Genomic DNA, 115,343 nt, shown 5'->3' with positions numbered 1-115,343 from the left:
GGGTTGACCAAGCACTTCGGCTACAGGTCGACCAATGAGGTCGGCAACATTGGCACTGACGTGGACAATGGTATAGTTTTCGGGTAAAATACCGACCAAATAGCCATGCCCCTGGACATGACCCAGAATATGGATAGGCTCCTGCTCGCAATTGGTCAGGTCAACGTCCTGAAAAGTCATTCTAACGGAGTTGTGTGGGCTATCCGGTAAACCGAAGAGCCGAGAGTAAGTTATACGGTGGGCAATATACGTTATTTGGCTTAAGTATATAAATAATATAGATTAATCTAATTGAATGGGACGGGGGAATGAGTGAAAGAGCGAAAGAGTGAAAGAGCGAAAGAGTGAAAGAGTGCGAGGGAGGCCTCCTTTTCATTCACTCATTCGCTCTTTCACTCTTTACTTCCGATACAACGTCGTGGCGGCTGCCTGGGCACTGGCCAGAATGGTCAGGTCGGCAATGGTGACGTGGGCGGGAGCGGTTACGGCATACACAATCGTATCGGCAATGTCGTTGGCCGTTAGCGGCTCAAATCCTTCGTACACTTTGGCTGCGCGTTCGGTATCACCTTTGAAGCGGACTACCGAAAATTCGGTTTCTACAGCGCCGGGCGCAATATTGGTCACTTTGATGCCGTGCTGGGTGAGGTCGAGCCGCATGCCCGTGCTGAGGGCTTCTACGGCTGCCTTGCTGGCGCAGTACACGGCCCCGTTGGCGTACGTTTGTTTGCCGGCAATGGAGCTGATATTGACAATATGCCCCCGGCCCCGGTCAACCATACCGGGAATAACGGCCTTCGAGACGTACAGAAGTCCCTGCACATTGCCGTCGATCATCTGATCCCAATCGGCCACGTCGCCATCCTGAATGGCCGATAACCCGTGGGCATTACCCGCATTGTTCACCAGAATATCCACGAGCGGGTGGCCGTCCTGCTGCCAGTCGGCGGGTAAGCTCAACAGGGCATTCTCGACACCCTGCCGGTCGCGCACGTCAAACGTAAGCGTAGTAACCGGCGTTTGGGGGGCAAAAAGATCGGTAAGTTCGGTGAGCCGGTCGGTACGGCGGCCGCACAGGATAAGGCGGTAACCGAGTGCCGCGAAGGCTTCGGCGGTAGCGCGTCCAATGCCCGATGTGGCACCGGTAATGAGAGCAGTGCGTGTCATGGTTTGTCGTTGGTTAAGACCGTCAAAGCTACGATCTAAATATACTTTGGCCCAAATATTGCTCGCTTATCAACACATGCTGTTGTCCTGGTCTTCTTTTTCCACGACTAAGCGTTGCCCCGTTGTTCAACCGGACAGACACCAACCCTACATTAATCGCTACACGTTATGATTCCTGACTTTTCGGTGGTCGTGCCTACAAGCCAAAAAACCACCCACCTTCTGAAATGCCTCGACGCATTGAGTCGTCAGCGGCTGCCCCACGGGCAATTCGAAATTATTGTAGTCGATGACGCCAACGACCGTGCTACGGCCGAGGCTGTTCGGTCGTTCACGCAAGTTTTCGGTATCGAGGCCCGATACCTGAGCCAGCCCCGACGGCGCGGAATTGCGGCCGCCCGTAACCGCGGCTGGCAAGCGGCCCGGGGACGAATCATCGCCTTTACCAATGAAGATTGTGAGCCGCAACCTGATTGGCTTTCGGCGGCCTGGACGTGTTTCCGCCGGGGGGCGCAGGTGGTTTCGGGACAGATGCGCACGGCCCCGTCGGCCCGCTTGCATCCGTACGGGTATGCCCCTGCATTTGCCGAAAGTGGCGATTTTACGGTGGCCAACTGTTTTTGCCTGCGCACGGCTATTCACCGCGTAGGTGGGTTTTCGGAGGAGTTTGGGATTACCTGGTATGAAGACAATGACCTTCAGTTTCGGCTTATTCGTAAGGGAATTCCGATTGCCAAGTGTCCCGAAGCTGTAGTGTTGCATCCGTCACAGCCTACGCGTTCTATTCTGGAAGAGGAGCGCCGACGGTCGTATGATGCCCTTTTGTACAAGCGTCATCCTGATTTATACCGGCAGCGGATGCCCCACTCGCGTATGCAAACGGCGCACTATGCCGGCGTGGTGCTGAGTGTGTCGGCGGTGCTGGCTGGGGCGCTGAGCGGTCGGTTCGACCTGGCGTCGCTGGCACTTGGCGTGTGGGTGTTGCTTACCGCCGATCTGTTCTGGAAACGCCTGCCCGCCGGGCCGATAACCTGGCAGGGTGTGAAACAGGCCGCGACTACCGCCATAGCAACACCTTTTCTCTCGGTCTACTGGCGCCTGTACGGGTCTGTGAAGTACCGGGTTCTGTACCTGTAGCGCGCAGTATAGTGTCGACTGTGTGAGGTATTTCGACAACAGTTTATCCGCTTATTTATACAGTTGCTTTTTAACGTGCTGAAAATAAGGGCGAAACGGTGCGCCGTTGGGTAGATTTCTGATTAAAAATTACCCTCGCAAGCTGCTCTTCGTACCTATAAAAAAAGCCGCCGGACAGACCTGTTGATCTGCCCGGCGGCTTTGTGTACTCGGGTATCGGTTACGCCTGTTGGGGCGTGCAAAACTCTTCGAAAGCCATTTCGAGGTGCTGGGCAATCATCTGCGCCGAACGCCCTTCGATATGGTGGCGCTCAATGAAATGCACCAGTTCGCCATTCTTGAAAATGCCAATAGCGGGAGACGATGGGGGGTAGGGCAGCAGATATTCCCGCATCCGGGCGGTTGCTTCTACATCGCCCCCGGCAAAAACCGTAACCAGTTTATCGGGCTTGATGCTGCTATTGGCCAAAGCGGCTTTTACGCCGGGACGGGCCGCACCCGCTGCACAACCACATACCGAATTGACCATAACGAGCATAGTGCCTTGATCGTCGTTCATTGCTGTGTCAACTTCCTGCGGGGTTGTTAATTCCTGAAACCCTACGCTGGTGAGGTCCTGACGCATGGGGACCAATAAGTGAGGAGGATACATAAACAGTTTAAGTTTATTGTTAACAGTTTTACAAGTTGGGGTTGGATCTACATAAAACCCAACTCGAGTTTTGCCACTTCCGACATCATTTCGGTCGAGTAGGGCGGGTCGAACGTCAGCTCAACGCTCACGTCGTTTACACTGTCAATCTCGCGTATTTTCTGCTCAATCTCACCCGGCAACGAACCCGCCGAGGGGCACGAGGGCGAAGTAAGGGTCATGAGCACGTACACGTTATTGACAGGGAAAATTTTGATGTCGTAAATCAGTCCCAGTTCATACACGTCGACCGGGATTTCGGGGTCGTACACGCTTTTCAGCGCCAGTACCACCTGCTCTTTCAGCTCGGCTTCGGTTAATGTCGATACAGACATGGTTGGTCGTTTAATGGTTTTGGTTTGGTTGGTTGGGCGGGTATTACTGCGCCGTAGCTGCGTACTCTCGACCGTACTCTTTCATTCGTTGTAACATGGAAGCAAGGCCCCCAGCCCGGCGCGAGGTGACCAGACTACCCATGCCCACCCGGTCGATGAAGTACAGGTCGGCCTGCGCGATGTTTTCGGGCTTTTCGTCTGACAAGACCCGAATCAGCAGACTGATCAGCCCCTTCGAAATCTGGGCGGTGGGCTCGGCGTCGCCGTAAAAATGAAGCGTATCGCCCTGAAGCTCAGCGCCCAGCCACACCTTCGATTGGCAACCCATAATCCGGTTTTCGTCGGTCAGGTATTGTTCGGGCATGGCGGGCAGTTTTTTGCCCAGATCAATGATGTACTGCGTTTTATCGAGCTGATCGTCGAAAAGATCAAACTCTTCAATGATCTCGTCCTGTTTTTCGTTGATTGTCATTGTAATTTACTAATGTCGCTGGCTGAGTGCCGAATTGCGATGATCGTAATGACGTCGTTCAAAAAAATGTAAAGTACTCGATACCGACCAACCTGAATTTCACGAAGATGCTTTACGCTCTTTTCTGGGACTATTCTACCCATTTCCGGGAAGCGAACCAGCAGAGACAGTTTGTTGTCTAATAACTCGCCCCATTCCTGAACGTATCGCAGTGAAGACCTGGATAAAAAATGGAGTACATCTCGAAGGTCTTCTCGGGCTTCTTCACGCCAAATTATTTCTGTGCCTGTATCCAATGACGCATTTCGGCCATTACATCGGCGTGAGTACTTCCTTTCTTCTGGTCAATTTCTTCCATAGCCCGTTCGTAACGGTCGAGAATGATGAGCCGTTCCACAGCTTCATCTAAACTTATTTTCTCTGGTAGGTTTTGGAAGGATTCCAGAATAGTTGCCGTAGAGAGCATAGTACACACTTGTTTAAGATCAAGCCATCATGTTTTGCACGCGTCGGATACCCGCTACGAGCCGGTCGATTTCTTCTTTGGTGTTATAAACCGCAAATGAGGCCCGTGTGGTTCCGGCAATGCCCAATCGGCGCATCAGGGGCTGGGTACAGTGATGGCCCGTCCGAACGGCGATCCCCATCTGATCCAGAATAACGCCCGTGTCCTGATGGTGAATACCGTCGAGTACAAACGAAACCACACTTATTTTTTCCTTCGCCTGCCCCACAATCCGTAAGCCCGGCATATCGGACAGTTGCGCGCTGGCATAATCGAGCAGTTCGCCTTCGTAGGCGGCCATGTTCTCTTTTCCCAGCGACTCCATGTACTCGATCGCCGTCCGAACCGCAATCACATCGGCAATGTTGGGTGTACCGGCTTCGAACTTATAGGGAAGCTCATTGTAGGTCGTTTTTTCAAACGTGACTTCCTTAATCATTTCACCCCCTCCTCGGTAGGGCGGCATGGCGTCGAGCAGGGCTTTTTTGCCGTACAACACGCCCATACCCGTAGGCCCGTAGAGTTTATGGGCCGAGAAGACATAGAAATCGCAGTCGAGCGCCTGTACATCGAGGGTGATGTGCGACGATGCCTGTGCCCCGTCAATCAGGACCACGGCACCCACGCGGTGCGCCAGATCGACAATCGTTTTGACCGGATTGATGGTACCCAGCGCGTTTGACACGTGCACGACCGACACAAACTTGGTACGTTCCGACAGCATCTTCTCGTACTCGTCGATAAGCAGGTCGCCGTTGTCGTCAATCGGAATTACGTTCAACACGCAGCCTTTCTCTTCGCAGAGCATTTGCCAGGGCACAATATTCGAGTGGTGCTCCAGGGTTGAAATGATGATCTCGTCGCCTTCGTTCAGGAATTTACGGCCGTAGGTTTGGGCCACCAGATTGATACCGTCGGTAGTGCCATAGGTAAAGATCACCTCCTCAACATGCTGAGCGTTCAAAAACGACTGAACCTTCTGACGGGTTAGCTCAAAATCGTGCGTAGCCCGCTCGGCCAGTGTATGGATACCCCGGTGGATGTTGGCGTTGTCGTGCTCGTAATAGTGCGACAGTGCATTCAGTACCGAAACGGGTTTCTGGTTAGTGGCCGCATTATCAAGATACACCAGCGGCTTACCGTTGACCATCTGGTCGAGAATCGGAAAGTCCTGCCGAACACGCTGAACATCTATAGGGCTAAGTACGGATTGCATAAGTAGTGGAGCAGAATTAAATGTATAATGAACAGTGTGAAATGTATAACGAAAGGCCTGTTTGTCAACAGGTAACCCAGTTATTCATTAGTCATTCTACATTGTACATTCACTTAAGTGGCTGTTAGATAATAAAGTAGCAGGGAGGTGTCGAGCCGTTGAGCAAACCAATGCCCCACGCCGACCAACCAGGTAACCGTTGCACACGCAAAGTTACTGCATGTACCGATAACAAGCCGGGCGGCTAAAAGGTGCTTAAAAACCGCACACTCTTGCCTCATTTTATCCCTGCTGAGCGTAATTAACCATTGATTGAATGACGCTGGTTGCGTTTATAGCAGTTTAATAGCCTCAGCCACACTCGTAACCGGCAACTGGCAGGCTCGGTCATGACACACGTAGATAGTCGTTTGACCGTCGCGCATGGTTCGGTCGCGGAGCAGTGGTAAATCCGATACACAGGTGTTGGGTGTGTTGCAAACAAGCCCACAGAATAGGACGCCCGTGGTCAGGTGGCTTTCCAGCTCGCGTCGGTAGGCGTCGGCTTCGGGTCCGATAATTGCAATCTCGACCGAGGGGAGCACCCGGCGGGTGTACAGGGCGGCCCAGTTGGTGAGGTAATCGGGGTTCTTTTCGAGCAGTGGCCCAATCCGGCCCAGCATCCGGTCGGCCAGTTCGGCGTAGGCCGGTCGGTCGAGCAGGGTGCTGAGGGTAAGAAGGTTACCCGCCATGATGGAGTTGGAAGCCGGCACCACATTGTCGAACAGCTCTTTGCGCCGGGCAATGAGGTCTTCGGCGTTTTTGTCGGTGAAAAACAGGAGCGGGTCACTGTCGGTATCGGCAAAGTTTCCGAGCACGTATTGGGTGAGGGCATCGGCTTCGCGGAGCCAGCTTTCGGTGAACGTAGCCTGGTACAAGGCCAGTAGCCCGTCGATCACGGCGGCATAATCTTCCAGAAAAGCGGCCTGTTTGGCCCGGCCGGGGGCGTCACCGTTTTTCTTGTACGTGTGCCACAACCGCCCCGGTTCGGCGTTCCGATTGCGTTTGTCGCGCATGTTGTGCAACAGAAAATGGGCCAGTCGTAGGGCAAGGGTTAAAAAATGGGGCTCGGCAAAAGCCCGGTAAGCCGAAACTAGCCCTTTAAGCATCAGCCCGTTCCAGGAGCACAGTATTTTGTCGTCGAGGCCGGGCCGGATGCGGGTTGCGCGTACGGCCATCAGTTTCTGGTGGGCTCCGGCAAGCATCTCGTGCAACTCGGCCACGGTCCAGTCGGCGCGTTGGGCAAACTGTTCGTCGGTGAGGGTGCGGTGCAGAATGTTGCGCCCGGTTTTGCCGTGACCGGTTTCATGCTCCCAGTTGCCGTCTTCCTCAATAGAGTACAGATCGGCAAACCACTCAAAATCGGAACCCAGAATGTCGCGGAGTTCGGCCGTGGTCCAGGTATAAAACTTGCCTTCTTCGCCCTCGCTGTCGGCGTCGAGGGCCGAGTAAAACCCGCCTTCGGGACTCAGGAGTTCGCGCTGCGCAAACGCAATGGTTTGATACACTGTCTGTTTGTAAAGCGGATTGCCCGTAACGCGCCAGGCATCGGCATAGAGGCTCAGGAGTTGCCCGTTATCGTAAAGCATTTTTTCGAAATGCGGGGCAAACCAGTCTTCATCAACCGAGTACCGGGCAAATCCACCGCCCGACTGATCGTAGATACCACCCAGGGCCATCCGGTCGAGGGTGAGCGTCAGCTGATTCAGGGCGCGTTCGTCGGCGGTGAGTTGGTGGTAAGCGAGCAGAAACGTGTAGATGCTGGGCATCGGAAACTTGGGTGCCCGGCTCAGGCCGCCTTTCTCCCGGTCGAATTTGGTGGCAACCTGTTCAAACAGGGTCTCGGCCACTGCCTGCCGGTACTGCGGGCTGCTATCGGTCAGGCCAAAGCGCACGCTATCGCTCAGGTTGAGTTCATTGGTAAACCCTTCGGCCGATTCGATAAGTTGATCGCGGTGCTCGTCGAAAGCATTGCGTACGCTCACCAGCAGGTTTACCCATTGTTGCGGGGGCAGGTAGGTAACCCCGTAGAACGGCCGGGCGTCGGGTAGTAAAAACACATTGAGGGGCCACCCTCCGCGCACGCCCATCGCCTGCACGGCATCCATGTAGATAGCGTCTACATCGGGCCGCTCCTCCCGGTCGACTTTAATACACACAAACCGTTCGTTCATGATGGTGGCAATCTGCTCGCGTTCAAACGATTCGCGCTCCATCACGTGGCACCAATGGCAGGCCGAGTAGCCAATACTCACGAGAATGGGTTTGTCTTCCCGAACGGCTTTGGTCAGGGCATCTTCGCCCCAGGGGTACCAGTCGACCGGGTTGTGTGCGTGCTGAAGCAGGTAAGGGCTGGTTTCGTGGGCTAATCGGTTGGGCATGTTCTACAGGCATTAGATCCTGTAGGCATAACCGAGAAAGGAGGGGAATGTGTGCCAGAGATCGCCAATTTTTGTTATATTGCTTAAAACAAGGGTTATGCGTCAGCTATTAATTGAGATAGACGATTGAACGGTTATGCCGTTAGATTCTATTCGTCTGCTTTAATCAGCCGGGTTTCAGCTTTGCCTTGTTCGTTGCTAACCTGAATAATGTAGGTTCCTGTGGGAAGTCGATTGAGCTTAAGTGGGTGTTTGTTTACACCCATTGCGGCCCGTACAGCTTTCTCCAGCACCACCTGCCCGAGCAGATTAACCGCCTGAAGTCGAATCTCGCCCGCCTTTGCCGCCGAGAATGTAACAGTAGCCCAATCCGCAGTAGGGTTGGGCGATACGGTCAGCTCAGAAAACGCGGGTGCATCGGGCACAGCCGTTACGGCCGCCAGATTAAACTGGCAGAGATATACCTGCCGACCCGTCAGCACAATGTCGCGGCTAAAATTCCCATACCGAACCGGAATGGTGGTGGTTGCGCCATCGGCTGCGTAGGGGTTTTGGGCGGCAATAAGTAGGTTTTGCCCTTTCACTACGCCCCGCCAAACCGGCTCGCGGGCGTCCATCAGGTCGCGGGCGGGCTTGGGAATGACAAGCTGGTAATCACCCTCAAACATGTCGGAAAAGCGCGAAAGCCGATACAGTCCATGTACGAATGACTCGTAGGCTGTGTACACATCATTCGGCCGGTAGATGTTCGACTGAGGGTTGTCGAAACCGGGAACCTCCCAGAGCCATAGTCCCTTAGCGCCCGAGAAAAACGGAAAAATAGCCGTGGCTTCGGCCATTTCGGGCCGGATAAACCGGGGGTAGTTGCCACAGCAATCGTGAAAACGCATCCAGACAAACGGCATCACGGGCTTGTTTGTCCAGGCGCGGTTGGCCTCGACCTGAAACAAAAGGTACGCTAAGTAATCGGGTGCCAGTGCGCTGGGATAGTCATAATAGTAGTAACCCGATGGGCCCACGTAGTCGAGACGCTCGTAGAAGGGGCCACCCACCCGCGCAAACGAGGTGGTGTCTTTCAGGAGATAGTGTACGCGGTTGGGGTTGGTACTCCAGTCGGTCCAGGAGTTACCCACCACGTTGACAAAGGTGTTCAGAATGGGGGTGTCGCTGTAGGTGCTCATTCGAATCCGACTCAGGTCGGCGCGTTCGCGGATGAAACGCAGCCCCTCGGCGTAGAGGGCCGTTATGTCTTTTTTGTACCGCAGCAAAAACTGATCGTCGGGCAGCGACCGGTAAGCCGCTGGGGTGGTAGGGTCGGTTTTTAAGCGTAGAATCCGGGTGTCGGTTTCGTGAATCCGTTCGTAGTCGACCATCAGAATATCGGTCGGGAGCAGGTACTGACCGGCCGCGTTCCGAACCCCACCCGACGCATCGCGGAGCCAGCGGTCCCAGCGGGCACGGTAGGCATTCAAATCGTTGTTCCAGGGGCTTTCAGCGGTTTCCCAGGGCTGGTTGAGGCCAAAGGCAAACCCGCTCCACTCGATAGCCCGTTGCCGGGGTTGTACAAGCGTGCCAAATTCGGCTTCCTGCACGGTCGAAATATGGCTAAACCCATGCTGGAGGGGCTTGGCCTGTACGTCGCCCAGGCGGGGACCACCGTACACAATCGTAAACGGCAGGTTGAAGGCAGGGAACTTGTCCCACTCAATGCGGCCGGGTGCGCTTACGGGGGTGTAAGAGAGTGGGTCGGCGCAACGGTCTTGCCCCCAGGCCGCCATGCAAACGAGCCACATCATTATGCTGCTGAACAGGCACTTTCGGACGAACCCTGTCAGTGCGGATGCCCATCTGCTTCCGTTGTGCCTTATACTCATACTTTGGCTCTCCTTTCCGTAATCTATCAATTAACCGCTAATTTGGCATCTACAAATCAAAAACTGACTGTTTCATGCGTCTGTTCACCCGTTGTTTTCTTCTTTTTCTACTCATAGGCCTGTTTACCCAATGCAAACGGGAGACCGATCCGGCACCGGTCACGGAGACGGGTCAGACCGAGCTGCTCACCACCAACCCCTGGCGAGTCGACCGGGTGACGGATACGGGGGGCAAAGAAATCAATAAATCGGCGTTGGGGCTCGAAACCGCCGTTCTGTTTGAGTTACTGTTTCAGTTCAACACCAACAAAGTGGTACGGGCCATTAACCTGACAACCCGCCAGATTATCAATGCGGGCGATTGGTCGCTTGTGGACAACAACACGGCGCTCGATATTCAGGTGACTGGTTTCAAAGGTAAGTTCAAAATTATTCAGCTTACCCGCCAAACCCTCATCTTACAGCAGGACCAGGTACAGGTGAACGGCACCAAACAGGTTGCCAACCTTGTGTTTGTACCGAATATCTGAGGAGTTAAGTGAATGCAGAGTGGATAATGCATAATGGAAAATGAATAATGGTTTATTTTGCTGATTGTAAGCTTGTTCATTATTCATTATACACTGGCCATTATCCATTTGATTTTGATTCAGTACTTAACTGCCCTTTTCCTTCATGCAAAAGAATAATCCGCGCATTCTCAGGGCCTGGACACTGTACGATTGGGCCAATTCGGTACACTCGCTCGTAATTGTTTCCAGTATTTTTCCGGTGTACTTTTCCGCTACGGCCCTGAACGAATCGGGTGGACCGGTGATCAATTTCCTGGGTTTCCCGATCAAAAACTCGGTATTATTTTCGTACACCGTGTCGGCGGCCATGCTCTTGGCGGCTCTGCTAAGCCCGTTCTGTACAGCCCTGGCCGACTATAGCGGTCGCAAGAAGGCGTTCATGAAGTTCTTTTGCTACACGGGTTCGGCAGCCTGCGCCTTGTTGTACTTTTTTACGAAAGACACCACGACGTTTGCCGTTTTTTGCTTCGGCTGGAGCCTTGTTGGCTGGGCGGGTAGTATTGTTTTCTACAACTCGTACCTACCCGAAATTGCGACCGAAGATCAATTTGACCGGGTCAGTGCGCGGGGTTTTTCGATGGGGTACATCGGGAGTGTGCTGCTGATGATCCTGAACCTGCTGATGATTCTGAAAGGCGACTGGTTCGGTGGTATTTCGGAGGGGATGGCCTCGCGCGTGGCGTTTCTGACGGTGGGCTTGTGGTGGTTTGGGTTTGCCCAGATTCCCTTTACGGTCCTGCCCGACGGGATTCGCAAATCCCCCGAAAGTGCGACCGAATCGTGGCGATCCTGGTTTTTCAACGGCTTCCGGGAGCTGCAAAAAACCCTCGGTCAGGTGCGGCAACAGCTATTGCTCCGGCGGTTTCTGGTGTCGTTTGCGGTGTATAACATGGGGGTACAGACGGTGATGTACGTGGCCACCATCTTTGCCAGCGACGAGCTGAAAATGGAGTCGAGCGCTTTAATTACTACTATTTTGCTGATTCAGCTGGTGGCTATTCCGGGGGCTTATGCGTTTGCCCGACTGTCGGAGCGATGGGGAAATATTTACGCCCTGATGGTGGCCGTTGGGATCTGGATTGGGATCTGCTGGGCGGCTTATCTGGTACAGACCCAAACTCAGTTTTTCATCCTGGCGGGCATTGTAGGCCTGGTGATGGGCGGGGTACAATCGCTCTCCCGCTCGACCTATTCGAAGCTGATTCCGGCCGATACCGCCGACACGGCCTCATTCTTCAGTTTTTACGATGTTACCGAAAAGTTGTCTATCGTATTGGGTACACTGGTGTACGGTTTGGTGGAGCAACTCACAGGCAGTATGCGCAACAGTGTGCTGGCGCTACTGGTTCTGTTTGTGGTTGGATTGCTTTTGTTGTGGCGTATTCCGTCGCAAAAAATCTACCACCTGCGCTTGAAAACAGAGGAAGTTTTGTAGTTTTGCCCCCGAGCAACCAACAGTGATCAACGAACAACGATCAATTCACTGTTCACTGGTAGTTGTTCGTTGATCACTGTTGAAGGAGGTTAGCTCAGTTGGTTCAGAGCGCTGCTTTGACAGAGCAGAGGTCAGCGGTTCGAGCCCGCTACTTCCTACAAAAAGCCCTAAATCAGCCAGATTTGGGGCTTTTTCATGTCAAAGTGTAGTTGAAAGTGTAGATACAAGCCATTATAGGTGTAGTTGATTTAGTTCCACAGTTTTAAGTCTGCTACTTCCTACCGCGACGCGCAGTCCGCGACGCGTAGTCTAAAAGCCCCAAATCAGCGAAATTTGGGGCTTTTTCATGTCAAAGTGTAGTTAGAGGGCGTGTTTTTGGGTTCTCCCTTCTCAAACACATGCTTCATCCTTACTCAAATGGGTAAATTTTGGCCGTTAGCCGGTTATAGCGTGGGAGTACGCCCAATGAATCGCTACACGTAACCTGCATTCGTTTACCCACAATATGACCGAAATTCACGCGAACCGTCGTCGGTTTCTGAAAGAATCGATTAGCACAGCTGCCGGGCTGGTTTTGGCGCCGGCTGTGCCGAGCCTATCGGCCGGAACACCCATAAGCACCCCATCGTTCTACATTCACGATACCACCAAACGGGCCAACCGGATTCGGTTTTCGGTGATTGGGCTCAATCACGGGCATATCTACGGGCAGGTAGAGGCCGTGGTGCGCGGTGGGGGTGAGTTGGTGGCATTTTATGCCAAAGAACCAGCATTAGCGGCCGAGTTTGCCAAACGTCATCCAAACGCCAAACAGGCCCGCACGGAAGACGAAATTCTTCAGGACTCCACCATTCAGCTTATTTTGAGCGCGGCCATCCCCGACGAACGGGCTCCGCTCGGCATTCGGGTGATGAAAGCCGGTAAGGATTACATGGTCGACAAGCCCGGTATCACATCGCTGAGTCAATTGGCCGAGGTTCGGCGGGTGCAGAAGGAAACCAAGCGGATTTACTCCATCATGTACAGCGAGCGGCTCGAAAACCGGGCTACGGTGAAGGCTGCTCAGATGGTGAAAGATGGGGCCATTGGGCAGGTGATTCAGACCATCGGGCTGGGGCCGCACCGGCTAAACCTGAAGTCGCGGCCCGAGTGGTTTTTCGATAAAAAGCGCTTCGGGGGTATCATTTGCGACATTGGCTCGCACCAGTTCGATCAGTTTCTGTATTTCACGGGCTCCACACAGGCTGATGTGGTGACCTCGCAGGTGGGCAACGTGCATTTTCCACAGTACCCCGGTTTTGAAGATTTTGGCGATGCCATGTTGCGGGGCAACGGGGGTATGGGTTACATTCGGGTCGATTGGTTTACGCCCGACGGCCTGAAAACCTGGGGCGACGGCCGTCTGACCGTATTGGGTACGGATGGCTACATTGAAATTCGGAAGAATATCGACATCGGTGGCCGGTCGGGTGGCAATCACCTGTTTCTGACCGACCATAAGGAAACCCGCTACATCGACTGCACCAACGAGCCTTTGCCATACGGCACCCAATTGGTCGACGATGTGCTGAACCGAACCGAAACGGCTATGTCGCAGACGCATTGTTTCCTGGCAACCGAACTGGCCCTGAAAGCCCAGAAACAGGCGCAGCTGGTATCATATAAGAAATAATAGAGGGTAGGTGGTTAGATACTGGATGGGAGACTATTTTCCGTACGAAGTCTGGTGTCCAGTATCTAACGTCAATAAAAAAGTTGCTGACCGGTGCGCCGGTGCGACCTGGGCCTTCGACAGGCTCAGGCTGACTGGAGACCCTCTACTTTTGTAGCCAGGCTGAGCCTGTCGAATTGGTCCTGTGCGTCAGCTATTTTCATAGCTTACATTAGTTGATAATCGTCCACCGTTTCCACCACAACCGGCTCTTGTTTCCGCATTTTCCACCACAGAGCCGCCCAGGCGAGCAATAGGGTTCCGATACCGTACAGGGTTAAGATAAGTACCTGCGGGTGGATACTCGATAGGGGCGCTCCCAGAAAATAGACACTACGGAGTGCGCTCAGGTAGTGCGTCAGCGGAATCGCCTGAGCTACCTGTTGCAGAAAAACCGGCATCTGACTTGCAGGCCACGAGTAACCGCTGATAATGAAGGCCGGGGTGGCCAGAATCATCAGGATTTCGGTGGCACGCAACTGGTTCGGAATCAAAATGCTAACCAGGATACCCAGCCCCGTTAAGGCGAGCGTAAAAGCCGCAACGAGCACAAGCAGGGCCGAGGTCGACCCGAAGCCGGGTAGTCGAAACAGTGGGAACAGAATTCCCAGCACAAACGCCCACACGCCCGCTCCCATGAGCCAGTACGGCAGTGTTTTGGCCAGCAGCACCACCCCCGACCAACGGGTTTGCTCAGTCACCTCCTCAAAGGTGTTTTCTTCAAATTCTTTGCTAAATGCGAGCGCCAGTACCAGTAAAAAAACCTGCTGGACAATTGCCCCCGTAACGCCCGGCAGCATGTAGTAGCCGTAGTTGCCCGACGGGTTGAAGTAGCGGGTGTTGTTGATGCTAAATGCCTGAAACAGATTGCGGGCTTCCAGAGCGGGTACCCCCCGTTTCATCAGGCCTTCGATTTCGATGCCGGCGTTGAGTGTCGACAGGGTAGTTTGCACAGCCCGGGATACAAAGTTGGCCGTCAGGATGTTGGCCATATTGAGGTCGACCTGGATTTCGGGTGTCCGGCGCTGTTGTACGTCGCCTTCAAAGCCGGCCGGAATCGTGACCACTGCTTCGTAAGTGCCTGTAGCAAACGCCTTGCGGGCGGCCACCTCGTCCCGAAAAACGGTTTTGATCTGGAGAGTAGGGGTGTCACCGAGGGCATCGACTACTTTATCGCTCAGTGCCGAGCCGTTCAGATCGACAATCGCAACCGGCAGATTGCGCACAGTCGCGTTGGTGTACGTGTATCCCACCAGCAACCCGAATACCACCGGGCCGCCCAGAAACACTGCCATCGCGACCCCGTTGCGCGAGAACTGACGAAACTCGCGGAGAAAAAGATTAAAAAAGGCTTTCATGTGGGTGTCGATTAACGACGGGGCAACAGCACCGTCTGATTGGATAAGAGCTTGTCCTGTTGGTTAGGATCGGTCGGGATGAGTTTGAGTTCGTAGGTAGCCTCGCCCAGCTCATACGCTGGATAGCTGGTGGTGCGGGCTGCATAAGCGCTCAATTCCTTGACCGTCACCAGTCGGGCCGTTACCGATTGGTCAGGCGCGTAGGGCAGTTTAACGGTGTAAACCTGACCTTTTTGGAAGGGGCCAACCTCTTTCTCGCTCACTGTGAACCGCAAATAGGTGCGGCTATTATCGTAGCCGGTCATCACCGTATAACCCGCCGGAGCCAATTCGCCTTCGTGCAGGCTGATACTCTCGATGGTCATTGCCTGCGGAGCCACAATGACTTTTTCCCGAATGGCCGCCTGTACCTCTTTCAGGGCTCCTTCGGCCCGGAGCATATCCCCGTATGCCATCCGAATCCGCTCGGCCCGAATCCGCCCATCCACTTCGTCACGCTTGGCCTGTGTACCGTTCAGCTGCGCCCGTGCCGACCCATATTTGGCCAGCATTTCGTCGTACTGCTGAGCCGAAATAAGCGAGTCCTGGTACATGTGTTGCACTCGTTTAAAGCTTTTTTCGGCTAAGTCGGCCTGTTCGCGGGCGGCTGTGAGAGCGGCATCGGCCTGCCGACGCTCGTTGGGGGTAGCCCCACGCAACGCCATTTCGTATTGCGCCTTTGCCGAGGTGAAAGCCCCCTGTGCCTGCAGCAGTTTGGCCTCGGCTTCGGGAATGTCGATCCGGGCTACAACTTGCCCTTTCGTAACCACATCCCCTTCTTTTACTAAGAGTTGGGTGATGCGGCCGGGGACTTTGGCCGTTACGCCAACGGTCTCTTTTTTCACTTTTCCCTCCAGCTCGTCGGTGCGGGGTTGCTCGGGTTGGCAACTCGTGAGCGAAAGGGTGAAGAGGCTCAGAATAGGCAAAAAATACGGTTTCATGGTATTTGATTGGTTGTACTGGCTCTGGGCCAGATGTAAAAACGGAATGTGTGATTAGCGTATGTCGGCGATGGTTAACGTACCAGTTGCTTCGAGCTGCCCGACCTGAGCCGCCCGCTGATTGGCTACTGCCTGTGCGTAGTCGAGTTCGGCTTTCTGGTAGTCGGTTTCGGCTTCGAGCCGTTCCGTAATGCGGATCAGGCCCTGCTCGTACTGTTTGGTCGCAATGTCGAGCGCCTTGCGGGCCAGCGTCACTTTTTGGGTTGCCACATCGGCCAACTGATTGGCTGTGAGCAGCTCCGTTTGCGTTTTTTGAAGGTTGAGCGTCAATAAGTCGCGGGTTTGATCGAGGTTATTCTGGGCAATGAGCAGGTCCTGTTCGGCGGTTCGGCGCTCGGTGCGGGCCGTAAACCGGTCGAACAACGTCCAGCGAACGCCTACGCCCACATACCAGTACGGTTCAATGGCCGAGAGGTCTTTTCGATACAGTTCGTTTTTGCCGAATGCGTAAACCTGCGGCAGGTAGGCTGCCAGAGTTGCTTTTTGGCGGTACCGGGTAGCTTCGCTTGCCAGGGCCAGTGATTTTAGTTCGGGCCGGTTCTCGACTGAGCTGGATACGGTGTCGGCTACGAGACGCGTCAGTTCGGGGCGGATACCCGCCAGCTGATCCGCGGGCGTGCCAGTCAGTTGGGTAAGTCGGGCCAACGCTAACTGACGTTTGCCGTTCAGATCGACGCGTTTGGCGGCCAAATCCTGCACGGCCAGTTCGACTTTGCTGCGGTCATACGGCGTCGCCAGACCTTCTTTAACGGCTTTATTGATAAACCGGACTCCTTCGGCCAGGCGCTTGTCGGCTTCGTCGAGTACCCGTTCCGACTGCGCAATGAGAGCCAGTTGATCGTAGGCTAAAGCCACATCGCGAATCACGGCCATGCGGTCTTTATCGGCTATGGCCTGCACGGCCTGTTGCTTGAACGACAGGGCTTTGTATAGTGTCGGAATTTTGGTGCCTGAGAACAGGAGCATATTGGCTTGCGCGGTGGCCTTCAGAATGTTACGCGGCTGCAATTGCTGACTAAACTCGTACGGGCCACTGTACACCTCTTTGGGCAGGGGCTGGTACGGCAGGCGAGGTACCGTAATTGAAATATCGCGGTCGAGGTGCGTGTAGGTCGGGTTGAGGGTAAGCTCGGGCAGATACGCATTTTTGAGCGCCTGTTTCTCCAACTGCACTTTACGTTGCTCAGCGGTATTGTTGGCCAGGGCGTAGCTCTTGTTCAGAGCCTGCTCCATAAGCATTTGCCGGGTTGGGGGCGTCGGTTGCGCCATACTCCCGTTTGACAGGCTCAACCCCAGCAGAAAAGCGAATATTGGTTTCGGTTTCATTTGTATTAATTACACTTTTTATGTTTTTTAGGTTTCCATCGGGCTAAAAAAATAGAGGCTATTCCTGATAGAATTTATCAGTCAGGATACCCCGTAACAAAATGCTCAGCACCTGATCAATGCGTTCGGTGGTGGTAGCCGGAATGGAGCGGGTAATATCGTCGGGGAATTGCCCCAGAAAATCGGCATCCGTCAATTGGCCAACTGTGCTGATAAACATAATAATGGCCAAATTGCGCGACTCATCATTCCGGATATACCCAACCCGAACTCCCTCTTCAACCAGTTGGGTCAAATACCGAAGCTGCATGTCACGCCGGAAGTCAACGGTTCGTCGGTATGCGGTTGGCTCAGAGCGTTTTAGATCTTCCCAGAAATCTTTTGAAACGCGTGAAAAACTTTCGCCAATATGCTGTAAATAAGCATTTAACTTTTGCCGGAGCGACAGGTCAACGTTGTCGACAATCTCGTCGGCGCGTTGCTGAAACCGCCGGGCAAATCGGTCGATGCCAGCGTTGAGAATCTCGGATTTTCCCCCGAAATGATTATACACCGTTTTTTTACTGATTGCCAGTTCCCGCACAATATCATCGACTACAACCCGGCTATAGCCATACCGGAAAAACAAGGCCATAGCAGCCTCGATAATCCGGTCTGCTGTGCTAAGCTCGGGGGAAGGAATGGATGAATCGTTTACTTTCATGGAAACTGAAATTATATAAAAGGTGTAAAATTTGTCGGTATGTGTCAAGTGAACCCCGTTCCGCTGGCCAAAGTTCATCCTTAGGTCGATGTTTTACTACTTTTTTACGTAATACCGTCTAAAAAGGATAAACTAGCAGCTATAGAGTCACTTTGAAACAAGGAAAACTTTTGAAAAAAATTTAGTAAGTCGGCTGGAAACTGCCCGTAAAAAAACTATTATTGCTCAGTCAAAAGCATTGTCTGTTTTGGTGTAACGCCTAAAATAAAAAATATTATTTTACTTATAGTGCTTTTGGCCTTATAAAATTAGCCTATTGTTCCATGCTGGATCAGAATCTTTCAGCCGAGTCGGACGCACAGTTGTGGCAGCATTTGCGGGCTCATTCGCATGCAGCCCTGGCGACTATGTACGGGCGTTACGGGGAGGCACTGATTCAATATGGTTATCGACTAACCGACGACGAGCACCTGGTGAAAGACTGCGTGCAGGACCTGTTTATAGAGCTCTGGAACCGACGTCTGTTCATCGCACCTGAGGTGCAAAACCTTCGGCTGTATTTGCTGGGGGCTCTGCGGCATAAACTGACCAAAGCAATTCGGGGGCAACAACGCCATGTGGGCTGGACGGATGCTTCTGAGGGGGCCTTTCCCCATTTCTCACCCGAACAGGCCTTGATCCAAACCCAGCACGAAGAAGGGCAGCGCGAACGCCTGCAACAGGCAATTGCCCGGCTGGCTCCACGTCAGCAAGAGGTCATTCATCTGCGTTTTTTTCATAATCTCAGCCATGCCGAAATGGCCGCCGTCATGAACATGCAGTCACAGTCGGTACGAAACCTGCTGCACGGAGCCCTCAATCGCCTGCGCGAGTTGGTCTTGCCGTATGTGCATCTGGCCCTGTTGCTGGTAGCTGAGTGGATAGGCTAAAATTTTTTTCTATTTCGTACAGTACAAAACCCGTAGGCCGTGCACATACAGGTAAAACTACGATTGGGGAGCGATTTTGCCCCGTCGCTGTTGGTGCCTGATGAACGAGCAATCCTATACCGTCGACGATTTTTTGCAGGACGATTACTTTGTGCGCTGGGTGCTGCAGCCCGATGCACAGAGTGATCAATACTGGTTGGCAGTGGCAGATCGTTCGCCCGAAGTAGCCGATACGCTTGCGCAGGCCGCCGAACGGGTACGTCAACTGGCCGAAGCCGAGCGCCGGCCGATTGATCCCCAAACCCTGGCTGAGGTCTGGAGCCGGATAGAGGCCCAAACAGCTCCCCGGCCACGCGTGTACGCTATTGGCCGACGCCAATGGGTGGCTGCTGCGGCCTGTATCGCATTGGTTGGGTTTGGCGTTGGCGTCTACGGGTGGTTCACCCGGCAGGCTCAGGCACCCTTGCAAGCCATACACCAACAGTACCAAAACAAGACCGATAAGCCCGTATGGCACCAACTGCCCGATAGCTCGTGGGTGTCGCTGGCACCGGCTAGCACGCTCACCTATACCGAGAATCCGGGGAAAAGCCGCCGGGATGTCCGGCTCAGGGGCGAAGCGTATTTCGATGTTCGGCGTGATACGACGCGTCCGTTTCGGGTAACCGCCGGGCCAACGTTCACGCAGGTGTTGGGTACGAGTTTCTGGGTTAAAATGAAGCCTGAAGCCCGGGCTGTGGAGGTCGACGTGTTATCGGGAAAAGTATCGGTAGGGGAGGCCGGGCGTGCGCCGGCGGGAGCCGAAAAGCCTGCTCCGGTAACCCTGCTGCCTAATCAGCGAGCCGTGTACACGGCCCAAAATCGTACCCTGACAACGGGCCTTGTCAACAATCCGGTAACATTGGCTGAGGTTCAAAGTAACCAACTGTTTGCCGATGTTCCTATTCCAGACATCATGGCTCGATTGAGCCAACTTTACGGAATACCCATTCAGATTCAGGGCAATGGATTGCGTACATGCACCTTTACTGGCGATCTGAACCAGATTCCATTTTTTCAAAAGCTTCAGTTGGTATGCCGTTCGGTGGGGGCCCGGTACCGGGTTGAGCAGACGGTTGTCCGGATTGAAGGCGGAAGATGTAACAAAAACGTAATGCCCGGCCAATAGCCCGTTCGATACCCGTTCGCGTATTTTGTGCAGTCCCTGTTCACTTAACCTTCTCGTTGCGTATGGTCTAAACCGTGTACATCCCCTTTTTCGCACTATGGCTGCCGTTGGCTTGCCAATGGTACCGGGGTAATCGTTTCGTCCGAGACAACGAAACGTACTTCCCTAAACTGTCCTACCTATTTCACCTAAACAAGTACCGCTTATGAAGTCATTTTTAAACGAGTGGGTGCCCCGACGGGCTTCGCTACGAGTTCTTATCCCGCATTTACTTTTTCTGACCTTGTTGTGTCAGATCGCCCTCGCTGCCGACGGGCAGTCGCAGCAGATTTTTGGGCGTCGAATCACCCTGAAAGTCGACGGTAAAGAACTGAAAACGGTGTTGACCCAGATCGAGAGTCAGGCCGATGTCAAGTTTGCCTACAGTCGGCAGGTGGTTAACCCCAACCGGCTGGTATCGCTCAACGTGAATCAGGCCACTCTCGCCGAAACCCTCGACCGGTTGCTCAAGCCCCTGTCGGTTTCGTACGATTACGTATCAGGCCGGATTCTGCTCACGGCCGGTGCTAACCCCGCCAAAACCACAGGCTCTGTGGAGACTGCCCCCTCGGCCGATGTGGTGGTGACGGGTCAGGTAAAAGATGCACAAACCAATGCCCCTCTGCCGGGCGTGAACGTTGCGGTGAAAGGAACCATGCGCGGGACCACGACCGATGCGAGCGGTAACTACCGGTTGTCGGTAGCAGGTAGCAACGAGATACTTATTTTTTCGTTCATCGGGTACGTAACCAAAGAGGAATTAGTGGGGTCGCGGACTGAAATCAACGTGACGCTTGCCGACGATCAGAAGCAACTCGACGAGGTGGTGGTAACGGCCCTCGGTGTAAAACGCGAAGAGCGTTCGCTGGGCTACGCCGTGCAAAAAGTAAGCGGGGCCACGTTGCAGACGGTAAAAGGCCTGAACGTAGCTACGTCGCTGACAGGCCGTGTGTCGGGCTTGTGGGTGCGCAACAGCACCGAGTTCAACGAAGCGCCCACGCTCTCGCTCCGGGGCGAAACTCCACTGCTCGTGATTGATGGTGTGCCGTACGGCAACATGAACCTGAGCAACATTCCGCAGGATGATATCGAAAGTATCGACGTGCTGAAAGGCCCTACGGCTGCGGCCCTCTACGGCTCGCGTGGGGGCAGTGGGGCCGTTATCGTGACCACCAAGCGGGGCGCGGGCTCCAAAGGGCTCACCGTGACGGTGAACTCCAACAACATGGTGAATGCAGGCTTTCTGATGCTGCCCGAAGTGCAGACGGGCTACAGCGCCGGCCTGGGTGGTAACTACGATCCTACCGACTACGTATGGGGTGCCAAGCTCGACATCGGCCTCAAAGCCATGCAGTTGAACCCCGAAACGAAGCAGATGGAACTCATGGAGCTGCAATCGCGGGGTAAAAATAACTTCCGGGACTTTCTGGTGCCGGGCATGGTGACCAACAACAACATCAGCATCAGTCAAACGGGTGAAAACGGCAGTTTCCGGGCGTCGCTGACTCACATTTATAACAAAGGGCAATACCCGAACCTGAAATCGAACGCGTTCAATTTTGCCCTCAGTGGCGACATGAAAGTGGGCAATGCCTTCACCCTGTCGAGTCAGGTGGGCTATAACCGCAAAACGGCCCCCCAGATTTTCGGGTCGGGTTACAGCGCACAGGGCTACATCTACAACATTCTGATGTGGATGGGCCCCGAATATGATCTGAGCAAGTACCAGGACTACTGGCTCATCCCGAACGAGCGGCAAAACTGGCACTACAAAGCCTGGTACGACAACCCGTACATGATGGCTTACGAAAAACTCAACGGAATTGAGCAGAACAAGATGAACGCCAACCTGACGGCTACGCTTGCCTTGTTTCCGGGGGCTAAGCTGATTGTGCGGCCTGGTTTTGATTGGTATCAGAACGACGAAACGAAGCGTAACCCGCCCAATATTCTCTCGACACGGGGCTGGGATGCCGCCGGTCTGTACTCGCTCGACAAGCGGTCGGGCTACAGCTTCAACGGCGACGCTATCCTGACGTATAACAAAACGGTCGGTGCGTTTGCCGTCGACGCCCTCGCGGGGGGAACCATGTACCGCTGGACCGATCAGGGTCTGTACAGTGCTACCCGGGGTGGTATCGTGATTCCGGGCTTCTACTCGCTGAACAACTCGGTAGAGCGCCCCAACGTGAGTACGTTTACCAACCGCAAGCAGGTGAACAGCTTGTTTGCCAAGGCGACTCTGTCGTACCAAAACCGGCTCTTCCTCGACGTAACGGGCCGCAATGACTGGAGCTCGACCATGCCCCGCATTTCGCGTTCGTACTTCTACCCCTCGGTGGGTGGTAGTGTGGTCATTAGCGAATTTACCGACGCTCTGCCTACCTGGCTCGATTTCTGGAAAGTGCGCGGCTCGTGGACCATGTCGAAAAGCGACCTTGGTGTGTATGCCACCAACCAAACCTACGGCACCGTTACGGCCGACTGGGATAACTTCAACTCAGCCGTGTACCCAACCACCATCCGGGGTGGGGCCGTAAACCCCGAAACCAACCGGACGTGGGAAATCGGTACATCGGCCTACTTCCTGGGCAAGCGTTTCAAGTTCGATGCGGCATACTTCGACAAGTATAACTACAACATTCAGCGGAGTGCCAACATCTCGTCGGCTTCGGGTTTTACCACCACGCTCATCAACATCGACGAGACCTACGTGCGCCGGGGGGTAGAGCTGAGCCTCGACGCGGCTGTGATGAAGCGGGCCAACTTTGGCTGGGATGCCGTGGCTAACTATTCGTACAACCACCGCTATTTTAAAACTCTCGACCCAACCTATTCGGCTAAAAACAGCTGGACAACCGCTGGCGGCCGTACCGATACGTACACGGGCCGTGTGTGGGTGACCGACCCGACGGGCAATGTGGTACACCGGACCAATGGCCTGCCGTTGCAGAGCGACTATAGCTACCTCTACGGCTACACCGATCCCAAGTTTGTGTGGGGTTTGTCGAACAACATCCGCTGGAACAACTTCCGGTTTGGCGTTAGCTTCGATGGTCGCGTGGGCGGGGTGCTCAACAATTACTCGGCGTTTAAAATGTGGGATACCGGCTCGCACCCTGATTCAGACAATTTCTGGCGGTACGATGAGGTCGTGAACAAGAACAAGTCGTATGTGGGTACGGGCGTAGTGGTTACCTCAGGTGAAGTGAAGTACGACAACTTCGGTAACATCACGAGCGATACCCGGCAGTTTGCCAAAAACGAAACCAAAGTGTCGTATCAGGACTACGCCCGCGCCTACGGCGATGGTACCCGTGGGGTGACGAATGCTACATTCCTGAAACTGCGCGAATTGTCAATTGGCTACAACGTGCCAGCGGCCGTGGCCCGGCGTTTCGGAGCCCGCTCGGCAACCATCTCGTTTACCGGACAGAATGTCTGGATGTGGGCGAAAGCATTCCGGTTTGCCGACCCCGACAAGGCTGACGATACCCAGCTGACATCGCCCTCGGTCCGGTACGTAGGGGGTAACCTCCAGCTGACGTTCTAAGCAACCTGTAGTTTATCGTTTTTGGTTTTTAGTTTATGGGGTGGGTAGCGAGTAAGCGACTAACAGATAGCGGGTTATCGGTTGATGTGCCGGTTCGGTCATCAGAAGCCCGGTTGCCATAAACCAGGAACCAAAACCCATTTGTTTAACCGAATTTCCGATGAAACCAGTTATAAAACGATTGACGCTCTTTGGCCTGACTGCCCTGATGCTGAGCAGCTGCGGAGAGTTTGAAGAACTTAACTCAAACCCCGATGCGGCCGTGCGGGCTACCGCGCCTATGCTGGCCACGGGGCTGATTCTGAATATCACCGAGGGGACTGTGAGCGGGCAGAAAGGGTTTCTGTCTCCGCATTTCCTGAGTAAGTCGGTGATATACACCGAATTTGCCGAGGATTTGCAGTATAATTATCTCGGCCGGGCGAGCTTCGACGGATTGCCGACGCTCACTAACGTCGAGAAAATGATCTCGTTTTCGCCCCCTGATGCCTATAAAAATTCGTACACGGCACTGGGTAAGTTTGTACGGGCCTGGAAGTTTTTTGAGCTGACCATGCGTGTGGGCGACATTCCGTACTCGGATGCCCTCAAAGGCGAGTCGAACGTAATTGCGCCGAAGTACGACACCCAGAAACAGGTGTTTGTGGGGATTCTGAATGAGCTCGACGAAGCTGACAAACTATTTGCGCAGGGCGTAAAATTTGACGGTGACCCGGTGTACGGGGGCGACGTAACGAAGTGGCGCAAGCTGGTCAATACCTTTGAATTGTACGTACTGACCAACCTGTACAAGAAAACAGGCGAAGCTGACCTGCGGGTAGTCGACCGGTTTAAGGAGATTGTCAACACGCGGCCCATCTTCCAGAGCAATGCCGATAATTTCCAGCTGGTTTACTCCGATAAGGCTGGTCAGCGGTACCCGTTCTTCAAGCTGGGCAATCCCTCGGTCATTTACCCGATGGTGTCCGAAGTACTGATCGGGAAGCTTAAAGACCTGGACGACCGGCGGTTGTTTTACTACGCCAACCCCTCACCCGTGCAGATTGCGGCCGGTAAGTCGATGAGCGACTATGCCGCGTACAAAGGCACCGATCCGTCGATGATTTATTCGGACATCACGAAAATCTTCTCGACTAAAGATTATTCGCCCCTCAACAGCCGCTATACTGAGTTAGCCAACGCCGAGCCGGTTGCACTGGTGAGTTTTGCGCAGCTAAAGTTCATGCTTGCTGAGGCAACTGTGCGGGGCTGGATTTCGGGAACGCCCGCGGCTACCTATTACAACGACGGAATTCGGGCGGCCATGCAGTTTACAGCGAATTACACCCCCGACAACGCACTCTATCACCACAACATGAAGATTACCGATGCGTACATCACGACGTATCTGGCTTCGGATAAGGTGAAACTGGCGGGTACAAACGAGAAGCAGATCGAGCAGATTGTGACGCAGAGCTACCTCAGTACCTACCTGCAGGCACCGTTCCACGCGTTTTTCGAAAACCGGCGGACCGGCTACCCGGCGTTCCCGATCAACCCGGCTTCGAACAGCAACACGCCTTCGAACAAGATGCCGGTGCGGTGGCTGTACCCACAGAAAGAGCTGGATTACAACACCGAGAATGTAAAACAGGCGATCGCCAGTCAGTACGGCGGCAGCGACGATTTCAATCAGGCTATGTGGATTTTAAAATAGATTGGGCTATAGTTTGCTAACTTGGGGAGGCTGGATCCTCCCTAAGTTAGTGTTTATAATTTACGGTTTACAGTTTATAGTTTACGGTTTACAGTTTGCAGTTTTTGGTTTAGGGTTTACAGTTTTTGGTTGGGATGCCGAATGGACTCACGTAGAGAATTTCTTAAAAAGGCGGCCCTGCTTTCAGCGGGCCTATCGGGGGCGCTGCCTGCCTCTATTCAGAAGGCGTTTGCTATTGACCCGCAACCGGGCACTACCTACCTCGACGCCGAACATGTGGTGATTCTGATGCAGGAAAACCGCTCCTTCGACCATGCGTTTGGTACCCTCCAGGGCGTTCGGGGCTTCAACGACCCCCGCGCTATTGACCTGCCCAACAAACGAAAAGTCTGGTTCCAGACCAACAAGGCCGGGCAGACCTACGCGCCGTTCCGGCTGAATATTAAAGATACAAAAGCCACCTGGATGAGCGCCCTGCCGCACTCCTGGGAAAACCAGGTAGATGCCCGCAATGGAGGACGCTACGACAAGTGGCTCGATTCCAAACGTTCGGGTAACCGAAACTACGCCGATATGCCCCTCACAATGGGGTATTATGACCGCGAAGACATTCCGTTTTACTACGCCCTGGCTGATGCCTTCACCATTTGCGACCAGAATTTCTGCTCGTCGCTGACCGGCACCACACCTAACCGGCTATACCTCTGGACAGGCACCCTGCGCGACCCCCGCGACCCCAACGCCCCGGCCAATGTCCGCAATGAAAACGTGACCTACGAGCGCGAAGCAGGCTGGACTACGTTCCCCGAGCGGCTCGAAGACAACGGTATTTCGTGGAAGATTTACCAGAATGAACTAAGCCTGCCCACGGGACTTTCCAACGACGAAGATGGTTGGTTAAGCAACTTTACCGATAACCCGATTGAGTGGTTTACGCAGTATAATGTGCGGTTCCACCCGGCTTATTATCCGTATATTCAAAAGCAGCAGAAAGAGCTTCCGGCAAAGATTAAAGAACTGGAAACGAAGCTGCAAACCCTCGCCGAGACCGATGCCGCTCATGGCCGCACCCGGCGCGAACTCGACAACGCCCGCCGGTTTTTGGGGTACATTGAGCAGGATCTGGTGAAATACGCCCCCGAAAAATTCAACAGCCTGTCGGCACGGGAGAAAAACCTGCACCAGAAAGCCTTTACCACGAATACCGGCGACCCAGATTACCGCACCCTTTCAACGATCAGCTATCAGGATGGGGACACCCAGCGCCGGATGACCGTGCCTAAAGGTGACGTGCTCCATCAGTTCCGGGCCGATGTCCAAAACCGGAAACTCCCGACCGTTTCGTGGGTGGTCGCGCCCGAAAACTTCTCTGATCACCCCGGCGCGCCCTGGTACGGGGCCTGGTACATTTCGGAGGTGATGGATATTCTGACCAAAGACCCGGAGGTTTGGAAGAAAACAATTTTTATTCTGGCTTACGACGAAAACGACGGCTATTTCGACCACGTGCCGCCGTTTGTACCGGCTCATCCCGACAAACCCGAAACGGGTCTGACTAGTCGGGGTATCGATACCTGGCAGGAGTTTGTAACGGCCGAGCAGGAATCAAAACGCCCCAACGGTGGGCGCACCGGCCCCATCGGGCTGGGTTTCCGGGTGCCGTTGCTGGTGGCGTCGCCCTGGAGCCGGGGCGGCTATGTATGCTCCGAGGTGTTCGATCACACGTCTGTTTTACAGTTGCTGGAGCGGTTTCTGAGCCACAAAACGGGTAAGCCGATTCGGGAGCCAAACATTAGCCCCTGGCGTCGGACCGTGTGCGGAGACCTGACATCGGTATTTCGGCCGTACAACGGCGAAAAAATTGCCATGCCCGCTTCAGTGCAGAAACAGACTTTTATTGAAGGTATTCATAAGGCCCAGTTCAAAGAAGTGCCGACCGGGTTCAAAGCGCTTTCAGAGGGTGACATTGACCGCCTGAATACAAATCCGACCGCAGCTGGCTTTGGGCAGGAACGCGGGGTGCGGCCGTCTTGTGCTCTGCCTTACGAGCTTGGGGCTGAGGCTACACTTCAAAACGGAAAGCTGACGCTGCGTTTGTCGGCGGGTCGTCAGGTCTTTGGGGCGAAGTCGCTCGGAGCCCCCTTTCATGTGTATCAGCTACTGGATAACGACGTGCTCGTCCGGTCGTACACGGTGGCCGCGGGCGATACCCTGACCGATACTTTCGACCGGGCTTATCCGGTACGGGTATATGGTCCCAACGGCTTTTATCGGGAGTTTAATCTGGCTGCCGAAGCCCCCGATGTGACAGTTGCCTGTGCGTACAAACGGGGTCTTCGCAACACACTCACGGGTGATCTGACGATGACCCTCACCAACGCCGATCCCGGCCGTGCCTACACGGTTCAGGTTATAGATAATGCATACGGGACTAAGCCCCAAACGATTACGCTGGCCAAAGCCGGTGGAAAAGGGGCTAAGCAAACGATCGAGGTCGATCTGAAAAACAGCTACAACTGGTACGATGTGAGCGTGCGCATAACCGGACACGACCGCTTTGAACAGCGGTTTGCCGGCCGGGTCGAAACGGGTAAAGCGGGTTTTACCGATCCACTCATTGGGGGCGAAGGCAAAGCCCTGACGGTTCGTAAAAGCTAAGCAGGTAGTTTTTGGTTGCTCCAAAACGCTAGAGCATAAACCAAAAACAAAAAACGACAAACCCAACCATGCAGACAGACGATGTTTCGTTAAAAAAAGCACTAAAGCCTATCCATCTGTGGGCCATTGGCGTCGGGCTGGTGATTTCGGGTGAGTATTTTGGCTGGAATTACGGATGGGGGGTAGCGGGTACCGTTGGCCTGCTGCTGGCTACACTGGTGATTACGGGGCTGTACTTCACGTTTATTTTCAGTTTTACCGAGCTTACTACGGCCATTCCGCACGCGGGTGGGCCGTTTGCCTACGCACTCAAGGCATTCGGGCCATTGGGTGCTTTAGTGGCCGGGTATGCTACCCTGATTGAGTTTCTGCTGGCTACCCCGGCCATTGCGCTCGCGTTGGGGAGTTACATTCATTTTCTGTATCCGGCCGTGCCTATTGTGCCGGCATCCATCGTATCGTTTGTCGTATTTACGGGCATCAATATGCTGGGTATTCAGGAGGCTGCCTGGTTTTCGCTCATCATGACGTTGCTGGCTATTGGCGAGTTGCTGGTGTTTATCGGGGTGGTAGCTCCTCATTTTCAACTGCAAACGTTTCTGAACAACCCCATGCCGTTTGGCTGGGGGGGCGTATTTGCCGCCTTACCGTTTGCCATTTGGCTGTTCGTGTGTCTGGAGGGGGTTGCTATGGTGGCCGAAGAGGTCAAAGATGGCAACAATGCCATTGCCAAAGGGTACATTTCGGCTTTGCTGACACTCACTATTCTGGCACTGGCGGTGATGATCGGCGTGGGTGGGATTGCTCCTTGGGATAAACTCGATAGCCTTGATTACCCTCTGCCGGAGTCGATGGCCCTGGTACTCGGCCGCGACAATCCGCTGACCAAGCTGTTTGCGAGTGTGGGCCTTTTCGGGCTCATTGCGTCGTTTCATGGCATCATCATCAGCTATTCGCGGCAGATGTTTGCCCTGGCCCGGAGTGGTTATTTGCCCGCCGGGCTGGCGCGGGTAAGCCGCACCCGAAAAGTGCCTTACGTGGCTCTGCTGGTGGGCGGTGCGCTCGGTGTGCTGGCGTTAACCCTGCTGGATACGAGCAAGTTGGTTATTCTGTCGACCATCGGAGCGGTGGTGGTGTATATCATCAGTATGCTCGCTCTCTTTAAACTGCGGGTGAGCCGACCCGATATGGCCCGGCCTTTTCGTGCTCCGTTTTACCCGTATTTCCCGGCTGTTGCGTTGGGGTTGGCCGTTGTGACACTGGTTGCTATGGTGTATTTTTATCCCTGGCTGAGTGGGCTTTTTGTGGGCGGATTGTTGATGGTCATGGGGCTGTTTATAGCGGCCGGGAAGCACCGCAACGCGCCTAATCCGCTGTCGGTCGAGGCCAATGGCACTGTCTGAATGGGTATGAACTATGCATGTACGATCCGGGGGTTTACCTACCGGTTCAACGACCTGAAAACACTGCTGGCAAAAGCCAGTCCGGCCCGGTCGGGCGATGGGCTGGCGGGGGTTGCCGCCGATAGTTACGAAGAACGGGTAGCGGCTCAACTCGCTCTTGCCGCTGTGCCGTTGCAGACGTTTCTGAACGAAGCGGTAGTACCCTACGAGTCCGATGAGGTGACTCGCCTGATTCTGGATACGCATGATCGGGAAGCGTTTGCGCCGGTAAGTCACCTCACCGTGGGAGACTTTCGCGACTGGTTGCTGGCCGATACGGCCGATACCCAAACCCTGCGCCAACTGGCACCGGGGCTCACACCTGAGATGGTGGCCGCCGTATCGAAGCTGATGCGGAATCAGGACTTGATTCGGGTGGCCCAGAAGATAGAAGTGGTCACCCGGTTTCGGAATACGATTGGTCAAAAAGGCCAACTCTCAACCCGGCTCCAACCCAACCACCCCGTCGACGACCCGCGCGGCATTGCGGCAAGTGTGCTCGACGGACTGCTCTACGGTAGTGGCGATGCCGTAATTGGCATTAACCCGGCTACCGATAGCCCGGCCGCAACGGCCAAACTGCTGTACCTGCTCGATGGACTCCGGGAGCGGTTTTCGATTCCAACCCAAAGCTGCGTACTAAGCCACATTACCACCACCATTCAACTGGTGGAGCAGGGCGTACCGGTCGATCTGGTGTTTCAGTCGATTGCCGGAACGGAGGGGGCCAACGCTAGTTTCGGGGTCAATCTTGCCTTGTTGCAGGAAGGGTACGAGGCCGGGCTTTCGCTCGGAAGGGGTACGGTGGGGCAAAATCTGATGTATTTTGAAACAGGGCAGGGGAGTGCTCTCTCGGCCAATGCCCACCACGGGCTCGATCAGCAGACGTGCGAGACGCGCGCTTATGCCGTAGCCCGCCATTTTAATCCCTTGTTAGTCAACTCGGTCGTAGGGTTCATTGGGCCTGAATACCTGTTTGATGGGAAACAAATCATCCGGGCAGGCCTCGAAGACCATTTTTGCGGTAAACTGCTGGGCTTGCCCATGGGCATGGATATTTGCTATACCAACCACGCCAATGCCGATCAGGATGATATGGACACCCTGCTTACGCTCTTAGGCGTAGCGGGTGTCAACTTTATCATGGGCGTACCCGGTGCCGACGACATTATGCTCAACTACCAGTCGACTTCATTTCACGATGCGCTGTATGTTCGCAAGGCGCTGGGACTGCGGCCAGCCCCTGAGTTTGAAGCGTGGTTGCAGCGGCAGGGAATCATGGATACGGACGGCAACCGCCTGTTTACGGGAAGTCAGCAACAACTATACGCAGGTTTGTTTAGCGAATGAACGAGCTCCAAAAACTACCCGTCGAGACGGATGAGTGGACGGCCCTGAAGGCATTTACCGATGCCCGGATTGCGCTGGGCAAAACAGGCGTTTCGGTGCCGGTGCGGGCGTCGCTGGCCTTCCGGCTGGCTCATGCCCACGCCAAAGATGCCGTGTATTCGGCTCTCGATTCCGACGCGCTGATCCAGACACTCACCCCGCTCGCTCTGCCGATTTACCCACTTCGGAGCCGCGCCGAACATCGGGATATGTACCTGCAACGCCCCGATTATGGTCGGCAATTGGATCCTCAATCGGCTGATTATCTGCGGAATAATGCGCCCCAGTCAGCTGATCTAGCAATTGTGGTTGCGGATGGTTTGTCGGCTACAGCGGTAAACACGTACGCGGGTATCGTAACGGCAGGCCTGGTGCGAACTGCCCGAGTTCAGGGGTTTAGCCTGGCTCCCCTAACGTTGGTAGAACAGGGTAGGGTAGCCATTGGTGATGAAATTGGCCATCTGCTCAACGCCCGAATGGTGGTGATGCTGATTGGCGAACGGCCCGGCCTGAGCTCCGCCGACAGTCTGGGGGCTTACCTGACCTATGGCCCTACGCCCGGCCTGACCGACGAGCGCCGGAACTGCATTTCCAATATCCGGCAGCAGGGGCTGCCCCCGGCGCAGGCGGTCGAAAAAATCATGGCTTTGGTGGGCGAAGCGTTCCGCTTGAAACTCACGGGGGTGGCCTTAAAAGACATGACCGACACCCCCGCAGCCTTACCCACCCGGCCTGATGCCGGCCAATTATCCTGAGGTTGGTGTCGGTGAAAGTCCCGGCTGGGCGATAACTTAGGGCATCGTTTTCGTTTTCCAAACAAAACCGACGCTAACCGATGCAAAAGCTATTGGCCTGTCTGGCTATTCTAACCTATCTGGGTGTGCCGGTGCAGGCACAGAACTCAACCCCGGCTGAGCCGCACCGTCCGCGCTTTCATTTTTCGCCTAAAACCCACTGGATGAACGACCCCAACGGGATGGTGTATCACAAGGGCGTTTACCACCTGTTTTTTCAGTATTACCCCGATGGAACCACCTGGGGACCCATGCATTGGGGGCACGCTACCAGCGCCGACATGCTACACTGGCGTGAAGAGGCCATTGCCCTTTATCCCGATAGCCTCGGCTACATTTTTTCGGGTAGTGCCGTAGTGGATGTAAACAACACGAGTGGTTTCGGCCGGAACGGGCAGGTGCCCCTCGTGGCTATTTTTACCCATCACAACCCGAAACTGGAGAAAGCCAAGTCCGAAACGTTTCAGTACCAGAGTCTGGCCTATAGCCTCGATGATGGCAAAACCTGGACGAAATATGCCGGAAACCCGGTGCTGCCCAACCCCGGTATTGTCGATTTTCGCGACCCTAAAGTGCGCTGGTACGAACCTGCTAAACAATGGATTATGACTCTGGCTACCAAAGACCGGGTTACGTTTTACACCTCGCCAAACCTGAAAAACTGGACAAAGGCAAGTGAGTTCGGACGCGATTTGGGCGCGCACGGGGGCGTTTGGGAATGCCCGGACTTGTTTCCGTTGCAACACAAGGGCAAAACCGTATGGGTACTGTTGGTGAGTATCAACCCCGGTGGGCCCAATGGAGGCTCGGCAACCCAATATTTCCTCGGCGACTTCGACGGTAAAACCTTTAAACCCTATAACAATGCAACCAAATGGATGGATTTCGGGCCTGATAACTATGCCGGCGTAACCTTTGCCAATACCGGCAACCGAACCATTCTGATGGGGTGGATGAGCAACTGGCAATATGCGCAACAGGTACCTACCGACCCCTGGCGTAGTGCCACTACCGTGCCCCGTGAACTGTCGATTCAGGAGGTGGGAAATGAGTTGTATCTGGCCTCGAAACCCGTTGCTGAACTAAACACGCTGGCGGCTAAACCGACTACCCTACAAACGGTATCTGTAAATGGGCAGTACGATCTTACCCCGACGGTGGGTAAACTAACGGGGCCATTGCGGCTCACGTTTACAGCATTGGCAACTGAAGATGTGTCAGTTGTTTTGACAAATGATGCGGGTAATGAGTTGGTGCTTGGCTACGACAAAACGGCCAACGCGTATTTCATCGACCGTAGCCGGTCGGGCAAAACGAACTTTGAAAAGGGCTTCGGCAAACGAAATACAGCCCCGCGACTGGCAACGGATAAAACGCTGACGATGACCCTTCTGGTTGATGTAGCATCGGTCGAGCTGTTTGCCGATAATGGACTAAGCGTGCTGACAAGTAATTTTTTTCCCGAAGCTGACATGAACCGGATTTTGCTTCGGTCGGCCTCGGGGGTAACCGTGAAAAGGCTGACGTACGCGAAATTGGCCTCCACGCTACCAGACAAAGGAAAGTAAGGTTTCAGGGGCGTAAGCTGAATGGAACAGATAAGCGGGTGTCATCCGGGAAAGTCGACGGATGCACCCGCTTCGTGTTTGTTAAGCCATGTCATCTATCAGGCGGCTTTGGCGGCTGCATTTCGTTTACGGGTCTCGGCAGCCTTCCGGGCCGAGGCCGAGCGTTGTTCGGGCGTACGGGAGGCCGAAGCAGCTCCGCCTTTCTGACCACCCGTTTTGGCCGGCCCTTTGTTTTCGGCTCGTCCCCGACCTGATCCACTTTTCTTGCCTCCGCCCGATGTTTTGTTCACTGTTGCCCATGCCCGACGTTCGGCTTCATCTTCGGGTAGGCCCTGCTTCTCGTAACTCTCTTCAATGTGTTCGGCCTGCCGTTTCTGCTTATCGGTATAGGCGCTTTTGTCTCCGCGTGGCATTGTTGTATGGGTTTGGTTGATAGTTAGAAGGCTCTTACGAACCATTCCGGTACAACCCCCGGCGGTGTGATAGGTTTTTACAGAAGAGGCATAGTGAGGCAACGAGCCTTAAGTTGAAGCGGCCCTGTGCGTCAGCAATCTTCCGTAACTCACGGTAAGCTAGCGGCAGAGGGGTTAGCGGCCCAGGCGTTCATTGACGGCTTTGAGCCAGAGCGAACGGCCATAGCAGTTCCAGTGCGAATCGCCCAGGGCATACACCTGTTTAGGTTGCCGGGCATAGACCCCGTACACGTCGACAACCGGAACCTGTAGGCGCGGGTGTTGTTGGACGCGCTCAATCAGGCGGTTGTAGGGGCCGCGTTCAGGTTCGAGAATACTCGCCTTGTTGGGAATAACAGACAGATAGACTGCATCGAAGCCTTGTTGCCGGAACCGGGCAGCTGTTGCGTTCACACTGTCGACGAGGGCGTCCAGTTCGGAATCGGGCAAGGAGACAAACGACGAATTCAGGCGCTTGGTGGTGTCGGTATCGAGGTCAACAAACAGGTGCTGCCGGTCGCGGGAGATACCTACCTTGGGGGTTGCCCGGTCGAACCAATTCAGATTCATAGCCGCTTTTAACTCTTTGAACCACAGGAAAAAATCCTGACTGAACAAAACCGTTTCGAGCCGTTCTTCAATTCCTTTTGACTGAATCAGCGCAAACAGCTGCCGGGTCCAGGGTTCGGGAGTAGGGGTGGGTCGTTGGGTCGTATCGGGTACGAGGGTTAGCTCGGCAACCGGTCGGGAGAAATGTTCCCGAAAATGGCGTTCTACCGTTTCGAGGAGCAGCACATTGTATTTCGAAGTATCGAGTTGCGCGGTACGGCGGGTGTCCCAATGCACATACTGATAATAACTCACCGGAAAATCAGCTTTGCCAATCCGCTGCGGCTCGGCGAAGCTATCGCCAATCAGATACAGATGGGTGCGGGCTGTATCGCTCGACAAAACGGGTGTCGACGCTTCCCGGCACTCAGTCTGAGGGTCTTTGAATTGAGCAAGGTTAGCCAATCGGTACAAATCGCCATACCGGTAGTCGTCGGCAACGAGGTTGGTTTGGTAATACCACTTCATCACCTCGCGCGAGCAGCCACCCGCCCACAGGGCGATAGCCAGAAAAAGAAAAGTATAGCGTACCAGGTATTTCATGCTGTAATCACTCAGTCAATGTGAAATGTAAAATGAATAGTGAAAAATGAACGATCAAGGGGCTGTAGTCAGCGGAGAAGTTCATGGTTCATTTTACAAGGTTTATTAACGTGTCAGGTCAAGTTGGTAGGCTGTCTATCAGGAGCAATGGCTTTTCAGCGCAGCCGAATCGAGAAAAGTTGCACCGCTTTCCGGATGCCACTCAGGACGTAAAGTTCGTTGGTTAATTCGTCAAACTGCAAGGCAACCGGAAAATCGCTCGGAATAGGACGGTCGCCAATCCGTTTGCCGTCGAGGGTGTAAAGCGTAGTAAAGCCTCCTGACTTAAGGCTAATTAGTTCAACCCCGCCCCCCAGTCGATGGTATCGGATGCTCGTTTGGTCGGGTTGGAGCCCGCGCACCGCAAACCGTTCGTTGCCCTGCTGATCCAGAATAGCCGCTTCGGTATCCGACGTACGCATGAGCAGCCACGTTTGCTGACTCACATCCGAAAACAGCCGAAACGAACCGGCCCGCACGGGTCGGTAAAGCCCATTCCGACTCGCAATGAGACCGTTAGCGTTCAACCGGAGCAATTCGCCCTGTTCGGTAATAGCCTGCATATAATCGGTGTTGGCCGGTTGCAGAGCCGGGCTCACAAACGAAAGGTCGAGCTTAGCCGGAAAGTGAGTGACGGGGGTACCATCGTCGCGCCACCGGTTCAAAATACCGTTGCTCTGCATGGCCAGCACTTCCATGCCCGTCGGGGTGTCGATCACCTGAAAGGGCAGCTGGATTGGTCCTTTGGTTTGGGCGGTCATCAGCCGCACAAACTGGCGTTTCTGCCGATCGAGCGCGTAGATATGCCCATCGGTGTGCGCGGCAAGGGCTACAAGCGAGCGTTGACGACTACCGCGTGGCTGGGCAAGCAGGGTCGGGTTCAGACCGGCGGGCAGCCGAATGGCCTGAAGCTTAACCGATTGGTTGCCCGGTTGGGCTATGTAGAGCCGACGGTCGGTCATGAAAAGGTACTGCAACCGGCCGTTATCCAGAAAGTCGGTCGCAATCACGTTGCTGCGAATGGGGCCGTCGGTGGTGTCCTGCACAATTTTGTCGCCCTCGGGCGTAACCAGTACAAACTGACTCGCCTGGTTCTGGGCGTAAAACTGAGCCGATCCGTCGGCGAGTGAGCCTACCACAACCGGAGCCGCAATAAGCGAGGCATTAAATTCTACTTTCCGGCGCAGCAAGACCTTGTTCAGAACGGCCCCACTTGCCCGGCGGGTGGTACGGCCCAAAATGAGCGTCGACAGGATTTTTTCGTTACCGTAACTGGCCTGATACGCCATGTTTTCGAGGTTATCAAACCCGGTAAACGGCCGGCCGAGTAGCTTTCGCCAGGGAGCGGGCCACCGTTCAGGAACACTCTCTGAACTGCGGTTGAGCCGCACAAAAGCCGTAAAGTTGGCCGGGCGCAGCGTTTGCGCCAGCAGGTTACTCTGCCGTTCGTCGGAAGCCCAAACCGTTTTTTGGGTGATCTGCTTCAGGTATTCCTGCATCACGTCTTCGCTGTTGGCTACAATCAGGGCCGAGCCGTGCTGCGTCACCCAGCTTTCCCGAAAACCGGCAAACAAACTCGTAAACAGCGTAGCGGGTAACTCGGTTACGTTGAGCAACAGGGTTTTATGCCCCAGAAACGTTTTGAGCGGGGCCGGTGTAGCGGCCCCAAGGCGGTAAGCGGCCTGTTGGTACGCCCGCGACAAAGCGGCCCCGTCGCGCCCCTGTACAACCAGCACCTGCCGGGTGCGGGCATCGGGCGACTCCAGCCGACACAGCAGCACATCGGACCCAATAGCGCTGTAGAAGCGCTCGGTTTCGGGGGCGATGCGTTCGAGCCGGTCTTGTAGCCGGTCATCGGAGTTTGACGACAGTAATGCCCGAATCGACTGGCCAAACGCGGCCCCGTCGCTCAGGCTGATGTGGTACACCGACGAGGTGTTTTGCGGAATCAGTTGTCCGGCCATAATCCGGCGTGGGGCCTGATTCTGAAACAGGGCGGCCACGTCGGCCCGTTGGCCAATCTGATCTGAGGCATAGCCAACAAGGTGCGTTCGGGAGTCAGTATTCCGAAACCGGAGCGTCAGGTGTTCGGGTAAAAATAGCCGAACTAGCGAGGTATTTCCTTCGCCAAACAGGCGTTGCAGGACTTCGGGCCGTACCGACAGTCCCGCCAATTGACCTTCCCCGGTGGTTAGCTCTTCGTTGTCAGTCAGTAAGTTAGGGCTATGCAGCCGACGGGCTACGTTTTCAATCAGTACCCCCGATCCGCTGCAAACCAGCGCGTCGTCGGTCTGTAAAAAATGGCCGTACGATTCGTTGCGGAGGCTAACCAGTTCGCTCACACGCTCGCCATTGAAAGGGCGGGTTAGCAGCCGAAACCGGTTCGGGTCAGGGCTGAGAATCTGGCTCACAACCGCCCGGTCGGCCTCGCCCCTCACCGGGATGTAGAAGATAAAATCGAGCGTCGATTTGCTGACGGGGTGCAGCGAACAACGCACGGGCCGGTTACGTAAAAACTGCCGCAGGCGCGAGGTATCGCCCGAGGCCAGCAGGTTACGACTCAGGTGCGCGACGGCCTGTTCGAAAAGCGGAATCTGATTGAGGGTCAGCGCCTGTCGCTGCATCTGCGCGGTGGTGGAGTCGAGCAGGTGGGTACTTTCGAGAACCAGCAGGGCATCGGACGGGACGAGGGCCGACAGCGGTCGGCTTGAGCGGAAGGCCTTGTAGCCAAACCACCCGCCCAACAGCAGGACTAACGCACCAATACCAAGCCAGATTCGTCGATTCATAAAAAGCGTTTAGCGTTGCACAGGTATAAAGGGGAAGAGTTGCACCTGCCAACGACGGACCCTTGGTTCCGACCTATTCAGCGGTACAACTCTTCACGTATTGGTTTTTGGCGGCCGGCGCTCCGGTTCATAGTTTATGGTTTCAGAACAACAATAAACCAAAACCGTAACACCGACCTCTATAAACTAAAAACCAAAAACTATAAACTCTTTATTTTCCCCACATGGCGTTGGCTGTATCGGGGAAGAACAACGTCAGTTCCGGTACATCAGCCACCATTCGGTTGGCCCACTCAACGCCCTGCATCAGCGAGTGGTCCTGGTTGCTCACTTCGTACTTCCAGGCACCAAACCGCCCCCGCGAATAAATTCCGAACGGCTCCAGCTTCGGCAGAACCGCTTTCAGAATACCGTCTCGTTCAACTGATGGGGTTGGGTAGCCGTAATCGAAAGCGACGTGGAAGGTCGATACCACTTCATCGTCGTCACTTATAAGCTGATCTTCTTTCAGTGCGCGCACCGTATCGTCGATAAGCGTTTGCCGATCAACGGGTTTGGCCGACGACTCACTTGTTTCGGTCATCAGCGACCAGTATTGACTGCTGTCGGGTACGTTGTTTGGACTGTAATTCGAGAACACCGTCACGCGGTAATAAGGGCTGTTTGCCTCCGGGAAATACATCCAGCACATGGTTTCGAGGCTTTGCTTGGGTTGCCCCTTGAGCCCAACCCCGACCACGTTAGTCGATGAATGTTTCAGCCCCTGCGCGGTTTGCACCGTTTCGGCATCGAGTCCCTGCACTTTTTTCGTGAAGATGTCGAGCGGCATGGTATTGAGCAGGTAGTCATACTCAACCGTCTCGCCATTGCTCAGGATAATCTTCTTTTCAGATCCGATCACCTGATCCACACTGGCGTTGAGCTTGATGTTTTCGCGCCCCACCAGATTCCCCACTGACTCCCAGATACCGCCCGTTCCGCCCTGCTTCGGGAACTGGAACGTGCTGTTGGGGCCCCAGGAGAAGTCTTCCTGGTTGAAAATAATGTTTTTGGTTACTCGCGCCAGGTCGGTAACGGCTACCCGCTCACCTACCCATACAGCGTTCATCTCCTCCGGCGGGAAAGCCCAGACCTTGAAGTTGTACGGGAACATAAACGTTTCGGCGAGCCCCGGCCCGAACGTTTGCAGAATCCACTCGCGGAAGTTTTTGGGCTTCTGCATGGTGGGGTTCTTGTACACCTGGATAATGCCTTCGAGGCATTTCCACATGGTCTCGGGAGTGAGGTACTTAATGTTGTTCTGGAACGGATACGGCACAAACCGATTTTCGATCCAAACCCACGACTCGCGCTGATGCCGCAGCCACCCGTCTTCGCCGAGGGCTTTGTTCATCAGGTCGTCGAAATATTTGTAGTGCGAAAACTGCACGTGACCGCCAACGTCCCACACAAACCCCTTGTCGTCGACAAAGCTTTTGGCCAGTCCGCCGATGCGGTCTTCTTTTTCTAAAACGATAAAATCTGTAACGCCGAGTTCTTTAAGCCGGTAAGCAGCACCTAAGCCCGTGGGGCCAGAGCCGATAATGACATATTTATGCTTCATGTACAGGGGTCGTTGAGCCACCGATCAACGATCGGCTGCTCAGTCTATTTGGTTAAATTGTTGAGTAATTCAGGTAAGAGGAATTTTGGCGAACAAGTACGCGTCAAAAGGCAACAAGTTGTAGCAGATCAGGCCCGAAACCAACAGGCTTTCCCCAGACTACAGCTCGTCAATAATTAGTTGTTCACGGTTCGCTGGGCACTACTCGCGGTGGCAGGTTCGCTACGGAGGGCTTTCACTTTGCTGCCCAATTCAAGCCGGAACTGAGCCAGCTCGGCAAAGCTTTGCATACAGACCTTTAGAAGCTTCCAGTTCATGATCGAGACGGTACCTGTTTCGCGCTCTTTGTGCGTAATGGGTATATCGAAGGTTTCGTTGCCGGCCTTTTTCGCCATTACCGCCAGGAAAATATTAGGAGCAAAGGGTGTTGGCGTAGGGAGCTGAGCCAGCAGCTTACGCAGGAAACTCCCCCGAATGAGACGGAACGGAATGTTGCTGTCCATTATATACGTTCCATAGATTAGGGCGATACTTCCCCGCAGCACACGCGTGATCCAGAGCCGGGCGGTGGCATCGTGCCGTACTTCGCGGTAGCCCAGAATGAAATCTGACTGATTGCGTTTGGCCCAGAGTTTTTCAAAATCGGCCGTCACAAACTGATCGTCGCTATCGGTTTGGAACACGTATTCCGAATCGAGCGCAACCGCCTGACGGTAACCATTTACCACCGCATTACCATGACCTCCGTTGGGCTGATGTACCACCATCAGCTTTGGATAGCGTTCTTTAATGCTGTCCAGAATAGCCCCCGTTTTGTCGCGGGAACCGTCGTTAATAACAATCAGACGTGTATTGTCAGTCGGGAACTGGCGGTCCAGTAAATCGCACCACTGCCGAACAACGAGTTCAATACACTCTTCTTCGTTGTAGGCAGGCATGACAATTGACAGCAGAAGACTCATAGAGAAATGATGAATAATGAATGATGAATGATGAATAAAATCTGGGTGAAATGATAGAGTATTAAGGGTTTATCATTCATCACGTATCATTCATCATTGACTTGATGACGCACAAATATAAGTAATTGTTGGGGTCTAAACCGTTCCCCAAATAGGACTTTATCGAGTGGGAATCCGCTAAATGGTGAAAGAACCGAGAATTAATAAGAAAATTTACCTTTCAGCGAGTTGATTGGTTTCTCGACCAGGTGCCACGACAAAGCCGCCAGAAGTACCGTCAGGGCATAAAAGTAAGCCAACTGGAAAAGGGGGGTACTGTTCAAAAAAGGTACCATCGATACGACCTTGTTCCACACCCGGAGCGTTGGAAACGTGGGTTGCGTGTGATAATAATTGAACACGATGTTGTGAAACAAATAGAGGCCGTAACTGATTTGACCCAAGTAGGTGGCCACACGGTTCTCCAGAATCGCCTTGAGGGGCTGCCCGAAGCCCAGCACCGCCCGACCGATGATAGCGGCACAGAAAACGGAGGTAATAAACCGGTCTGTAACGTCGGTAAACAGGTTACGATTGGGCTCAACGGTAAGCATCACGTACAGGTGAACTATGTACAGCACGAAGCTTCCGATCAAAAAAGCATTGCTCCGCACGAGTCGCTCGAAGGTTTCTTTCCGGTACACGATGAGCCAGGCCAGAATACCGCCCAACCCGAACGCATCAAGGCAGGTGGGCATCATCACAAACTGTGTCATCCAGGGGGCATTGGTCGCAAAAAGCAGGATCCGCAATACAACCGAAAGCCCGATCAGACTCCAGAGCATTCGGAGCAGATACCGCTCGGGCGTAAACAGAAGTAGGAACGGAAAAAATAAGTAATACTGCTCCTCTACCGCCAGCGACCAGAGGTGATCGATGGCCCCCAGCCAGCTTTGATGAATCACAATCCAGAAGTTGGTGGTGTAGGTAATGAGCCACCAAAACGAGAGCCGCACTCCCTGGAAATGTACCAAAGCCAGCACCAGTATGGTGAGATAATACACGGGCCAGATACGGAGGTTGCGCCGGATAAAAAAGACTTTGAGCGAGTGCCCGTGGCCCCGCCCGAGTTCGGTGTCGCGTTGCTGACTGTGAATCAGAATCCGGGTGATGAGGAAACCACTCAACACAAAAAACAGGTTTACGCCGAAGTAGCCAAGGGGGAATGGGTTTGCCTCGCCCAGCCAGTGGTCGAGCATGACGAGCGTAACGGCAATGAACCGGAGTCCGTCGAGCTGTACAAGGTGATTTCGGAGGTTGCTCACAGGGATGTAAACGTTACGGTTTGTGGAGTCATGGAAAGGTGCAGCTGCCCGGCCCGGTTGGTCAGCAGGCCGATCCGGTACGTGCCCGGTTTGAGGTGTTCCTGCAAAACCTGCGCCCGAATACCCTCGGGCCTGAAATACCCGTCGAACCCGACCAAAGCGGCCGGCGCAGGCCGGAGCGGGCGGGCCGCAAACAGATAGGTGTGTGTGCCGCTGCTCATGTACACGTAGGTGCCATCGGTGGGTTGCTTCAGCGTCGGGTTTACAGTGTTAGATTTTTCGATCCAATACATAAAAGTCTGACTGCTAAAGCGATCCAGTTTGGTGCTTGCTGGTGCGTTGAGCCATGATTGAACGGCTAACTGACGAGTTTGACCACCAAAAAACGTCTCTTCTGTCGGAATAAACAGGGTACTCAAGGCCCGCTGTTGCTTCTCGGGGGTATTAAGCAGGTAATTGAAATACTCGGCTGTGGTACGTCGATGCTGATTGACAATTCCCTCCAGGCATAAGTAATCAGAAAAGAGACTTTGGCCAATAGACAGGCTGGCAACCACGCCCAGAACCCAGGGCGAAAGGGTTTTCTGGACCTGACCCAGCCGGAACTGGGTGTACAGATACACTACTGCCAATGTTAGCGCCGAATATACTTTGTAGCGGCCCTGCAACAGGTAACCCGGCCCGGCAAAACCGACCCGTGAGTACACGGTAATGGCCGCTGTGACCAGCAGGAAAAGCAACGTAGCCAAAAAGAAATCGGGCAGGTTTACGCGGTTGTTCAACGCAATTTTGTCTGTCTGTACACCCCGGTCTTGGTACTGCTTCCAGACATCTGTCCAGGTCATATACCCACCCACTCCTACCAGGATAGCCCCTAAAATTAGGGTGAGGCCGAGCGGATTTTCATAGCCGTAGGCAGCCGCGCCGGAGTAGGGGTAGGGGTCGGCAAAAGCACCGAAAAAGACAAAAAATGCCTTCACCCAGTCGGTGAACGGATACCGGAACGGTGAGGGGAAGAACGTGATCCGGTTGTAGTGGTAAAAATACCCAGCGATGCTCAGGGCCGTAACGGCCAGCCAGCCGCCAACCCACACAAGCCGCACCCGATGGGTGAAAGCCTGCCAAATCAATACCGCCAACCCGGCCAACAAGACTAAGGACCCATTGCCACTGGTGTAGGTAGCCAGTACGGCCAGGGCCAACGCCAGCAGGCGAGACCATGCGCCCGGTCGGGCCAGCATATAAAAGCTACTTAGGGCAAACACCAGTACCCAGAAATTTTGGATAGATGCCATCGCCCAGAGTAGGTTCTCGTGCGATTGCAGGGTAAACAACCAGAATGGCACTGGCAGCAAATAAAACAGCGAAAGTCCCGTTTGCCGAAACACCCGAATGAGCAAACCCAACAGGGCTACCAGACCACTCACACCCACCAGCGTCAGCCCGTAGTAATTGAGCACGCCGTTGAGTTTATACCAGCCCGCAAACACCAGCCGGGTCCAGACAATCCGGTGTTCCCAGTGCTGATCGAACAGGTGCAGGAGTTTGAGCCGACCGGAGGGCTGTGATTTTAGCAAGAGTAATTGCTCCTGCACCAGATAATCGTCCCAGTAAGGCAGGTTGAGGGCGTACGTGAGCACCGTAGCCAGGACAATACAGACGGGCACCGCGAGCAGAAGCCCGGTCGCCAGATTACGAGCGTTCAAACCGGCTGAGCCCGGTGCAGCGTTTCGGCGTGTCGGTTGCGTTACCAATTCTTTTTGAGGTCGGTTGATGAACGGGGTTGAACAACGAGTGTCCGGCCGGTCGGGTGAACCGCGCAGGCCCCCGAAACGGGGTCAACTGCCAGCACTGAAAGCCGGTACTGATCGGCTACGGGCTCGGCGGCCGGAAACACCACCAGTAAGTCGTGGTTGGGGAAGATTCCCCGTTTCAGAGCTGTTTTGGGGTTGTCGGCCGGGTTGGGTAGTGCACCATACAGGTATGTCCGCTTGTCGGATTGCAATAAGAGCGTCAGGCCCCCATCCGGTCTCCAGAGTGACGGTTGCGGCAGGGTCGCTAAACTCGATGCAGCACTCTTCACCACAAATTGCCCACCGGCTTCGTAGAGGGTATCAATTTGTACCGCCGGAGCCTTAGCCGGACCGTACAGGGCGGGCAGGCAGCGGTCGTAATAGGCCGGTGCATTGTCGACCCAGCGGGCTGTGGTGGGGTCAATGCCCGATACTGGGCGGTTGCTCAGGTACGTCCAGTTAAACTGATTGGTTAGCAGCCAGCGTCGCCACCAGAGCACCTCATCGGCATACACCACGTACGAAAGTCCGGCAATGGCGACGCTTCCCGCCAGGCCCACTGCACCTGCCAGACTTCGCCAGCGCGGGGCCAGTTGGGAAATAGCATACACGTAGGCAACCGCAAGCAGCAGCAGCGAATAAATCTTGTAGCGGCTGGTAATGAGTACATCCAGGCCGAACCCTACCCGCGACCATGCGACGATCAGCCCTGTGCCGAGCAAGAAAGCGGTACAGCCCACAAAGAAAAGACTACCCGCAGCCGGGCGTTGGCTCGTTTTCGATAGGGCGTAGGGTAGGAGGTTCCGAACGAAAACCCATAAGGCAGCCCCCAACACACCCGCCGTGAGTATGCCTCCCAGCATCAGGCAGATTCCGAATGGGTTGCCAAGGGGGAAAACCTCCCCGGCCGCCCCATTGAAGGCCAGCCAGCCTTTGAAAAAGTCAAGCACGCTGCCCCGCGCGGGCGGATTACCTTCGGGATTTTCGTAGCCCAAAAAGTAAAGACCAATGACGATGAGGGCGCTTAGCCCCCAGCCTGTAAGCGCGCGGTACTGCCGTTGCAAAACCAGTATAACGGCTCCGATAGGCCAGATTAACAGGCCGTTACCACTTGTGAGGGTTGCCAGAATACCCAGCCCTATAGCCGCCGGTAGGTGCCAGCCCACGGTGAGGCAGTACAGACTACCGATTACCCATAGTACGACCGAAAAGTTCTGAAGGGCGGCCATGCCCCAAAAGGCATTTTCCCACGACGACAGGTTGAACAGCAGAAACGCTATCGGAGACAGGTAGAGCAATCCCGACGTTTGCCCCCGGCCGGTTGCGCGTACTGTACGGTGTAAGACTGCACCGAGCACGACCAGTAAGCCGAGCAAACTGGCATTGCCGAGTAGCATCAAATGCCGGTAGTTCAGCTTGCCAAACAGGGTATAGTCGAGCCAGGTTACCATCCGGTCGAGCACAATCCGGTGTTCGTTGTGCTGCCGGAATAACTGGTATATCTTGCCCGAAACGGTGGTCTCCTGCTCGCTATACAGCAAATAGGCTTTCAGGGCGTGATCGTCCCATTTGGGTACATTCACGGCCAGATGCCCCCAGCACAGCCAGAATATGGCTACGGGAACCAGTGTCAGCAGTAAAGAAAACCAGATTCGAATCGAGCCTTGCAAATCGATAAGTAGGGCTAAATGCCTCGGGAATATATGTTTGGAGAGAGACCAAACAACAAACAAAAAAGATAAACCCTAAACCAGCTCAGCCAGACACCGGGCAATGTTTTCGGGGTCGAGGCCCGAAAGTTGCTGATGGTATTTCTGGTCGCCATAAAGGCCGTTCGGATAGCCTTGCGCCGACAGGCTCATAAACCGGCCCGGCATAACGCCCTGTGTGAGCATGGCCACCGAAAGTTGCCCCGCCAGTCCACCCACCGATACGTGTTCTTCGACCACCAGCATCGGTTTGCCCGACCAGGTAGCCGCCAGTTCGAGCGGTAGTTCGAGGGGGAGATTCGTGGCCGTAAACAGGTCGAAACGCCCTGATAGGCCGGGTTGTTGAAGGGCCGTAAGGGCGTTGGCAGCTACCGGCCCCAAGGCCACGATTGTCCCGGCAGAGCTGCCCTCGGCCCGTACAATCTGCTTGAACGTGCCCTGTTGGGTAGCCCCGTCGGGGGTTTTAGGGCCGGCACCGAGCCGTAGGTATGCAGGACGGGCTTCGGCCACTATCTGCTCCAGCATCGGATCCACCTCATCGGCAAAGGCCGGAATGTAGGTATTCACATTTTGCAGGCCGCTCAGACAGGCGAGGTCCTCAATGGCGTGGTGGGTGCTGCCCATGATTCCGTAGCCGTACCCACCGCCATTGCCCACCAGAAAAACGGGCATTTTGTGCAGGCAGGCATCATTTCGAAACTGTTCGAGACAGCGGTACACCGCAAATGGCGCAATGCTGTAGCAGAATACTTTGTATCCTTTGTAGGCCATGCCCGCGGCCATACCCACCATGTTTTGCTCGGCTACACCTGCGTTGATAAACCGGGGGCCCATCAGGTCGCGGAGGTTTTCGAGGGCATTATACCCCAGGTCGCCGGTAATAAATACAAGGCTTTCGTCGGTTTGTACGAGCCGCTCTACACCGGCTGAAAATTCTTTTCGCATACTGTTATTTAAAACGAATGGTGTCTTTCTGGACCAGAACCTGAATACTGGCCGTCTGAAATCGCCCATTGGTAAAATAGCCAAATCGCTGGCGAAAGCGTTTGCCGGTGCTCCCGGTTGCTATAAATTCCATATCGCCATCGCTCGATCGGAGGTTTTTCTCCGAAAAGACCCCTGTTTGCACCGTCAGGGGAAGAATTTCACCAAATCGCACGGAGTCCGTTCGGGTTGGTTGATACACCGCCCCGACCTTAACCGACTGAACTGTGTATACCCGAACGTCGGTTAGTGGGCTGCCGGTCTGATTTTCAATACGCACTTCCATCGTATCTCGCTCCGATTCGGCCAGAAAGTTTTCCAGCCGATTACAGCCTGTGAGCAGGAGAAGCAAGGCGAAAAAAGTCTTCTTCATTTGTGCGTTCAGTTAACGGGCACCCACCCACTTTAGTTGAATAAGGGCGTCTTAGTTGCTCTGATTTCAAGATAAAAATGACTCTCTTCAGACAGTTTTGCGGGAATGTGAACGTCGCAGATAAACCGCATCAGGCCGCATTCAGTAATTGACCCGACATTACCAGTTTTGCGTAGCTTAAACTGGTGTAGGACAAGTTTATTTTTTTGACCGCCCGGCGAATTACCGTTATGCGTTCCAAATAGTTCATACCCCAAATTTACTTGCTGTTCCGTTGCTCTACTAACGTATTGATTTCGGCCGCTGTTTTATACACTTTACTGCCCTGCCGGACCAACGTGCGGATGAACTTGGGCCGCTTCTTCGACTCTTCGAAAATCTTACTGATGTACTCGCCCAGAAACGAAATACCCAACAGGTTAATGCCCCCGAAGAACATCACCAGAATAATCACCGTCGACAGCCCGGCGGGGGTGTCGGGGAAGAAGAAGAATTTAGCCAGAATCTGCCACAGAATGCCCAGAATTGATAAGCCTGTTAAGGCAAAACCGGCGTAGACCATCAGTTCGAGGGGAACAAAACTGAACGAAAAAATAGCTTTTCGGGCCCAGGCAATGTTTTTGCGCCAGTTGTTGGTCGAAACACCAAACATCCGCTCCGGGCGCACGTAATCAACCCCCGTTTGCCGGAAGCCCACCCAGGCCCGCAGACCCCGCAGAAACTGCTCGGTTTCGGGCAGAGCGACGAGTTCGCGCACCACTTTCCGGTCGATGAGCGAGAAATCGCCCGCATCGGCCGGAATGTTGATGTACGACATGTTTTTGAAAATCCGGTAGAACCCTTTGTAGAACACCTCAAGCCAAGCCGGCATTTCGCGCTGAACGCGCACGCCGTACGTGACATCGTAACCCTCCTGCCACTTTTCGTAAAACTTCGGAATAATTTCGGGCGGGTCCTGCAAGTCGCCATCCATCAGGACCACGGCATCGCCCGTGGCAATTTCCATCCCGCTCAAAAAGGCTGACTGCGACCCAAAATTTCGCGAATGTTTGATGGCGATAACGTTGGGGTCCTTGGCGCAAATCTGCTCCAGCACCTCATCGGTGTTGTCGGGTGAGTTGTCGTTGACGAAAATGATTTCGTAGCGCACCTTCATTTCGTTGAAGGTCTTCACCAGCCGCTCGTACATGTACGGAATAGCCTGTGCGTCTTTGTAACAGGCAATAATAGGCGTAATGACCGGATTGAGTGTGGGCGTCTGGAAAGCCGGAATCACCCGCTCGGCGTATTGGTTGGCCGTCTGCCACTCAGCCGTTTTGCGCAGGCCGGTAGTGAGGTCGGTGGTGGCTCTCCAACCCAAATCGGTCTGAATAGCCGTGGGGTCGCCGTACCAGTCGGAGAGGTCCCAGCCCCGGTTGGGCATACTCCCCCAAACGGGTTCGGTCTGAATACCAAACGTTTGACGGGTTACGGCCGCCAGATCGCGCATGGTGGTTTTCTGCCCCGTAGCCACGTTGTACGACCGCCCGCTGATGCCACTGCCTTTCACTCTCAGAGCCGCCTGTACAAAGGCCGACACACAATCGTCGATGTACACAAAGTCGCGGCTGATGTCGGGCGATACCAGCGGGGGGTATTTACCCTGTTGGGCTTCTTCAACCAGCCTCGGAATCAGCCGGTCGGGCTCTTCCCAACCGCCATAGATTGAGTACAGCCTGAGGTTCAGGGTGTTGAGACTATGAACGCGGGCGTAAAATTCGAGTACGTAAGCTGCCGAAACCTTCGACACCGCATAGTGGCTGTTGGGCTCTACGCGGTCGGTTTCTTTGGGTGCGGTGCAGTTAAAGCCGTATTCCGAGCTGCTTCCGGCATGAATGTACACCATGTCGGGCGTACAGTTGTCCAGAATATTGACCGTACCCAGTACGTTGGTTTCGTAGGTCAGGCCAATATTTTTCTGCTTGCTGTAAGCCCCGTAAGCCGCCAGGTTGAAAATCGTTTTGGGCTTGTAGGTCTCAAACACCGACTTAATCGAGTTGTCGGAGACAATGTCGCAGTGAACAATGTTCTCCGCCGGAACATTGAGCAATTTAAGCCGCCAGGCTTTGGTGGCATCGTGGGTGAGGGCGTAGACGTCTTTCCGAACGGCAAAAAGTTGTTCAAACAGATTGGCGCCGATGAAGCCACTGGCCCCAAACACGAAAATCGGGCCGTTAAGCTGGCGTATAGAATCGGTAATGGTCATTTTTAGGTAGGAGTGAGAAGCAAGAAGTGAGGAGAGAGGAGAAAAGCTGACGCCAGCCCTTCTCACTCCTCACTTCTCGCTCCTAAATACGTTGAAGACACATCGCCCACGGCCTCTTCGTACTGCGCGGGGGTCATGGGGAGGTAGTGCCATTCGAGCCGGTTTTCCATGTACGACACCCCTTTGCCTTTAACGGTATGGGCAATAATGGCCTTCGGGCGTCCGTTCGGAACGGCCGTGAGCGCGTCGATGGCGGCCCCGATGGCCTCCACGTCGTGTCCGTCAACCTCAACCGTTTCAAAGCCAATGGCCTCCCAGGTCGCGGCCGAAGCGGTATCGCCCAGCACGTCGCCCGTATTGCCAAAGCCCTGAAGCCCGTTCTTGTCGATCAGCATGATCAGGTTGTCGAGTTGATACTGAATGGCGAAGTGAGCAGCCTCCCAGGTGGTGCCTTCGTTGGTTTCGCCGTCCGACATGAGTACAAACACCCGGCTATTGTCGTTCAGGAGTTTGCCCGCGTGGGCTATTCCGGTGCCAATGGGCAGGCCGTGCCCCAGCGAACCCGTTGCAAACGGAATGCCCTTGTGCTGATTGGGAGCCGGGTGCGCGGGCAGGGTGGTGCCGTTTTTATAATAGGTAGCCAGCGTCTCGTCCGAAATCTCGCCGAGATGATGCAGACAGGCGTAGAGGGCAGCCGCAGCATGACCTTTCGACAGTAGAAACGTGTCCTGCTCGCGTTTGCGCTGCACCAGGGTGGCAATCATCAGGTCGATGCAACTGAGGGAGCACCCAATATGCCCGGCATTGGCTGCATGGTACAGACTCAGCACTTTGAGTCGCAGTTCGCCGGATAGAGCGGCCGTGTTAGTGAGTGTCATAGTTGAGGATAGGAACACGGATTGAACTAATCAAACAGGTTAAAACGGATTTTTTAGTCATGTTCAGAATGTAGAAAAACGAGTGTAAATCCGTTTAATCCGTTTAATCCGTTTAATCTGTTTAATCTGTTTAATCCGTGTTTCCAACAAAATCAATATCGAACGTCTTTGAGGTCAAAAATAGTAACTTTTCGGGAACGCCCGTCCGGACCGTCTTTTCCTTTCACCAGCACGATCTTATCCCGCTCATTGGGGTCAACGCGCTGAATATACGTAGCATCTTCGGGCAGGTACACGTTGACTAACTGCGCATCGAGCAAGGCGACGGGCGAGTAGGTCTTATCGATTTTCTCCGAGTAAATCACCCGCTTCATGTTGGGGTACAGGATGGTGTCGCCCGGTGTGTACTGCGCTTTTAACTCCTGAGCGGCAAACCAGTACGGGTTTTTGATGCGCGGCTTTTCGAAGTAGGTGTATTTGGGTTCTACTCCTCCGTAAATCTGAATCAAGACCTGACTCACAAAGTACAGCTGTACCACCAATACGGCTGCAACCGGAGCCGTAAACCACCACCGAAGCGAAGCCAGCTGCCGCAGCGCCATCGCAATAAGCAAACAGACATACGGAAACGAGAAGCCCGAGTACCGTTGCGTAATCCCAAAGGTGTGGTTGTTACGCCATGACATGAACAGGAGAAAAAAGGTAGGCACAAACGCGAGCAGCACCAGCAGCAGTACATACCGTTTTTCGCGGGTGTTCGTATGTTCCAGAATATACTGGCTCATGAGCCAGAGCATAACCGGAGCAATCGACAGTACCAAAAACCGCAAAGGCACCACTGAATAGACCAGCGTACCCGCCAGCAGGATTGACGGTAGCGCTGCTTTTACCCAAATGGGCGGCTGTGCATCACGCTCGTAGCGGTGCATCACAAACGCCATCAGGCCACCCAATGTGAGCGCTAACCCGGCATTTTTGAGGCCGGTGAGCGCCGAGCCGAGTCCATTGGTGAACAAAAACAGGTCGGCAAAAATCGGAATAGCCCGTTTGGTGATGTTCGGGATGGTGCCGGGCAAAATAAGCCCAAACGGTGTACCGGTGGGGTTGGTAAGGGCGATATTCCGGTAAAATTCGGCCTGATACGCCATCGTCTGAAAGGTGTAAGCCCCGCCCCCGAAAATAAACCAGAGCGAAACCAGCCCCAGCCCCACGGCCCCCGTGATAGCCAGCGCGACCCAGGTGCGTACATTACGCAGAAAGAAAATGGCGTAAATTCCGTGACATAAAAACACTGTCACGGCCAGATAATGCGACAGCACCGAGAGGGCAAACACCGCGCCGTAGGCCAGATAGAGGGAGAAGGCGGAAGGGAGAAGGGAGGGGTGGTCCTTTTCTCCTTTCTCCTTTCTCCTTTCCGCCCTTCTCCCTTCCGCCTTCTCCAGGATCAGCAGAAATATATGCGTACTGAGCAGCGTCAGAAAGAATGTCATCGAGTAGTTGCGGGCCATTTGGGCGTATGCCACAAAAAACGGCTCAATGGCCGCGATGCCCGCTGCGAGCAGCGCCAGTGTATTGGACCGGAAATGCCGCCGGACAAACCAGAACAGCATGGCCACCATGAGGGTGCTAAACAGCACTGACGGCATCCGCATGGAAAGATCGCTCAGGCCAAAAATCTCCATCCAGACCCACAACACGGCATAGTACGACGGACTGTTGCCAATGTCGCCCCGGATGTTGGCTTCAATAAAATCCGCGACTGTTTTGGGTTTCCAGAACTCGGCGGGGGTGAAATATTTCTTGGTAAAGACGTCTTTTTGATTGGCCCCTTCCAAACAAACGCCCTGGCTAATCAGCAATGTTGACTTCTCATCGAAGTAAATACCGTAGCGGCCGACATTATGAACTCGTAGGACAAAAGCAAGGAACAGAATACCTGCCAGCCAAATAAACGTGTTACGATTGGATAAATCGGACATAGTGGGCAAAAGTACGCCCATTTTTAGAATCGTTCCTACGGTACAGACAATTTTCGACGCAGCGGCAAGCGAGTGCGGGAACGTTACAAAAGAGTGAGCCGCTCAATTTTGTCGAAATGTTTCCGGTTCAGCGTGTCAAAAGGCAGATTGTTGGCAATGGCAGTTGCCGCAATGAATAAATCAGCCTTATCGATAGACCGGCGAATCTTTTTCAATTTTTGCTCTATATCAACTGCAATAAGAGCAGCTAAACTGTCAAATGGAAGCACCGTGATTTGGGCCAGTAAGTCCTGCCAAAATTGGATTTGGGCCGATGTAGCTCCACAATATATCTCGTATTCGGTAATACTTGAAATGGCAAATTTTTCGCCCTGAAGCGAAAGCTGAACAAGCCGAGTTTTGGTCTTGTCTGTTTTTCGGAAATAGTCGATAAACAGCGATGTATCGATTAGGATGGTTTTGTCCGCCATTGGTTCATTGATTTGCGGTTCTCTTCCATCGCGTCTATCTGATCTTGACCAAACACGGGGCCATTAAGGAGGAGCTCAGTAAGTCTTGAAGGCCTGGGCTTTACTTCAGTAGTAAGCTCCTGTTGAAGCCGAATTTTTTCGGCAGGAGAAAGTTGCCGTACGATGGCGACTAACTCTTCAAACGGTAGTTGAATACGAACTTCCATAGACCAAAGATACTGTTTTTGAATCCCTTTTACCTAAACGGTTTCACGGCACGAGTTGCCGGTTGATTCGGACGTTTTTGAGCGTAAACCCATGAATCACCGATTTGTCGATGTTTGGGTTTTTACTTTCGGCATTAATATTCTCAAACGTAAACTGAGCCAGTTTATCGTGCTCCGAAATCGCTACGTTGAAGAAGGTATTGCAGGTAACATGAATCTGCTTCAGCTGAATGTGATTAGAATACGAAAGTGGAATGTCGGGCCGGCCCTGCAAATCAAAAAATTGGGTCCAGGGCTTCACGTACAAAAAGCTGTTCGACTGCCCCCTGATGTTCTCGACCGTGATGTATTCGTACAACTGCGGGGTATCGGGGCGCATTTTGAGCCATAATACCCGGTCGGCTTCGCTGACGGTACAGTTTCTCATCAGAATGTTTCGGTTATGAATGGCCTCGCTGCCGCAGGTGAGTGCCGAGTGGCAAAAGCCAAACGTACAGTCTTCAATCAGAATATCCGTGTTGGCCCCGTTGTTGGGTACCCGGTCGGCCCAGGGGCCTTTACCGCCTTTCAGGGCAATGGCATCATCGTTGACCGACAGGTAGCAGCCCTTAATCAGAACGTTGGAACACACGTCGAGGTCGATGGCGTCGGTACTGGGGGCTTTTACGGGCTGGTAAGGTGAGTAAATGTGGGCATCCAGAATTTTCACGTTGCGGCATTGGTAGTAGTGCGACGTCCAGAAACCGGCGTTATGGAGCCGCACATCCTGTACCTGTACGTTGTTGCAGCGCCAGACAAACACCAGCCGTGGGCGCGATACTTCCAGATTGGTGCAGTTCGGGTTTTCTTTGCGCCGGGCCCAGAAAGCCTCCCAAAAGCGGAGCCCGTTGCCATCAATAGTGCCTTTGCCGGAGATCGTGAACCCATCGACCCCATAGGCGTTGACCAAAGCCGCGAAGTAATCCAAGCTCTGCCCCTCCATGCGCGAGGGTAGTTTGGGGTAATCGGCGATGTTGTTCGACCCTTTAAGTACCGCTCCCTCGGCCACGTGCAGGTGCGTTTTGGGCTTGAAAAACAACGCCCCGCTCATAAACGTCCCGCGTGGAATCACAATCACCCCTCCGCCCTGACTGGCTGCCTTATCAATAACCTGCTGAATTGCCTGCGTTTGTACCAGGGTGGAGTCGGTTTTCACCCCAAAGTCCGTCAGCACGTAGGTGCGGCCGAGTTGCCTGAGGGTTAGTTTCTGCACGTTGGTAAACCAGGGGCCAATCGGGCTACCATCGGGAAACAGGTCTTTCCGACCGGTTTGGGCAGTCAGCTGCGTCGTCAGCAGAAGGGTGCAGAGCAGGGCAAGCAAGGCTTTTTTCATCAGGACCGGCCGGGATTGGGGCGTGTTTTCAGTTTTTCTGGATAAGCGGAGGGGAGCCTTAGTCTACTATCTGGTTGCGTGCTGTACAAAACCCCAAAATCGGGTAAGTTTGTGCATGAACAAATGGCTTTTACTACTCGGTATGTCGCTCTGCCTGCATGGGGTGTCAGCGGCACAAAGCAACGGCCCGTGGAACGGCAAAAAATCGGCGGTGGTCCTGACCTACGACGACGCTATCAACGAGCATTTTACCAACGTTCTTCCCGCCCTCGACTCGCTGGGTCTGAAGGGTACATTTTACATCACCGATATTGCGGGCATGCTCGAAAAGCAGATACCGCAATGGCGGAAAGCAGCCGCTAATGGGCACGAGCTGGGCAATCATACCGTGACGCATCCCTGCGAAGGTGGCCGACCGGGCCGCGAGTTTGTGAAGCCCGAAACCGACCTGACCCGGTATTCGCTGCAACGGATTCAGACCGACGTTCGCACCATGAACGCGCTGCTGTTTGCGGTAGACGGCAAAACCAGGCGGACGTTTGCCTATCCCTGTGGCGACATGAACATAAGCGGTATTCACTACCTCAAAGGTATCGAGTCGATGTTTGTCGGGGCAAGGGGCGTGGCTCCGTCAATCCGGTCGGCGGTCAACGTTGACTTGCTGAACATCAACAGCCTTATGATCAACGGCCAAACTGCCGACCAGCTGATTGCGCAGGTGAAGCAGGCGCAGGAAAAGCAGGGGTTACTGGTGTTTTTGTTCCACGGGGTAGGTGGGGGGCACGGCCTGAACGTCTCGAACGAAGCACACTGGCAACTGCTGCGCTATCTGAAAGGGGCCGAAAACGAGATTTGGGTGGCCCCGATGGTCGATGTGGCCGAGTACATCAAGACCCAGCAGACAAAGTAAGTACGGGCTCATTGCTCCATTCGGGTGAGTTACGTGGTTCACCTATGACAACGCTCCTAAATTCTCCTAAACCCTCACTTCAATGAAACGCATTATTTTAGGTCATACCCGAAGAAACGTAAGGTCTTTGGCCGCATTGGTCGGCTGGTTGCTGGCTTCTTCGTTTGCCGCCAACGCGCAGGAAATCATTCCCTTGTACCCCGCTGCGATTCCGAATTCCAAAGCATCGGGTGTGCAGGAAACGGGGGCGGAGTCGGGCGTACTGAAAGGCATTACCAAACCCACGCTGGAGTATTATAAACCGGCCGCTGATAAAGCATCGGGCGCGGCCGTCATCGTCGTAGCCGGGGGTGGTTATGGCGTAGTGGTGTACAAAGGCGAGGGGATTAATACGGCAAAGGCGCTGGCCGAAAAAGGCGTAGCAGCGTTCGTGCTCAAGTACCGGCTCCCCAGCGATGCCATCATGACGGACAAGAAAATCGGGCCGTTGCAGGATGCCCAGCAGGCCATCAAACTCGTTCGCGAGAATGCGGCCAAATGGGGTATCGATGCCACCAAAATCGGGATTATGGGCTTTTCGGCGGGTGGACACCTGGCCGCAACGGCGGCTACGCACTTTGAAAAAGCCTATATCGACAATGCCGAACACACCAGCTTGCGCCCGGACTTTCAGATTCTGGTTTACCCGGTCATCAGTATGCAGGACAGCCTGACGCATGGCGGATCGCGGGATAACTTAATCGGCAAAAACCCGTCGAGTGAAGACAAAGACCTGTTTTCCAACGAGCTACAGGTCCGGGCCAACACGCCCCCCACGTACCTGACCCACGCGGCCGACGACAAACTGGTGGACGTGGACAACAGCATCGTGTATTTCGAAAAACTGCGACGCCTGAAAGTCCCGGTCGAAATGCACATCTACCCCAAAGGTGATCACGGGTTCATTTTCCGTCATCCGGGCTGGATGGAGCCACTATTTGCCTGGTTGAAAGCGAATGACTGGGTAAAAAACAAGTAAAATGTCTTCCTAAGGGTAGTCTCTTTCTTGTTCTCTCTCCACTTCGGTGGTCCGATCTCACTTTTGATCCAGTATGCATCGATTCCTCTTCCTCTGTTGCCTTTTCCTGGGTTGTCGGTTCGTTTACGGGCAGCCAACACCGGTTTCGATTCAGATCAATGCCGCAAAGCCTGTTGGCGAGATGAAGCCAATCTGGGCCTATTTCGGGTACGATGAACCGAACTATACTACCCGCAAAGACGGACAGAAGCTGCTGACTGAACTCCAGCAACTGAGCCCGGTACCGGTGTATGTACGCGCCCATAACCTGCTTACCAACAAAGGCAACAGCCCCGGCCCCGACCTGAAATGGGGCTTTACCGACGCCTATACCGAAGATGCCAACGGCCGGCCGGTGTACAACTGGACGGTGGTCGACAGTATTGTAGATACCTACGTGAAGCGGGGCATGAAGCCCCTGATGGAAATTGGTTTTATGCCCAAAGCGCTGTCGTCGAAACCAGAGCCCTACGAACACAGCTGGAGCAAGGGCGGGAATCTGTGGACGGGCTGGACCTACCCGCCGAACGATTACAATAAATGGCGCGAGCTGGTGTATCAATGGGTAAAGCATAGTATCGACCGCTACGGCAAACAGGAGGTAACTACCTGGCTGTGGGAGGTCTGGAACGAACCCGATATTGCCTACTGGTCGGGGACTTTCGACGAATACTGCAAAATGTACGATTATGCCGCCGACGGACTGAAAAAAGCCTGCCCCGAATGTACCATCGGCGGACCGCATACCACCAGCCCGCGTAGTGCCAAGGCGTACAGTTACCTCACGCGGTTTATCGAACACTGCCTGCGGGGGCAGAATTATGCCACGGGTAAAGTCGGCACCCCGCTGCAATACATCGGTTTCCACGCCAAGGGAAGTCCTGAGTTCATCGACGGGCATATCCGCATGAACATGGGCGTGCAGCTGAAAGACATTCAGCGGGCATTCGAGGCCGTCAACTCCTTTCCGGAGCTGAAAAACATTCCCATCATCATTGGGGAGTGCGACCCGGAGGGCTGCGCGGCCTGTTCGGCCCAGAAAGACCCGAAACTGGGTTACCGCAACGGCACCATGTATTCGAGCTACACGGCTTCGTCCTTCGCCCGGATTTACGAGCTGATGGATCAGCACAAGGTGAACCTGCGCGGGGCCGTAAGCTGGTCGTTCGAGTTTGAGGATCAGCCCTGGTTTGCCGGTTTCCGCGATCTGGCCACCCATGGCGTCGATAAGCCGGTGCTGAACATTTTCCGGATGTTTGGTAAGATGGGGGGGCAACGGGTGGCGATTCAAACCGACCGGGGATTGGGTGCAGCCAATATCATTGCGAGTGGTGTGCGAAGCCAGAATGACGTTAATGCCATGGCGAGTAAAAGCGGCAACACAATCAGTGTAATGGTTTGGAACTACCACGACGATGACATAACCGGCCCCGCTACGCCAGTTCAGCTGACCATCAACGGGCTCGGCAAAAATAAGGTGCAGGCTCGTCATTACCGGGTAGATGAAAAGCACAGCAACTCGTTCACGACCTGGAAAGCAATGGGTAGTCCGCAGCAGGTGTCGGCCGGGCAGTACAAGACGCTCGAAAAAGCCGGGCAGCTTCAGGAGCTGAGCCCGCCATCGGCCGCAAAGGTGGTCAACGGCACTACCACGCTGACGTTCGATCTCCCCCGCCAGGGCGTATCGCTGATTCAATTAACCTGGTAATCCCTAACCCCTCAATCAAGGATGAAAAATCGTCTACTTCTTCATCGGCTTTGGCTTTTCTGGGCCTTATTTGGCCTGTATGCAGGGGCCCTGGCCCAACCGCCCGGCGGGCCAATTGTGGTATCGCCACAGGTGAACGCCGACAATACCGTCACGTTTCGGTATCTGGCTCTCAGCGCCAAAGAGGTGAAACTGAACGCTCAATTCGAGAAGTCGCCCGTTGCCATGACTAAAGACGAGCAGGGCGTCTGGAGCGTGACGGTTGGCCCGGTAAAGCCCGATATGTACCCGTACAGCTTTCAGGTTGATGGCATTTCGGTGGCCGATCCCAAAAACTCCGCCATCTTTCCGAATGAAGGCTTTCAGAATAGCCTGGTCGAAATAATGGGTCCTACCCTGCTGGTACATACCGTTCAGAACGTTCCGCACGGCACCCTGTCGTACCGGTATTACACCTCGCCCGAGCTGGGGCAGCGGCCCGTGGTGGTGTACACCCCGCCCGGCTACGAAACCGACACCAAAACGACCTACCCGGTGCTGTACCTCCTCCACGGCACTACGGATCTGGAAGAAACCTGGACCAAAGTGGGCCGCGCCAACATCATCCTGGACAACCTGATTGCGCAGGGCAAAGCCAAACCGATGGTGATTGTAATGCCCTACGGACGGGCCTATCCGGTCATCAGTAAATCGTCGGGGAGCCTCCGCAACTGGGACAATCTGCAGGAGTTCAAGAAGGATTTTCTGGGTAATCTGTTGCCCTTCGTGGAGAAAAACTACCGGGTTCGGAAAGACAAAGACAGCCGGGCCATTGCCGGGTTTTCGGGTGGCGGGGGCGAAACGCTCTACCTGGGCCTGAACAACCCCGACCTGTTCAGCTGGGTGTGCGGCTTTGCACCGGGTATGCTCAAAGAGGAGTTCGATCGGAATAATGCCACCGCGTTTGCCAATCCCGCCCAGACCAACCAACGGCTGAAGCTGTTCTGGATTGGCGTCGGGAAAGAGGATATGCTGTACCCGGTCATCAATGACTACCTGAAGGTGCTAGATGAGAAGAAAATCAAACACGAAACGCTGATTTCGGACGGTGGTCATACCTGGATGAACTGCAAGCTCTACCTCTCGACCATCGCCCAGAAGCTGTTTCGGTAACTCATTGCCTATTCCTTAACCCGACGCTTTTCTGAGTGTCCTTACTTGTTCAATGCCATGAAGTTAAAAACATGTACACGATTGCTGTTCCTCTGGGCCATGCTACTCGTGCCCGGACTGGTGCTGGCGCAGCCGCCCCGGGGACCGCTGGTGGTGTCGCCCAAGGTCAACGCCGACAAAACCATTACGTTCAGTTACCTGGCCCCCACGGCCAAATCGGTAGAACTGAGCGCACAGTTCGAGAAAGGGCCGGTGCCCATGACCAAAGATGCGCAGGGTATCTGGAGCGTAACGGTCGGTCCGGTCAAGCCCGATATTTACCCCTACAGTTTCCGGGTGAATGGCGTTACGGTCATGGACCCCGCTAACGTGGCCTTCTTCCCGAACGAGCGCTTCAAAGCTAGTTTAGTCGATGTGCCGGGCGATCAGCCCCTGATTCACGCCATGCGCGACGTGCCCCACGGCTCAATCAACTACGAATACTATCCGTCGATGGAAGGAACAACCGGTTCGCTGGTGGTGTACACGCCACCGGGCTACGACCAGAATCCGTCGAAGAAATACCCCGTGTACTACCTCATCAGCGGCACGACCGATACGGAAGAGACCTTTTTCAAAGTCGGCAAAACGAATCTGATTCTGGACAATCTGATTGCGGAAGGCAAGGCCAAACCGATGATTATCGTGATGCCCTACGGCAACATTGCCGCGCGGGTAGCCGAGCAAAAGGGCGGCTCGAAACCCGCCGACCCAACCGTGCGCGACGGTGCCGATGCCGTAAAACGGGCCAATGATTTCACCACCGACCTGGTGAGTAACGTCATTCCCTACATCGAAAAGAGCTACCGGGCTATTCCCAACCGCGAAAACCGGGCCATTGGCGGTTTCTCGCGCGGGGGCGGCCAAACGCTCCGCACGGCCTTCAACCACATGGACAAGTTTGCGTGGGTGTGCGCTTACAGTTCGTACCTGTCGCCCCAGGAGATGGACGGCAATTTCAGCCAGATCGTGAACAAGCCCGATCAGACCAACAAACAACTTAAATTGCTATGGGTGAGTGTGGGGAGCGATGATTTTCTATACAAGGGCACGGTGGAATTTATGGACTACCTGAAGGCAAAGAAGGTGAACTACAAAAGCCTGATCACCGACGGAGGCCATACCTGGATGAACGTAAAAACCTACGTTGCCGCCACCACACCATTGCTGTTCCAACCCTAAACCGCTACGTCCATGAAAACGCTAAAACAGACCGGAGCGGGCTTCACTCTTTCGCTCTCTCGCTCTTTCACTCTTTATTGTAGCCTCCTCTTGCTTTCGTGCCTGACGACGCTCGCGCAGCAACGCCCGCCCGCCATTAGTTCGCCTGATGTTCACCCAGACCACAGCATCACGTTCCGGTATTTCTCCCGGACGGCTAAAAAAGTGACCGTGTCGGGTGAGTTTTTGACCGCTCCGGTCGCCATGACCAGAGACACCTCGGGCATCTGGAGCGTAACGGTGCCGCCCGTCAAGCCCGATATTTACCCCTACAGCTTTACTGTTGACAGTGTGCAACTCGCCGACCCAAGCAACACCTACATCTTCGCGAACGAGCGTTTCAAACGGAGCATCGTCGATGTACCCGGCGACCAGCCGCTGGTACATTCGTTGCAGAACGTACCGCACGGCAAAGTGGGCTATCGGTATTATAAGTCGGGTACGCTGGGCACCACGCGGCAATTGCTGGTATACACCCCGCCGGGCTTCAACCCCAACGGCAAGACCAGATACCCGGTACTGTACCTGATTCACGGCGGCTCCGACACCGAAGAAACCTGGACCAAAGTGGGTCGCGCCAACCTGATTGCCGACAACCTCATCGCGCAGGGTAAGGCCAAACCGATGCTGATTGTGATGCCTTACGGCAATGTCCGTCCGGCCCCCATGCCCGATTTCACTAAAGACATGGTGAACGACATTGTACCGTTCGTCGAAGCCAACTACCCGGTGATTAAAGAAAGCAACGGCCGGGCCGTGGCCGGGTTCTCGGTTGGTGGCGGGCAGACGCTGAACATCGGCCTGACCAACCCCGATAAATTTGCCTACGTGTGTTCATACGCGCCCTACACGGCCACCGACGAATTCAAAAAGAACTTCACGAACTGGTCGCCCAATGCCGAGCAAATGAACAAACAACTGAAGCTGTTCACCATCAGCGTCGGTACGGAAGACTTTCTGTTCGAGCCGGTGAAGCAGAACATCGCCATGTTCGAAGAGAAGAAAATTCGGGTCAAACCCTATATTGTGTCGGGTGGCCATACCTGGATGAACTGTAAGCAATACCTGGCGACTACGTTGCAGGAGATATTTAAATAACCAATTTTCTAAGCCTGTAAAAAGATGATTCGTAACGCCTTAGCGACCCTGCTCGTGGTCGCATTAACCTATGCCAACGCTCTGGCTCAAGCCAGTCAACCGGCTATTGCGGAAGATTTCAAACCCTCTACCCTGAATCAGCCGGGGCAGGAGTACCCGCAGGTCAATTCTCAGGGCTACGCCCGGTTCCGGATTCATGCCCCCAAAGCCGACAGCGTTCGGGTAAGTCTGGGTCTGGGCGGCCGGGGGGGCACCATCCTGACCAAAGGGGCCGACGGCTTCTGGACCGGCACCACCGCCGGGCCTATGGATGAGGGCTTTCACTACTACAACGTGACCATCGACGGCGGTAAGTTCAATGACCCCGGCGCGAAGAACTACTATGGTTCGGTTCGCTGGGAAAGCGGCATTGAGGTTCCGGCCCACGATGGGGATTTCTACGCCTTGAAAGACGTTCCGCACGGTCACGTACATCAGATCCTGTTCCCCTCGCCAAGTACGCAAACCTCCCGGCGGGCCTTCGTATATACCCCACCGGGCTATGAGAAAGAAAAATCGAAAAAATATCCCGTGCTGTACCTGCAACACGGCTGGGGTGAGGACGAAACGGCCTGGAGTAATCAGGGCCACGCCAATCTGATTATGGACAACCTGATTGCTGAGGGGAAGATCAAGCCGTTTATTATCGTGATGACGTACGGTATGACCAACGAAGTGAAGTGGGGCCGTATCCGGGACTTTAAGATTGACGCTTTCCAGACGGTGTTGGCGGCTGAGTTGATTCCGTACGTGGATGCCAATTTTCGCACGCTGAGCAATCGCGACAACCGGGCTATGGCCGGGCTGTCGATGGGAGGTATGGAAACCAAGATGATTACCCTCAATAGGCCGGAGTTGTTTGGGTACTATGGTCTGCTGAGTGGGGGCGTCTACGCACCCGACGACCTCAAGGACAAGCCAAAGCCGAAACTCGTTTTCCTGAGCTGTGGCAGCAAAGAGCGGCCCGATGGCGTGAAGAAAGCGACCGCCGACCTGAAAGCCGCCGGTTATAATGCCGTCTCGTACGTGTCAGAAAATACCGCTCATGAGTTCCAGACCTGGCGTCGGAGTTTGCACGAGCTGGCGCCGTTGTTATTTCACTAAACAGTTTTAATGGACAGGATAAACAGGATGATCAGGATTTTATGATAAAGGATAAATCCTGTTTATCCTGTCAATCCTGGCGTCGGAGTTTGCACGAACTGGCGCCGTTGTTATTTCACTAAACAGTTTTAATGGACAGGATTAACAGGATGATCAGGATTTTATGATAAAGGATAAATCCTGTTTATCGTGTCAATCCTGGCGTCGGAGTTTGCACGAACTGGCGCCGTTGTTATTTCACTAAACAGTTTTAATGGACAGGATTAACAGGATAAGCAGGATTTTATGATAAAGAATAAATCCTGTTTATCGTGTCAATCCTGGCGTCGGAGTTTGCACGAGCTGGCGCCGTTGTTATTTCACTAAACAGTTTTAATGGACAGGATTAACAGGATGATCAGGATTTTATGATAAAGAATAAATCCTGTTTATCCTGTCAATCCTGTCGAAAATTAAGTCAAACTATTTACCTGGTACATGAGAAACAGCTTATCACTAAAAAGACTATTTGTGGTCCTGGCAATGTGGGTGCCAGGGGCTGCCTACGCGCAACCTACCGAAAAAGAAATGCCCAAAGGCTTTGATATGGTGCGTTCGGGCATTGCAACGGGCAAGCTGGATTCGATCAGCTACCCGTCGAAAACCGTGGGTACCAACCGTAAGGCGCTGGTGTATACGCCACCGGGCTTTAACAAAAAGACCAGGTACCCGGTACTGTACCTCTTGCACGGTATTGGGGGAGATGAAAAAGAATGGTTGAAAGGAGGCAATCCGCAGGTTATTCTGGATAACCTCTACGCCGAAAAAAAGCTCCAGCCGATGATCGTGGTGATGCCCAACGGCCGCGCCATGAAAGACGACCGGGCCATTGGCAACGTGTTTGAAAAAGACAAAGTGGAAGCTTTCGCGACGTTCGAGAAAGACCTCTTGAACGACCTGATTCCGTTCATCGAAAAGAAATACCCAACCCTGACCGACCGCGAACACCGGGCGATTGCCGGGTTATCGATGGGGGGCGGGCAGTCACTGAATTTTGGGCTGGGTAATCTGGATAAGTTCACCTGGGTGGGTGGCTTCTCGTCGGCCCCGAACACCAAACGGCCCGAAGAACTGGTACCCAACCCAGCCGATGCCAGAAAGAAGCTGAAGCTGCTCTGGATTTCGTGCGGGGATGCCGACGGCCTGATTACGTTCAGCAAGCGCACCCACGATTACCTGTACCAGAACGATGTGCCGCACATTTACTACGTGGAAGCGGGCGGGCATGATTTCAAGGTCTGGAAAAACGGCCTGTACATGTTCTCGCAGTTCCTGTTCAAGCCGGTCGACAACGCCAGTCTGCATAAATACAGTGTGCTGGGGACGCCGGCTTCGACCAACATTCGCAACGCCAAATACCCGCAGATTCTGCCCGACAATCGGGTCATTTTCCGCGTGAAAGCCCCCGACGCCAAAAAAGTACAGATCGACTTGGGTAAGAAGTACGACATGGTGAAAGACACCGCCGGTTTCTGGACCGCGACCACCGATTCCATCAGCCGCGGCTTTCATTACTATTCCCTCCTGATCGACGGGGTGGCCGTGGTAGACCCCGCCAGCGAAACGTTCTACGGCATGGGCCGTCAGGCGAGTGGTATTGAGATACCGGACAAGGACGGGGCCTATTTTGCCATGAAAGACGTGCCTCACGGCGACATCCGCATCAAGCGCTACCTGTCCAAAGCGACCAACACCTGGCGCGAAATGTACGTCTACACCCCACCGGGCTACGACAAATCGACCGATAAGTACCCGGTGCTGTATCTGCTGCACGGCGGGGGCGAAGATCAGCGCGGATGGGCTACGCAGGGCCGTACGGACCTGATTCTGGACAACCTGATAGCCGAGGGCAAAGCCAAACCAATGATCATTGCCATGCTGGACGGCAACATGAACATGCCCGGTGGTCTGGCCGGCTTCAACGAAAACGTATTGAAGGCCTTCGAGAATGAACTGAAACAGGGAGCGATCCCCTTCGTGGAAAGCAATTTCCGGGTGGAAACCGACGCCAAAAACCGGGCGTTGGCGGGCCTCTCAATGGGTGGCTTGCAAACGCTGTACGCGGGCGTTAAGAACAACAACATGTTCTCGTCGCTGGGTGTATTCAGTTCGGGCTGGTTTGCCAACAATCCCAAGCTGACCGACCCGCAGTATGCCTTCATGAAGGACAACGCGTCGGCCATCAACAGCAACATTAAGAACTTCTGGATTTCGATGGGTGGTAAAGAAGACATCGCTTACCAGAACTGCCAGGTTATGATGAAGAAGTTCGATGAAATGGGCGTCAAATACACCTACAGCGAATACGCTGGTGGCCACACCTGGCCCGTCTGGCGGCATGATTTGATGATGTTCAGTCAGTTGCTGTTTAAGTAGTGGGCTCAAAATTCAATGAATAATGAATGGTGTATAATGAATGATAGATAAGCTGATAATCAGCAAAATAAATCATTATTCATTGCACACTATTCATTGTACATTCTTTCAGTATCCTACAATATGCAAAACGCCCCCGGCACCTTCATACAGGTGTCCGGGGGCGTTGGTGTTTGGTTCAGTTGACCGAGAGGGCCATTGTCAGGAGCCAGGGTTTGTAGTCAGGTTTGAGGTGATTTTTCTCGATGTACGTGAGTTCCGATACCGAGATGACCCCGCTGAGCGGCAGGGTTGCGTAGCGCTATACCGTTCCGTTTTTCCACCGTTACATCGTTTAGCTGTTTATGCGTTTTATTCGTTCGCGAGCCCCGGCGGTGTCTTCCGGCCGAGGTTGGCGTTTGTACGAGTAACAACCCAAAAGCCCGAAATCGGTTGGCTGAGTTTAGGGAATAGCCCAGTTGCATTATTACTTTTTGCAGTACCAACGTTGAACCATTGGCGATGTGGCGGTATTCGTTGAACGTCTAGCCGATAACCGCTACTGATTAAAGTTACATAAGATCATTGTTTGTTCTGTTGCTCGGAGTTATTCATCTGCCGAAACCGAAGCTGAGTAGCGGAAAAAAAGTTGAAAATGTGTTATTCCCCCGTCATATGCGTCAATGCACTGTTGCCTGTAGTGATTCTTTCTTCATACGATAAGGTTCATATCCACGTTATAGCCCGAATTTCTCATCTCTTTTGCAAGAGCGATATTCCAAGCTTTATGGTCGTCCATTGGAACATATACAACGCCAGATATATCATTCGGTATCTCAACCTTCCCTTTTACAAGTGCGCAAACATTTCTTCTACCCAACTTTGCAATTAGATATCCATGTTCAAAAACTACATTTTGTCTTGCCCTTGCTTGCAAGTTGTGTTCTTCACCTTTTTTTGCACCAATGTCGCACGGCGTATATAAAACAACGCCAAAGCCAACGTTAGAAAACTCTTCAATTTTTTCGATTATTGTTTTACCTGAACTAACCTGTTCATGTAGAATAATAGCCTTAAATCCCAACTTTTCAATAAAGCGTGCAAGTTCAGTCTTTGCTAAATCGTCTTGTCCATGAACGATAAAAACTTTAGTCATGTCCGGCGTTTGATTTGTATTGGCTGGTTTTGATGAGGTATTACCTTTTTCGATTTTCTCTTTTGCTGAAGTGAAAACCTGTTTAGTTATGTCCTTAGTGTATTTGTCATAGGAAACGATGTCTTCAGGAGAAATCCACATGATAATATCGGGTGGCATATGGTCATTTTCATATTTCGAATGTTCCTTGGTTGTGCGTTCTGTTTGTTTTACCACGACACGTGCAATGTCTTTTGGATTTAAAAAATAGCCGTCAAACTGAAACTGCTTTTTTTCAAAGTAAGGGATGACTATGTCTTCTTCAATCTCTAAAAGATTTGTTTTGTCAAGTTCAAAATACAGTCTGTTATTTTGAGACTTTCCAACCTTTTCATTTGTTTCAATTAAAACCTGGTAATACATGTTTGTCTTGATTTATTAAGTATTTCGGAGTGTCGAATTATCATTAAAGACGACTACTGAATATACGAATGTTTTACTAAAAGCATCCTCCCTTATACGCCCTTATAAAATCAAATATAGTTTTCATTATCAGTAAATTGAGAGGCCTGTTTCTGGCTCAACAATACAAATTCCGTTATGCGTATTTTGTATTGTCCGATGCGCTAAAAAAAACCAATCCCCTACATCTTCAAAATCGTAAACTCTACCCGGCGGTTTTGTTTGCGTTTTTCTTCGGTTTCGTTGGAGGCAATGGGTTTGCTGGGGCCCCAGGCTTTGGTTTGTACGCGGGTGTAGGCAATGCCCTTCTCTTCCAGATAGCACTTCACCGTTTCGACCCGGTCTTCTGAGAGCTTCATGTTCGGTTCCCACTCGCCCTGATTGTCGGTATGGCCTTCAACGAGTAACTCCATACCGGGGTACTGCGTCAGCATACGCACTACTTTGTCGAGTTCGCCGTCGGCACCGGGTTGCAGGTCGGCCTTGCCCTGTTCAAACAAGACCTCACGCATCACGATTTTCTGGCCCGGTTGAATCGGAATCAGGTACAAATTGCGCCGGATGTCGCGGAAACGCTTGTCGCGGCTCAGGTCGAGCACCTCGGTCGCGGGGAAGTAGCCCTCTTTGGAGGCCGTGAGGTTATAGGTTTTCTGCGTGGGCAGAATCATCTTGTACTCACCCGTTTCGGGATCGTACTCCACCCGCGAAATCTCTTTGCCTTTCTCGCCAAACAACCCCGATACCACGTCCGATGGCACGGGTTTTTTGCTTTGGGCATCCAGCACCTGCCCCGACACAATGGCTACCGGGTCGGGCTTGATGGACGGGAAGAGCTTGAGCCGGAAAATATCTTCCATCCCCAGCGAGTTGGAGCCTGAGCTAAGGTACGCGTACTCACCCGATGCCGGAATGGTAAAATACCCGTCCCATTTGGGGGTATTGATGGCCGGGCCGAGGTTTTCGGGCTCGCTCCAGACCTGCCAGCTATCATCGAGCCGACGGGTCACGAAAATGTCGCCGTTGCCAAAGCCCGGATGCCCTTCCGACGAAAAATAGAGGGTACGGCCGTCGGCCGCAATAAACGGCGAAGCCTCGCTGTCGGCCGAGTTGATGACCCGACCCATGTGTTTCGGGGCCGTCCAGGTCTGATCCTCGTTCTGGAACGAGACATACAAATCCCGGTCGCCCATCGAATCTTTCTTCTGCATGGCCAGCACAATCACTTTCCCATCGGGCGAAACCGAGAACTCCAGCTTGTCGTCTTTGTGGTAATTGCGGTTGTCGGCCATTTTGCACTCGACCGGAAAGCTCCAGCCGGCTTTCGTCTTCTGCGATTTGGAAAGGCCGTAGTACAGGCCTCCATCGGGCCGGTAAACGTTGATGAGGTAGAGGATTCGGCCATCGGACGAAATGCCGCTGATGGCGTTATCGCCCGCATTGTTGATGGGCGAGCCAATGTTGACGGCTTCGCTCCAGGTAGGGGGCTGACCGGGCCCGGCCGATTGAAGCGTCGACATCCAGATGTCCTGTTTCTCCGGTTGACCGGTATTCCCTTTGTGGCCTGCACGCGTGAAATACAGCGTTTTACCATCGGGCGCAATAACGGGCGCTACCTCCTGACCCGCTGAGTTGACGGTTTTGCCGAGGTTCTCTTTCTGAATCTCTTTCGGGGTGCCCTTCGATACGGCTACTTCTACGGGCACCGGCTTGGGCGAGTCGCTGAGGCCCACCGCGTCGATCTGATTGGGCCCTTTAATCGCGGCCGTCGCCAGCGTGATTTTTACGGCATTGCCCACCAGTCCGGTGTCGTTGACCATAATCCGCAAGGTGCCTTCGGGCCGGGCCTGCGGGCTGGCGGTGTACACCACGTGCTCAGTGCCCCGCTCATCGTACACCACCACACGCACCACCGCGCCGGGGTTCACGTTTTCGCCCACAATCACCTGCCGCACGGGCATGGCTTTCTCGAAGCCCACGTGCAGCCACTCCTCCGCCCCGTCGGGGTAGAGGGGCGACCACGCGCAGGGGCTGTACCCCTGATCGGGTAGCTTGTTTGGTTTACCCAGTGCCTGTACCGCCTTGAATTGCTGCCCATAGGTATCGCCTTTCCCCTCCGACGACGCACCAATAACCCGACTGGCCCATTGCACGGTTTGGGCGTGGGTAGGCAGGGCGAAAAATCCACCGAGAAAAATCAGTACGTAAACGAGTGGGCGCATGGGCACAAAATACTACAGGTGTCGTGTCGGTAAGTCCGGTTTGTCCGTCCGTCAGGTCCGGGTAATTCAAGAGCAAAAATGGTGCGAGAGGCTATTGTGTGTATAACGTAGCGTCGATTGGTTTCTTACAGAGGCATATGCCGCGAATCCATCCGGTGCCGGGTCAGGTCATTCTTCAGTTTAGTCGCCAGTTCGGCCAGGCGTTCGCCGTCTTTGGTGTCGTACCCGTTTTTAATCAGCCCCTCGGCTTCGGTACGGGCTTCGTCGGGCCGGTCGAGTAGGTAATACAGCGTAGCCAGATTGTAGTAGGCCGAGTACCGCATTTTCTGCTCCCGTTTGTCGGAACCTGCATATTTGGTTTTCAAATCGCCGAAATACGCCATCACCGGTTTCAGGTTTTCTTCGAGGGTGCCGAGTGGTTCGGTGGCCGACATCCGTTTCATTAACTCTTTAATGGCTTTAATGGCTTCCTGCTGAATCGGAAATTCGGGGTGATTTTTTGAATCGAGAATCCACAGAAAGTCCCGCTCGTTGTAGGGAACGTAGCCGTACCAGCGGTTAATCTCATTGTTGACTGAGCGCACCGACGACTGCACGTAGTTGTTAATCAGCTCCATCCGAATCGATTCGCTGTTTTCTTTCACGTAGCGGTTCAGGTCGCTCAGGTTCGAAAATTCGCGGGTGGTGTGCGTAAGCGTGCGCGCAAACTGTTCGCCCGTAACCGACCGCGCCGACCCGTTGCCCCCCGATAGGTTGGCCGACTGCAAAAAGCGGTTTTGCGCCACGGCCGCCTGTTGTTTCTCTTCCTGCCGCTTTTCGGAGGCTGTGCTTTCGCGGGGGCCGTACAGACTGAAATCGCCCGAGGCACTGTAGGTCAGCACCATGGTGTAATACGTATCCTGCCCAATCACCTTACCGTCGCGGTCTTTGCGGTCCTGGGTGCGGGTTTTGGTTTCGCTTCGCTCAAAACGCACCTCCCCGAAGTTCACCGTGACACCCACCGTGGGGCGGTCTTCTACTTTCCGGAAGCCCGAAAGGTGAATCTGATCGTACACCTGCGAGGCTGGAATAGTCTGCCGAACGGCTGGGGCCGTGTTGACCCGCACGCCAAAGGTCCGTTCGGCGGGGTCGATGTATTCACGGGGCAGGGTCAGGTAGCTGACATCGAAATAAAACCGATCGAGGTCTACCTTCTGGCCGAACGAGGACGCCTGAAAGCAGATAAAGGCAAAAAGGGAAAGGGTAAAAATGCGCATACGTGGAGAATAGTTACGTCTGTTTGGTGGACTGACAAATATACACTGGCGGGTAACTGAAGGAAAGGTATTTTGGACGAATGGCGTTGCTGTTGCCCTATTTTTGGCTAATTTCAGGCTTCGAACAACCAACTTAACCCCCTCCGATGAGTTCCAAAATTCGCATTCAGTTGTCGATCATGATGTTCCTCCTGTTTTTTATGTGGGGAGCCTGGTACGGTCAGATGAGTAAGTACCTCATGACAGGCCTTGGTGCCTCCGGCGATCAGGTGGGCAATGCCTACGCAGCCTTTTCACTCGCTATGATTATCGCCCCGTTCTTTGTGGGCATGATTGCCGACCGGTATTTTGCCGCGCAGAAAGTGCTGGGTGTTTTGTGTCTGCTGGGGGCAGGGGTACTGTATCTGATCACGCAGAATACCGAATCGGACTCGTTTTTTATGCTGATTCTGGCATACTGCCTCACCTTTGCGCCTACGCTGGCCCTGACCACGTCGATTGCCATGCAGCAGATGCAAAGCCCCGAGAAAGAGTTTCCGGGGATTCGGGTGCTGGGTACCATCGCCTGGATTTTGGTCTCTAACATTGTCGGTTTCTACGGCTTTGGCGATAAGGTGACAATTTTTGAATTGTCGATGTACACCTCGGTGTTGCTGGGTATTTTCTCGTTTTTCCTGCCCGACACCCCGCCCAACCCGAGCGCCGGGGCTTCGTTCAGTCAGATTCTGGGCCTCGATGCCTTCAAGCTGTTCAAAGACCGGTCGTTTGCCATTTTCTTTCTGTCGTCGGTGCTGATTTGTATTCCCCTCTCATTCTACTACGCCATGGCTAACCCCTCATTGACCGATGCCGGGGTGCAGAACGTGGAAAACAAAATGTCGCTCGGGCAGGCTTCGGAGGTGATCTTTATGCTCCTGATCCCGATAGCCTACACCCGCCTGGGCGTGAAAAAAATGCTCATCGTGGGCTTGCTGGCCTGGATTGCGCGCTTCCTCTTTTTCGGCTACGGCAATGCGGGCTCAGGGGAGTGGATGTTTTACCTGGCTATTCTGCTGCACGGCGTTTGCTACGATTTCTTCTTCGTTACGGGGCAGATTTACACCGACAACAAGGCGGGCGAAAAGATCAAGTCATCGGCTCAGGGCCTCATCACACTAGCCACGTACGGCATCGGGATGGGGATCGGCTCCAAGCTGTCAGGAATTGTGCTGGATATGTACACCAAAGACGGCGTGAAAGACTGGACCTCAGTTTGGCTCGTGCCCACGGGCATCGCCGTGGTGGTCTTGATCCTGTTTATTCTGTTCTTCACCGATAGCAAAAAGTCCGTTCCCGCCCAGGGCGAATTGGTACATTAAAAAAGCAGAAAAGAGAAGGGAGGAAAGGAGCAAGGAGGTTGTACCTTCTCCTCTCCTCCCTTTTCCCTTTCCTCCCCATTTATGCATATTCTAACGTACAATCTGAACGGGATTCGCTCGGCGATTCAGAAAGGGTTGATCGACTGGCTGGCGACCCAATCATTTGATATTCTGTGTTTTCAGGAGGTAAAGGCCACGCACGACGTGGTCGATCTGGCTCCGTTTGAAGCGCTGGGCTACCGGTACCACTGGCACGCGGCCGAGAAAAAAGGGTACTCGGGCGTGGCTACATTTTCAAAAACGGCCCCCGATCATGTGCAGCTGGGCTGCGGACTGGCCCGGTACGATTGCGAAGGCCGGATTCTACGGACTGATTTCGGCGATCTGACGGTACTAAACTGTTACTTTCCGTCGGGTACAACGGGGGAGGTACGGCAAGGGGTGAAAATGGAGTTTCTGGAGGATTTCTACCGCTACGTGCACGAACTACGGCAAACCCGCCCGCACCTCATTGTGGTGGGCGACTACAACATTGCCCATACGGAGCGTGATATTCACGATCCTGTCCGGAACAAGAATACCACTGGGTTTTTGCCCGAGGAGCGGGCCTGGATGGATCGTTGGTTTGCGTCGGGCTTTACCGATGCTTTCCGGCACGCCCACCCCGACACGGTGGAGTACAGCTGGTGGAGCTACCGGGCCGGGGCGCGGGCCAACAACAAAGGCTGGCGAATCGATTACATTTCGGTGGCCGATACCCTTCGTGACCGCATCGGCGGGGCGGGGCATTTCCGCGAAGCCGTCCACTCCGACCACGGGGGCGTCTGGCTACGGCTGGAGTAGGCAGTTGCAACAAAAGAAGAACAGCCCACGCTCCCTCTTCTCGCTAAAGAGAGGGAACGAGGGCTGTTCTCGTTAAGAAGCAATACTCTCGTTTATCGCAATCAGATGTACTGATTGATGAGGCTTTCGAGCCACTCCTGCTTGCCACTGCGCATTTGCGGCTCACCGTTTTCGAGCGTGTAGGCACGCAGGTCTTCGAGTGTCAGCTTACCCTCTTCAAACGCTTTGCCCTGACCAGAGTCGAACGATGCATAGCGCTCCTTGCGGAAAGCGAGGTAGTCCGATTCGCGCAGAATGGCGTCGGCCACGATAAACGACCGCGCGAATGCGTCCATACCGCTGATATGCGCAATGAACAGGTCTTCCATGTCGGTTGAGTTCCGGCGCACTTTGGCGTCGAAGTTGATGCCACCTGGCTGAATACCACCGGCTTGCAGGATAACGAGCGCGGCCTCAGTCAGTTCGTAAATGTTGATCGGGAACTGATCGGTATCCCAGCCATTCTGGTAATCGCCCCGGTTCGCATCAATGCTGCCGAGCATACCTGCATCGGCGGCTACCTGCAACTCGTGCTCAAACGTGTGGCCCGCGAGGGTTGCGTGGTTCACCTCGATGTTCAGTTGGAAATCCTTATCCAGACCGTACTGACGCAGGAACCCGATCACCGTAGCCGCATCGTAGTCGTACTGGTGCTTGGTAGGCTCCATCGGCTTGGGCTCAATGAAGAACGTGCCTTTAAAGCCCTGTTTGCGGGCATAGTCGCGGGCAACGGTCAGGAACTGCGCCAAATGCTCCACTTCGCGCTTCATGTTTGTATTCAGCAGCGACATGTAGCCTTCGCGACCACCCCAGAACACGTAATTTTCGCCACCGAGGGCAATGGTTGCGTCGAGAGCATTTTTCACCTGCGTACCGGCATAGGCCAACACCGCAAAGTCGGGGTTGGTTGAGGCCCCATTCATGTAGCGGGGGTTCGAGAAGACGTTGGCCGTGCCCCACAGCAGTTTTACCCCGCTGGCTTGTTGTTTCTGCCTGGCGTAGTCGACGATAGCCTGCATCCGGCTTTCGTACTCGGCAGCCGTTGGGCCTTCGTCTACGAGGTCGACGTCGTGGAAGCAGTAATAGGGTGCCCCGATTTTGGTGATAAACTCAAAAGCAGCGTCCATTTTGAGCCGGGCGCGCACGTTGGCGTCGTTATCGGCATCCCAGGGGAACACGCGTGTACCAGGCCCGAAGGGGTCACCACCCGTGCCGCAGAACGTATGCCAGTAGCTAATAGCAAAGCGCAGCTGATCGCGCAGGGTTTTGCCACCTACTACCTGATCGGGGTTGTACCATTTGAACGCAAGCGGGTTCTTTGATTTGGGGCCTTCGTAACCGATTGCACCAACGCCTTTAAAAAACTCGTTATCGCCGAGAGTGATCGTTGACATAGTTGTTAATACGTTAGAATTAAGTGGTTTACGTTGTTTGTTTGGTGTTCAGCCGGGGAGAGGCCCGTTGGACGTGTAAAGTTGACATTTATTCGTTAATCGTCAAAGTGACACTTAATAATTTTAATGCCTCTGTTTATGTAAATCGCTCACGCTCCCCGTGTCAGGGTTTGGCCCGCTCGCTTGAATTGGGTATGAAATTGAGAAACGAATGGGTCAGCTCTTCGTATTTGGCTGTATCGACCTGGTAGTAATAGGCCCCTTTCTTCGAAAAGCCTTTCTGTTTTTCGTCGAGCTTGATTAACAGGTTCGTGGACAGGATTTTACGACTAAAATTTCGCTTGTCGAACTCCGTGTTGTAAATGGCGTCGTAAAGCTTCTTGAGTTGCGGAATGGTAAATTTTTCGGGCAACAACTCAAAACCGATAGGATGTTGCGAGGCTTTGTAGCGTAGTCGGCCGATGGCCAGCTCCACCATTTGCGCGTGGTCGAACAGGAGAGGAGGGAGGTCGTACAGCGAGAACCAGCGGGCCTGATGGGTCTCGGAGATAGCGCATTCGTAGTCGGCTACCTTGACAAGGGCAAAATACGCCACCGAAATGGTGCGGGCGATGGGGTCGCGGTTGGGGTCGCCAAAGACATGCAACTGCTCCAGATACACGTTGGTCAGGCCGGTCAGTTCCAGCAGAATCCGGTGGGCGGCCTCGCCTAACCCCTCGTGTGGTTGCAGCCATCCGCCCATGAGCGACCAGGTTCCGTCGTCGACGCCCCGTTTAACCAGCAACACATTCAGCGATTCGCCATCGAACCCAAAAATGATTGAGTCTAAGGCAACAAGGTACGGATGCTGGTTTTTGTACTGGTCTAACATAGGCGGTTGGCAGGTTCGGGATTAGATTGGCTTCTTGCGTGAAGACTCCCGAATAATCAGTTCAGACCGCAAAATAATGGTATTGGTGGTTTGCATGTCCATCAATCCGTTTAAGTGATTGATTAGACTCTTCACCGCGATCTCGCCCATTTCGCGGCCGGGGTAGTGAATGGTCGTCAGATTAGGCTCAACCACCTGTGAAACAGGGTCATTGTTGAAGCCTACCACGGCTACATCGGTCGGGATGGAGAGCCCGGCCTTTTTTAACTGCCCCATGCAGGTGACGGCGCAAAGGTCATTCGTGACAAACAGCCCGTCGGGCCGGTGCGGGGAGGCCATCAGTTGTCGGGCGGCCTCGATCCCGGCTTCCTGACTCAGATCCGTTTCGAGTACCAGCTGCTTTTCATAATGAATGTCCCGGTCCTGCAAGGCCATACGGTATCCTTTCAGCCGGTCGGCATATACGTTGCGCTTCAGATTCCCCGTCACGTGCATCACCCGCGTGCACCCTTCTTCGAGCAGGTGCGTGGTGGCTTCATAACCGGCCTTCACGTTGTCGATCACAATGCTGGGGCACTGATTGTGCTCAATGACCCGGTCGAAAAACAGGAGGGGTACCCCGCGATTAATAAAATCGTCGAAGTGTTCGATGTCTTCCGTATCGTAAGCTACAGACACCAATAGCCCATCCACGCGACTATCAAACATGGTTTTCGCGTTGGCTTTCTCCTTTCGCGCCGACTCCAGTGACTGGCTGATAATCAGGTTATAACCGGCTTCGTTAGCTACTTTCTCCATCCCGGCCAAGGCACACGACATGAAATTGCTGTTCAGCCGGGGCACAATCACACCGATGGTGTTGGTCCGTTGTCGGCGCAGGTTACTCGCAAAGGTGTTAGACCGGTAGCCCATTTGCCGGGCCATTGAGGTGATTACGTCTTTGGTGTCGCTCCGGATGGCCGGATGATCGTTGAGCGCCCGACTCACGGTAGCAGGTGAGTAGTTGAGCCGCTTGGCTATGTCGTATATCGTAACTTCTTTCTCCATGATTGACTTCCGTACAAGTTGGCCTCTCTGTTCGTACCACAAATTAAGTACCAACCCGTTCATTTTTACCTTTTGCAACCCATTGCATGGGTAGTTTCCGTGGGTATGTAGATTGCCTGTTGCCTTAATACATTCATTTGTGACCTTTCTAAACCATTTCCTCTCTTTTCTTGCCAATTGCCTGTGGGTTCAAGGCCTCAGAGAATACCTGTCCTGGTAAAAAACCTAAGTGATTGTATTAAATCATGTTTCGATACCACAAAAAAATTATTTTTTCCTGCAACCGATTGCAAATTTAAATTTAACGCCAATACTTTGCACAAAAATTCTGTGTACGATACCTGTTGCTGGCTCCGTACACAGACAGACGACATACTATCCAGATAAATGATGAAAACTTTCCTGGTAAAACTCAAATCCATTGGCAGTGAGTGGTCCGCCCGGAGCCGGAGGGGCTTTCTGGCGCTGGTCGTAGGGCTTGGCACCTGGGTGGGTGTGCAGGCGCAGACCACTTCCGTACAGGTTAAGGGCTTAGTGGTGGATGAAAACAATCAGCCACTGCCCGGCACATCGGTTGTCATCAAAAATACCCAACGGGGTACGGCGGCCGATGCAAATGGTCGGTTTACGATTGCGACTACGCCAAACAGCACACTCGTACTGTCGCTGGTGGGCTACGGCTCTAAAGAAGTGTCGACCGGCAACGGGAGCGAAGAACTCCGGGTGCAGCTTACCCCATCGAACAACCAATTGAGCGAAGTGGTCGTGGTAGGGTACGGTACCCAGCGCCGGTCGGACCTGACGGGCTCGGTGGTGTCGGTCGACTCGCGGGCGTTAAAAGAAGTACCCGCGGCCAACCTGTTGCAGGCCTTGCAGGGCCGGGCTGCCGGGGTCGACCTGGCCCGTACCGGAACCGCACCCGGTGCAGGTGCCCAGCTGCGGATTCGGGGCAACCGTTCGCTCAGTGGCTCCAACGATGCCCTTATTGTGGTGGATGGGGTGCCCTATGGCGGTAGCCTCAATGACCTGAATACCGACGATATTGCCACCATTGATATTCTCAAAGATGCTTCTGCAACAGCCATTTACGGCTCGCGGGGCTCCAACGGGGTGTTGCTTATCACCACCAAACGGGGCCGGGTAGGCAAGCCCACGGTTACCTACAGCGGGCAGGCGGGGCAGAACACCATTCTGGGTCAGTACCCTATGCTCAACGGCCCGGAATTTAAAGCTATGCGCGAGCTGGCTCAGTACAGCGCGGGCAACTCGCCCGACGAACTGGCGGGGATTGCGGCCGGTACGTCGACCAATTGGCAGGATTTGCTTTACAAAAAAGGGTTCGTCACTAACAATGAGCTGAGCCTCTCGGGTGGTAGCGAAAGCACAACCTACGGGTTTTCAGGTGGTTATTATAAGGAAACCGGCGTGATTACGGGCCAGTCGTTCGAGCGATTCTCCCTCCGCACCTCAATCGACACCAAGATCGGGAGCCGGGTAAGCGTGGGTTTCACCAACCTGAGCAACCTCAACTATACCCGGGGTGAGGGCATTAACCCGGTGTACAACACCCTGCGTATCAGTCCGCTCACCTCACCAACCTTGCCCGATGGGACGCCCAACCTGCGCCCGCTGCGTGGCACGGTGGACGAACTGTCGACCATGAACCCGATCACACTCGATGACGCCAACGCCATTGTGCAGCGCCGTCGGCGGATTACAACGTTTAATAGCCTGTACGGCGAGGTACGGATTCTGGACGGCTTGAAATACCGGCTCAACGTGGGTCTCGACTTTCGGCAGGAAAATTTCGGGCAGTACCTCGGCCCCAACACCATTATCAACGCGGGCTCTACCTTACCGACTCAGAACAGCGCGGCCGTGCAGAACGGCGAGTCGTACCGATACACCGTCGATAACATCCTGACGTACGAGAAAGTAGTTGCCGAGAAGCACCGCGTGACCATCACAGGTCTGTACGGTGTGCAGCAGGATCGCAGCTTTACCAACCGCGTCGAAGCAACGGGCTTACCCGCCGACTATATCCAATACTACAACCTGAACCTCGCCAGCGGTACACCTGTGGTGCCCGCTGGCGGGGCCAACAGCTTCAGCCGCAGCGGTCTGGTGTCGATGATGGCGCGGGTCAACTACGTGTTCTCGGATCGGTATCTGCTGACGGCTACCTTCCGGCGCGACGGTTCGTCGGTGTTTCCGGAGGGGACGTGGCTCAATTACCCCGCGTTTGCGGTGGGCTGGAACATTAGCAACGAATCGTTCCTGAAAAACAACGCTTATATCTCGAACCTCAAACTGCGGGCGGGTTACGGCGTAACAGGTAACCAGGGGATTCCGGCCGGGGCTACCCGCGGTAGTCTGGCTACCAACCGCTACAACTTCGGTACCACCAACGTGCTGGGCTATTTTGTCAGTACGCTTGGTAACCAGGGGCTTAAGTGGGAGTCGACGAGCAACGTGAACGTGGGTCTGGACTTTGGCCTGTTCAACAACCGCCTGACGGGTTCGGTGGATCTGTATCAGCAAACAACCGAAGGCCTGCTGGTGCAGAAGAACCTGCCGCTCAGCAACGGGGCCAACAGCTACTGGACCAACGCGGCCAAAACCCAGGGCCGTGGGGTGGAGGTGGTGCTGAACTCCGTGAACGTAGACAACCGCACGAGTGGCTTCAAATGGACAACCGACCTGAACTTCTCGCTCAACCGGGAGAAAATTCTGGCGCTCGAAGACCCCGCTAAAATGCAGGACATCGGCAACGGCTGGTTTGTGGGTCAACCGATCAACGTGATTTACGATTATACAAAACTGGGTATCTGGCAAACGAACGAGGCCGATCAGGCTGCCCGGTACAATGCCGCGCCGGGTCAGATCAAACTCGCTGACCTGAATAACGACAACCGGATTACCGACGCTGACCGTAGTGTGATTGGCACCTTCCAGCCGAAGTGGATCGGAGGGATGACCAACCGGTTTATCTACAAAAACTGGGAACTGACGGCTACCATGAACGCCCGGATCGGTAACAAGCTGGTAGCTACCTACTTCCAGTCGGACGGAACGGGTACGGGCTACGCTTTCCTGAACAACGGCCGGGTAAACCAGCCCAGGTTCGACTACTGGACCCCCACCAACCCGACCAACGCGTTTCCGATGCCTGCCCCCGGCGACCGGATCAACTTCTCGTCGACGCTGGGGTATTACGATGGTTCGTTTGTGCGGATGCAGAGCCTCAATCTGGCGTACAACCTCGCGCCAACGCTGCTCAAGCGGATGGGCTTCAGCCGGGCGCAGGTGTACGTGACCTCCCGCAACCCGTTCCTGATCTACTCGCCGTTTGTGCGGGCGGGGCTGGGTATCGACCCTGAAGGTACCGGTACGGGTGGAGCCGTGCCCACCCAGGGAGCAGCCGCTGGTACGGGCGTCACGGGCCGGGCCATTACCGTGGGCCTGACAACCCCGCCCACCCGGCAACTGCTGGTTGGTGTTAACCTTTCGTTCTAATTCACCCCTCAATCTCAGTTAAGACAATCATGAAAATTCATACGTTTTTCAAAAGGGGTACGTGGGGCCTTATGCTGACAGCGGTGTTGGCAACGGGCTGCCAGGAGGTACTCGAACAGGAGTTTCGTTCGGATCTGGGTCCTGAGTTCTTCGCAACGGCCGGTGGCCTGGAAGGGGGCGTAACGGCTTCGTATTCGATTGCCCGCTTTTTCTGGGGATCGGAGGGCTACACCTACACCGAAAACGCCGGCACCGACGAGTCGATTCTGGGCGCCAGCGACGGAAACCGGACCTTTTTTGAATACACCAACATTCTGCCGTCGGTAGGGGAGGTAGCTTCGATTTGGAACAATAGTTACCAGGCCATCAACAACCTCAACGGGGTGCTCAAATTCGGGCCGTCAGCTTCCATTGATCCGGCCCGCCGGACGGTGTTGCTCGCCGAAGCTAAGTTTTTGCGGGCGTTTTATTACTTCCAGCTCGTGCGCAACTTCGGCGATGTGCCCCTGAGCCTCAGCTTTATCGATGTGCCTACTACGTCGGCTACCCGCGCTCCGCAGGCCGAGGTGTACGCGGCCATGATCAAAGACCTGACCGAAGCCGTGCAGGAGTTGCCCGCCACCTCAAACCAGTCGAAAGGCCGGGCTACCAAACCAGCCGCGCTGCATTTATTGGCAAAAGTCTATCTAACCCGCGGCTGGTCGGCAGCGGCTCAACCGTCTGATTTTGCGACGGCAGCCGCTACGGCCCGTCAGCTGATTGATAATCAGGCTACGTATGGGCTGGGTCTGGAGCAGGACTTCGCCAACGTTTTCCGCGAAGGCAACGAGTACGGCCGGGAGTCGATTTTCGTAGTTGACCGGAACACCGACCCGAGCTATGCCGAAAGCCAGTTTAACAACTCACCCCAGATTGCCAATGGCAACAAAGAGAATCGGCTTAACTTTTACTGGGTATCGTTGTACACCAACGCGCTGAACGTGAACTTCGGCATCTCGGGGGCACCGGCCAATTCGATTGCCGTGATGGATCGTGACACCCGCAACGGGCGGCCATTCCGTCGGTTCCGCCCTACAAACTACACGCTCAATACCGCGTTTGCGGAGCGCAACAACGATTCCCGCTATTTCAAAACGTTCCAGTCGGCCTGGATCTTTAACCGGACCACGCCTGTAACTACCTCGCGCGGGTCGCTGGTGGCCGGTCGCGATACGGCTATCTGGATGCCGGGCGTAGAAGTTACGGAGGCCCAGCGCCGGGCGTTCAAAGGGGTGATTCTGGCGCCGTCGCAGTACACGGCCGACCTGCACCCGACCATGACCAAGCACGCTGCCGTGAACCGATTGACCGTCAACGAGTCGTCGTACCGCCCCATCATTCTGTTCCGTCTGGCGGATACCTACCTGCTGGCGGCCGAGGCCTATATAAAGGATAACAAACCACAGGAAGCCGCGGCCATGATCAATGCCGTTCGGCAGCGGGCCGCGTTTAAGGCAACCAACACGGCCGCTCAGAATGCCGCAGCTGCCACGGCCATGACCATCAGCCCAGCACAGGCAACGCTCGATTTCCTGCTCGACGAGCGAACCCGCGAGCTGTACGGCGAAAACACCCGCTGGCACGATCTGGTACGGACGCAGAGCCTCAAACGCCGGTTGGAACAGTACAACCCGACGCCGGGCTTCCGCGACTTCCACCTGCTGCGGCCTATTCCGCAGTCGCAGATTGACCTGACGACTACGGGCCCCAAGTTTCCACAAAATCCTGGCTATAATTAGTGGTTAGGCTTTCGGCCGGGACGATGGCACTGCCACGATCCTGGCCGAACCTTTGTATCCCGGATAACGTATCTCCATGCACGATTCCAACAAACGTGTCGGTTGTCTGGCTACACCAAAAAACCGGCCTATGCCGGGATGCTCAACGGCTGGCAGGGTAAAGAATAAAGGGAATGTGCTTCCTTACAAAGACTTATCATAGGTAATGAATCGCACACTTCCTGCCGGCTCGGTGGGGAGTGTGTTCTCGCTTTTTATGAACTACTGTATGCAAACGTTCACGATCCGCCTGTTGGTCCTTTGGCTGGTTGGAATAAGCCTGGGCGTTACGCCGGTTCGGGCCGATGTTCGACTGCCTAAACTGATTACGGACGGCATGGTTCTGCAACGCGACGTGCCGCTGAACATCTGGGGTTGGGCCGATCCGGGCGAAGTTGTGACGGTTTTGTGGGCGGGAAAATCGTACCGGGCGACCACCGGCCCAGACCGGACCTGGCAGGTTCAACTCCCGGCGCAACGGGCGGGCGGGCCCTATTCGATGACCATCGAGGGGCGAAACACGCTTACATTGACCGATTTGCTGGTGGGCGATGTGTGGCTCTGCTCGGGCCAGTCGAATATGGAATTACCCATGAACCGGGTTGTGGATCTGTACGCTGACCTGATGGCGACGGCGAATTACCCAACTATCCGACAGTTTAACGTGCCTACCCGCTACTCGTTTGGCGCTGTGCCGGACGATGTGCCGCCCGGCCGTTGGGAGGCCGTGACGCCCAAAACGATTGGTACGTTTACGGCGGTAGGTTTCTTCTTTGCCAAATCGCTGCACGAAAAATACGGGGTGCCCATCGGCCTGATCAAGGCGAGTGTGGGCGGGTCGCCGGCCGAGGCCTGGCTGAGCGATGATGCGCTGAAGGCGTTTCCGGTGCATGAGGCCGTAGCGCAAAAAATGGCCGATAGCGCCTATGTTGCCCGTATTCGGCAGGCCGACGATGCCCGGAGCCGGATCTGGTACACCCAACTGGGCCAAACCGACAAAGGGCGGCATGGCGCGCAGCCCTGGTTCGATCCGGCGTATGACGCGAGCCGCTGGCCCCGGATGAACCTGCCCGGTTACTGGGCCGACGAGCCCGACCCGGCCCTGAAAAAGCTGAACGGGGTGGTCTGGTTCCGGAAAGAATTCGACGTACCCGCTGCGCTCGCCGGGCAACCCGCCCGATTGCGGCTGGGCACCATCGTTGACCGTGATTCGGCGTACCTCAACGGCACGTTCGTCGGTACGATTGGCTATCAGTACCCACCGCGTAAATACGATATTCCGGCTGGGGGGCTGCGACCGGGCAAAAACACGCTCGTGGTGCGGGTGATCAACAACATTGGGCGGGGCGGTTTCACGCCCGACAAACCGTATCAGCTCGAAGTAGGGGGGCAGGTGATCGATCTGAAAGGCTCGTGGCAGTATCAGGTCGGGGCGGAGGCTCAGCCGTTGCAGCCCCAAACGTTTTTTCAGTACATGCCCGGCGGACTGTATAAGGGCATGATTGCCCCGCTGCTGCCGTACGCGTTCAAAGGGGTTATCTGGTATCAGGGTGAGTCGAACGTAAGTCGGGCAACGGAGTACCGGGATCTGTTTTCGGCGGTCATCAGCGACTGGCGCGGGCATTGGCAGGGCGCTACCCCGCAGGCTCCGTTTCCGTTTCTGTTTGTACAACTGGCCAATTACCTGCCTGTGCAGAAAGACCCCGTCGACAGCGACTGGGCGCAACTGCGGGAGGCTCAGCGGCAAACCCTCGCCCTCCCCAATACCGGCATGGCCGTTGCCATCGACCTGGGTGAGTGGAACGATATTCATCCACTTAACAAAGCGGACGTGGGCAAACGGCTCGCCCTGGCCGCCGAACGGGTTGCGTACGGAACCAAAACGGGCGTAACGAGTGGCCCCGTGTTTGCGTCGATGCGGCAGAAAGGCAATCGGCTGGTGCTGCGGTTCCGGGAAACCGGGGGTGGGTTGGTAAGCCGTAACAGCCCCGCACTGAAGCAGTTTGCGGTGGCCGAGATGGGCCCCGATGGAAAACTGGGTCCGTACGTATGGGCCACCGCCCGGATCCGGGGGAAAACGGTTGAGGTCTGGCACGACGCTGTTCGTCGCCCGGTAGCGGTTCGGTACGCCTGGGCTGATAATCCCGAAGGAGCCAACCTGTACAATCGCGAGGGCCTGCCTGCCTCACCGTTTGCGGCACAGCTGCCCGTTAGTCGGTAAGTGCGTTTAAAGACCTTTAGCCTATGCATACCTTTTCTAACTCCATAGCGGTGATTCTGTCGGTTGGGCTGCTTCAGCTCCCGATGTCGGGTCAGGCTCAGTTTGGCCCCCGCACCCCCGAGCAGGATAGCCTGCTGGCCCGGCAAGGGCGACTGACGCAGGCCGATTACCGGGCTATGCTGGCTCAACTGTCTATTACCCAGTTGAGACCGGGGCCATCGGGGAATCCGCAGGCCCCCAATGCCGCTAATGTCGACGAGAGCAAAGCCACTACGTACACCGCCCTGCCTGATCCGCTCCGGCTCAAAAACGGGCAGAAGGTCACCACGGCCCGCCAATGGTGGCAAAGGCGACGCCCCGAAATCGTGGAGGACTTTGACCGCGAGGTGTACGGGCGGGTGCCCGCCGATACGCCGACGGTGCGCTGGGAGGTGGTCAGTACCAAAGACACCCTCAATGGAACATTCCCGATCCGGCTGAAGCAGCTGGTGGGGCATGTCGATAATTCGAGATACCCGGCCGTTGAGGTTCGAATTGAGCTGGTGCTGGCAACGCCCGCCGGTGCAACGGGGCCCGTGCCGGTGATGATGAGTTACGGATTCCGGTTTCCGCCGGGTTTCCGTCCTCCACAACCGCCCGTCTCCACGTCAGCCCCGGCTGCTCCGAGCTGGCAGCAACAACTACTGGCTAAAGGCTGGGGATATGCCGTCATCTACCCCACGAGTTATCAGGCCGACAATGGCGCGGGCCTCACCGAAGGAATCATCGGGCTCATGAATAAAGGAGGGCGCCGGAAACCTGACGATTGGGGTACGCTGCGGGCCTGGGCGTGGGGGGCCAGCCGGGCGCTCGATTATTTCGAAACGGATAAGGCGGTCGATGCCCGGCAGGTAGGCATTGAAGGGCTTTCGCGCTACGGCAAAGCAGCCATTGTGACCATGGCCTACGATGCCCGCTTTGCCATTGGGTTTATCGGATCGTCGGGCGAGGGGGGCGTCAAGATTCACCGGCGCACGTTTGGCGAGCAGGTCGAGAACGTGGCTTCCTCGGCCGAATACCACTGGATGGCGGGCAATTTTATCAAATATGCGGGCCCCCTGACCCCCAACGACTTGCCCGTGGATGCCCACGAACTGGTCGCTCTTTGTGCACCCCGCCCCGTATTTATCAGCTCCGGCTCCCCCACGGTAGAGGGACAGTGGATCGACGCGAAGGGGATGTTTCTGGGGGGGGCGTACGCCGGGCCGGTGTACGAGTTGCTGGGCAAAAAAGGGCTCGGCACGGATGTGTTTCCACCGCTCGAAACGGCTCTTATCGACGGAGATATCGCCTTTCGGCAGCATAGTGGGGGGCATACAACCGGCCCCAACTGGCCCGCGTTTCTGGCGTTTGCTGACCGATACCTGGGCGTGGGCAAATAGAAAACATGAATACCCACCACCCGAAACCAAAAACCTAAAACCACTCAAATGGGTATGTTACAAACGATGCGCTGGTTCGGGCCGAACGATCCGGTGTCACTGATGGATATTCGGCAGGCAGGCTGCACGGGCGTCGTGACAGCCCTGCATCAAATTCCCGTCGGGGAGGTGTGGTCGGTGGAAGCCATCCGCGAGCGTATCGCGTTGGTCGAAGCCGACAATGCCCGCTACACGCCCCTGCACTGGGCGGTGGTGGAGAGCCTGCCCGTACACGAGGACATTAAAAAGCGAGGCCCGGGCCGCGACCGATTTATCGAAAACTATAAAACGTCGATTCGAAACCTGGCCGCGTGCGGCATCCGGACGGTCTGCTACAACTTTATGCCCGTCCTCGACTGGTCGCGCACGAACCTAAGCTACGAGATGCCCGATGGCTCGCGGGGGCTTCGGTTTGTGTGGGAAGACTTCGCTTTGTTTGACCTGTGTATTCTCCGGCGGCCCGGTGCCGAAGCGGCCTACGAGCCTGAGGTAATCGAGTCGGCCCGCGCCCGGTACGCCCAATTATCGGCTGAGGCCCTGGCTGAGTTGACATCGGTGGTGCTGCTGGGGTTGCCCGGTTCCGAAGAAGCCTTTTCGCTCGAAACGTTTCAGGGGCTGCTCGATGGGTACGCGACGATCGGTGATGCCGAGCTGCGGCAGAATCTGTACACCTTTATTGCCGAAGTTGCCCCGGTAGCGGCCGAGGCTGGCGTCAATCTCTGCATTCACCCCGACGACCCGCCGTTTCCGTTGCTTGGGCTGCCCCGGGTGGTGAGTACCGAGGCCGATCTGGCTCAGTTGATGGAGGCCTGCCCGCTGCGGGCCAACGGGATTACATTCTGCACGGGCTCGCTCGGCGTGCGGCCCGACAATGACCTGCCCGGTATTGTGCAGCGTTGGGGCGACCGGATTCATTTCGTCCATCTTCGCACCACGAAGCGCGAAAACGAGGGACCACCGACCCGCCCCCGTGACTTCCACGAAGCCGACCACCTGGCGGGCGATGTAGATATGTACGCGGTGGTGAAGGCACTGGTGCTCGAAGGGCAACGACGCGCCGAGGCTGGCCTTGGCGAAACGAGCATCCCGATGCGGCCCGACCACGGGCATCAGATGCTCGATGATCTAAACAAGAAAACGTACCCTGGTTATTCGGCCATTGGACGCCTGCGCGGCCTCGCCGAACTGCGCGGGCTGGAACTGGGCATTAGCCGGGGTTTGGGTATTTAGTTTGTCGTTTTTGGTTTTTTGTTTATGGTTGATTGGGTTGCAAGTGGTTTATAAACAGGTTGTTCGTTGGTTTATACGAATGCCGGCGGCTGCGCTCCACTCGTTGCCATCAGCGGCCCGCACTCTTTCACTCTTTCGCTCTTTCACTCATTATGATAAGAAAACTTCTTCTGGGCTTGCTGCTGGCGAGTCATGTGGTTTGTGCCGACGATGGGTATCGGCTATGGCTTAAATACGACCCGTTGCCCGATGCCACCCAACGGGCCAGCTATGCCCGGTCGGCTGGGTTCATTGCCGTAACGGGTAACGACCCCGTACTCAGAACGGCGGCATCCGAATTACAGGTTGGCTTGCAGGGATTGCTGGGTAAGCCGGTGCCGGTGGTAGCTTCGGCGGCTGGTAAAACAGGCGGTATTGTGTTGCAGGTGGGTAGTGAACCGGCCCTCAACCGCGAAGGCTACCGGCTGGCCTCGCGCGGAAATAACCTCGTGGTGAGTGCCAACAGCGCATCGGGGGTGCTCTACGGAGCCTTTGCGATCCTGCGGCAGGTGCAGACCGGGGCGCCCATCGCTAACCTGTCGGTAACCAGTAACCCGAAAGTGAAGCTCCGCATGCTCAACCACTGGGACAATGTCAACGGCACCATCGAACGGGGGTACGCCGGTTCGTCGCTCTGGAAATGGTACGAGTTACCCGAGCGGATCGACCCGCGCTACCGCGATTACGCCCGCGCCAATGCGTCGCTTGGCATCAATGGTACGGTCGTGAACAACGTGAACGCCAGCCCCCGGTTCATGACCGACGAATACATAAAAAAGGTAGCGGCCCTGGCTGACGTGTTTCGACCCTACGGTATCCGGGTGTACCTGTCGGTGTATTTTCCGGCGTCCAAAGTGGTGAATGGGCCCGGGAAACCCGCCCTGAAGTCGGCTGACCCCCTCGACCCGGCCGTGCGGCAGTGGTGGGCCGAGAAAGTGAACGAGATTTATGCCCAAATTCCCGATTTCGGTGGGTTCCTGGTGAAGGCCAATTCGGAAGGGGAGCCCGGCCCGCAGGATTACGGCCGTACCCATGCCGACGGTGCCAATATGCTCGCTGAAGCCCTCGGTACCCACGATGGGGTGGTGATCTGGCGGTCGTTTGTGTACAAGCCCGCCGAGAATGCCGACCGGTTTCGGGCGGCCTACGAAGAGTTTACTCCGCTCGACGGGAAATTTCACCCCAAGGTGGTTGTGCAGGTGAAAAACGGCCCAATTGATTTTCAGGTACGCGAGCCGTTTTCGCCCCTGTTCGGGGCTATGCCCAAAACACCCCTCGCCATGGAGTTTCAGCTGACGCAGGAATACCTTGGGTTTGCCACGCATATGGTGTACGAAGCGCCGATGTTTAAGGAGTGCCTGGATACGGATACCTACGTGAAAGGCCCCGGCTCCACGGTGGCGAAGGTGATCGACGGGAGTCTGCACGGGTACGAACAAACGGCCATGGCCGGGGTTGCCAATACGGGCTCCGACCGCAACTGGACGGGGCATACCATGGGGCAGGCCAACTGGTACGCCTTTGGCCGGCTCGCCTGGGATCATACGCTCACCTCCGAAGGGATTGCCCGCGAGTGGGTACAGATGTCCCTCACCCGCCAACCCAAAGCCGTACAGACAATTACCGACCTCATGATGCGGTCGCGGGAGATTTACGTGAACTACACCAATCCGCTCGGTCTGCACCACATTATGGGCTACGGCATCCACTACGGTCCTGAGCCCTGGCTCGACAAGGCCCCCCGACCCGACTGGCGACACACCTATTACCACCGGGCCGACTCGATTGGGGTTGGGTTCAACCGCACCGCAACGGGCAGCAACGCCCTGAGTCTGTACACGCCCCCCGTGCAGCAGCAGTGGGGCAAAGCCGAAACCACGCCTTTGCCGTACCTGCTCTGGTTTCATCATGTGCCCTGGAACCAGACACTGTCAACGGGTCGTTCGCTCTGGGATGAGCTGTGTGTACGGTATTATACCGGTGCCGACTCCGTGCGCTGGATGCAGCAGCAGTGGGCGCAGGTGAAGCCCGCTCTCGATCCTGAGCTGTTCGACGATGTGGCTGGCCGACTGGCGGTACAACAGAAAGAGGCTATCTGGTGGCGCGATGCCTGTGTGCTGTATTTTGGTCGGTTTGCCCGGCGGCCTATTCCGGCTCCGTTCAAAGCCCCCGACCGTTCGCTCGAAGAGGTCAAACGATTAGTCGATATTTACCAATTACGATAATGCAGGAAGTATCCGAATTACAGGCTGAGGTGCCCGATGCGGCTTCGGCCAAAACTGGACCCGGCGCTTTTTCACTCGAAGGCAAAGTGGCCCTAATTACCGGGGGTGGTAGCGGCATTGGGTTCGATATGGCCCGGTGCATGGTGGCGGCCGGTGCCACAGTGATCATTACCGGCCGACGGGAAGCCCCTCTGCGCGATGCCATTGCGGCCATAGGGGAGGGGCCCGCTCAGAACACGGCCCATTATTATGTGAACGACGTAACCCAGCTCGACACCCTCGACGCGCTCGTGGAAAGGGTAGAAGCCGATCATGGTCCTGTCGATGTTCTGGTGAATAATGCCGGCATCAACCTCAAAAAACCGGCCCTCGAAGTAACCGACGACGATTTCAACCGGATTATCCAGACGAACCTGAACGCAGTGTTTGCCCTGACGCGGGCCTGCGGTCGGCGGATGGTGGCCCGGCGGCAGGGATCCATTATTATGATCTCGTCGATGGCTGCCTATTACGGCATCGACCGGGTGGTGGCCTACGCAGCTTCCAAGTCGGCCGTGGAAGGTATGGTGAAAGTACTGGCTTCTGAGTTTTCAGGGTATAACGTGCGGGTCAATGCGATTGCGCCGGGATTCATCGAAACCGAAATGAGTAAGGTGGCCATGAACGGCGACCCCGACCGGCGCGACCGGGCCATGCGCCGAACCCCAATGGGTAAATTCGGGAAACCCGAAGACATTGGCTGGGCAGCCGTTTTTTTGGCATCCGATGCCGCCCGGTACATTACCGGCGCGTCGCTACCCGTTGATGGCGGAAATTCAATTGGGTTTTAAAAAAGGGGAGGAAAGGGAAAAAGGAGAAGGGAGAAAGGGAAAATCCGTTATGATTCCCGTTACAAATACGTACCGGAATGTTTGACTCAGATTAGCCGGACCCTTCTCCTTTTTCCTTACTCCCTTTTCTCCCTCAATCAAGTACAAATCATAAATTTTATTCCATGAATCGTCGCGATTTTATCCAGCAGGCGCCCCAAACGGTGGCCGCAGCTACGTTGATCAGCCCTGTAGCCCCTGAGTCGGCACCGGCCAAGCCGTTTGTGCACCATGTTTATTTCTGGCTGGCCAACCCCGACAGTGAGACCGACCGGAAGCAACTGCTGGCCGCGCTCGAAACGCTAAAAACGGTGCCTGTTATTCGGCAGGCCTATATTGGCACACCCGCGAGTACAAACCGCGATGTGATCGACCGGTCGTATCAGGTGTCCTGGCTGTTGTTTTTTGACTCCCTGGCCGACGAGGAGATCTATCAGAAACACCCCATTCACCTCGAATTCGTGAAAAAGCACAGCCACCTCTGGAAAAAAGTGGTCGTGTACGATTCAGTCAGTTTGTCAACTAAATAGTTTTTGGTTTATAGTTTTTTGTTTTTGGTTGGCGAAGAGCCGGACAACCTCATTGCCAGTATTGGTTATGGAGTACGAACTGACCCGAACCCCGGACACTACAAACCATAAACAAAAAACCATAACCACACACGTACATACCTATGAGAACGATAAAGCGTGTGCATCGGGCCGAGTACCGTCCGATTGCCGATCTGATTACCTATTCACCCCTGCCGACACGCCAACTGGCGCAGATTGACCCGTTTTTGTTTCTGAATCATCACGGCTACCAGACCTACCCGGCCAATAACCACGGGTTACCCTTCGGGCCGCATCCGCACCGGGGCATGGAAACCGTGACGTTTATTGTGGAAGGCGACATCATGCACAAAGACTCGCAGGGGTATCAGAGTGTGATTACGGCCGGTGGGGTGCAGTGGATGACCGCCGGGCGCGGACTGATTCATGCTGAGGTGTCGTCAGATGCGTTTCGGCAGGCGGGTGGACCACTCGAAATTCTGCAACTCTGGGTGAATCTGCCCGCCCGGTTCAAAATGACTGAGCCTACCTATACTGGCTTACAGCGCGACGCCATTCCGTCCGTGAGCCCCGCCGAAGGCGTGCAGATTCGGTTGGTGTCGGGCAATTGGGCCGGGCAGCCGGGCGCGTTTGCTACGCTGACGGATGTGTTTCTGGCGACGGTCGATCTGAAAGCTGGCAGTACCGTAACCCTGCCCGTTGAAGCGAGTCGGAATATCCTGTTTTACCTTATCCGGGGTATGCTCACCGTAAATGGACAGGCTGTAGCGCAGCGCGAACTGGTGGAGTTTAACCGGGATGGCGAAATCCTTGAGGTCTCCGCCACGACGGATGCCCTCCTGTTGTTTGGTCATGCCGAGCCGTTCGACGAGCCGGTGGTAGCCAACGGACCGTTTGTGATGAATACGGAAGACGAAATCCGCCAAGCGTACATGGATTACCGCATGGGAAAGTTTGGTGTCTGGAACGAGTAAACCCTTTTTTCTATGAAACCCGTATCGTTTCTGGGCCTCGGTGCCCTGTTTCTGTCTGTTTCCTTTGTGCCGCCTGAAAAAGGACTGAAGGACTATTACAAAGACTATTTTCCGATCGGGGCAGCGGTTGCTCCGCGTAACCTGACGGGTCCCGAAGCCGACCTGATTCGGCAGCAGTTCAACAGCATCACGGCCGAGAACGCCATGAAGATGGGCCCGATACACCCCGAAGAAGGGCGGTACAACTGGACCGATGCCGACGCCATTGTCCAGTTTGCTACTCAGAACGGGATTCGGATGCGGGGGCATACCCTTTGCTGGCATAACCAGACCCCCCGCTGGTTTTTTACCGACGCGGCCGGAAACCCCGTGACCAAAGAGGTGTTACTGGCCCGGATGAAGAGCCATATCGAAACGGTAGTTGGCCGCTACAAAGGGAAAATCTACGCCTGGGACGTAGTCAACGAGGCTATTCCCGACGGTGGGCCCGACTTTTACCGAAAATCGAAGTTTTTCGAGATCATCGGCGAAGAGTACATCGAGCGGGCGTTTGAATATGCCCACGCGGCCGACCCCAACGCCCAGCTGTTTTACAACGACTACAATACGGAGAGCCCGGGTAAGCGGGAGCGAATTTATGGGCTTGTGAAGCGGCTCAAGGAGAAGGGCGTACCCATTCATGGAGTCGGTTTGCAGGGGCACTGGTCGCTGGACGAGCCTACCGCGGCCGGGCTTGAAGAGTCGATCACCAAATTTGCAAGCCTTGGCCTGAAGGTACAAATCACCGAGCTCGACGTGTCGGTGTACCCGAAAGAGCACGAACGGCGCGCCCGTCGGGATACGGATAAGAGTGAGTTTACCCCCGAAATGAACGAAAAACAGGCGGCTCACTACAAGATGCTGTTTTCGGTATTGCGGAAACACAAAAACCACATCACGGGCGTCACATTCTGGAATGTTTCGGACAAATCGTCCTGGCTCGACAATTTCCCCGTGCAAAACCGCAAAGATTATCCCTTGTTGTTCGACGTCAACTTGCAGCCTAAGAAAGCCTTTCACGAGGTAGTCAACTTTTAACAACGTACCCCAACCAAAATGACACGCTATACTCAGGCTGCGCTGACAGCCGTTCTGCTGGCGGGCCCCGGACTACTGACCGGTCTTGGACAGACCCCGCGCAAATACCTCGAAAAGCCGCTGGTGAGCCATATTTACACGGCCGACCCCTCGGCGCACGTGTTCAATGGCCGGATTTATATTTACCCCTCGCACGATATTGACGCGGGTGTGAAAGAAGACGATAAAGGCAGCCATTTTGCCATGCGCGATTACCACGTGCTGTCGATGGATAAAATTGGCGGCAAAGTAACCGACCACGGGGTGGCTCTCGACCTGAAGGATATTCCGTGGGCGGGCCGGCAACTCTGGGCGCCCGATGCGGCCTATAAAAACGGTACCTATTATTTATACTTCCCCGTCAAGGATAAACAGGACGTGTTTCGGATGGGGGTAGCCACGAGCAAATCACCGACGGGCCCGTTTAAGGCCGAGCCGCAACCCATTGCCGGCAGTTATAGTATCGACCCGGCCGTGTTTACCGATACCGACGGCAAATCGTACATGTACTTCGGGGGTATCTGGGGTGGTCAACTTCAGAAGTGGGCTTCGGGCCAATACGACGCCAACGGTTCAGAAACGGATCTGGGTAAGCCCGATCAACCCGCTCTGAGTGCCAAAGTGGCGCGGTTGAGCGCTGATATGCTCCGGTTCGATGAGGCCGCCCGGGATGTGCAGATTCTGGACGAAGCCGGTGCCCCTATTCTGGCGGGTGACCACAACCGGCGGTTTTTCGAGGGAGGCTGGCTCCACAAATTTGGCGGGAAGTATTACTTCTCGTACTCCACCGGCGACACGCACCTGTTGGCGTACGCTGTAGGCGACTCGCCTTATGGTCCGTTTACGTACAAGGGGGTGATAATGAATCCGGTGACGGGCTGGACGACCCACCATTCTATTGTTGAGATTCAGGGGAAGTGGTATATTTTTTACCACGATGTGGAGCTGTCGGGCAAAACCCACCTACGCAACGTGAAAGTCACCGAGCTGAAACGGAAACCGGACGGAAGTATTGAGACGATTAATCCGTGAACAACGAACAACGAACAACGAACAACGAACAATGAACAGTGAACAATGGATAATGAGTAATGAGTAAGGAGCAGCTCTGCTGATTATCAGACCTGCCATTATCCATTGTTCATTACTCATTATCCATTATACAAGAGCCCCGGTCGCTTGACGGCTGGGGCTCTCTTTTTGTCTGTCTGCCCCGGAACGCTTCGCCAGATTTGAGGTTAGCGGGCACAATGAACTACTTTTGTGGCATGTATTACCTTATTTACAAGCCCTACCTGATGCTGTCGCAGTTTTCGAAAGAAGGCGACAAACCCACGCTGGCCGATTTGCCCGTTACCCTGGCCCGGGATGTGTACCCGGTCGGGCGGCTCGATGCCGATTCGGAAGGGCTCTTGTTGCTGACGAGCGATACCGCCCTGAATCACCGGCTGCTTAACCCCCGGTTTCGGCACGAGCGGACGTATTGGGTGCAGGTGGAGGGGGCTATTACCGACGAAGCCCTGGCACGGCTGGCCTCCGGGGTGCGTATCAGCGTTGATGGGAAACCGTACGATACCCTGCCCGCCCGGGTCGAGCGAATTGAAGGAGCGGAGGAACGGCTACCCCCGCGCAACCCACCTATCCGGTACCGGGCTAATATTCCAACCACCTGGATTGCCCTGACCCTGCACGAAGGCAAAAACCGGCAGGTGCGCCGGATGACAGCCGCTGTGGGTTTTCCGACTCTACGGCTGGTACGCTGGGCTATTGAAGGACTGACTGCCGATGGCATGCAGCCGGGCGAGGTACGGACCCTGAGCCGGGCCGACCTTAAAGCCGCCCACGTGCTTTAACCCTTTCTCCCTTTACTCCCTTCTCCTTTTCCTTATGTTTTCCCACGGTTTGGTTTTCGGTAAGTTCATGCCGGTGCATACGGGGCACCTTGCCCTGATCGACTTTGCCCTGAAACAATGTGAGCGGCTTACGGTATCCATGAGCATTACCCCCGACGATCCGATTCCGCCCACCCTGCGCGAACGCTGGTTACGTACCCTGCTTGCCGACCGCCCGCAAATAGAGGTGGTGGTGGTAGATGACGATTTCCATGACCCGACCCTGCCGCTGTACGAAGCTACTAAAAGCTGGGCGCGGTTTATCCGGCAACGGTTTCCGGCTGTGGATGCCTTTTTCTGCTCAGAAGCGTACGGCGCCCCCTTGTCCGAGCACCTGCAACGGCCGTGCGTCCTGTTCGATCCCGGTCGGGAGGGGATTCCGGTTTCGGCCACGCAGATTCGGGCACACCCGTTTCGGTACTGGGACTTTATTCCGGCCGTGGTGCGCCCCTACTTTACCAAACGGGTTTGTTTGTACGGTCCCGAAAGCGTCGGTAAAACCACTACCGGCCGCCAACTGGCCGACCATTACCAAACGGCTTTTGTCCATGAGGTAGCCCGCGACCTGATTACCGACAACCAGTTTTCTCTCGACGATATTGTCCGGATTGGCTACGCCCAAACCGAGGCTGTACTACAGGCGCAGGAGCGAGCCAATAAGGTGCTCATCTGCGATACCGACGTTATCACGACGGGCCTGTATTCCGAGATATACCTGAACGAGATTCCGCCCGTTTTATCCGAACTGGAAAAACGGGTCACCTACGACCTGTATTTTCTGCTTGATATTGATGTGCCCTGGGTGGCCGACGGGTTGCGGGATCTGGGGCACCGGCGGCAGGAGATGTTTGACCGGTTCAAAGCCGCTCTGGATACACGAAATATCGCGTACGTGCGGGTTGCGGGCGATTGGGCTACCCGCTGGAAAACGCTAACGGCCGCAATTGATGCGTTGTTGGAAGCTGAGACGTAAAGACGTTTAATAAATGGTGTCGATAGTAGTTACGTTTTCGATTTTCTTTATGGAGTAAAAAGGGATAACGTCCCCCAGTTCAACTGCTAACCACAGAGTATTGGACACTAGACGCTAGACATTAGATGTTAGACTTCTCTACAGAATGGAAATAAGTCTAGCGTCTAACATCTAATTGAAACCGCTAACTACCTATTCATGAACGGGATGCCGGCCTATGGTACGCTTCGGGTTTTTCTCGACGGGATGTTGGGAATGATGGTGCTGTATGCGCTACTCTCCTACGTGCAACAGCGGAAAGCTATTTACTGGCAGTATGCGCTGTACATTCTCTGCATGGTGATTACGTTTCGGCTCGACGACTCCGATTATGCCTCGGCTGATTATGCCCCCGGTGCCAACTATGTGGTAGCCCTGCTGGAATCCGTCGCGTTTATCCTATATATACGCTTCGCCATTCTGCTGATCAATATCCCCCAGAAAGATCCGTTCAGCTACCGGCTGATGCGGCTGATGACCGCACTCCTGGTAGTTGGGGCGGTGCTCGATACGGGGCTTTGGCTTGCGGGCGTTTCCGATGCCCTGCGGAGTCTACTTTACACCGTTAACCGATTCATTCTCGCGGCTGTAGCTTTGGTGGTTGTGCCCCGGATTGTGCGGTTGCGGCAGCCGGTTATTTCCTATTTTATTGTCGGCTCGTTCTTTTTTGTCAGTGGGTGTGTGTTTGCGCTCTGCATCAACTTTATCCCCGCCCTTTTTACCCGACAAGCAGGAAATCCGTTTACCTTTCCGGTGACTTACATACAGATTGGGGTTGTCCTCGAAGTGCTGTGCTTTACCCTCGGGCTTGCCCGACTTAATAATCAGAACGAACTCGAAAAGCAGCAGATTCAGGCCCAACTGATCGAGCAGCTTCAGGAAAACGAACGCAAGCAGCAGAAGCTCCAGCAAATCCGCGACGACATTGCCCGCGACCTGCATGATGAACTCGGGGCTGACCTGGGCGGTATCGGTATGCTCGCGATGGCGGCTACCCGGCAGCTGCGGCATGAGTCAACGGGGGAGATCCGTTCTTCCCGCTCGACTGCGGAGGAGGCCGTACTTCCCGAGACCGATACCGCCGTTTCGGACAAGCTCACGCTCATCAGTCAGGCATCCCGGCGGGTGGTGGTTACCATGCGCGAAATCATCTGGAACCTCAATTCCATACACGACACCCTACAGAATCTGGCGTTTCGGCTCGAAGAAACCGCCCGAAATCTGTTGGGTGGACGGGCCATTACGCTCGATATTCAGTTGCCGTCGCCGGATACCGACCTACCGCTCCCGGCCGAGTACCGGCGAGACCTGTTTTTGCTGTTCAAAGAAGCGCTTCACAACCTGATTCGTCATGCCGAGGCCACGGAAGTACAGATTCGGCTCTCGCTCGACCGCTCGCTACCGGGCGAACCCCGGATTGAGCTATTCATCCGGGATAATGGCAAAGGATTTTTGCCCCAGCAGCTGGGGCGGGGCGGCAATGGGGTACGTAGTATGCAACAGCGGGCGCAGTCGTTGTCGGGTACGCTCGATATTGATTCAGGGCCGGGTCGGGGCACTACGCTCCGGTTTGTCGGGCCCCTTCGCGAGAAGTAGGGTTAGTTGTCCGCTAAACCGGGTTTCCCAACGGTTGTCCGCGGCAATGGCTTGACATCGAGGTCGCTTTTTCCGTACTTACCGGCTCATCCGTCTCTTTCCTCCTGTCCGATGCGGTTTTCTGCCCAGGTGCCTTCCGATGCCCAATGGATTGACGAACTCCGCGCGGGGGGTATCCGACGCCGACAGGCCGAAAACAGGTTGTACGACCAATACGCGTACTTTATCCGCGAAGGCGCGCGCAAACACCGGCTCGACGAAGAGCAAACCGCTACGGCCTATGCTGATGCCCTGCTGGCTCTGATTGATCAGGTTGTTTCGGGCCGGTTCGAAGGGCGGTCGTCGCTCAAGACCTATCTCTACAGTCTTTTTTCCAACAAATGTGTTGACCAGATTCGTCGGAAAACGACTAATCGGGAAAGTGTGCACGGGGGCATCGAACTGGACGGTGCTTTGCTGCAACTCCCCGACGAATCCCGCTCGGTGGTGCAGCAACTGATTGCGCAGTACGATGCCGGCCAATTGCGGCAACGGCTACGGTTGCTGGGCGAAAAATGCCAGTCGATGTTGCTGGCGTGGGGCGATGGCTTTTCGGATGAAGACATTGCCCTCCAGCAAGGGTACAACTCGTCGGCCGTGGCCAAAACCAGTCGGCTACGTTGTCTGGAAAAACTGCGGGAACTCTACCGAACCTAACCGACCCCTCGGGTCGCCTGTGCGTATGACGGACTGGAACCTTATTGACGATTATTTTGCCGCCCGGCTCTCCGACGACGCCCGCGCCCAATTCGAGCGTGATCTGCAAACGGACCCGGACGTTGCCGATGCGGTGGCGTTTTATCTGGCGGCCCAAACCGCAGCCCGACGCGAAGCCGCCGATAAACGGCGGGCTGAGTGGCTGGCTCGGCCCATACCGGCTCCCCGCCGGTCTGTTTGGCCGTACGTTCTGGCTGCGGCCGCGAGTGTGGTGTTGCTGTTGGGTTTAGCCTGGGTATTTTGGGGGAGAAGCCCATCTTCCACCGAGTTGGCCGATACCTACATCGCCCGGCATACAGGACCGGGTGCCGTTACTATGGGTGCAGGAACCGACAGCCTGCAACAGGGACTCGATCTGGTCAACCGGGGGCAATTGGCCCAGGCCGATACACTGCTGAGTGATCTTCTTCGGCGGCAGCCCGCCCAGAGCGAGGTCTTAACCCAGTTAGGGTTGGTAGCTCTTCGACGGGGGCAGTACGACCGGGCCATCAGCTTATTCCAAACGCTAAGCGCCCGAACCGACCTTTACGCGAATCCCGGTTTGTATTACGAAGCCCTCACCCGGTTGAAACGGAATGAGCCGAATGATAAAAAGTGGGCGAAAGCGTTGCTACAGACCGTAATCCGTCGGAATTTGGAGGGAGCTGCTGAGGCTCAGCAGTTACTGGAGCAATTGTAAGGAGTGAAGAGTTAAGAGTTTGAAGTTAAGAGTTGGCGCATGGCCAGCCCTTCCATAAACCGAAAACCATACACTAAAAACCATTTTTCCGTGCTAGCCCGTCCGAAGCCTCGTAAACCGATTCCTCCATTCCGGGACGTCCGGTCTCTGGACCCCGCATACCTGTTTGGATCGGCCCCTGATGTCTTTCGGTCGATTTATGGAGAAACAGCCATTTTGTACCGGGGTACCCCGGTTTTACCAGAGGAGTACATTCTGGTGGACGATGAGAGTGTGCTTAATTTTTTGTACCAGGGTGAACGGTATCGGCTCATTACGGGTCCCGACGTTGATGCCCAGCCGGTTGTCAGGGTACGGACATACCGGCATTGCGGAGGGAAAGCCCTTGTTTTGCTCGCATCCGCCGAGTCGCTGACGGCCCTCAATGCACTCCCCCCCGGTGAGTGCATCGAAGCGGTTCCCCTGAATCCCCAGTTGCCGACCGGATTTATTCGCCCGGGCGGGGGTAGTACTGGCCGGGGGGCGGGGCAGGATGGAAATACGAATCAGATCGGGCGCGGACAGGACGGCAACACCAATCAGGTGGGGCGCGGGCAGGGGTATCCCAACGCAGTAGGCTTCCTGTATCCGGGTGGGCAGTATGGAGGGGCTGGACTCGTTGGCGCCGATACCCTGCATGGGTCAGGGCCCACGGTGGCTATCCTGGACTCCGGTCTTGAACTGGTCGGGGGGCGGTACCCAAAACCTTCAGACGCTTTGTCTTGCCGGACCACGCCCTGGGGTTGGGATTTTGTAGAGGAGGATGCCGACCCGACCGACGCGCAGTTTAACCGGCATGGAACCCGTGTTGCCGGGATCATCCGGTCGGTTTGTGCCGAGGCCAACCTGCTCCCGGTTCGCATTGCCGATGCCCGGAATGTCTGTACGCTGTTCGATGTACTTTCGGGTCTGGAATATGCGGCTACGCAAGGTGCCCGGATTATCAATGCCAGTTGGGTATTTGCCTGCGGAACGAACGAAACCATCCCGTTACTTCAGGCGTCGTTGCAGCGGTTGGCGTACCGCGGTATTCTGGTGGTTTGCGCCGCCGGGAACGTTGGCGATGTACCGCCTGAAGGGTTGCCCCAAATTCCGTCTATCGGGCATCAACTGGGCGATCTGCGTGTGCCTATGCTGGCACCGGCCTGTTCAAGCGCGGGCCTCACGAATGTGATCACCGTAACGTCGGTTGTTGCTCTGCCCACGGGTGAGCACGACGATACCGGACGGCCCCGTTTTCGGCGTGCGGTTTGTGAACTCAAGTCCGACGTTTATGTATCGGTGGGTGTGCTGGTAAACGGTTCCGATGGGCAGAGTCGGTTTGGATCGTTTAAAACCCCTCATATTACTCCTGATTTTCGGGGGACTTCGTTTGCGGCTCCGTACGTCACGGGGCTCATAGCCCGCGCGATGATAGACGGCAAAGATCTATCGTCGCGCGAAGCGGTATTGCGGTCAATTGGGGCCCGCCGGGATCTGAATCTGCTGGATCAGATTGTGGGTGGTTTATGGGTAAACCCCTAAGCCGGTATGAAAGGGTGGTGGAAACCGGTGCTGCTGCTAACGTCCCTGAGTGGGCATACGGTTGGGGCGCAACCAACCCCACAGGTGCTGGACTCGCTCAATACCCTCCAATTTTCGGTTCAAAAACCTCGATTGCTCCGGCTTGTACAGACGTGGCCCCGCCAAACGCCGAAAGATTCGGTGTATGTCCGGCTCCTGACCGACCTGGCCCGTGCCTTCGCCCAAACCGGCGATGCCTCAACGGCCGTTGCCTGGTTACAGACGCTGCTCCGGGAAGCACAGGCGAATACGGTCCGTTTGCCTCCCCACTCCGATGCGTTGGTAAAAGCGTACTATCGGTTGGCGTATGTATTACAGCAGGAAAACCGATTGGCCCAAGCTCGGGAAACCGGTCGGCAGGGGTTGCGATTCGCTCGGCAGCATCCGCGGAGCAAATGGTCGTCGAATCTGTACAGCTTACTGGCCTATCTGGCGAGTACGGAAGGCGATTACGAGCAGGCGGCTACGCTCGCGCGACGGGGGGCGGCTATTGGTCGGGTGGCGGGTGATCCGTACGGACAGGCCAACGGGTATTATGAATGGGCCAAAGCCTGCCGATCCCTCGACCAGAATCACCGGGCGGGTCGGGCCATCGACAGCGCTATTGCGGTTGGTCGCCGGTATCCGCAGGCGGTCGATCTGTCTTTATATTATACGGTTAAGGCGTCACTGTGTCAGCGGCAGCGGCAGTATGCCCAGACCGAGTACTGGTTTGGGCAGGCCATTGCCCTCAATCGGCAGCTTGCGGATACCCTCGGATTGGCCAGTAACTACACCGATCTGGGCTATTTTCTGGGCGAAACGGGACGGTATGCCGAGGCTCTGCGCACGCTTACGCTGGCGGTTCAGCTGCATCCGAGTCTGAGCGGGCGGGCCGTCGCGCTCGATAATCTGGGGGTTCTGGCCGGAAAAATGAACCGGTGGCCCGAGGCAATTGGCTATTTTGGGCGGGCGATCCAGACCATCGTGCCCACGTACCAACCCCACCGACCCGATGAATGGCCCACCGAAACCCAGATTCGATCGGCACCGCACAAAGAGTTCCTCCTGCCAATTCTCGAAAATATGGGATTTGCCTGGTCGCAGCAGTCGGGTGCGGTAGGATTGACGAATGCGTTGCGTACATACCAACTGGCCGATGGGTTGGTACACCATATGCGTCGAGAGCATACTGGTGATGGGTCAAAACTATACTGGCGCAAGAAAACCCACCGACTCTATGAACGAAGTATCGACGCAGCGTACAGGCGTAACGATCCTGCCATGGTGTACTATTTCATGGAGCGGAGTCGGGCGGTGTTGCTCACCGATCAGCTAAATGAATTGGGAGCGCGTCAGTTTCTGCCGACGCAATTGGCCGAAGAGGGAGAGCAACTTAACCGGACAGTCAACCGCCTTCAGCAGGATCTGGCCCAAATGCCCGACCGCAACCCACAATACGACCGAATTCAGGCGCAGCTGCTTGCCCAGATTGACCGTCGGGATTCGTTTCTGCAACGGTTGGCCCAAACGCACCCTCTGTACTTTGGGTATCGGTATAATACTACGATCCGTCCCCTTTCGGAGGTGGTAACCTGGCTCCGAAGTCGGCAGCAGTCGCTGGTGAGTTATTTTGTGGGGGATGCCGGTTTGTATGTACTTGGGGTGAGTGCAACCGGTATCCGGTTGGTACGGCAGCCGCTTCAACCCTACACGGCAGCCCTGGGGGAATGGCTTTCTCTGCTGCATCACCCCACGGAACTAAACAGCCATATGGGTGCCTTTTTGCGGGCGGGTGTAACCCTACACCAGTTGTTGCTGGCCCCGCTACACCTGCCGCCCGGTCGGGTGGTGGTGGCTCCCGATGGACCCTTTGTGCCGCTCGAAACCCTGTGTCGTTCAGTTCGGGTCCCGGCCGATTATCTGGTGAATACCTACGCGTTTAGTTACGGGTATTCGGTTGATCGGCTGCTGACCGAATCCCGGAATCAGACTCGTCCGTCGAGTGACGGTAGTTTTGTAGGGATGGCCCCTGTATCGTTCGATGACCTGCCCGCTTCCCAACGACAGGTAACCCTCCTGGGATCTGCCGAATCGCTTGACCGGATTGGTGCGTCTTTTTTTATGCCCACCTTGCTGACGGGTACTGCCGCTACCCGCGCCCGGTTTCGGCAACTGGCTCCGTCGGCTTCGGTGGTGCAGTTGTTTACCCATGCCGATGCCGACACGCTGGCGCGCGAGCCGGTGCTCTACTTTGCTGATTCTGTGCTCCGGTTGTCAGATCTCCAGGGGGGAGCCGGTTTCCGGACGCAGCTACTGGTTTTGTCGGCCTGCAATACCGGAGTAGGTACCTACCGAAAAGGCGAGGGTGTATTTAGTCTGGCGCGGGGTTTTGCCGCTTTGGGCGTATCCAGTATGGTGACCTCGCTGTTGGGGGTACCGAGTGGTTCAACCTACGCGCTTACCGAATTATTTTATACGTATCTGGCTCAGGGGATGCCCCGTGACATAGCGTTGCAACGGGCAAAGCAGACGTGGTTGAGCCAGGCCTCCCGGAGTGAAAGTTTACCAACGGGTTGGGCAGGATTGATTTTGCTTGGCGAAACGGGTCCCCTTCAGTTGCCTACTACGGGTGGCGTTTCTATACAAAAGATGGGGATTGGGTTGGTCGGAACCGGACTCCTGGCCGTAGGGTGGTGGTTCGGGGCCCGGTTCCGACGTCGGGTTAAGCACCGGGTACAAACCCATCACCCAGTTTGAACAGACGTTTGAGACACTCGGCTGTCAGTTTGGCGTCCTCCAGGGCATTATGGTAGGTGTCCTCCCGTTCAAAACCGAAGTAGCTGGCCACGGCACCCAGACTCAGGCCTTTAGGAACAGATTGCCCGTTTTTCTTCAGAATCCGGAACACAAAATAGCTGAGTGTATGTAAATCGAGCAATACCCGTGAAAACGGCCACTTCAGCTTCTCGTACCGGTACGCTTCTTTCAGAAAGTGAATATCGTTGATTACACTTTGGCCGCAGATGACCACATCGCGCAGGTATTGCGTGTTGTCTGAGTTAGTGTTCAGTTTACGAATGCCCAGTTGTTTCAGAATCCACTCCTCCAGTTCGGGTATGACATCGTACATCATAGGGGCATCGTCGAGGTCGGCGAGGGTAAGGTTATGTACCTGTTGGGCTGATTGGGTGAAGGCTTCCTCGTTTTCGGGATATACATTGGTCAGATACTGGCCTTTTTCAATCCAGTTATCATCGAAAAGCACAGCGCCAATCTGAATAATCTCGTTGTACTGGGGGTCTGGACCCGACATTTCCAGGTCAAGCACTAAATAGGGCATGGGGGAATCAAGTTAAACGTTATGAGTTATGAGTTGATGTGGGTTAGGCGTTGGTTGAACCGGTTTGCGAAAGTACCGAGAAACCGAAATGAAAAGGTTGAAAAATTGACCTTCTATTTTTCAACGTGGAAACTTTTCGATTAATGTATCTGTTTACTCATCATACAACCGCCAGAAGGCTTGCTCAATACCGGGCAAGCCTTTTTTGTTGCTGGGCCGTTGGGATGGTTTAGCAAAGAAATAGGCATACGTTGATTGGGTTGGTATGTAGGGTATAAACCATTTCGGCCTACTTTAGCGTTTTAGTACCAACTAACGCTAATCGGCATGATGCGCACAGCTTACGAGAACGAAACCGAAGCCCGAACCTTCGCCTTTGCAGGGGCCTTTGCGGTAACCCTGTTGGTTTTGATCATTCTCTTCCTGGTCACCCTTTCCCAAACGATACCCCAACCGCCCCCTATTCAGTTCGTAGAGGTGAACTTTGGTACCGATGCGGTGGGTAGCGGTTCGATCCAGACCTACAATAAACCGAGCGATTCAAAAAATGCGGTGGATGTGAAGAAAGCCGAGGATCGACCGAATCCGAAAGTAACAACCACAAATCGGGTGGAGCGCACACCGGTGGCCCCTGTTCCTAAAGTGGCCGAAACAAAGGTGAATAAAACGGTCTCTGAGAAGCCTGTCATTGCCAGCAAGGTGGAGAGTCCGGTGAGTGTGCCTGAGAAAGCGGAGCCCAAGCGCACGGAAGCGCCCAAGCCAACCCCCGCGCCCCCCCGTGCAGAACCAGCCAAAAAAGTTGAAACCGTTGACCCGAATGCCTTATATAAACGGTCCTCGGGCGGAGGAGGCTCCAATGGTACAGTTGGTCGGGCGTCGGGTACCGGGGGCAACAACAACGGCGACGATCGGAGTGGCGTAGGGGATAAGGGGAACCCCGACGGGAAAATTGATGCTAAAGAGTATTACGGCAAACCGGGCGGCAGCAGTACGGGTGTAGCCTTTAATGTAGCGGGTTGGTCCATTGGAAACAAAGGCATTGATAAAGATGCTTCCGATGAAAGCGGAAAGATTGTGTTTCGGATTCGGGTGGATCAGCGTGGAGATATCGTGGCCGTCAATGTCGTGGAGACGCAGGTGAGTCCGTCTATTACGGACTTTTATCGTCGCCAGATTCAGCGGTTGCGTCCGCAGCCCAAATCGTCGGTAGTCCCTGAGATTTCAACGGGCACTGTGGTTATTAATGTTCGTTCCCGCTAAGTTAAGTATGACCTACCACGAGACGATTGACTATTTGTACAGTCGACTTCCCGTATTTCATCGTGAAGGCCCGAAAGCCCTGAAGCCCGGATTGGGTAACACCTTACGACTTTGCGCACATTTGGGCGATCCCCATACCCGCTTTCGTTCGATCCATGTGGGCGGCACAAACGGTAAGGGCAGTACCTCGCACATGCTGGCGAGTATTTATGCCGAAGCCGGATACCGGGTGGGCCTGTACACATCCCCCCATCTGAAGTCCTTCACCGAACGTATCCGTATCAATGGGCAACCTATTCCCGAAACGGAAGTTGTGCAGTTCGTTGCCCATCACCGCGAATTGATCGAAGAGGTCAGTCCGTCTTTTTTCGAATTAACGGTGGCAATGGCGTTCGATTATTTCGCTCGTGAGCAGGTCGACCTGGCGATAATCGAAGTGGGGCTGGGGGGGCGGTTAGACTCGACTAATGTGATCACCCCGATGCTCTCGCTGATCACCAATATTGGGTTTGATCACATGGATGTGCTGGGGGATACCCTCCCGCAAATTGCAGCTGAGAAAGCCGGGATCATAAAGCCAGGTGTACCTGTCGTAATTGGCGAATACCTTCCCGAAACCCGACCGGTTTTTGAACAAAAGGCGAGTTCGGAGGGAGCGCCTATTTATTGGGCGTCGGATCGGTTCAAAGTATTTGATAAAGGTGTGACGAATGAGCTCCGTCAGCTTGTGGTGTCCGATCTAAGTGGGGCAGGGGAGACGGTTCATTCCTTCTCGCTTGATCTTTTGGGCGGGTATCAACGACTCAATATTCCGGCCCTTTTGCAGGCGGTTGAGATCTTGCAGGAAACGATGCCGGTTACTGTCCAAGCGTTGCAGAATGGTTTATCCAGAACCGTTTCGAACACTGGGTTGCAGGGTCGTTTTCAAACGATCTTACGTAAGCCGCGGGTCATTTTAGACACGGCTCACAACGTGCCTGGAATGATTAGTTTGCTCGAATCAATCCGTTCTATCCCCCACACACAATTGCGAATTGTAATCGGCGTGGTTGCTGATAAAAACCCACAACCACTTATCGATTTGTTGCCTGACGACGCACACTATTACCTTTGTGCGGCCAATTCACCTCGTTCACTTCCAGCGGACCGATTGGCTAGTTTGTTTGCCTGTAATAAGCTGAAATACAGATTATTTAATAATGTAAATAGTGCATTAGAGCAATGTATTTACGATTCTAAATCAAATGAGTTGATACTTGTAACAGGCAGTAATTATGTAATTTCAGAAGTAAACAGTTTAACATAGTGACTAGACGTAAACTTCAGCGATTCTTACAAAATTCAATCGCTACAAATGTAATTGAGAACGGTAAACCCGCTTATTCAACCATCAAAGGGAACTGGAAACGTGACCAGTTTAAGAACGATAATCCCATTGTTCTGGAACTCGCTTGCGGCAAAGGAGAGTACACTGTTGGTCTTGCAGAAAAAACGCCGGATCGCAATTTTATTGGGGTTGATATAAAAGGAGATCGGATTGCCCGTGGATCGCAGCTGGCTTTTCAAAAAGGCCTGAATAACGTCGCTTTTCTGCGGACGGATATCCAGTATCTACGGGAGTTTTTTGAACCGGGTGAGGTGAGTGAAATTTGGATTACATTTCCGGATCCGCAGCCGCGTGATAAGCAGGAAAAGCATCGATTGACGCACCGGCGGTTTCTGGATATCTATACGGAACTGCTCCAGCCGGGTGGTATTTTACATCTGAAGACAGATAATGCTCCGTTCTTTGAGTATAGCCTGGAAACACTTCCTGCCAACGGCTTTACAGATCTGATAAGTACTCGGGATTTGTATAACTCGCCTATGAACAATTGGCATCATGGAATAAAAACCAAATACGAAGCCATGTTCTTTGAGAAAGGTTTTTCTATCAACTATTTACAATGCAGAAGGGGCAATCGGTAGTTACCGATTGCCCCTTCTGCATTGTAAATAGTATGTGAGACTACATCAACTTGGCGATCAGATCCGCAACCCGGCTCGAGTAACCGTACTCATTGTCGTACCAGCCTACAACTTTTGCCAGTGTTCCGTTGGCAGTTGTCAATTTGGAATCGAAAATGCACGAGTGCGGGTTTCCAATGATGTCGATCGACACGATTTCGTCGGTGCAGTATTCCAAAATTCCTTTCAAAGGTCCTTCGGCTGCTTCTTTCAGCGCGTTATTAATCTCTTCGGCGGTTGCTTCGCGCTTCAGAACGACAGTAAGATCAGTGATCGACCCGTCGGGGGTAGGAACGCGCATGGCATTTCCGTCCAGTTTACCTTTCAACTGGGGCAGAACCAGACCAACAGCCTTTGCGGCACCTGTTGAGGTGGGTACAATTGATAAAGCGGCTGCCCGTGCCCGGCGCAGATCCGAGTGGGGGGCATCTTGCAGATTTTGATCAGCCGTGTACGCGTGAATGGTTGTCATATAGCCTTTCTCGATGCCAAAGACATCGTCGAGAACTTTTGCCATTGGCGCAAGACAGTTCGTCGTGCAGGATGCGTTTGAAACGATAGTTTCGTTGCCCGTCAGCGTGTCTTCGTTAACGCCTAAAACTACTGTCGGAATATTCCCTTTAGCAGGAGCCGAGATTACTACCTTCTTACAGCCTGCCTGAATGTGCTGGCCGGCACCTGCTTCGTCTACAAAACGACCAGTCGACTCAAGGACTACATCAATTGCTAAATCTTTCCAAGGCAATTGTTTAGGATCACGCTCAGCATAGGCGTGGATTTTCTTGCCATTCACGGTAATACTTTCGTTATCGGAGGTGATTTCATCTCCGAAACGGCCATGTACCGAATCGTATTTAAGTAAATGGGCCAAGGTCGCATTATCAGTTAAATCGTTGATGGCAACGATTTCGATATTTTCTTTTTCCAACATCCGCCGGAAAGACAATCGGCCAATACGACCGAAACCATTAATGGCAACGCGAATTTTTTCCATCAGTACAACTAAAGAATTGATTACGGTTCAAATATAGGGGAATTCGTTAGATACCTAAGCACGCACATGAGTAAGCAAGTAGAAAAAGAAGATTTAGTAAAAACAGATAGAAGTAATTTAGTGATTCAAATAATTTGTAGCAATATTAGCAATAATAATAGCAAATACTAACATAAAGTTAGCTAAAATAGCAATATTTGCTAAATATATTAGCTAATCCACACTAATTATACTAAAAATACTAATTAGCATACTATTTACTAATAGTTGTATTTTTATTAGTATTGCTTATCTTATACATACTAATACTATCTGTAATAATCTCAATCGATTCTACATTTTTAACTCTCCTTCAAGTAACATTATATGTGATTACTGATTTTGAATCAGATATTCCATCTACACCACAGTTTATAAAAATAAGCACTATAGACTTATTTAACACTTAGAATTAGATGTGGTATTAGTTTAACAGGTTGGTCATTCTATCTTTTTTTATTAAGTATAGAATGCTAAGACTCTCTTGAGTAATTCTTTCTGTGTAAGCCTGTAACCCAAACAAAATGTCAGTAACGGGATAGGGGAGATATGTACACAGCCTTGCCACACACAATCATCCACTCATTTAGCATTTGCGACAAATCCCTAAGAGCAATTCTTATCAAATTTGTAACAGAGTCCTTGCTTTTAGTCATAGCACCACCGGGTATAACAAACGAATAAGTTGATACGAATCTCCTGATCTCCGTCAATTCTCAGACACGTTTCAATTCTGTATAACATCACACCTGACGTATTTAAACGGGTAAGTAAGCAGCCTACAAATAAATGAACTTGACTTTACTTTGGTTAGAACTTGATCTGCGTTTCGAAAGCCCGCTGGGCGTTCAAAAAGTCTGTCTAACCTTATAACCGTGTATGCATACTATAGCCAATAGGGCAGGAGAGGACACTCTTTTGTTTTTTCAACCTTAAAAGTAGCTGAAGGCTCTATCAGTTATATTTTTAATATATTTGTACAGTACACAATTAGCTCTAAATGAATCGCTTATAAAGGACAAAATATAATTTTGTCGAATAAAATAACTGATTGACTTTGAGTTAGTTAAGTACCTTTTGTTAAATTATCACTTGAATACAATGACTGACCAAAATCTAATTGAAAGTGCCTGGGCAGACCGCTCATTATTACAAAACGAAGAAACATTAGCTGCTGTTCGAGCCACTATTGCCGCTCTGGATTCAGGTGCCATTCGCGTTGCCGAACCAAGTACTGACGTTGAAGGCGAGTGGAAAGTAAATGACTGGGTCAAAAAGGCGATTCTACTTTTTTTCGTCAGCCAGCAGATGAACGAACAGGAAGTCGGCATCTTTACTTATCATGATAAAATTCCGCTGAAAACAAATTTCGCTCAGCAAGGTGTACGCGTAGTACCACCAGCGGTCGCCCGGTACGGATCATACCAGGCCAGTGGTGTTATTCTAATGCCGTCTTACGTGAACATAGGTGCTTACGTTGATGAGCGTACTATGGTGGACACCTGGGCTACGGTTGGAAGCTGCGCTCAAATTGGAAAAGACGTACACCTCAGTGGGGGAGTTGGTATCGGTGGTGTTCTGGAGCCACCACAAGCAGCACCTGTTATTATCGAAGACGGCGCATTCATTGGATCACGTTGCATCGTAGTAGAAGGAGCTCGAATTGGAAAGCGTGCTGTTTTGGGAGCTGGCGTTACAATCACAGGCTCGTCGAAAATCATTGACGTTACTACACCCGATGCTAAAGAGTACCGTGGCTATGTTCCAGATGATTCTGTTGTGATTCCCGGTTCGTATACTAAAGAGTTTGCTGCTGGATCATATCAGGTTCCGTGTGCTTTAATTATTGGTAAGCGCAAGGCATCAACGGATTTGAAAACCTCATTAAACGAAGCATTACGTGAAAACAATGTAAGTGTGTAACACTTAGCTAGTTTACAAATAACATACAGCTCAATTGTAAATTTACACTTGCTTTTTATACATAATTAAATGGCAATTATAATTACAATTGTGCTGTATTCTTTTATAAATTACAATTATCTATATTTGTGACGCAACATTGTTAACCATTTAGGTATGTCAATCAACGATAAGATTAAACAGATTTTATTAACAAAAGGCTACTCGCCATCCCATTTCGCTGACGAGATTGGTGTACAGCGATCTAGTATATCACATATTTTATCCGGCAGAAACCGTCCTAGTTTTGATATTATCCAGAAGATTATCAAACGATTTCCAGACCTTGGATTTGAATGGATCCTGGAAGATGATGCTCCTTCGCCATCTCCATTTAATCGCTCCTCAGGTCCCTCTAATCCTTCTCTGCGCGGCTCCTTTCTAAACGATTCGGCAACCATTGATACCATTAGCCGTAGTCAAAGCGCCTTGCCCAACCGGACCAATCGAACCGAAATTAGCGGTATTCGTGAAGAAGAATTTTCAACACCCTTTACTGAACCTATCACTCCAGCCACCAATACTGCAAATTCGATGTCAAAGAAACGAGTCGAGCGGATTCTTATTTTCTATACAGACGGCTCGTTTCAAGAGTACAATCCTTCTTAAGCGCGTTTCTGAAATCTCATAAAAGGGGCCTCTGGAACCCCCAGAAGGCATTCACCAGCAATCAACTGTTCCACAAATGGTTAAGTGTTCCACGTGGATAACTTGTGAATAACCTGTGGGTTATAGCAGCTCTGTTGAAGTAGGGACCTGTTTCAGCAACTAAATTTACTTGCATAGTCATTGTCTTTTCTCCCATCTCATCTATCAACGCGTAAAGCCAGCGATTACACTACTTATTAAATTCATTTATCACTCATAAATGGTGTGAGTGATAAAAATGGTCAACGAGTCCGCCTGCGCGAGCAGTGCCTAAAGAGTACCTATTAACCATATGGTCAGACTCACCCTACAAGTGGGTCTTTCCTATTTCATATAATGGAGTTACCCTGCTTTTACTTGACAGGTTTCAACTAATCTCTTCAAGCTCCTCGATTTGTATTTTGCGTTGACGATGGCGATTTGATAAGCGCCATTTCTTGCGCAATTCACCTTCTCGAAGATGCGCCTTCTCAGGAGTTAGATAATCACAACTAGAGTGGGGGCGAACTAAATTATACGCTTTGATAGCGCGTTCGATTTCTGCTGCTGCATGATCATGAGAGTGAAAGCCACGATTTTCCAGAATCTCCTCTTTAATAGTCCGGTTGACACGCTCTGCAATCTGATTTTCACTCGATTCATTTTGGCTCGTCATACTAATCAGAATATCATGCCCTAACAAAAGACTTGTGTATTGCTTGGAACAGTACTGAATCCCCCGATCCGAATGGTGTATCAATTTTTTTTTCCCATTAGTCCCTTTTTGAGCTAAGGCCATTCTCAAGGCTGCCACGGGGCCACCAACCCCCAAATTAGGTTTTAAGGCCCAACCAACTATTTTTTTGGAGTAGGCATCCGTGATCAAGCTTAAATAGGAAAACCTATTTACCACTTGGATGTAGGTTATGTCGCTTACCCATAACTGGTTAGGTCGATTGACTTTTACATCCTTGACCAGATTTGAGTACTTGAAGTACTGATGGTGCGAGATGGTCGTCGATACTTTCCGCGTTCGGCGTGGCACTAACAGATTATGTTCTTTCAACAGCTCTGTAAACCGATCACGACCAATCTTTACACCATGTTGGTGACACCAGTCTGCTGTCATTAAATGCAATTTTTCAGCACCTATTCGTGGTAAATCATGACGAATCGCACGTACTTGCTCCAAAAGAAGTTCATACTCCAATGTCGTTTGATCTTCTTGCTTCTGCCCATCATACCAAGCCTGGCGGCTTTTCCCAAACAGACCGCAGAGTTCACGCATACTCACCAGTGGGTGTTGCATGCTAAGTTGAGTTACTGCCTGGGACCATACTTTTTTCGAATCGGTATCTTAAACTGACTTTCTGCCAAGTCTATGACAGTGATTAATGCTTCATTCTCCAATTGGAGCTTTTTATTATGCCCCTCTAAATCAGCAATCTTGCGCTTTAGAAGTGCCACTTCATTGATGTTCTTCGGTTTCATAAGCCGGTATTTTTTAAGGTTCTCAATATGTCGTTGCTGTTTATACCGTTGGTAATAACGATTCCACCGCCTTAATATCGTCCTGGAAATTCCAACAGCTTCCAGAACCTGACGTTCTGTTAAGCTACCCATACGATATAGTTCAATAACCTGACGTTTGACTAAGCCAGTTTTTCGCTGATCTTTAACTTTTTTTAGAAAGCTGATATTCATTGAATTACACGAGAATGTCAAGCTATTTTAGGGCAATTCCATTTGTTTTATAATTTATATTATGTTAAGTAAAATTTTCAAAGATAAGGGGATGACCGTTTTGGCCATCCCCCTACGTACTTATTTTGTCTCTACGCAAACTACTTTACGCTCTTCGTATTGCTTCAGCAGATTCTCTGCCTGCTGAATACTGTTGTTCAGATCTTCTTCGTTTGCCTTCACAGCTTTAGCTTTCTGGAAATAAGGCAGCGCCTGCTTGAATCGGCCACAAACCTGACCTTCAATTTCCTTACCGCGCTTATTATACTCAGCCATATCCATAGCTCCTAACGATTTGTTCAATTCAGCGCCTTCGTTGTAATAGAATACGCCCATGTTGAAGTTCGCGTCGTAGTTATTCGGATCAATGGCCAAAGCCTTTGTATAGTATTGCTTGGCCAAATCACGCTGCTCTGTCTGCTTCGCTTTCAGATCAGCTACCTTCTTCTCCGTAGCCGCAATATCAACACCCTTGCTTTGCTCTTCTTTCACCTGAGCTTCCAGCTCCGCTACGCGTGCTTTAGCTTCTTTCTGCCGAGTTTGTACATCAGCCAGCTGACGCTTTGCTTCGGCTGCCTTTGGGTTCTTTTTTATCACACCACCCAAACGCAGGATCTCTGAGTTGAACGCTTCCAGAGCGTCTTTTTCAGCTGCCAGCTTCTTCGTCAGCGTACCACCTTTCTTAGCCTCATCGCTCAGCTTCCGAATGTCGTCACCCATTTTAGCAGCTGCGTTATCGTAAAGAATAGCGAGGTTTACTACGTTCTGTACGTTGTTGGGCTCTTTTTCAACCAACTGCTTCATACCTGCAACGGCTTCGTCCATCCGGTTCGAGGCCAGAAGGATATTAACACGCTCCGCAGCGAGATCTTTGTTATTTGGCAAAGCTGTTAAACCTTTGTCAATAGCTCCGAGTGCCTTGTCAATTTCCTTATCATTCCGGTACAGCGAAGCAAGCGAGTAAAATACGCTGGGGTCCTTACCACCATTGGCAGCATACCGTTCCAGTTGCTCTTTCGCTTCGCCGTTCATTTGCGCCTGTTGGGCAGCAATACCGGCATACAAAGCGGCCATGGTGTCCTTCGGCATAATAGCACCCGCCATGGTCATTAGTTTCAAGGCACCGGCGTAGTTCTTAGACTGATACCGCGAAGCACCCTGATTCATAAAAGCACTGTACAGCTTCTGCCCTGCCAGCGCTTCATTCAATTCTTTTCCAGATTTACCCCCGTTAGGCTCGACTTCAAGACCTTTCTTGTACGACTCATAGGCCGTCATAGCCGCGTTGGTATCCAGCTTTGAATACACACCCGTCTGGTCGAGGGCAATCGCTTCGTAAACCTGTCCGCGAACGAGCCAGGTTTTCGCCTTACTGGCCGCCTTGCTGCCTTCGCTAACATCTTTATCAATAGCGGCTTTAGCTTTGTCCAGCGTGCCACTCTGCAACTGTAGCATGGCATTCGTCTGGGCAGATGCCGGTTTTACGGCCGCCAGCACCGTCAGGCTGAGTGCCGAAGCAACTACGAGTTTTTTCATTGTACTTAATTAGGGTTGATTAATTTATTGTGAACGCAAAAGGGTATTCGTTTCCATTAACCTCTACAGAGGGGCATCGGTTCATTCTACCGATGCTACACCCGTATCGGTAACGTCAAAACCACCATCCGTGGTCGGAGTCTCCTCTTCTTCTTCCTTCGTAATTTTCGTTACCGAAGAAATTGAATCCTGCTTCAGCTCGATCAGTTTAACTCCCTGCGTATTCCGACCACTCACCCGAATATCTTTAACCGGGGTACGGATCGCAATACCAGAACGGTTGATAATCATCAAATCGTCATTGTCAGTAACGTCCAGAATAGCCACCAGGTGCCCTACTTTGTCGGTTACTTTGAGCGTACCCACACCCTTAGCACCCCGGTTGGTCACCCGGTACTCATCCACCTGCGAGCGCTTACCATACCCGTGTTCCGAAACCACGAGCAACTGGGTCTCGGGCGAGTTGATACAAACCATACCCACTACCTGATCGTCGGCTTCGTCTTCATCCAGTGTAATGGCCTTCACACCCGCTGCCTGACGCCCCATAGGCCGTACCCGACTTTCGTGGAACCGAACGGCTTTACCCTGCTGCGAAGCCACCACAATGTCATTATCGCCATTGGTAAGACACACCGACAACAGACAATCGCCCTCATCAATTGTAATGGCGATAATCCCGTTCTGACGCGGCCGTGAGAAAGCCTCCAGCATGGTTTTCTTAATGGTCCCCTGCTTGGTACACATCACAATGTAGTTATTGTTGATGTAGTCGTCGTCTTCGAGGGTTTTAATGTTGATCACGGCCCGAACCTTATCGTCCCCTTCGATATTAATCAGGTTCTGAATCGGGCGGCCTTTCGCCGTACGATTGCCTTCGGGCAATTCGTGTACACGCTTCCAGAACAAACGACCCTTATCCGTGAAGATCAGCAGGTAGTTGTGCATGGTCGCCGTAAAGAGATGCTCGGTAAAGTCATCGTCTTTCGTCGAAACCGCTTTGGACCCTACCCCTCCCCTGGTCTGGGCTCGGTATTCGGTCACAGGGGTTCGCTTCACGTAGCCATAGTGCGAAATGGTAATAACCATCTCTTCATCGGCAATGAGCGACAGGTCGCTGATGTTCCCATCCCCGTACGGATTAATCTTCGTCCGACGTTCGTCGCCGTAACGTGCCTTAATGTCCGCAATCTCGTCGCCGATAATACCGCGCTTGCGTTCGTCTTTGGCAAGAATATCTTTGTAATCGGCAATCTCGATCATCAGCTGGTCATACTCCTGCTGAATCTTGTCGCGCTCCAGACCGGTAAGCCGTTGCAGACGCATTTCCAGAATAGCCTTGGCCTGCACTTCCGACAGACTGAATTTCTCCATCAGACCATTCTTGGCCACCTCTGCATCCCGGGCCGAACGAATCAGGGCAATCACCTCATCGATGTGATCGAGGGCGATAAGCAGACCCTGCAAAATATGCGCCCGCTTTTCGGCTTCGCGCAGTTCGTATTCCGTCCGGCGGGTAATCACCTCATACCGATGCTCCACATAGTAGCGGATCATGTCTTTGAGGTTGAGCATCATCGGGCGGCCTTTTACCAGGGCCACGTTATTGATACCAAACGACGACTGTAACGAGGTGTATTTGTACAGATTATTCAGTACTACATTCGGAATGGCATCCCGACGAATGTCGTACACGATCCGCATCCCATCCCGGTCTGATTCATCCCGGAACGCCGAAATACCCTCGATCCGCTTCTCATTGATGAGTTCGGCGGTTTTCTCCAGCATCACCGCTTTATTGATCATGTACGGAATTTCCGTCACGATGATCTGGGTTTTGCCTTTATGTTCTTCAATGGTAGCGTTGGCGCGAATAACTACCCGCCCCCGGCCGGTGCGGAAGGCTGACTGCACCCCTTCCATCCCGTAGATCGTTCCGCCGGTAGGAAAATCCGGTGCCTTCACGTGCACCATCAACTCATCAACCGTTATCTCTGGGTTTTCCAGATAGGCAATGATCCCGTTAGCTACCTCCGTGAGGTTATGCGGGGCCATGTTGGTCGCCATACCCACGGCAATACCCGACGAACCATTGAGCAGCAGGTTCGGCAACTTGGCCGGCATCACGCTCGGTTCTTCGAGGGAGTCGTCGAAGTTAGGCTGAAAATCAACGGTTTCTTTGTAAATATCCCCCAGAATCTCGTCGGCAATCCGCTTTAAACGAGCTTCGGTATAACGCATGGCCGCCGGTGAATCGCCATCGACAGAGCCAAAGTTTCCCTGCCCGTCGACAAGGGGGTAGCGCAACGACCAATCCTGGGCCATACGCACCATCGTATCATAAACCGACGCATCGCCATGCGGGTGGTATTTACCCAATACCTCTCCTACGATACGGGCCGACTTCTTATAGGGTTTGTTGTAATTGACGCCCAGTTCCGCCATACCGAACAACACCCGCCGGTGAACCGGCTTGAGTCCGTCGCGTACATCGGGCAAGGCCCGGGAAATGATAACCGACATCGAATAATCGATATAGGCACCACGCATTTCGTCCTCAATATTAATAGGAATGATGTTGGTTGGACCGTCGGATTCGGGCAGGTTTGCACCGGTTATTTCTTCCGCCATGTTAGAGGGGTTTCACAAAAAATTTCTATTTCGCTCTACAAACTGCGCAGAGGGAACGATATAGACAAATATACAAATTTTTTCCGTAAAATGAAAATAACGGCCAAACAACCCACCTAAAGACCCAAATAGGCCTATAAAGAAGCCCTCTCTGGCCACCCCTAATCACACCCTGACCAAACAGCCCGGTTATACGTCGGGCTTGGCGAAGTGCAATTTTTCAGGCACATCTCTAAGACCCGTTTTGGAGTCAAAGGTTTAATCCGGCCAACGCACACAATGCCCTGCTTCGAACACCCATTCCGCAGCAACCCGTTAGCGCCTTTGGAGAAGATGCCCACTTACCCAGTATTCTGAACATTAGGAGCTTAGTACCGTTCTGCCTGTAGTTCTCACAAACAGACATTCACGTATGGAAACCAACCGGTTCTTTTCTCTTCTTCTGATTGCACTCACCCTGACGCTGAGCAGCTGCGACATTATCGGGGGAATTTTTAAAGCAGGCGCCTGGACGGGCATTATTGGTCTGCTTCTGGGAGTAGCTCTGGTCATCTGGCTTGTATCCAGACTCTTCGGCGGTCGGCGCTAACCAATACCTACATCACTATCCGTCGCGCCATAGTCGGCGCTCAATGGGGAAGGGTTCACTTTTAACCACCCGGATATCCGCAAAGCGGGGATGAAACGGGTGAATCAGGTAATTGACAGACATAGGTACGGCGACCGAAGGGACGGCAACAACGAGCGTATCGGGCTTTTCGAGCCAGGGACGCAGAATCAACTGCGTCTGCTCGTAACTTTCCGCATTCCAAT

At 53.9% G+C, this 115,343-nt stretch carries 90 protein-coding genes and 1 tRNA gene (2 of these 91 running past the window's edge); 48 read left to right on the top strand and 43 right to left on the bottom strand.

What is annotated here, in order from left to right; translation table 11 throughout:
* Nucleotides 1-180 carry the 5' portion of an ATP-binding protein gene (locus tag RUDLU_RS0102265; protein ID WP_019986721.1) on the bottom strand. Its footprint begins 2,061 nt before the window's first position, so the window shows 180 of its 2,241 coding nt (coding positions 1-180); the start codon lies at nt 178-180; its stop codon lies beyond the left edge, outside the window.
* A gap of 219 nt (nt 181-399) precedes the next feature.
* Entirely contained in the window at nt 400-1,167 is a 768-nt protein-coding gene (locus RUDLU_RS0102260; RefSeq protein ID WP_019986720.1) for an SDR family NAD(P)-dependent oxidoreductase, read from the bottom strand.
* A 168-nt stretch (nt 1,168-1,335) separates the two neighbouring features.
* Between RUDLU_RS0102260 and RUDLU_RS0102255 the strand changes: the two genes are divergently transcribed.
* Nucleotides 1,336-2,304, top strand: coding sequence for a glycosyltransferase family 2 protein (locus RUDLU_RS0102255; RefSeq protein ID WP_019986719.1), 969 nt, complete (start codon nt 1,336-1,338; stop codon nt 2,302-2,304).
* Between the two features lie 220 nt (nt 2,305-2,524).
* On the opposite strand, the gene RUDLU_RS0102250 is transcribed toward RUDLU_RS0102255, so the two are convergent.
* The 8 genes from RUDLU_RS0102250 to RUDLU_RS0102215 all read right to left on the bottom strand — a co-directional run bounded on the left by RUDLU_RS0102250 (nt 2,525) and on the right by RUDLU_RS0102215 (nt 9,739).
* On the bottom strand, nt 2,525-2,956 hold the full coding sequence (locus RUDLU_RS0102250) for a BrxA/BrxB family bacilliredoxin (RefSeq protein ID WP_027302682.1): 432 nt from the start codon (nt 2,954-2,956) through the stop codon (nt 2,525-2,527).
* A 47-nt stretch (nt 2,957-3,003) separates the two neighbouring features.
* Nucleotides 3,004-3,330 carry a DUF59 domain-containing protein gene (locus tag RUDLU_RS0102245; protein ID WP_019986717.1) on the bottom strand — a complete coding sequence of 109 codons (327 nt, stop codon included), beginning with the start codon at nt 3,328-3,330 and terminating at the stop codon, nt 3,004-3,006.
* A 43-nt stretch (nt 3,331-3,373) separates the two neighbouring features.
* Nucleotides 3,374-3,802: a SufE family protein gene (locus RUDLU_RS0102240; protein ID WP_019986716.1), complete on the bottom strand. Its 429-nt coding sequence runs from the start codon at nt 3,800-3,802 to the stop codon at nt 3,374-3,376.
* On the bottom strand, nt 3,799-4,098 hold the full coding sequence (locus RUDLU_RS30555) for a type II toxin-antitoxin system RelE/ParE family toxin (RefSeq protein ID WP_083940508.1): 300 nt from the start codon (nt 4,096-4,098) through the stop codon (nt 3,799-3,801). The genes RUDLU_RS0102240 and RUDLU_RS30555 overlap by 4 nt, the downstream gene beginning before the upstream one ends.
* Entirely contained in the window at nt 4,077-4,268 is a 192-nt protein-coding gene (locus tag RUDLU_RS0102230) for a hypothetical protein (protein WP_019986715.1), read from the bottom strand. The genes RUDLU_RS30555 and RUDLU_RS0102230 overlap by 22 nt, the downstream gene beginning before the upstream one ends.
* 19 nt (nt 4,269-4,287) lie before the next feature.
* A complete protein-coding gene (locus tag RUDLU_RS0102225; RefSeq protein ID WP_019986714.1) occupies nt 4,288-5,523 on the bottom strand; it encodes a cysteine desulfurase in 1,236 nt (411 codons plus the stop codon).
* Nucleotides 5,524-5,855: 332 nt separating this feature from the next.
* A complete protein-coding gene (locus RUDLU_RS0102220; protein WP_019986713.1) occupies nt 5,856-7,943 on the bottom strand; it encodes a thioredoxin domain-containing protein in 2,088 nt (695 codons plus the stop codon).
* 149 nt (nt 7,944-8,092) lie between these two features.
* Nucleotides 8,093-9,739 carry a T9SS type A sorting domain-containing protein gene (locus tag RUDLU_RS0102215; RefSeq protein WP_044129285.1) on the bottom strand — a complete coding sequence of 549 codons (1,647 nt, stop codon included), beginning with the start codon at nt 9,737-9,739 and terminating at the stop codon, nt 8,093-8,095.
* Nucleotides 9,740-9,891: 152 nt separating this feature from the next.
* Between RUDLU_RS0102215 and RUDLU_RS0102210 the strand changes: the two genes are divergently transcribed.
* The 4 genes from RUDLU_RS0102210 (at nt 9,892) to RUDLU_RS0102195 (ending at nt 13,496) form a co-directional block, all read left to right on the top strand.
* Complete coding sequence (locus RUDLU_RS0102210; protein WP_019986711.1) at nt 9,892-10,347, top strand: hypothetical protein; 456 nt, start codon at nt 9,892-9,894, stop codon at nt 10,345-10,347.
* Between the two features lie 145 nt (nt 10,348-10,492).
* On the top strand, nt 10,493-11,824 hold the full coding sequence (locus tag RUDLU_RS0102205; RefSeq protein WP_019986710.1) for an MFS transporter: 1,332 nt from the start codon (nt 10,493-10,495) through the stop codon (nt 11,822-11,824).
* 83 nt (nt 11,825-11,907) lie between these two features.
* Nucleotides 11,908-11,982: transfer RNA gene (locus RUDLU_RS0102200), tRNA-Val, on the top strand.
* A 347-nt stretch (nt 11,983-12,329) separates the two neighbouring features.
* The gene (locus RUDLU_RS0102195; RefSeq protein WP_019986709.1) at nt 12,330-13,496 is read left to right on the top strand and encodes a Gfo/Idh/MocA family protein; all 1,167 of its coding nucleotides are present in this window, start codon (nt 12,330-12,332) and stop codon (nt 13,494-13,496) included.
* 206 nt (nt 13,497-13,702) lie between these two features.
* On the opposite strand, the gene RUDLU_RS0102190 is transcribed toward RUDLU_RS0102195, so the two are convergent.
* The 4 genes from RUDLU_RS0102190 to RUDLU_RS0102175 are packed head-to-tail and all read right to left on the bottom strand — an operon-like array spanning nt 13,703 to nt 17,962.
* Nucleotides 13,703-14,893, bottom strand: a complete 1,191-nt coding sequence (locus RUDLU_RS0102190; RefSeq protein WP_019986708.1) for an ABC transporter permease — start codon at nt 14,891-14,893, stop codon at nt 13,703-13,705.
* 11 nt (nt 14,894-14,904) lie between these two features.
* Nucleotides 14,905-15,873, bottom strand: coding sequence for an HlyD family secretion protein (locus RUDLU_RS0102185; RefSeq protein WP_019986707.1), 969 nt, complete (start codon nt 15,871-15,873; stop codon nt 14,905-14,907).
* 54 nt (nt 15,874-15,927) lie between these two features.
* Entirely contained in the window at nt 15,928-17,259 is a 1,332-nt protein-coding gene (locus RUDLU_RS0102180) for a TolC family protein (RefSeq protein WP_019986706.1), read from the bottom strand.
* Nucleotides 17,260-17,317: 58 nt separating this feature from the next.
* Complete coding sequence (locus RUDLU_RS0102175; RefSeq protein ID WP_044129762.1) at nt 17,318-17,962, bottom strand: TetR/AcrR family transcriptional regulator; 645 nt, start codon at nt 17,960-17,962, stop codon at nt 17,318-17,320.
* 323 nt (nt 17,963-18,285) lie between these two features.
* Here RUDLU_RS0102175 and RUDLU_RS0102170 point away from each other — a divergent pair, with 323 nt between their 5' ends.
* From RUDLU_RS0102170 to RUDLU_RS0102130, 9 genes are all read left to right on the top strand, one after another.
* Entirely contained in the window at nt 18,286-18,891 is a 606-nt protein-coding gene (locus RUDLU_RS0102170; RefSeq protein ID WP_019986704.1) for an RNA polymerase sigma factor, read from the top strand.
* A 100-nt stretch (nt 18,892-18,991) separates the two neighbouring features.
* Nucleotides 18,992-20,059 (top strand): FecR family protein, encoded by a 1,068-nt coding sequence (locus tag RUDLU_RS0102165; protein WP_044129283.1) that lies wholly within the window; start codon nt 18,992-18,994, stop codon nt 20,057-20,059.
* Nucleotides 20,060-20,264: 205 nt separating this feature from the next.
* A complete protein-coding gene (locus RUDLU_RS0102160; protein WP_019986702.1) occupies nt 20,265-23,651 on the top strand; it encodes a SusC/RagA family TonB-linked outer membrane protein in 3,387 nt (1,128 codons plus the stop codon).
* Nucleotides 23,652-23,811: 160 nt separating this feature from the next.
* Nucleotides 23,812-25,347 carry a SusD/RagB family nutrient-binding outer membrane lipoprotein gene (locus RUDLU_RS0102155; RefSeq protein ID WP_027302681.1) on the top strand — a complete coding sequence of 512 codons (1,536 nt, stop codon included), beginning with the start codon at nt 23,812-23,814 and terminating at the stop codon, nt 25,345-25,347.
* 141 nt (nt 25,348-25,488) lie between these two features.
* Complete coding sequence (locus tag RUDLU_RS0102150; RefSeq protein WP_019986700.1) at nt 25,489-28,005, top strand: phosphocholine-specific phospholipase C; 2,517 nt, start codon at nt 25,489-25,491, stop codon at nt 28,003-28,005.
* A 68-nt stretch (nt 28,006-28,073) separates the two neighbouring features.
* The gene (gene eat / locus RUDLU_RS0102145; RefSeq protein ID WP_019986699.1) at nt 28,074-29,408 is read left to right on the top strand and encodes an ethanolamine permease; all 1,335 of its coding nucleotides are present in this window, start codon (nt 28,074-28,076) and stop codon (nt 29,406-29,408) included.
* 6 nt (nt 29,409-29,414) lie between these two features.
* Nucleotides 29,415-30,797 carry an ethanolamine ammonia-lyase subunit EutB gene (locus RUDLU_RS0102140; protein WP_044129760.1) on the top strand — a complete coding sequence of 461 codons (1,383 nt, stop codon included), beginning with the start codon at nt 29,415-29,417 and terminating at the stop codon, nt 30,795-30,797.
* Nucleotides 30,794-31,591 (top strand): ethanolamine ammonia-lyase subunit EutC, encoded by a 798-nt coding sequence (gene eutC, locus RUDLU_RS0102135; RefSeq protein WP_019986697.1) that lies wholly within the window; start codon nt 30,794-30,796, stop codon nt 31,589-31,591. The genes RUDLU_RS0102140 and eutC overlap by 4 nt, the downstream gene beginning before the upstream one ends.
* Nucleotides 31,592-31,671: 80 nt before the next feature.
* Nucleotides 31,672-33,198: a glycoside hydrolase family 32 protein gene (locus RUDLU_RS0102130; protein ID WP_019986696.1), complete on the top strand. Its 1,527-nt coding sequence runs from the start codon at nt 31,672-31,674 to the stop codon at nt 33,196-33,198.
* A 98-nt stretch (nt 33,199-33,296) separates the two neighbouring features.
* On the opposite strand, the gene RUDLU_RS0102125 is transcribed toward RUDLU_RS0102130, so the two are convergent.
* From RUDLU_RS0102125 to RUDLU_RS0102050, 16 genes are all read right to left on the bottom strand, one after another.
* Nucleotides 33,297-33,611: a hypothetical protein gene (locus tag RUDLU_RS0102125; protein ID WP_019986695.1), complete on the bottom strand. Its 315-nt coding sequence runs from the start codon at nt 33,609-33,611 to the stop codon at nt 33,297-33,299.
* 174 nt (nt 33,612-33,785) lie between these two features.
* Entirely contained in the window at nt 33,786-34,802 is a 1,017-nt protein-coding gene (locus RUDLU_RS0102120; protein ID WP_019986694.1) for a hypothetical protein, read from the bottom strand.
* A 155-nt stretch (nt 34,803-34,957) separates the two neighbouring features.
* A complete protein-coding gene (locus RUDLU_RS0102115; protein ID WP_019986693.1) occupies nt 34,958-37,630 on the bottom strand; it encodes a hypothetical protein in 2,673 nt (890 codons plus the stop codon).
* Nucleotides 37,631-37,841: 211 nt separating this feature from the next.
* Nucleotides 37,842-39,233 carry a protoporphyrinogen/coproporphyrinogen oxidase gene (locus tag RUDLU_RS0102110; RefSeq protein WP_019986692.1) on the bottom strand — a complete coding sequence of 464 codons (1,392 nt, stop codon included), beginning with the start codon at nt 39,231-39,233 and terminating at the stop codon, nt 37,842-37,844.
* Nucleotides 39,234-39,409: 176 nt separating this feature from the next.
* Nucleotides 39,410-40,195 (bottom strand): glycosyltransferase family 2 protein, encoded by a 786-nt coding sequence (locus RUDLU_RS0102105; RefSeq protein ID WP_019986691.1) that lies wholly within the window; start codon nt 40,193-40,195, stop codon nt 39,410-39,412.
* A gap of 200 nt (nt 40,196-40,395) precedes the next feature.
* A complete protein-coding gene (locus RUDLU_RS0102100) occupies nt 40,396-41,499 on the bottom strand; it encodes an acyltransferase family protein (protein ID WP_019986690.1) in 1,104 nt (367 codons plus the stop codon).
* Nucleotides 41,496-43,205: a hypothetical protein gene (locus RUDLU_RS0102095; RefSeq protein ID WP_157580070.1), complete on the bottom strand. Its 1,710-nt coding sequence runs from the start codon at nt 43,203-43,205 to the stop codon at nt 41,496-41,498. The genes RUDLU_RS0102100 and RUDLU_RS0102095 overlap by 4 nt, the downstream gene beginning before the upstream one ends.
* Nucleotides 43,206-43,246: 41 nt before the next feature.
* Nucleotides 43,247-44,962 (bottom strand): hypothetical protein, encoded by a 1,716-nt coding sequence (locus RUDLU_RS26805; RefSeq protein WP_019986688.1) that lies wholly within the window; start codon nt 44,960-44,962, stop codon nt 43,247-43,249.
* A 75-nt stretch (nt 44,963-45,037) separates the two neighbouring features.
* On the bottom strand, nt 45,038-45,946 hold the full coding sequence (locus RUDLU_RS0102085) for a transketolase family protein (RefSeq protein WP_019986687.1): 909 nt from the start codon (nt 45,944-45,946) through the stop codon (nt 45,038-45,040).
* 4 nt (nt 45,947-45,950) lie between these two features.
* Complete coding sequence (locus RUDLU_RS0102080; protein ID WP_019986686.1) at nt 45,951-46,358, bottom strand: hypothetical protein; 408 nt, start codon at nt 46,356-46,358, stop codon at nt 45,951-45,953.
* Nucleotides 46,359-46,617: 259 nt separating this feature from the next.
* Nucleotides 46,618-48,603: an NAD-dependent epimerase/dehydratase family protein gene (locus tag RUDLU_RS0102075; protein ID WP_019986685.1), complete on the bottom strand. Its 1,986-nt coding sequence runs from the start codon at nt 48,601-48,603 to the stop codon at nt 46,618-46,620.
* 62 nt (nt 48,604-48,665) lie between these two features.
* Nucleotides 48,666-49,481: a transketolase gene (locus RUDLU_RS0102070; RefSeq protein ID WP_019986684.1), complete on the bottom strand. Its 816-nt coding sequence runs from the start codon at nt 49,479-49,481 to the stop codon at nt 48,666-48,668.
* A gap of 152 nt (nt 49,482-49,633) precedes the next feature.
* Entirely contained in the window at nt 49,634-51,460 is a 1,827-nt protein-coding gene (locus RUDLU_RS0102065; RefSeq protein ID WP_019986683.1) for a glycosyltransferase family 39 protein, read from the bottom strand.
* Between the two features lie 83 nt (nt 51,461-51,543).
* The gene (locus RUDLU_RS0102060) at nt 51,544-51,930 is read right to left on the bottom strand and encodes a type II toxin-antitoxin system VapC family toxin (protein ID WP_019986682.1); all 387 of its coding nucleotides are present in this window, start codon (nt 51,928-51,930) and stop codon (nt 51,544-51,546) included.
* Nucleotides 51,909-52,136 carry a hypothetical protein gene (locus RUDLU_RS0102055; RefSeq protein WP_019986681.1) on the bottom strand — a complete coding sequence of 76 codons (228 nt, stop codon included), beginning with the start codon at nt 52,134-52,136 and terminating at the stop codon, nt 51,909-51,911. The genes RUDLU_RS0102060 and RUDLU_RS0102055 overlap by 22 nt, the downstream gene beginning before the upstream one ends.
* Before the next feature lie 43 nt (nt 52,137-52,179).
* Nucleotides 52,180-53,508 carry a rhamnogalacturonidase gene (locus tag RUDLU_RS0102050; protein ID WP_019986680.1) on the bottom strand — a complete coding sequence of 443 codons (1,329 nt, stop codon included), beginning with the start codon at nt 53,506-53,508 and terminating at the stop codon, nt 52,180-52,182.
* A gap of 115 nt (nt 53,509-53,623) precedes the next feature.
* Between RUDLU_RS0102050 and RUDLU_RS0102045 the strand changes: the two genes are divergently transcribed.
* From RUDLU_RS0102045 to RUDLU_RS0102010, 8 genes are all read left to right on the top strand, one after another.
* Nucleotides 53,624-54,418 carry a polysaccharide deacetylase family protein gene (locus RUDLU_RS0102045; RefSeq protein WP_019986679.1) on the top strand — a complete coding sequence of 265 codons (795 nt, stop codon included), beginning with the start codon at nt 53,624-53,626 and terminating at the stop codon, nt 54,416-54,418.
* An 82-nt stretch (nt 54,419-54,500) separates the two neighbouring features.
* On the top strand, nt 54,501-55,436 hold the full coding sequence (locus RUDLU_RS0102040; RefSeq protein WP_044129278.1) for an alpha/beta hydrolase: 936 nt from the start codon (nt 54,501-54,503) through the stop codon (nt 55,434-55,436).
* 73 nt (nt 55,437-55,509) lie between these two features.
* Nucleotides 55,510-57,183 (top strand): GH39 family glycosyl hydrolase, encoded by a 1,674-nt coding sequence (locus RUDLU_RS0102035; RefSeq protein WP_027302678.1) that lies wholly within the window; start codon nt 55,510-55,512, stop codon nt 57,181-57,183.
* A gap of 21 nt (nt 57,184-57,204) precedes the next feature.
* Nucleotides 57,205-58,335: an esterase gene (locus RUDLU_RS0102030; protein WP_019986676.1), complete on the top strand. Its 1,131-nt coding sequence runs from the start codon at nt 57,205-57,207 to the stop codon at nt 58,333-58,335.
* A 57-nt stretch (nt 58,336-58,392) separates the two neighbouring features.
* A complete protein-coding gene (locus RUDLU_RS0102025; RefSeq protein WP_027302677.1) occupies nt 58,393-59,556 on the top strand; it encodes an esterase in 1,164 nt (387 codons plus the stop codon).
* A gap of 90 nt (nt 59,557-59,646) precedes the next feature.
* Nucleotides 59,647-60,693: an alpha/beta hydrolase gene (locus RUDLU_RS0102020; protein ID WP_019986674.1), complete on the top strand. Its 1,047-nt coding sequence runs from the start codon at nt 59,647-59,649 to the stop codon at nt 60,691-60,693.
* Between the two features lie 24 nt (nt 60,694-60,717).
* A complete protein-coding gene (locus tag RUDLU_RS0102015; protein WP_019986673.1) occupies nt 60,718-61,836 on the top strand; it encodes an alpha/beta hydrolase-fold protein in 1,119 nt (372 codons plus the stop codon).
* 522 nt (nt 61,837-62,358) lie between these two features.
* Nucleotides 62,359-64,251: an alpha/beta hydrolase-fold protein gene (locus tag RUDLU_RS0102010; RefSeq protein WP_019986672.1), complete on the top strand. Its 1,893-nt coding sequence runs from the start codon at nt 62,359-62,361 to the stop codon at nt 64,249-64,251.
* Nucleotides 64,252-64,942: 691 nt separating this feature from the next.
* Here RUDLU_RS0102010 and RUDLU_RS0102000 read toward each other — a convergent pair.
* The 3 genes from RUDLU_RS0102000 to RUDLU_RS0101990 form a co-directional block, all read right to left on the bottom strand.
* Nucleotides 64,943-65,788 carry a TIR domain-containing protein gene (locus RUDLU_RS0102000; protein ID WP_019986670.1) on the bottom strand — a complete coding sequence of 282 codons (846 nt, stop codon included), beginning with the start codon at nt 65,786-65,788 and terminating at the stop codon, nt 64,943-64,945.
* Nucleotides 65,789-66,009: 221 nt separating this feature from the next.
* Nucleotides 66,010-68,046 (bottom strand): OmpA family protein, encoded by a 2,037-nt coding sequence (locus tag RUDLU_RS0101995; protein WP_019986669.1) that lies wholly within the window; start codon nt 68,044-68,046, stop codon nt 66,010-66,012.
* 125 nt (nt 68,047-68,171) lie between these two features.
* The gene (locus RUDLU_RS0101990; protein ID WP_019986668.1) at nt 68,172-69,302 is read right to left on the bottom strand and encodes a hypothetical protein; all 1,131 of its coding nucleotides are present in this window, start codon (nt 69,300-69,302) and stop codon (nt 68,172-68,174) included.
* Nucleotides 69,303-69,448: 146 nt separating this feature from the next.
* Between RUDLU_RS0101990 and RUDLU_RS0101985 the strand changes: the two genes are divergently transcribed.
* The gene (locus tag RUDLU_RS0101985; protein ID WP_019986667.1) at nt 69,449-70,660 is read left to right on the top strand and encodes a nucleoside permease; all 1,212 of its coding nucleotides are present in this window, start codon (nt 69,449-69,451) and stop codon (nt 70,658-70,660) included.
* 81 nt (nt 70,661-70,741) lie between these two features.
* Nucleotides 70,742-71,503 (top strand): exodeoxyribonuclease III, encoded by a 762-nt coding sequence (locus tag RUDLU_RS0101980; protein WP_019986666.1) that lies wholly within the window; start codon nt 70,742-70,744, stop codon nt 71,501-71,503.
* Nucleotides 71,504-71,604: 101 nt separating this feature from the next.
* On the opposite strand, the gene xylA is transcribed toward RUDLU_RS0101980, so the two are convergent.
* The 3 genes from xylA to RUDLU_RS0101965 all read right to left on the bottom strand — a co-directional run bounded on the left by xylA (nt 71,605) and on the right by RUDLU_RS0101965 (nt 74,854).
* Nucleotides 71,605-72,936, bottom strand: coding sequence for a xylose isomerase (gene xylA, locus RUDLU_RS0101975; protein WP_019986665.1), 1,332 nt, complete (start codon nt 72,934-72,936; stop codon nt 71,605-71,607).
* A gap of 163 nt (nt 72,937-73,099) precedes the next feature.
* The gene (locus RUDLU_RS0101970; protein ID WP_019986664.1) at nt 73,100-73,807 is read right to left on the bottom strand and encodes an NUDIX hydrolase; all 708 of its coding nucleotides are present in this window, start codon (nt 73,805-73,807) and stop codon (nt 73,100-73,102) included.
* A gap of 21 nt (nt 73,808-73,828) precedes the next feature.
* Entirely contained in the window at nt 73,829-74,854 is a 1,026-nt protein-coding gene (locus RUDLU_RS0101965) for a LacI family DNA-binding transcriptional regulator (protein WP_027302675.1), read from the bottom strand.
* Between the two features lie 390 nt (nt 74,855-75,244).
* On the opposite strand from RUDLU_RS0101965, the gene RUDLU_RS0101960 reads away from it, so the two are divergent.
* The 18 genes from RUDLU_RS0101960 (at nt 75,245) to RUDLU_RS26800 (ending at nt 101,148) form a co-directional block, all read left to right on the top strand.
* Nucleotides 75,245-78,370: a SusC/RagA family TonB-linked outer membrane protein gene (locus tag RUDLU_RS0101960; protein ID WP_052316734.1), complete on the top strand. Its 3,126-nt coding sequence runs from the start codon at nt 75,245-75,247 to the stop codon at nt 78,368-78,370.
* 29 nt (nt 78,371-78,399) lie between these two features.
* Entirely contained in the window at nt 78,400-80,148 is a 1,749-nt protein-coding gene (locus RUDLU_RS0101955) for a RagB/SusD family nutrient uptake outer membrane protein (protein ID WP_019986661.1), read from the top strand.
* 205 nt (nt 80,149-80,353) lie between these two features.
* Nucleotides 80,354-82,408: a sialate O-acetylesterase gene (locus RUDLU_RS0101950; RefSeq protein WP_019986660.1), complete on the top strand. Its 2,055-nt coding sequence runs from the start codon at nt 80,354-80,356 to the stop codon at nt 82,406-82,408.
* A gap of 23 nt (nt 82,409-82,431) precedes the next feature.
* On the top strand, nt 82,432-83,829 hold the full coding sequence (locus RUDLU_RS0101945; protein ID WP_019986659.1) for a glucuronyl esterase domain-containing protein: 1,398 nt from the start codon (nt 82,432-82,434) through the stop codon (nt 83,827-83,829).
* Between the two features lie 48 nt (nt 83,830-83,877).
* Nucleotides 83,878-85,098 (top strand): mannonate dehydratase, encoded by a 1,221-nt coding sequence (uxuA, locus tag RUDLU_RS0101940; RefSeq protein ID WP_019986658.1) that lies wholly within the window; start codon nt 83,878-83,880, stop codon nt 85,096-85,098.
* A gap of 152 nt (nt 85,099-85,250) precedes the next feature.
* Nucleotides 85,251-87,362, top strand: coding sequence for an alpha-glucuronidase family glycosyl hydrolase (locus RUDLU_RS0101935; RefSeq protein ID WP_027302672.1), 2,112 nt, complete (start codon nt 85,251-85,253; stop codon nt 87,360-87,362).
* Nucleotides 87,362-88,192, top strand: a complete 831-nt coding sequence (locus RUDLU_RS0101930) for an SDR family NAD(P)-dependent oxidoreductase (RefSeq protein WP_019986656.1) — start codon at nt 87,362-87,364, stop codon at nt 88,190-88,192. The genes RUDLU_RS0101935 and RUDLU_RS0101930 overlap by 1 nt, the downstream gene beginning before the upstream one ends.
* A 164-nt stretch (nt 88,193-88,356) precedes the next feature.
* Nucleotides 88,357-88,761: a Dabb family protein gene (locus RUDLU_RS0101925; RefSeq protein WP_019986655.1), complete on the top strand. Its 405-nt coding sequence runs from the start codon at nt 88,357-88,359 to the stop codon at nt 88,759-88,761.
* 143 nt (nt 88,762-88,904) lie between these two features.
* A complete protein-coding gene (locus tag RUDLU_RS0101920; RefSeq protein ID WP_027302671.1) occupies nt 88,905-89,756 on the top strand; it encodes a pirin family protein in 852 nt (283 codons plus the stop codon).
* Nucleotides 89,757-89,768: 12 nt separating this feature from the next.
* Nucleotides 89,769-90,833 (top strand): endo-1,4-beta-xylanase, encoded by a 1,065-nt coding sequence (locus RUDLU_RS0101915; protein ID WP_019986653.1) that lies wholly within the window; start codon nt 89,769-89,771, stop codon nt 90,831-90,833.
* An 18-nt stretch (nt 90,834-90,851) separates the two neighbouring features.
* Nucleotides 90,852-91,904 (top strand): glycoside hydrolase family 43 protein, encoded by a 1,053-nt coding sequence (locus RUDLU_RS0101910; RefSeq protein ID WP_019986652.1) that lies wholly within the window; start codon nt 90,852-90,854, stop codon nt 91,902-91,904.
* Between the two features lie 236 nt (nt 91,905-92,140).
* On the top strand, nt 92,141-92,725 hold the full coding sequence (locus RUDLU_RS0101905; RefSeq protein WP_019986651.1) for a pseudouridine synthase: 585 nt from the start codon (nt 92,141-92,143) through the stop codon (nt 92,723-92,725).
* A gap of 34 nt (nt 92,726-92,759) precedes the next feature.
* Nucleotides 92,760-93,737 carry an AAA family ATPase gene (locus RUDLU_RS0101900; protein ID WP_019986650.1) on the top strand — a complete coding sequence of 326 codons (978 nt, stop codon included), beginning with the start codon at nt 92,760-92,762 and terminating at the stop codon, nt 93,735-93,737.
* Between the two features lie 198 nt (nt 93,738-93,935).
* Nucleotides 93,936-95,372: a sensor histidine kinase gene (locus RUDLU_RS0101895; RefSeq protein ID WP_019986649.1), complete on the top strand. Its 1,437-nt coding sequence runs from the start codon at nt 93,936-93,938 to the stop codon at nt 95,370-95,372.
* A 111-nt stretch (nt 95,373-95,483) separates the two neighbouring features.
* Nucleotides 95,484-96,068: an RNA polymerase sigma factor gene (locus RUDLU_RS0101890; protein WP_019986648.1), complete on the top strand. Its 585-nt coding sequence runs from the start codon at nt 95,484-95,486 to the stop codon at nt 96,066-96,068.
* Nucleotides 96,069-96,093: 25 nt separating this feature from the next.
* Nucleotides 96,094-96,807, top strand: coding sequence for a hypothetical protein (locus tag RUDLU_RS0101885; protein ID WP_019986647.1), 714 nt, complete (start codon nt 96,094-96,096; stop codon nt 96,805-96,807).
* Between the two features lie 90 nt (nt 96,808-96,897).
* Entirely contained in the window at nt 96,898-98,370 is a 1,473-nt protein-coding gene (locus RUDLU_RS0101880; protein WP_169578020.1) for a S8 family peptidase, read from the top strand.
* A gap of 6 nt (nt 98,371-98,376) precedes the next feature.
* On the top strand, nt 98,377-101,148 hold the full coding sequence (locus tag RUDLU_RS26800) for a CHAT domain-containing protein (protein ID WP_019986645.1): 2,772 nt from the start codon (nt 98,377-98,379) through the stop codon (nt 101,146-101,148).
* Here RUDLU_RS26800 and RUDLU_RS0101870 read toward each other — a convergent pair.
* Nucleotides 101,114-101,731, bottom strand: a complete 618-nt coding sequence (locus RUDLU_RS0101870) for a 3'-5' exonuclease (RefSeq protein ID WP_019986644.1) — start codon at nt 101,729-101,731, stop codon at nt 101,114-101,116. The two genes, RUDLU_RS26800 and RUDLU_RS0101870, sit on opposite strands and share 35 nt — an antisense overlap.
* 327 nt (nt 101,732-102,058) lie before the next feature.
* On the opposite strand from RUDLU_RS0101870, the gene RUDLU_RS0101865 reads away from it, so the two are divergent.
* From RUDLU_RS0101865 to trmB, 3 genes are read left to right on the top strand one after another with little or no spacing between them, the layout of a single operon-like run.
* Nucleotides 102,059-102,991: a hypothetical protein gene (locus RUDLU_RS0101865; protein WP_019986643.1), complete on the top strand. Its 933-nt coding sequence runs from the start codon at nt 102,059-102,061 to the stop codon at nt 102,989-102,991.
* 7 nt (nt 102,992-102,998) lie between these two features.
* Nucleotides 102,999-104,297: a bifunctional folylpolyglutamate synthase/dihydrofolate synthase gene (locus RUDLU_RS0101860; protein WP_027302670.1), complete on the top strand. Its 1,299-nt coding sequence runs from the start codon at nt 102,999-103,001 to the stop codon at nt 104,295-104,297.
* Complete coding sequence (gene trmB, locus RUDLU_RS0101855) at nt 104,297-104,959, top strand: tRNA (guanosine(46)-N7)-methyltransferase TrmB (RefSeq protein ID WP_019986641.1); 663 nt, start codon at nt 104,297-104,299, stop codon at nt 104,957-104,959. The genes RUDLU_RS0101860 and trmB overlap by 1 nt, the downstream gene beginning before the upstream one ends.
* Before the next feature lie 40 nt (nt 104,960-104,999).
* Here trmB and gap read toward each other — a convergent pair whose 3' ends face one another.
* Nucleotides 105,000-105,992 carry a type I glyceraldehyde-3-phosphate dehydrogenase gene (gene gap / locus RUDLU_RS0101850; RefSeq protein WP_019986640.1) on the bottom strand — a complete coding sequence of 331 codons (993 nt, stop codon included), beginning with the start codon at nt 105,990-105,992 and terminating at the stop codon, nt 105,000-105,002.
* A gap of 1,140 nt (nt 105,993-107,132) precedes the next feature.
* Between gap and RUDLU_RS0101845 the strand changes: the two genes are divergently transcribed.
* Nucleotides 107,133-107,954, top strand: coding sequence for a 2,3,4,5-tetrahydropyridine-2,6-dicarboxylate N-succinyltransferase (locus RUDLU_RS0101845; RefSeq protein ID WP_019986639.1), 822 nt, complete (start codon nt 107,133-107,135; stop codon nt 107,952-107,954).
* 156 nt (nt 107,955-108,110) lie between these two features.
* The gene (locus RUDLU_RS29120; RefSeq protein WP_083940506.1) at nt 108,111-108,602 is read left to right on the top strand and encodes a helix-turn-helix transcriptional regulator; all 492 of its coding nucleotides are present in this window, start codon (nt 108,111-108,113) and stop codon (nt 108,600-108,602) included.
* Nucleotides 108,603-109,008: 406 nt separating this feature from the next.
* On the opposite strand, the gene RUDLU_RS0101840 is transcribed toward RUDLU_RS29120, so the two are convergent.
* The 4 genes from RUDLU_RS0101840 to gyrA all read right to left on the bottom strand — a co-directional run bounded on the left by RUDLU_RS0101840 (nt 109,009) and on the right by gyrA (nt 114,530).
* Nucleotides 109,009-109,929 (bottom strand): IS3 family transposase, encoded by a 921-nt coding sequence (locus tag RUDLU_RS0101840; protein WP_019986638.1) that lies wholly within the window; start codon nt 109,927-109,929, stop codon nt 109,009-109,011.
* A gap of 11 nt (nt 109,930-109,940) precedes the next feature.
* Complete coding sequence (locus RUDLU_RS0101835) at nt 109,941-110,324, bottom strand: hypothetical protein (protein WP_019986637.1); 384 nt, start codon at nt 110,322-110,324, stop codon at nt 109,941-109,943.
* Between the two features lie 120 nt (nt 110,325-110,444).
* Nucleotides 110,445-111,899, bottom strand: a complete 1,455-nt coding sequence (locus tag RUDLU_RS0101830) for a tetratricopeptide repeat protein (protein WP_019986636.1) — start codon at nt 111,897-111,899, stop codon at nt 110,445-110,447.
* A gap of 81 nt (nt 111,900-111,980) precedes the next feature.
* Nucleotides 111,981-114,530 (bottom strand): DNA gyrase subunit A, encoded by a 2,550-nt coding sequence (gene gyrA / locus RUDLU_RS0101825; RefSeq protein ID WP_019986635.1) that lies wholly within the window; start codon nt 114,528-114,530, stop codon nt 111,981-111,983.
* A 412-nt stretch (nt 114,531-114,942) separates the two neighbouring features.
* On the opposite strand from gyrA, the gene RUDLU_RS29980 reads away from it, so the two are divergent.
* Nucleotides 114,943-115,119, top strand: coding sequence for a hypothetical protein (locus tag RUDLU_RS29980; protein ID WP_019986634.1), 177 nt, complete (start codon nt 114,943-114,945; stop codon nt 115,117-115,119).
* Between the two features lie 15 nt (nt 115,120-115,134).
* On the opposite strand, the gene RUDLU_RS0101815 is transcribed toward RUDLU_RS29980, so the two are convergent.
* Nucleotides 115,135-115,343, bottom strand: partial view of an RES family NAD+ phosphorylase gene (locus tag RUDLU_RS0101815; protein ID WP_019986633.1) — the 3' portion only. 274 nt of this gene lie beyond the right edge of the window; the window shows 209 of its 483 coding nt (coding positions 275-483); the start codon falls outside the window, past its right edge; the stop codon is at nt 115,135-115,137.

Origin of the sequence: Rudanella lutea DSM 19387 (genome assembly GCF_000383955.1) — a bacterium.
In the GTDB taxonomy this organism is placed as follows: Bacteria; Bacteroidota; Bacteroidia; order Cytophagales; family Spirosomataceae; genus Rudanella; species Rudanella lutea.
The sequence above is the reverse complement of the archived record's forward strand: the minus strand, read 5'-3'. Positions and strand labels throughout refer to the sequence as shown.

Excerpts from the sequence above, each read along its gene's own strand:
- RUDLU_RS0102195 (WP_019986709.1), top strand. The coding sequence starts at position 12,330 with ATGACCGAAATTCACGCGAACCGTCGTCGGTTTCTGAAAGAATCGATT.
- RUDLU_RS0101990 (WP_019986668.1), bottom strand. The coding sequence starts at position 69,302 with ATGCGCATTTTTACCCTTTCCCTTTTTGCCTTTATCTGCTTTCAGGCG.
- RUDLU_RS0102250 (WP_027302682.1), bottom strand. The coding sequence starts at position 2,956 with ATGTATCCTCCTCACTTATTGGTCCCCATGCGTCAGGACCTCACCAGC.
- RUDLU_RS0101945 (WP_019986659.1), top strand. The coding sequence starts at position 82,432 with ATGCATACCTTTTCTAACTCCATAGCGGTGATTCTGTCGGTTGGGCTG.
- RUDLU_RS0102030 (WP_019986676.1), top strand. The coding sequence starts at position 57,205 with ATGAAAAATCGTCTACTTCTTCATCGGCTTTGGCTTTTCTGGGCCTTA.
- RUDLU_RS0102180 (WP_019986706.1), bottom strand. The coding sequence starts at position 17,259 with ATGAAACCGAAACCAATATTCGCTTTTCTGCTGGGGTTGAGCCTGTCA.
- RUDLU_RS0101930 (WP_019986656.1), top strand. The coding sequence starts at position 87,362 with ATGCAGGAAGTATCCGAATTACAGGCTGAGGTGCCCGATGCGGCTTCG.
- RUDLU_RS0101950 (WP_019986660.1), top strand. The coding sequence starts at position 80,354 with ATGAATCGCACACTTCCTGCCGGCTCGGTGGGGAGTGTGTTCTCGCTT.
- RUDLU_RS0102000 (WP_019986670.1), bottom strand. The coding sequence starts at position 65,788 with ATGTATTACCAGGTTTTAATTGAAACAAATGAAAAGGTTGGAAAGTCT.
- RUDLU_RS0101960 (WP_052316734.1), top strand. The coding sequence starts at position 75,245 with ATGAAAACTTTCCTGGTAAAACTCAAATCCATTGGCAGTGAGTGGTCC.
- RUDLU_RS0102190 (WP_019986708.1), bottom strand. The coding sequence starts at position 14,893 with ATGAAAGCCTTTTTTAATCTTTTTCTCCGCGAGTTTCGTCAGTTCTCG.
- RUDLU_RS0102060 (WP_019986682.1), bottom strand. The coding sequence starts at position 51,930 with ATGGCGGACAAAACCATCCTAATCGATACATCGCTGTTTATCGACTAT.
- xylA (WP_019986665.1), bottom strand. The coding sequence starts at position 72,936 with ATGTCAACGATCACTCTCGGCGATAACGAGTTTTTTAAAGGCGTTGGT.
- RUDLU_RS0102010 (WP_019986672.1), top strand. The coding sequence starts at position 62,359 with ATGTGGGTGCCAGGGGCTGCCTACGCGCAACCTACCGAAAAAGAAATG.
- RUDLU_RS0102125 (WP_019986695.1), bottom strand. The coding sequence starts at position 33,611 with ATGCCACGCGGAGACAAAAGCGCCTATACCGATAAGCAGAAACGGCAG.
- RUDLU_RS0102115 (WP_019986693.1), bottom strand. The coding sequence starts at position 37,630 with ATGAATCGACGAATCTGGCTTGGTATTGGTGCGTTAGTCCTGCTGTTG.
- eutC (WP_019986697.1), top strand. The coding sequence starts at position 30,794 with ATGAACGAGCTCCAAAAACTACCCGTCGAGACGGATGAGTGGACGGCC.
- RUDLU_RS0101925 (WP_019986655.1), top strand. The coding sequence starts at position 88,357 with ATGAATCGTCGCGATTTTATCCAGCAGGCGCCCCAAACGGTGGCCGCA.
- RUDLU_RS0102025 (WP_027302677.1), top strand. The coding sequence starts at position 58,393 with ATGAAGTTAAAAACATGTACACGATTGCTGTTCCTCTGGGCCATGCTA.
- RUDLU_RS0101870 (WP_019986644.1), bottom strand. The coding sequence starts at position 101,731 with ATGCCCTATTTAGTGCTTGACCTGGAAATGTCGGGTCCAGACCCCCAG.
- RUDLU_RS0101955 (WP_019986661.1), top strand. The coding sequence starts at position 78,400 with ATGAAAATTCATACGTTTTTCAAAAGGGGTACGTGGGGCCTTATGCTG.
- RUDLU_RS0102140 (WP_044129760.1), top strand. The coding sequence starts at position 29,415 with ATGAACTATGCATGTACGATCCGGGGGTTTACCTACCGGTTCAACGAC.
- RUDLU_RS0102150 (WP_019986700.1), top strand. The coding sequence starts at position 25,489 with ATGGACTCACGTAGAGAATTTCTTAAAAAGGCGGCCCTGCTTTCAGCG.
- RUDLU_RS0101865 (WP_019986643.1), top strand. The coding sequence starts at position 102,059 with ATGATGCGCACAGCTTACGAGAACGAAACCGAAGCCCGAACCTTCGCC.
- RUDLU_RS0101840 (WP_019986638.1), bottom strand. The coding sequence starts at position 109,929 with ATGCAACACCCACTGGTGAGTATGCGTGAACTCTGCGGTCTGTTTGGG.
- RUDLU_RS0101860 (WP_027302670.1), top strand. The coding sequence starts at position 102,999 with ATGACCTACCACGAGACGATTGACTATTTGTACAGTCGACTTCCCGTA.
- RUDLU_RS0102110 (WP_019986692.1), bottom strand. The coding sequence starts at position 39,233 with ATGAAGCATAAATATGTCATTATCGGCTCTGGCCCCACGGGCTTAGGT.
- RUDLU_RS0102105 (WP_019986691.1), bottom strand. The coding sequence starts at position 40,195 with ATGAGTCTTCTGCTGTCAATTGTCATGCCTGCCTACAACGAAGAAGAG.
- RUDLU_RS0101895 (WP_019986649.1), top strand. The coding sequence starts at position 93,936 with ATGAACGGGATGCCGGCCTATGGTACGCTTCGGGTTTTTCTCGACGGG.
- RUDLU_RS0102240 (WP_019986716.1), bottom strand. The coding sequence starts at position 3,802 with ATGACAATCAACGAAAAACAGGACGAGATCATTGAAGAGTTTGATCTT.
- RUDLU_RS0102210 (WP_019986711.1), top strand. The coding sequence starts at position 9,892 with ATGCGTCTGTTCACCCGTTGTTTTCTTCTTTTTCTACTCATAGGCCTG.
- RUDLU_RS0102205 (WP_019986710.1), top strand. The coding sequence starts at position 10,493 with ATGCAAAAGAATAATCCGCGCATTCTCAGGGCCTGGACACTGTACGAT.
- RUDLU_RS29120 (WP_083940506.1), top strand. The coding sequence starts at position 108,111 with ATGTCAATCAACGATAAGATTAAACAGATTTTATTAACAAAAGGCTAC.
- RUDLU_RS0102175 (WP_044129762.1), bottom strand. The coding sequence starts at position 17,962 with ATGAAAGTAAACGATTCATCCATTCCTTCCCCCGAGCTTAGCACAGCA.
- RUDLU_RS0101845 (WP_019986639.1), top strand. The coding sequence starts at position 107,133 with ATGACTGACCAAAATCTAATTGAAAGTGCCTGGGCAGACCGCTCATTA.
- RUDLU_RS0102155 (WP_027302681.1), top strand. The coding sequence starts at position 23,812 with ATGAAACCAGTTATAAAACGATTGACGCTCTTTGGCCTGACTGCCCTG.
- RUDLU_RS0101985 (WP_019986667.1), top strand. The coding sequence starts at position 69,449 with ATGAGTTCCAAAATTCGCATTCAGTTGTCGATCATGATGTTCCTCCTG.
- RUDLU_RS0102215 (WP_044129285.1), bottom strand. The coding sequence starts at position 9,739 with ATGATGTGGCTCGTTTGCATGGCGGCCTGGGGGCAAGACCGTTGCGCC.
- RUDLU_RS0101935 (WP_027302672.1), top strand. The coding sequence starts at position 85,251 with ATGATAAGAAAACTTCTTCTGGGCTTGCTGCTGGCGAGTCATGTGGTT.
- RUDLU_RS0102130 (WP_019986696.1), top strand. The coding sequence starts at position 31,672 with ATGCAAAAGCTATTGGCCTGTCTGGCTATTCTAACCTATCTGGGTGTG.
- RUDLU_RS0102015 (WP_019986673.1), top strand. The coding sequence starts at position 60,718 with ATGATTCGTAACGCCTTAGCGACCCTGCTCGTGGTCGCATTAACCTAT.
- RUDLU_RS0102260 (WP_019986720.1), bottom strand. The coding sequence starts at position 1,167 with ATGACACGCACTGCTCTCATTACCGGTGCCACATCGGGCATTGGACGC.
- RUDLU_RS0101970 (WP_019986664.1), bottom strand. The coding sequence starts at position 73,807 with ATGTTAGACCAGTACAAAAACCAGCATCCGTACCTTGTTGCCTTAGAC.
- RUDLU_RS0101830 (WP_019986636.1), bottom strand. The coding sequence starts at position 111,899 with ATGAAAAAACTCGTAGTTGCTTCGGCACTCAGCCTGACGGTGCTGGCG.
- RUDLU_RS0101835 (WP_019986637.1), bottom strand. The coding sequence starts at position 110,324 with ATGAATATCAGCTTTCTAAAAAAAGTTAAAGATCAGCGAAAAACTGGC.
- RUDLU_RS0102070 (WP_019986684.1), bottom strand. The coding sequence starts at position 49,481 with ATGACACTCACTAACACGGCCGCTCTATCCGGCGAACTGCGACTCAAA.
- RUDLU_RS0102045 (WP_019986679.1), top strand. The coding sequence starts at position 53,624 with ATGAACAAATGGCTTTTACTACTCGGTATGTCGCTCTGCCTGCATGGG.
- RUDLU_RS0101885 (WP_019986647.1), top strand. The coding sequence starts at position 96,094 with ATGACGGACTGGAACCTTATTGACGATTATTTTGCCGCCCGGCTCTCC.
- RUDLU_RS0102165 (WP_044129283.1), top strand. The coding sequence starts at position 18,992 with ATGAACGAGCAATCCTATACCGTCGACGATTTTTTGCAGGACGATTAC.
- RUDLU_RS0102085 (WP_019986687.1), bottom strand. The coding sequence starts at position 45,946 with ATGCGAAAAGAATTTTCAGCCGGTGTAGAGCGGCTCGTACAAACCGAC.
- RUDLU_RS0102075 (WP_019986685.1), bottom strand. The coding sequence starts at position 48,603 with ATGACCATTACCGATTCTATACGCCAGCTTAACGGCCCGATTTTCGTG.
- RUDLU_RS0102245 (WP_019986717.1), bottom strand. The coding sequence starts at position 3,330 with ATGTCTGTATCGACATTAACCGAAGCCGAGCTGAAAGAGCAGGTGGTA.
- RUDLU_RS0101965 (WP_027302675.1), bottom strand. The coding sequence starts at position 74,854 with ATGGAGAAAGAAGTTACGATATACGACATAGCCAAGCGGCTCAACTAC.
- RUDLU_RS0102080 (WP_019986686.1), bottom strand. The coding sequence starts at position 46,358 with ATGAAGAAGACTTTTTTCGCCTTGCTTCTCCTGCTCACAGGCTGTAAT.
- RUDLU_RS0102065 (WP_019986683.1), bottom strand. The coding sequence starts at position 51,460 with ATGTCCGATTTATCCAATCGTAACACGTTTATTTGGCTGGCAGGTATT.
- RUDLU_RS0102055 (WP_019986681.1), bottom strand. The coding sequence starts at position 52,136 with ATGGAAGTTCGTATTCAACTACCGTTTGAAGAGTTAGTCGCCATCGTA.
- RUDLU_RS0101900 (WP_019986650.1), top strand. The coding sequence starts at position 92,760 with ATGTTTTCCCACGGTTTGGTTTTCGGTAAGTTCATGCCGGTGCATACG.
- RUDLU_RS0102120 (WP_019986694.1), bottom strand. The coding sequence starts at position 34,802 with ATGAAATACCTGGTACGCTATACTTTTCTTTTTCTGGCTATCGCCCTG.
- gyrA (WP_019986635.1), bottom strand. The coding sequence starts at position 114,530 with ATGGCGGAAGAAATAACCGGTGCAAACCTGCCCGAATCCGACGGTCCA.
- RUDLU_RS0101920 (WP_027302671.1), top strand. The coding sequence starts at position 88,905 with ATGAGAACGATAAAGCGTGTGCATCGGGCCGAGTACCGTCCGATTGCC.
- eat (WP_019986699.1), top strand. The coding sequence starts at position 28,074 with ATGCAGACAGACGATGTTTCGTTAAAAAAAGCACTAAAGCCTATCCAT.
- RUDLU_RS0102050 (WP_019986680.1), bottom strand. The coding sequence starts at position 53,508 with ATGAAAAAAGCCTTGCTTGCCCTGCTCTGCACCCTTCTGCTGACGACG.
- RUDLU_RS0101980 (WP_019986666.1), top strand. The coding sequence starts at position 70,742 with ATGCATATTCTAACGTACAATCTGAACGGGATTCGCTCGGCGATTCAG.
- RUDLU_RS0102035 (WP_027302678.1), top strand. The coding sequence starts at position 55,510 with ATGCATCGATTCCTCTTCCTCTGTTGCCTTTTCCTGGGTTGTCGGTTC.
- RUDLU_RS26800 (WP_019986645.1), top strand. The coding sequence starts at position 98,377 with ATGAAAGGGTGGTGGAAACCGGTGCTGCTGCTAACGTCCCTGAGTGGG.
- RUDLU_RS0102185 (WP_019986707.1), bottom strand. The coding sequence starts at position 15,873 with ATGAAACCGTATTTTTTGCCTATTCTGAGCCTCTTCACCCTTTCGCTC.
- RUDLU_RS0102230 (WP_019986715.1), bottom strand. The coding sequence starts at position 4,268 with ATGCTCTCTACGGCAACTATTCTGGAATCCTTCCAAAACCTACCAGAG.
- uxuA (WP_019986658.1), top strand. The coding sequence starts at position 83,878 with ATGGGTATGTTACAAACGATGCGCTGGTTCGGGCCGAACGATCCGGTG.
- RUDLU_RS0102225 (WP_019986714.1), bottom strand. The coding sequence starts at position 5,523 with ATGCAATCCGTACTTAGCCCTATAGATGTTCAGCGTGTTCGGCAGGAC.
- RUDLU_RS0102160 (WP_019986702.1), top strand. The coding sequence starts at position 20,265 with ATGAAGTCATTTTTAAACGAGTGGGTGCCCCGACGGGCTTCGCTACGA.
- RUDLU_RS0101915 (WP_019986653.1), top strand. The coding sequence starts at position 89,769 with ATGAAACCCGTATCGTTTCTGGGCCTCGGTGCCCTGTTTCTGTCTGTT.
- gap (WP_019986640.1), bottom strand. The coding sequence starts at position 105,992 with ATGGAAAAAATTCGCGTTGCCATTAATGGTTTCGGTCGTATTGGCCGA.
- RUDLU_RS0101890 (WP_019986648.1), top strand. The coding sequence starts at position 95,484 with ATGCGGTTTTCTGCCCAGGTGCCTTCCGATGCCCAATGGATTGACGAA.
- RUDLU_RS0101905 (WP_019986651.1), top strand. The coding sequence starts at position 92,141 with ATGTATTACCTTATTTACAAGCCCTACCTGATGCTGTCGCAGTTTTCG.
- RUDLU_RS29980 (WP_019986634.1), top strand. The coding sequence starts at position 114,943 with ATGGAAACCAACCGGTTCTTTTCTCTTCTTCTGATTGCACTCACCCTG.
- RUDLU_RS0102220 (WP_019986713.1), bottom strand. The coding sequence starts at position 7,943 with ATGCCCAACCGATTAGCCCACGAAACCAGCCCTTACCTGCTTCAGCAC.
- RUDLU_RS0102255 (WP_019986719.1), top strand. The coding sequence starts at position 1,336 with ATGATTCCTGACTTTTCGGTGGTCGTGCCTACAAGCCAAAAAACCACC.
- RUDLU_RS0102040 (WP_044129278.1), top strand. The coding sequence starts at position 54,501 with ATGAAACGCATTATTTTAGGTCATACCCGAAGAAACGTAAGGTCTTTG.
- RUDLU_RS0101995 (WP_019986669.1), bottom strand. The coding sequence starts at position 68,046 with ATGCGCCCACTCGTTTACGTACTGATTTTTCTCGGTGGATTTTTCGCC.
- RUDLU_RS0101910 (WP_019986652.1), top strand. The coding sequence starts at position 90,852 with ATGACACGCTATACTCAGGCTGCGCTGACAGCCGTTCTGCTGGCGGGC.
- RUDLU_RS0102170 (WP_019986704.1), top strand. The coding sequence starts at position 18,286 with ATGCTGGATCAGAATCTTTCAGCCGAGTCGGACGCACAGTTGTGGCAG.